This is a genomic window from Rhizobium ruizarguesonis, assembly GCF_012349115.1.
Taxonomy (GTDB): domain Bacteria; phylum Pseudomonadota; class Alphaproteobacteria; order Rhizobiales; family Rhizobiaceae; genus Rhizobium; species Rhizobium ruizarguesonis.
Map to the genome: position 1 here is coordinate 1 of NZ_PQIG01000076.1, position 103,365 is coordinate 103,365.

Annotated in this window: 107 protein-coding genes and 1 pseudogene; 69 read left to right on the forward strand and 39 right to left on the reverse strand. The window is 60.5% G+C overall.

Translation table 11 applies throughout. From position 1 onward, the window contains the following. The 3 genes and pseudogenes from C3Y91_RS37655 to C3Y91_RS15095 all read left to right on the forward strand — a co-directional run. A pseudogene (locus C3Y91_RS37655) lies at nucleotides 1-281 on the forward strand (hypothetical protein); the annotation flags it as partial. Between the two features lie 526 nt (nucleotides 282-807). After that, complete coding sequence (locus C3Y91_RS15090) at nucleotides 808-1,572, forward strand: response regulator transcription factor (RefSeq protein ID WP_024320986.1); 765 nt, start codon at nucleotides 808-810, stop codon at nucleotides 1,570-1,572. Between the two features lie 118 nt (nucleotides 1,573-1,690). Continuing rightward, on the forward strand, nucleotides 1,691-1,948 hold the full coding sequence (locus C3Y91_RS15095; protein ID WP_174827039.1) for a hypothetical protein: 258 nt from the start codon (nucleotides 1,691-1,693) through the stop codon (nucleotides 1,946-1,948). Between the two features lie 3 nt (nucleotides 1,949-1,951). Here C3Y91_RS15095 and C3Y91_RS15100 read toward each other — a convergent pair whose 3' ends face one another. The 7 genes from C3Y91_RS15100 to C3Y91_RS15130 all read right to left on the reverse strand — a co-directional run bounded on the left by C3Y91_RS15100 (nucleotide 1,952) and on the right by C3Y91_RS15130 (nucleotide 7,586). Next, nucleotides 1,952-2,677, reverse strand: coding sequence for an SDR family oxidoreductase (locus C3Y91_RS15100; protein ID WP_024320985.1), 726 nt, complete (start codon nucleotides 2,675-2,677; stop codon nucleotides 1,952-1,954). A gap of 11 nt (nucleotides 2,678-2,688) precedes the next feature. Further along, complete coding sequence (locus C3Y91_RS15105; RefSeq protein ID WP_018493710.1) at nucleotides 2,689-3,750, reverse strand: ABC transporter ATP-binding protein; 1,062 nt, start codon at nucleotides 3,748-3,750, stop codon at nucleotides 2,689-2,691. 59 nt (nucleotides 3,751-3,809) lie between these two features. Then, nucleotides 3,810-4,016, reverse strand: a complete 207-nt coding sequence (locus C3Y91_RS15110; RefSeq protein WP_020397570.1) for a DUF2160 family membrane protein — start codon at nucleotides 4,014-4,016, stop codon at nucleotides 3,810-3,812. Nucleotides 4,017-4,020: 4 nt separating this feature from the next. Beyond that, nucleotides 4,021-4,857, reverse strand: coding sequence for a carbohydrate ABC transporter permease (locus C3Y91_RS15115; RefSeq protein ID WP_024320983.1), 837 nt, complete (start codon nucleotides 4,855-4,857; stop codon nucleotides 4,021-4,023). 4 nt (nucleotides 4,858-4,861) lie between these two features. Next, entirely contained in the window at nucleotides 4,862-5,737 is an 876-nt protein-coding gene (locus tag C3Y91_RS15120) for a carbohydrate ABC transporter permease (RefSeq protein ID WP_003545408.1), read from the reverse strand. A 97-nt stretch (nucleotides 5,738-5,834) separates the two neighbouring features. Next, entirely contained in the window at nucleotides 5,835-7,268 is a 1,434-nt protein-coding gene (locus C3Y91_RS15125; RefSeq protein WP_168575539.1) for an extracellular solute-binding protein, read from the reverse strand. 27 nt (nucleotides 7,269-7,295) lie between these two features. After that, a complete protein-coding gene (locus tag C3Y91_RS15130; protein ID WP_130821378.1) occupies nucleotides 7,296-7,586 on the reverse strand; it encodes a hypothetical protein in 291 nt (96 codons plus the stop codon). Between C3Y91_RS15130 and C3Y91_RS15135 the strand changes: the two genes are divergently transcribed. From C3Y91_RS15135 to C3Y91_RS15190, 12 genes are all read left to right on the forward strand, one after another. Then, a complete protein-coding gene (locus C3Y91_RS15135; RefSeq protein ID WP_024320982.1) occupies nucleotides 7,566-8,450 on the forward strand; it encodes a sugar phosphate isomerase/epimerase family protein in 885 nt (294 codons plus the stop codon). The genes C3Y91_RS15130 and C3Y91_RS15135 overlap by 21 nt on opposite strands. Before the next feature lie 62 nt (nucleotides 8,451-8,512). Then, nucleotides 8,513-9,727: an ROK family transcriptional regulator gene (locus C3Y91_RS15140; protein ID WP_168575540.1), complete on the forward strand. Its 1,215-nt coding sequence runs from the start codon at nucleotides 8,513-8,515 to the stop codon at nucleotides 9,725-9,727. A gap of 30 nt (nucleotides 9,728-9,757) precedes the next feature. Then, nucleotides 9,758-10,735: a tagatose kinase gene (locus tag C3Y91_RS15145; protein WP_168575541.1), complete on the forward strand. Its 978-nt coding sequence runs from the start codon at nucleotides 9,758-9,760 to the stop codon at nucleotides 10,733-10,735. Further along, nucleotides 10,735-12,012: a D-tagatose-bisphosphate aldolase, class II, non-catalytic subunit gene (locus C3Y91_RS15150; RefSeq protein ID WP_168575542.1), complete on the forward strand. Its 1,278-nt coding sequence runs from the start codon at nucleotides 10,735-10,737 to the stop codon at nucleotides 12,010-12,012. The genes C3Y91_RS15145 and C3Y91_RS15150 overlap by 1 nt, the downstream gene beginning before the upstream one ends. Nucleotides 12,013-12,042: 30 nt before the next feature. Continuing rightward, nucleotides 12,043-12,768 carry an SDR family oxidoreductase gene (locus C3Y91_RS15155; RefSeq protein ID WP_003545418.1) on the forward strand — a complete coding sequence of 242 codons (726 nt, stop codon included), beginning with the start codon at nucleotides 12,043-12,045 and terminating at the stop codon, nucleotides 12,766-12,768. Between the two features lie 11 nt (nucleotides 12,769-12,779). Then, nucleotides 12,780-13,553, forward strand: a complete 774-nt coding sequence (locus tag C3Y91_RS15160) for an SDR family NAD(P)-dependent oxidoreductase (RefSeq protein ID WP_130654584.1) — start codon at nucleotides 12,780-12,782, stop codon at nucleotides 13,551-13,553. Between the two features lie 138 nt (nucleotides 13,554-13,691). Further along, entirely contained in the window at nucleotides 13,692-14,516 is an 825-nt protein-coding gene (locus C3Y91_RS15165) for a class I fructose-bisphosphate aldolase (protein ID WP_130654585.1), read from the forward strand. Nucleotides 14,517-14,538: 22 nt separating this feature from the next. Continuing rightward, a complete protein-coding gene (locus C3Y91_RS15170; protein ID WP_168575543.1) occupies nucleotides 14,539-15,693 on the forward strand; it encodes a Gfo/Idh/MocA family protein in 1,155 nt (384 codons plus the stop codon). After that, nucleotides 15,693-16,364, forward strand: a complete 672-nt coding sequence (locus tag C3Y91_RS15175) for a D-lyxose/D-mannose family sugar isomerase (RefSeq protein ID WP_130685912.1) — start codon at nucleotides 15,693-15,695, stop codon at nucleotides 16,362-16,364. The genes C3Y91_RS15170 and C3Y91_RS15175 overlap by 1 nt, the downstream gene beginning before the upstream one ends. Then, nucleotides 16,364-17,422: a carbohydrate kinase family protein gene (locus C3Y91_RS15180; RefSeq protein WP_130680967.1), complete on the forward strand. Its 1,059-nt coding sequence runs from the start codon at nucleotides 16,364-16,366 to the stop codon at nucleotides 17,420-17,422. Before C3Y91_RS15175 ends, C3Y91_RS15180 begins: the two co-directional genes overlap by 1 nt. 135 nt (nucleotides 17,423-17,557) lie before the next feature. Then, nucleotides 17,558-18,346 carry an L-iditol 2-dehydrogenase gene (locus C3Y91_RS15185; RefSeq protein ID WP_168575544.1) on the forward strand — a complete coding sequence of 263 codons (789 nt, stop codon included), beginning with the start codon at nucleotides 17,558-17,560 and terminating at the stop codon, nucleotides 18,344-18,346. A gap of 107 nt (nucleotides 18,347-18,453) precedes the next feature. Continuing rightward, nucleotides 18,454-19,461, forward strand: coding sequence for a zinc-dependent alcohol dehydrogenase family protein (locus tag C3Y91_RS15190; protein ID WP_168575558.1), 1,008 nt, complete (start codon nucleotides 18,454-18,456; stop codon nucleotides 19,459-19,461). 41 nt (nucleotides 19,462-19,502) lie between these two features. Here the strand turns inward: C3Y91_RS15190 and C3Y91_RS15195 are convergent, their stop codons facing one another. The 10 genes from C3Y91_RS15195 to C3Y91_RS15240 all read right to left on the reverse strand — a co-directional run bounded on the left by C3Y91_RS15195 (nucleotide 19,503) and on the right by C3Y91_RS15240 (nucleotide 28,462). Continuing rightward, nucleotides 19,503-20,522, reverse strand: coding sequence for a LacI family DNA-binding transcriptional regulator (locus tag C3Y91_RS15195; RefSeq protein ID WP_075224292.1), 1,020 nt, complete (start codon nucleotides 20,520-20,522; stop codon nucleotides 19,503-19,505). 179 nt (nucleotides 20,523-20,701) lie between these two features. Beyond that, the gene (locus C3Y91_RS15200) at nucleotides 20,702-21,562 is read right to left on the reverse strand and encodes a Pnap_2097 family protein (RefSeq protein WP_168575545.1); all 861 of its coding nucleotides are present in this window, start codon (nucleotides 21,560-21,562) and stop codon (nucleotides 20,702-20,704) included. Nucleotides 21,563-21,564: 2 nt separating this feature from the next. Further along, the gene (locus C3Y91_RS15205) at nucleotides 21,565-22,836 is read right to left on the reverse strand and encodes an MSMEG_0569 family flavin-dependent oxidoreductase (protein ID WP_168575546.1); all 1,272 of its coding nucleotides are present in this window, start codon (nucleotides 22,834-22,836) and stop codon (nucleotides 21,565-21,567) included. A 12-nt stretch (nucleotides 22,837-22,848) separates the two neighbouring features. Continuing rightward, on the reverse strand, nucleotides 22,849-23,136 hold the full coding sequence (locus C3Y91_RS15210; RefSeq protein WP_018072518.1) for an MSMEG_0570 family nitrogen starvation response protein: 288 nt from the start codon (nucleotides 23,134-23,136) through the stop codon (nucleotides 22,849-22,851). After that, a complete protein-coding gene (locus tag C3Y91_RS15215; RefSeq protein WP_130716691.1) occupies nucleotides 23,129-24,298 on the reverse strand; it encodes an MSMEG_0565 family glycosyltransferase in 1,170 nt (389 codons plus the stop codon). Before C3Y91_RS15215 ends, C3Y91_RS15210 begins: the two co-directional genes overlap by 8 nt. Then, complete coding sequence (locus tag C3Y91_RS15220) at nucleotides 24,295-25,269, reverse strand: sll0787 family AIR synthase-like protein (protein ID WP_168575547.1); 975 nt, start codon at nucleotides 25,267-25,269, stop codon at nucleotides 24,295-24,297. Before C3Y91_RS15220 ends, C3Y91_RS15215 begins: the two co-directional genes overlap by 4 nt. Nucleotides 25,270-25,271: 2 nt before the next feature. Next, complete coding sequence (locus tag C3Y91_RS15225; protein ID WP_062942432.1) at nucleotides 25,272-25,814, reverse strand: MSMEG_0567/Sll0786 family nitrogen starvation N-acetyltransferase; 543 nt, start codon at nucleotides 25,812-25,814, stop codon at nucleotides 25,272-25,274. Next, nucleotides 25,811-26,929, reverse strand: coding sequence for an MSMEG_0568 family radical SAM protein (locus tag C3Y91_RS15230; protein WP_130664068.1), 1,119 nt, complete (start codon nucleotides 26,927-26,929; stop codon nucleotides 25,811-25,813). Before C3Y91_RS15230 ends, C3Y91_RS15225 begins: the two co-directional genes overlap by 4 nt. Next, the gene (locus tag C3Y91_RS15235; protein WP_130716695.1) at nucleotides 26,856-27,902 is read right to left on the reverse strand and encodes a Nit6803 family nitrilase; all 1,047 of its coding nucleotides are present in this window, start codon (nucleotides 27,900-27,902) and stop codon (nucleotides 26,856-26,858) included. The genes C3Y91_RS15230 and C3Y91_RS15235 overlap by 74 nt, the downstream gene beginning before the upstream one ends. A gap of 77 nt (nucleotides 27,903-27,979) precedes the next feature. Next, nucleotides 27,980-28,462: an MSMEG_0572/Sll0783 family nitrogen starvation response protein gene (locus C3Y91_RS15240; RefSeq protein ID WP_003545449.1), complete on the reverse strand. Its 483-nt coding sequence runs from the start codon at nucleotides 28,460-28,462 to the stop codon at nucleotides 27,980-27,982. Nucleotides 28,463-28,971: 509 nt separating this feature from the next. Between C3Y91_RS15240 and C3Y91_RS15245 the strand changes: the two genes are divergently transcribed. From C3Y91_RS15245 to C3Y91_RS15255, 3 genes are all read left to right on the forward strand, one after another. Then, nucleotides 28,972-29,667 (forward strand): alpha/beta hydrolase, encoded by a 696-nt coding sequence (locus C3Y91_RS15245; protein ID WP_130716697.1) that lies wholly within the window; start codon nucleotides 28,972-28,974, stop codon nucleotides 29,665-29,667. Nucleotides 29,668-29,859: 192 nt separating this feature from the next. Continuing rightward, nucleotides 29,860-30,510, forward strand: a complete 651-nt coding sequence (locus C3Y91_RS15250; protein ID WP_168575548.1) for an esterase/lipase family protein — start codon at nucleotides 29,860-29,862, stop codon at nucleotides 30,508-30,510. Nucleotides 30,511-30,584: 74 nt separating this feature from the next. Continuing rightward, on the forward strand, nucleotides 30,585-31,730 hold the full coding sequence (locus C3Y91_RS15255; RefSeq protein WP_018486359.1) for a right-handed parallel beta-helix repeat-containing protein: 1,146 nt from the start codon (nucleotides 30,585-30,587) through the stop codon (nucleotides 31,728-31,730). A 101-nt stretch (nucleotides 31,731-31,831) separates the two neighbouring features. On the opposite strand, the gene C3Y91_RS15260 is transcribed toward C3Y91_RS15255, so the two are convergent. The 3 genes from C3Y91_RS15260 to C3Y91_RS15270 are packed head-to-tail and all read right to left on the reverse strand — an operon-like array spanning nucleotide 31,832 to nucleotide 35,058. After that, nucleotides 31,832-32,938: an acyltransferase family protein gene (locus C3Y91_RS15260; protein ID WP_168575549.1), complete on the reverse strand. Its 1,107-nt coding sequence runs from the start codon at nucleotides 32,936-32,938 to the stop codon at nucleotides 31,832-31,834. Next, nucleotides 32,925-34,280 carry an O-antigen ligase family protein gene (locus C3Y91_RS15265; RefSeq protein WP_018072529.1) on the reverse strand — a complete coding sequence of 452 codons (1,356 nt, stop codon included), beginning with the start codon at nucleotides 34,278-34,280 and terminating at the stop codon, nucleotides 32,925-32,927. The genes C3Y91_RS15260 and C3Y91_RS15265 overlap by 14 nt, the downstream gene beginning before the upstream one ends. Nucleotides 34,281-34,323: 43 nt before the next feature. Next, entirely contained in the window at nucleotides 34,324-35,058 is a 735-nt protein-coding gene (locus tag C3Y91_RS15270) for a GDSL-type esterase/lipase family protein (protein WP_130664074.1), read from the reverse strand. A gap of 236 nt (nucleotides 35,059-35,294) precedes the next feature. On the opposite strand from C3Y91_RS15270, the gene ku (C3Y91_RS15275) reads away from it, so the two are divergent. Next, nucleotides 35,295-36,101 (forward strand): non-homologous end joining protein Ku, encoded by an 807-nt coding sequence (ku, locus tag C3Y91_RS15275; RefSeq protein WP_168575550.1) that lies wholly within the window; start codon nucleotides 35,295-35,297, stop codon nucleotides 36,099-36,101. Nucleotides 36,102-36,281: 180 nt separating this feature from the next. Here the strand turns inward: ku (C3Y91_RS15275) and ku (C3Y91_RS15280) are convergent, their stop codons facing one another. The 3 genes from ku (C3Y91_RS15280) to C3Y91_RS15290 all read right to left on the reverse strand — a co-directional run bounded on the left by ku (C3Y91_RS15280) (nucleotide 36,282) and on the right by C3Y91_RS15290 (nucleotide 37,716). Then, nucleotides 36,282-37,136, reverse strand: a complete 855-nt coding sequence (gene ku / locus C3Y91_RS15280; protein ID WP_130680987.1) for a non-homologous end joining protein Ku — start codon at nucleotides 37,134-37,136, stop codon at nucleotides 36,282-36,284. An 18-nt stretch (nucleotides 37,137-37,154) separates the two neighbouring features. Next, nucleotides 37,155-37,385: a DUF2188 domain-containing protein gene (locus C3Y91_RS15285; protein ID WP_018072533.1), complete on the reverse strand. Its 231-nt coding sequence runs from the start codon at nucleotides 37,383-37,385 to the stop codon at nucleotides 37,155-37,157. Between the two features lie 70 nt (nucleotides 37,386-37,455). After that, complete coding sequence (locus tag C3Y91_RS15290; RefSeq protein WP_168575551.1) at nucleotides 37,456-37,716, reverse strand: hypothetical protein; 261 nt, start codon at nucleotides 37,714-37,716, stop codon at nucleotides 37,456-37,458. A 142-nt stretch (nucleotides 37,717-37,858) separates the two neighbouring features. Here C3Y91_RS15290 and C3Y91_RS15295 point away from each other — a divergent pair, with 142 nt between their 5' ends. From C3Y91_RS15295 to C3Y91_RS15305, 3 genes are all read left to right on the forward strand, one after another. Beyond that, nucleotides 37,859-38,287, forward strand: a complete 429-nt coding sequence (locus C3Y91_RS15295) for an OsmC family protein (protein WP_018486365.1) — start codon at nucleotides 37,859-37,861, stop codon at nucleotides 38,285-38,287. A gap of 87 nt (nucleotides 38,288-38,374) precedes the next feature. Further along, a complete protein-coding gene (locus C3Y91_RS15300) occupies nucleotides 38,375-39,826 on the forward strand; it encodes an FAD/NAD(P)-binding protein (RefSeq protein WP_174826519.1) in 1,452 nt (483 codons plus the stop codon). Between the two features lie 112 nt (nucleotides 39,827-39,938). Continuing rightward, nucleotides 39,939-40,832: a DMT family transporter gene (locus C3Y91_RS15305; RefSeq protein WP_130821388.1), complete on the forward strand. Its 894-nt coding sequence runs from the start codon at nucleotides 39,939-39,941 to the stop codon at nucleotides 40,830-40,832. A gap of 3 nt (nucleotides 40,833-40,835) precedes the next feature. Here the strand turns inward: C3Y91_RS15305 and C3Y91_RS15310 are convergent, their stop codons facing one another. Genes C3Y91_RS15310 through C3Y91_RS15325 form a run of 4 tightly spaced genes read right to left on the reverse strand, consistent with a single transcriptional unit; the run spans nucleotide 40,836 to nucleotide 46,792 of the window. Further along, entirely contained in the window at nucleotides 40,836-42,455 is a 1,620-nt protein-coding gene (locus C3Y91_RS15310) for a VOC family protein (protein WP_174826518.1), read from the reverse strand. A gap of 21 nt (nucleotides 42,456-42,476) precedes the next feature. Beyond that, a complete protein-coding gene (locus tag C3Y91_RS15315; RefSeq protein WP_024320955.1) occupies nucleotides 42,477-44,072 on the reverse strand; it encodes a response regulator in 1,596 nt (531 codons plus the stop codon). A gap of 4 nt (nucleotides 44,073-44,076) precedes the next feature. After that, complete coding sequence (locus C3Y91_RS15320) at nucleotides 44,077-44,502, reverse strand: response regulator (protein ID WP_018072540.1); 426 nt, start codon at nucleotides 44,500-44,502, stop codon at nucleotides 44,077-44,079. Then, complete coding sequence (locus C3Y91_RS15325) at nucleotides 44,489-46,792, reverse strand: sensor histidine kinase (RefSeq protein WP_174826517.1); 2,304 nt, start codon at nucleotides 46,790-46,792, stop codon at nucleotides 44,489-44,491. Before C3Y91_RS15325 ends, C3Y91_RS15320 begins: the two co-directional genes overlap by 14 nt. 28 nt (nucleotides 46,793-46,820) lie before the next feature. Here C3Y91_RS15325 and C3Y91_RS15330 point away from each other — a divergent pair, with 28 nt between their 5' ends. The 3 genes from C3Y91_RS15330 to C3Y91_RS15340 all read left to right on the forward strand — a co-directional run bounded on the left by C3Y91_RS15330 (nucleotide 46,821) and on the right by C3Y91_RS15340 (nucleotide 48,851). After that, complete coding sequence (locus C3Y91_RS15330) at nucleotides 46,821-47,198, forward strand: response regulator (RefSeq protein ID WP_018493748.1); 378 nt, start codon at nucleotides 46,821-46,823, stop codon at nucleotides 47,196-47,198. Between the two features lie 480 nt (nucleotides 47,199-47,678). Then, a complete protein-coding gene (locus tag C3Y91_RS15335; RefSeq protein ID WP_168575552.1) occupies nucleotides 47,679-48,383 on the forward strand; it encodes a helix-turn-helix transcriptional regulator in 705 nt (234 codons plus the stop codon). A 30-nt stretch (nucleotides 48,384-48,413) separates the two neighbouring features. Beyond that, nucleotides 48,414-48,851 carry a response regulator gene (locus C3Y91_RS15340; protein WP_018072544.1) on the forward strand — a complete coding sequence of 146 codons (438 nt, stop codon included), beginning with the start codon at nucleotides 48,414-48,416 and terminating at the stop codon, nucleotides 48,849-48,851. A 3-nt stretch (nucleotides 48,852-48,854) separates the two neighbouring features. On the opposite strand, the gene C3Y91_RS15345 is transcribed toward C3Y91_RS15340, so the two are convergent. The 4 genes from C3Y91_RS15345 to ybaL form a co-directional block, all read right to left on the reverse strand. Next, nucleotides 48,855-49,571 carry a sensor histidine kinase gene (locus tag C3Y91_RS15345; RefSeq protein ID WP_018072545.1) on the reverse strand — a complete coding sequence of 239 codons (717 nt, stop codon included), beginning with the start codon at nucleotides 49,569-49,571 and terminating at the stop codon, nucleotides 48,855-48,857. A 262-nt stretch (nucleotides 49,572-49,833) separates the two neighbouring features. After that, complete coding sequence (secD, locus tag C3Y91_RS15350) at nucleotides 49,834-52,380, reverse strand: protein translocase subunit SecD (protein ID WP_018072546.1); 2,547 nt, start codon at nucleotides 52,378-52,380, stop codon at nucleotides 49,834-49,836. 83 nt (nucleotides 52,381-52,463) lie between these two features. Continuing rightward, nucleotides 52,464-52,844: a hypothetical protein gene (locus C3Y91_RS15355; RefSeq protein ID WP_024320951.1), complete on the reverse strand. Its 381-nt coding sequence runs from the start codon at nucleotides 52,842-52,844 to the stop codon at nucleotides 52,464-52,466. A 54-nt stretch (nucleotides 52,845-52,898) separates the two neighbouring features. Further along, nucleotides 52,899-54,719 (reverse strand): YbaL family putative K(+) efflux transporter, encoded by a 1,821-nt coding sequence (ybaL, locus tag C3Y91_RS15360; RefSeq protein WP_130685921.1) that lies wholly within the window; start codon nucleotides 54,717-54,719, stop codon nucleotides 52,899-52,901. Nucleotides 54,720-54,753: 34 nt separating this feature from the next. Here ybaL and C3Y91_RS15365 point away from each other — a divergent pair, with 34 nt between their 5' ends. After that, complete coding sequence (locus tag C3Y91_RS15365; RefSeq protein ID WP_017990271.1) at nucleotides 54,754-55,053, forward strand: helix-turn-helix transcriptional regulator; 300 nt, start codon at nucleotides 54,754-54,756, stop codon at nucleotides 55,051-55,053. Between the two features lie 51 nt (nucleotides 55,054-55,104). Here the strand turns inward: C3Y91_RS15365 and C3Y91_RS15370 are convergent, their stop codons facing one another. Beyond that, complete coding sequence (locus C3Y91_RS15370; protein ID WP_130685922.1) at nucleotides 55,105-56,547, reverse strand: ArnT family glycosyltransferase; 1,443 nt, start codon at nucleotides 56,545-56,547, stop codon at nucleotides 55,105-55,107. Between the two features lie 728 nt (nucleotides 56,548-57,275). Here C3Y91_RS15370 and C3Y91_RS15375 point away from each other — a divergent pair. The 13 genes from C3Y91_RS15375 to visR all read left to right on the forward strand — a co-directional run bounded on the left by C3Y91_RS15375 (nucleotide 57,276) and on the right by visR (nucleotide 69,409). Next, the gene (locus C3Y91_RS15375) at nucleotides 57,276-58,910 is read left to right on the forward strand and encodes a globin-coupled sensor protein (RefSeq protein WP_130680995.1); all 1,635 of its coding nucleotides are present in this window, start codon (nucleotides 57,276-57,278) and stop codon (nucleotides 58,908-58,910) included. A 63-nt stretch (nucleotides 58,911-58,973) separates the two neighbouring features. Beyond that, nucleotides 58,974-59,270, forward strand: coding sequence for an STAS domain-containing protein (locus C3Y91_RS15380; RefSeq protein WP_003545491.1), 297 nt, complete (start codon nucleotides 58,974-58,976; stop codon nucleotides 59,268-59,270). Continuing rightward, complete coding sequence (gene cheY1, locus C3Y91_RS15385) at nucleotides 59,267-59,632, forward strand: chemotaxis response regulator CheY1 (protein ID WP_003545492.1); 366 nt, start codon at nucleotides 59,267-59,269, stop codon at nucleotides 59,630-59,632. Before C3Y91_RS15380 ends, cheY1 begins: the two co-directional genes overlap by 4 nt. A gap of 17 nt (nucleotides 59,633-59,649) precedes the next feature. After that, complete coding sequence (locus tag C3Y91_RS15390) at nucleotides 59,650-61,926, forward strand: chemotaxis protein CheA (RefSeq protein WP_130685923.1); 2,277 nt, start codon at nucleotides 59,650-59,652, stop codon at nucleotides 61,924-61,926. 4 nt (nucleotides 61,927-61,930) lie between these two features. After that, nucleotides 61,931-62,398, forward strand: coding sequence for a chemotaxis protein CheW (locus C3Y91_RS15395; protein ID WP_018072552.1), 468 nt, complete (start codon nucleotides 61,931-61,933; stop codon nucleotides 62,396-62,398). Continuing rightward, nucleotides 62,395-63,303: a protein-glutamate O-methyltransferase CheR gene (cheR, locus tag C3Y91_RS15400; RefSeq protein WP_018072553.1), complete on the forward strand. Its 909-nt coding sequence runs from the start codon at nucleotides 62,395-62,397 to the stop codon at nucleotides 63,301-63,303. Before C3Y91_RS15395 ends, cheR begins: the two co-directional genes overlap by 4 nt. After that, nucleotides 63,300-64,340, forward strand: a complete 1,041-nt coding sequence (gene cheB, locus C3Y91_RS15405) for a protein-glutamate O-methylesterase CheB (RefSeq protein WP_018072554.1) — start codon at nucleotides 63,300-63,302, stop codon at nucleotides 64,338-64,340. The genes cheR and cheB overlap by 4 nt, the downstream gene beginning before the upstream one ends. After that, the gene (locus C3Y91_RS15410) at nucleotides 64,341-64,730 is read left to right on the forward strand and encodes a response regulator (RefSeq protein ID WP_003556488.1); all 390 of its coding nucleotides are present in this window, start codon (nucleotides 64,341-64,343) and stop codon (nucleotides 64,728-64,730) included. Next, nucleotides 64,727-65,281 carry a chemoreceptor glutamine deamidase CheD gene (gene cheD / locus C3Y91_RS15415; protein WP_003545509.1) on the forward strand — a complete coding sequence of 185 codons (555 nt, stop codon included), beginning with the start codon at nucleotides 64,727-64,729 and terminating at the stop codon, nucleotides 65,279-65,281. The genes C3Y91_RS15410 and cheD overlap by 4 nt, the downstream gene beginning before the upstream one ends. Nucleotides 65,282-65,297: 16 nt before the next feature. Next, on the forward strand, nucleotides 65,298-65,687 hold the full coding sequence (gene cheT / locus C3Y91_RS15420; protein ID WP_018072555.1) for a chemotaxis protein CheT: 390 nt from the start codon (nucleotides 65,298-65,300) through the stop codon (nucleotides 65,685-65,687). Between the two features lie 111 nt (nucleotides 65,688-65,798). Next, nucleotides 65,799-67,490, forward strand: a complete 1,692-nt coding sequence (gene fliF / locus C3Y91_RS15425; RefSeq protein WP_130685924.1) for a flagellar basal-body MS-ring/collar protein FliF — start codon at nucleotides 65,799-65,801, stop codon at nucleotides 67,488-67,490. A gap of 417 nt (nucleotides 67,491-67,907) precedes the next feature. Further along, entirely contained in the window at nucleotides 67,908-68,654 is a 747-nt protein-coding gene (gene visN / locus C3Y91_RS15430; protein WP_024320948.1) for a transcriptional regulator VisN, read from the forward strand. Between the two features lie 8 nt (nucleotides 68,655-68,662). Then, nucleotides 68,663-69,409 carry a transcriptional regulator VisR gene (gene visR, locus C3Y91_RS15435; protein WP_130685925.1) on the forward strand — a complete coding sequence of 249 codons (747 nt, stop codon included), beginning with the start codon at nucleotides 68,663-68,665 and terminating at the stop codon, nucleotides 69,407-69,409. A gap of 109 nt (nucleotides 69,410-69,518) precedes the next feature. On the opposite strand, the gene C3Y91_RS15440 is transcribed toward visR, so the two are convergent. The 6 genes from C3Y91_RS15440 to motA all read right to left on the reverse strand — a co-directional run bounded on the left by C3Y91_RS15440 (nucleotide 69,519) and on the right by motA (nucleotide 74,928). Next, nucleotides 69,519-69,962, reverse strand: coding sequence for a BspJ family T4SS effector nucleomodulin (locus C3Y91_RS15440; protein ID WP_018072559.1), 444 nt, complete (start codon nucleotides 69,960-69,962; stop codon nucleotides 69,519-69,521). A gap of 5 nt (nucleotides 69,963-69,967) precedes the next feature. Beyond that, a complete protein-coding gene (gene flhB, locus C3Y91_RS15445) occupies nucleotides 69,968-71,047 on the reverse strand; it encodes a flagellar biosynthesis protein FlhB (protein WP_024320945.1) in 1,080 nt (359 codons plus the stop codon). A 335-nt stretch (nucleotides 71,048-71,382) separates the two neighbouring features. Continuing rightward, on the reverse strand, nucleotides 71,383-72,423 hold the full coding sequence (gene fliG / locus C3Y91_RS15450; RefSeq protein WP_003556501.1) for a flagellar motor switch protein FliG: 1,041 nt from the start codon (nucleotides 72,421-72,423) through the stop codon (nucleotides 71,383-71,385). 28 nt (nucleotides 72,424-72,451) lie between these two features. Continuing rightward, complete coding sequence (gene fliN, locus C3Y91_RS15455) at nucleotides 72,452-73,039, reverse strand: flagellar motor switch protein FliN (RefSeq protein ID WP_018072561.1); 588 nt, start codon at nucleotides 73,037-73,039, stop codon at nucleotides 72,452-72,454. Between the two features lie 65 nt (nucleotides 73,040-73,104). Then, entirely contained in the window at nucleotides 73,105-74,055 is a 951-nt protein-coding gene (locus tag C3Y91_RS15460) for a FliM/FliN family flagellar motor switch protein (RefSeq protein ID WP_164597619.1), read from the reverse strand. Next, on the reverse strand, nucleotides 74,056-74,928 hold the full coding sequence (motA, locus tag C3Y91_RS15465) for a flagellar motor stator protein MotA (protein WP_168575553.1): 873 nt from the start codon (nucleotides 74,926-74,928) through the stop codon (nucleotides 74,056-74,058). Nucleotides 74,929-75,182: 254 nt separating this feature from the next. Between motA and flgF the strand changes: the two genes are divergently transcribed. The 13 genes from flgF to fliP all read left to right on the forward strand — a co-directional run bounded on the left by flgF (nucleotide 75,183) and on the right by fliP (nucleotide 84,236). After that, nucleotides 75,183-75,917 carry a flagellar basal-body rod protein FlgF gene (flgF, locus tag C3Y91_RS15470; RefSeq protein WP_017967023.1) on the forward strand — a complete coding sequence of 245 codons (735 nt, stop codon included), beginning with the start codon at nucleotides 75,183-75,185 and terminating at the stop codon, nucleotides 75,915-75,917. Between the two features lie 119 nt (nucleotides 75,918-76,036). Then, entirely contained in the window at nucleotides 76,037-77,437 is a 1,401-nt protein-coding gene (fliI, locus tag C3Y91_RS15475) for a flagellar protein export ATPase FliI (protein WP_018493761.1), read from the forward strand. 2 nt (nucleotides 77,438-77,439) lie between these two features. Next, nucleotides 77,440-77,982 carry a hypothetical protein gene (locus tag C3Y91_RS15480; RefSeq protein ID WP_018493762.1) on the forward strand — a complete coding sequence of 181 codons (543 nt, stop codon included), beginning with the start codon at nucleotides 77,440-77,442 and terminating at the stop codon, nucleotides 77,980-77,982. Between the two features lie 166 nt (nucleotides 77,983-78,148). Continuing rightward, a complete protein-coding gene (gene flgB / locus C3Y91_RS15485; RefSeq protein ID WP_018072565.1) occupies nucleotides 78,149-78,541 on the forward strand; it encodes a flagellar basal body rod protein FlgB in 393 nt (130 codons plus the stop codon). Nucleotides 78,542-78,545: 4 nt separating this feature from the next. Continuing rightward, nucleotides 78,546-78,962: a flagellar basal body rod protein FlgC gene (gene flgC / locus C3Y91_RS15490; protein ID WP_018072566.1), complete on the forward strand. Its 417-nt coding sequence runs from the start codon at nucleotides 78,546-78,548 to the stop codon at nucleotides 78,960-78,962. 3 nt (nucleotides 78,963-78,965) lie between these two features. Then, the gene (fliE, locus tag C3Y91_RS15495) at nucleotides 78,966-79,307 is read left to right on the forward strand and encodes a flagellar hook-basal body complex protein FliE (protein ID WP_018072567.1); all 342 of its coding nucleotides are present in this window, start codon (nucleotides 78,966-78,968) and stop codon (nucleotides 79,305-79,307) included. Nucleotides 79,308-79,326: 19 nt separating this feature from the next. Further along, a complete protein-coding gene (flgG, locus tag C3Y91_RS15500; RefSeq protein ID WP_018072568.1) occupies nucleotides 79,327-80,115 on the forward strand; it encodes a flagellar basal-body rod protein FlgG in 789 nt (262 codons plus the stop codon). Between the two features lie 15 nt (nucleotides 80,116-80,130). Further along, a complete protein-coding gene (flgA, locus tag C3Y91_RS15505) occupies nucleotides 80,131-80,613 on the forward strand; it encodes a flagellar basal body P-ring formation chaperone FlgA (protein ID WP_018072569.1) in 483 nt (160 codons plus the stop codon). Then, nucleotides 80,610-81,731, forward strand: coding sequence for a flagellar basal body P-ring protein FlgI (locus C3Y91_RS15510; protein WP_018072570.1), 1,122 nt, complete (start codon nucleotides 80,610-80,612; stop codon nucleotides 81,729-81,731). The genes flgA and C3Y91_RS15510 overlap by 4 nt, the downstream gene beginning before the upstream one ends. After that, the gene (locus C3Y91_RS15515) at nucleotides 81,728-82,270 is read left to right on the forward strand and encodes a MotE family protein (RefSeq protein WP_018493763.1); all 543 of its coding nucleotides are present in this window, start codon (nucleotides 81,728-81,730) and stop codon (nucleotides 82,268-82,270) included. The genes C3Y91_RS15510 and C3Y91_RS15515 overlap by 4 nt, the downstream gene beginning before the upstream one ends. Further along, a complete protein-coding gene (gene flgH, locus C3Y91_RS15520) occupies nucleotides 82,267-82,983 on the forward strand; it encodes a flagellar basal body L-ring protein FlgH (RefSeq protein WP_018072572.1) in 717 nt (238 codons plus the stop codon). The genes C3Y91_RS15515 and flgH overlap by 4 nt, the downstream gene beginning before the upstream one ends. 12 nt (nucleotides 82,984-82,995) lie before the next feature. Beyond that, nucleotides 82,996-83,502: a flagellar basal body-associated FliL family protein gene (locus tag C3Y91_RS15525; RefSeq protein WP_018072573.1), complete on the forward strand. Its 507-nt coding sequence runs from the start codon at nucleotides 82,996-82,998 to the stop codon at nucleotides 83,500-83,502. Further along, the gene (gene fliP / locus C3Y91_RS15530; RefSeq protein ID WP_018486393.1) at nucleotides 83,499-84,236 is read left to right on the forward strand and encodes a flagellar type III secretion system pore protein FliP; all 738 of its coding nucleotides are present in this window, start codon (nucleotides 83,499-83,501) and stop codon (nucleotides 84,234-84,236) included. The genes C3Y91_RS15525 and fliP overlap by 4 nt, the downstream gene beginning before the upstream one ends. Nucleotides 84,237-84,376: 140 nt before the next feature. Here fliP and C3Y91_RS15535 read toward each other — a convergent pair whose 3' ends face one another. Further along, complete coding sequence (locus C3Y91_RS15535) at nucleotides 84,377-86,350, reverse strand: O-linked N-acetylglucosamine transferase, SPINDLY family protein (protein WP_018072575.1); 1,974 nt, start codon at nucleotides 86,348-86,350, stop codon at nucleotides 84,377-84,379. Between the two features lie 430 nt (nucleotides 86,351-86,780). Here C3Y91_RS15535 and C3Y91_RS15540 point away from each other — a divergent pair, with 430 nt between their 5' ends. From C3Y91_RS15540 to fliQ, 17 genes are all read left to right on the forward strand, one after another. Next, nucleotides 86,781-87,686 (forward strand): flagellin N-terminal helical domain-containing protein, encoded by a 906-nt coding sequence (locus C3Y91_RS15540; RefSeq protein WP_168575554.1) that lies wholly within the window; start codon nucleotides 86,781-86,783, stop codon nucleotides 87,684-87,686. 282 nt (nucleotides 87,687-87,968) lie between these two features. Further along, nucleotides 87,969-88,877 (forward strand): flagellin N-terminal helical domain-containing protein, encoded by a 909-nt coding sequence (locus C3Y91_RS15545; RefSeq protein WP_018072577.1) that lies wholly within the window; start codon nucleotides 87,969-87,971, stop codon nucleotides 88,875-88,877. Nucleotides 88,878-89,122: 245 nt separating this feature from the next. Beyond that, nucleotides 89,123-90,034 (forward strand): flagellin N-terminal helical domain-containing protein, encoded by a 912-nt coding sequence (locus C3Y91_RS15550; protein ID WP_012756068.1) that lies wholly within the window; start codon nucleotides 89,123-89,125, stop codon nucleotides 90,032-90,034. A 300-nt stretch (nucleotides 90,035-90,334) separates the two neighbouring features. Next, nucleotides 90,335-91,297, forward strand: coding sequence for a flagellin N-terminal helical domain-containing protein (locus tag C3Y91_RS15555; RefSeq protein WP_018072578.1), 963 nt, complete (start codon nucleotides 90,335-90,337; stop codon nucleotides 91,295-91,297). 204 nt (nucleotides 91,298-91,501) lie between these two features. Beyond that, nucleotides 91,502-92,131: a hypothetical protein gene (locus tag C3Y91_RS15560; RefSeq protein ID WP_130680999.1), complete on the forward strand. Its 630-nt coding sequence runs from the start codon at nucleotides 91,502-91,504 to the stop codon at nucleotides 92,129-92,131. Beyond that, nucleotides 92,128-93,447, forward strand: coding sequence for a MotB family protein (locus tag C3Y91_RS15565; protein WP_168575555.1), 1,320 nt, complete (start codon nucleotides 92,128-92,130; stop codon nucleotides 93,445-93,447). The genes C3Y91_RS15560 and C3Y91_RS15565 overlap by 4 nt, the downstream gene beginning before the upstream one ends. Before the next feature lie 4 nt (nucleotides 93,448-93,451). Further along, nucleotides 93,452-94,747 (forward strand): chemotaxis protein MotC, encoded by a 1,296-nt coding sequence (gene motC / locus C3Y91_RS15570; RefSeq protein ID WP_018486399.1) that lies wholly within the window; start codon nucleotides 93,452-93,454, stop codon nucleotides 94,745-94,747. After that, on the forward strand, nucleotides 94,744-96,180 hold the full coding sequence (gene fliK / locus C3Y91_RS15575) for a flagellar hook-length control protein FliK (protein ID WP_130685932.1): 1,437 nt from the start codon (nucleotides 94,744-94,746) through the stop codon (nucleotides 96,178-96,180). The genes motC and fliK overlap by 4 nt, the downstream gene beginning before the upstream one ends. Next, nucleotides 96,128-96,685 (forward strand): lytic transglycosylase domain-containing protein, encoded by a 558-nt coding sequence (locus tag C3Y91_RS15580; RefSeq protein ID WP_020397572.1) that lies wholly within the window; start codon nucleotides 96,128-96,130, stop codon nucleotides 96,683-96,685. Before fliK ends, C3Y91_RS15580 begins: the two co-directional genes overlap by 53 nt. 280 nt (nucleotides 96,686-96,965) lie before the next feature. After that, a complete protein-coding gene (gene rem / locus C3Y91_RS15585; RefSeq protein WP_003545558.1) occupies nucleotides 96,966-97,637 on the forward strand; it encodes a transcriptional activator Rem in 672 nt (223 codons plus the stop codon). A 125-nt stretch (nucleotides 97,638-97,762) separates the two neighbouring features. Further along, on the forward strand, nucleotides 97,763-99,064 hold the full coding sequence (locus tag C3Y91_RS15590) for a flagellar hook protein FlgE (RefSeq protein WP_018072584.1): 1,302 nt from the start codon (nucleotides 97,763-97,765) through the stop codon (nucleotides 99,062-99,064). A gap of 19 nt (nucleotides 99,065-99,083) precedes the next feature. Continuing rightward, a complete protein-coding gene (flgK, locus tag C3Y91_RS15595; RefSeq protein ID WP_168575556.1) occupies nucleotides 99,084-100,571 on the forward strand; it encodes a flagellar hook-associated protein FlgK in 1,488 nt (495 codons plus the stop codon). Nucleotides 100,572-100,574: 3 nt separating this feature from the next. Beyond that, nucleotides 100,575-101,621, forward strand: coding sequence for a flagellar hook-associated family protein (locus C3Y91_RS15600; RefSeq protein ID WP_024320935.1), 1,047 nt, complete (start codon nucleotides 100,575-100,577; stop codon nucleotides 101,619-101,621). 34 nt (nucleotides 101,622-101,655) lie between these two features. Beyond that, the gene (gene flaF / locus C3Y91_RS15605) at nucleotides 101,656-102,003 is read left to right on the forward strand and encodes a flagellar biosynthesis regulator FlaF (protein WP_003545562.1); all 348 of its coding nucleotides are present in this window, start codon (nucleotides 101,656-101,658) and stop codon (nucleotides 102,001-102,003) included. Beyond that, complete coding sequence (gene flbT / locus C3Y91_RS15610) at nucleotides 102,000-102,449, forward strand: flagellar biosynthesis repressor FlbT (RefSeq protein WP_003545563.1); 450 nt, start codon at nucleotides 102,000-102,002, stop codon at nucleotides 102,447-102,449. The genes flaF and flbT overlap by 4 nt, the downstream gene beginning before the upstream one ends. Beyond that, entirely contained in the window at nucleotides 102,440-102,877 is a 438-nt protein-coding gene (gene flgD, locus C3Y91_RS15615; protein ID WP_130664087.1) for a flagellar hook assembly protein FlgD, read from the forward strand. The genes flbT and flgD overlap by 10 nt, the downstream gene beginning before the upstream one ends. 99 nt (nucleotides 102,878-102,976) lie before the next feature. Continuing rightward, nucleotides 102,977-103,243, forward strand: a complete 267-nt coding sequence (gene fliQ, locus C3Y91_RS15620; RefSeq protein WP_009992823.1) for a flagellar biosynthesis protein FliQ — start codon at nucleotides 102,977-102,979, stop codon at nucleotides 103,241-103,243. Nucleotides 103,244-103,365 lie beyond the last annotated feature (122 nt).

The window sequence follows — 103,365 nt, forward strand, 5'->3', positions numbered from 1 at the left end:
ACGGAAATGCTCTCTTTGTTTCCACGCAATTCCGGACGCAAAACCGCAATGCACTTTTGCTGGAATTGCTCTGGCGGATAGCCTCCCCACTTGCATTGCGGAGGCTCAACTGCACGAAACCGTTCTTTGTGCCATTTTCAGGCCATATGTTGAACGCTTCCTCCACCGGGCTCTCGTCTTTTGGGCCGACATGGCACGCAACGGTCGGCTCACTGAGATTCCGAACATTCCCCAATGACCTCATCCGCATTGTCGCCGATTTCGGCCGCCAGGGGCCGTGACCTCCGGCCGCTATCGGTCGGTGCCGGCGCAGTGCTGTCTGCGGGAGAACAATGCTAACGGGTATTAATGCGTCATTAGAGCACAGTTTCACTAATCATAACGGGTAGTCAGCGATCTCAGGCTTTTGTCGCTTTTCGCGTTTGTCATTTTGCTGTCAGGTCTGCGACTGCTTTGAATTGAGATATGGAAACAAAGCCGAGCCGATCGGCAGCTCGTTATGTCCAATGGCGCTTTCCGAAATGGGTCTGTAGCAGATTGGCTGCCTTTTCAGTGCCTTTGAAAGCTTTGTTGACCCGCTTGCCGTACGTGAATTCGGCGAAGGCTGGAAAGTCTGCAGCGACAAGTCGAACCGGCAGGACTTCATGAAAAATCTCTTTAATGTGCTTTGCAATCCCAGTTATCTATCATTGATATTTTATAGACTATAAGAATTATCATGAGATGTCAGACTATTAATATCTGAAATACACTCACTTTTTCTCATGACATGTAGTGAGAACAGGAATAATATGAATAGCTGTTGCGTTGCAAATATTCGTGGGGAGCACGCAAGTGTCCGACATTACTGGAACTAGGCGCCGTATCGGGCGCAATGCACCAACTGTGATCATCATCGAGCATTCTACATTGGCGCGCACCACCGTGGTGAAGCTTCTTGAGCGTGAACTCGCCGGATGGAACGTTATAGATTTGATCTCGACCGAGAGTCTCGAGAGTGCTCTTGGAGCTGAGGTGCGTTTGATTGTATTGGGCCTGGCTGGCAGAAGTGTTGAGAGCACCAGCCTGCGTGATGATCTCGCGGCGATTGCTGCACGTTTTCCTGAGACTCCTGTCACGTTGCTCTCAGGTACGGATGACGCCATCATGGCCCGTCAGGCACTCAAGATGGGCATCCGCGGCTTATTCTCGACTTCACTTCCCGTTGACATTGCTCTTGCCGGTCTTCGTCTCGTTCTGGCAGGAGGAACATTTTTCCCGCAGCTATTGGGAGCTGGTACAGCAGGCTCAAACGAGCATAGTCCGGCCAGAAATGAAGCCGAAAAGAGCTTGGATGATAGGACGCAGTACTTGGCGATTGCTGAGTTCACTCCCCGGGAAGCGGATGTCCTCGCAGAGCTGCAATGCGGCTGTTCAAATAAGGTCATTGCAGGAAAACTCAATTTGTCGGGGCATACGGTGAAGATGCATCTGCAACACATCATGCGCAAGCTGCAGGCGCAGAACCGCACTGAAGTGGTTGCCCGCTTAATTCAAAGAGCCGCCGGTGAGCCTGACGCCTCGCCGAGTTAGGTGGTGTCGCCAGTACCGGCGGGTATCGGCGTGCCTTCGTTTCAACGGGTCTCATATCGTGATGCCTTGATCGGAACCGCGAGTCCGGCCGTCCGTTACCCTTTGAGGAATGGAGGACATGGACATGCGCAAGAGAAAAGCCATCGTCGAGGCGGCGCTCGAATCCGAGTACGAGCGCCAGGCGCTCGGGATCATGAATACGGAGCAAGCTTTAAAGCTTGAGGATTCCGATGGCTTTGTCTTCAGTCATCCGGATAAAGAGGCCGGCGTGACGGATCATTTTGTTGATCAAGATGAACTGCGCCGATTGGTGCGGCGGCCAACGTCGCCGCTTCCGGTTTTGCAATCGCGGGGTCGTGCCGCACGTTCGTCCTGAACGTCAGGCAATCATATAGCCGCCGTCCACCGGCATCGATATGCCGTTCACCATGGCCGCCTCATCGGAGAGCAGGAAAAGAACAACCTCGGCAATGTCTGCCGGCTCAGCGAAGCGACCGACCGGAATTCGCTTCATCATTCCCGCGGCCTTTTCGGGATCGCTCCATGCCTTCACCGCCATTGGCGTCAGCGTCACCGTTGGGTGGACGCCGTTGGTGCGGATGCCGTGAGGCGCAAGCTCCTTGGCCATGACCCGCGTCAAGCCATCCAACCCGCCCTTCGATGCACAATAGGCCGCGTGATCGGGGATGCCGACGAAGGATGCGACCGACGAGACATTGACGATGGCGCCCTTGCGGCCGTCCTTGATCAGCGAACGGGCATATTCCTGAGCGACGATCATCGGAGCACGCGTGTTGACCGCGACGAGACGATCGAAGGCTTCGACTGTTGTCTCCAGGAACGGCTGGAGTTCGGTCGTGCCGGCGCAGTTGATGAGGAAATCGGCGGGAAGGGCAGCGATGACAGCCTCTCTGGTCGCATCGGCGTCTGCGAGATCGACCTGGATTGCCCGGCAGCTGGGCTCCACTCGCAGCGCTTCGACATCGGCAGCACTCCGGGTCAGGGCCACGACCTGCGCACCCCGTTCGGCGAGCATCCTTACAATTTCGCGTCCGATGCCTTTTCCGGCACCGGTCACGATGACCGTCTTTCCTTTGAAGTCCATGGGTCGTCCTCCTACAGTCTTTGGCCTGTTTCCCGATCGAAGATGTGTGCACGTCGGGGATCGATATGGAAGTACATTGTCCGTCCGGGATCCACCTCGATGCGCTCGCGGATCAGCGCGTCGATCGGCACGCCTCCCGTGCGGCCGAAGATCAATGTCTCCGAACCCGTGGGCTCGAATACCGATACCTCCACAGGAACGCCTTCCTCGCCGATCGTGATATGCTCCGGCCGGATGCCGTAGGTAACGGCTCTTCCTTCATCCGCATTTGTATCTGCCATCGGAAGGGTGATGCCCTGGTCGGTGACGACGATCTTCCTGCCGTCGCGGGTGGCTATGCGGCCCTCAAGGAAGTTCATCGATGGGCTGCCGATGAAGCCTGCGACGAAGAGGTTAACCGGGAAGTCGTAGAGATCGAGAGGCTTGCCGATCTGCTCGACCCTGCCGTCGCGCATCACCACGATCTTGTTGGCCATCGTCATCGCCTCGATCTGATCGTGCGTGACGTAGACGGTGGTGGTCTTCAGCCGCTGGTGAAGCTCCTTGATCTCGACGCGCATGGTGACGCGGAGTTTAGCATCGAGGTTCGACAATGGTTCGTCGAATAGGAAGACCTTCGGGTCTCGGACGATGGCACGACCCATCGCCACGCGTTGACGCTGTCCGCCCGACAGTTGCTTCGGATAGCGGTCGAGATAACGCGTCAGATCGAGGATCTCGGCCGCCCTGCCGACCTTCTCGTCGATCTCCGCCTTCGGACGTTTGGCCATCTTCAGCGGAAAGCCCATATTCTCGGCGACCGTCTTGTGGGGATAGAGCGCGTAGCTCTGGAAGACCATCGCGATGTCACGCTCCTTTGGAGGAGCGTCGGTGACGACACGGCCGCCGATCCGGATGTCTCCGCTGCTGACCGTCTCCAGCCCGGCGATCATCCGGAGCAGGGTGGACTTGCCGCATCCGGAGGGACCGACCAGAACGACGAATTCCCCGTCCTCGATGTCGACGCTCACGCCATGCATGACCTGAAGAGAGCCATACTTCTTGGTGACGTCGCTAACCTGTACGTTTGCCAATGTCGTTCTCCTAAAGCAGCAAGGCTTGTGTTTTGGTGTTGTTGACGGAATTCATCGGCTCATCCCTTCCAGACGACATAGGCGCCAAGGACTGCCGAGATTGCCGCCGCAAACCATACCGAAGGCCCGAACGGTTCGATGAACCGCATCCAGAACAGCGAGAGCGCGACCCAGATCACGACCGAGATGAAGAGCCGGTCGAACCAGTTCGTTTCGATCGGCAGGAAGCCTGGCTTGCGTTCGTCATTTCCTGATTGAGACGTCATCATTTCATCCTTTCACGGCGCCGAAGGTCAGGCCGGCGACGATGTGACGCTGCACCACCGAAAAGACGACGAGCGCCGGAACCAATGTCAGCATGGAGATCGCGGCCATGATGCCCCAGGCCGTCCCCGTCGTCGTCACATATTCAGACAGGCCGGTGGTCAGAGTCCGCGCGTGGAAGTTGGTGAGCGTCGCTGCCAGCAGGTATTCGTTCCACGCAAACACCCAGGTCAGGATCAGCGTCACCGCAAGTCCGGGCCGTGCCAAAGGAAAAATGATATCATAGAGGACGGTCCATGGGCTCGCGCCGTCCATGTAGGCCGCCTCGTCCAATTCCTTCGGAATGCCTTCCACGGTCGGACGCAGCGTCCAGATGGCGAAGGGAAGGTTGAAGGAGCAATAGACCAGGATCATGCCCAGCTTGGAATCGGCGAGCGAGAAGTCGCCGATCCTGTAGACCTGCGTCAACAGCAGGAAAAGCGGCAGGAGGAAGACCGCCGGCGGCGCCATGCGGTTGGTGATCGTCCAGAAGAAGATGCTTTCCTTGCCGGCGAGGTCGAAGCGCGTCAGGGCGTAGCAGGCAAGGAAGCCGAGCGTGGTGACGAGCAGCGCGTTGCCTGACGAAATGATCATCGAGTTGAGCATGTATCCGCGCAAGGTCGGATTGGTCAGCACGTCCTGGTAGTTCTTCCAGAAGAAGCTCCGGAGAATGACATCGGGCGTCGAGAACAGGTCGAAGGGCTGTTTCACCGATATGACGAAGAGCCAGTAGATCGGGAAAAGGGTCGCGAGGCTTATCAAGGTCCACAGGACGACCGGAAGCCAGGGAAAACGGGTCTTCATCGCTTCAACCTCTCTTCACGCGGGGCGCAATCAGACCGACGTAGAGCAGCCAGCAGACGACGATGGTGAGATAGAGGACGATGACGGAGATCGCCGAACCGTAGCCGTAATTCGTCTTGGGAAAAACTTCCCTGAAGATATGGACGCCGATGTAGCGCGTCGAAGAACCCGGACCGCCGCCGGTCAGCATCAGGACTTCGTCGACGGTGCGCAGCGCGTCCATCAGCCTGATGAACACTGTGGCGAGCAGGGCCGGGCGGATCAGGGGGAGCGTGATGTGCCAGAAGATCTGGCTTTTGCCGGCGCCGTCGATCTGCGCCTGCTCGAAGGGGTCTGATGGAAGCGAGACGAGTGCGGCGATCAGCGAGAGGGTGACGAGCGGCGTCCAGTGCCAGATGTCCATGATGACAGTGACGGTGAAGGCCGCGACGGCGCTCTGGCCGATATTCAGATCGTAGCCGAACCAGCTCCTCAGAAGATAGGGAATGATGCCGATGGACGGGGTGGTCATCAGCTTCCAGACTGAGCCGACGATGATCGGCGCCATGATCAGCGGCAGCGTATGGATCGTGCGAAACACCGCTTTTCCGGGAAAGTCCTTGAGCAGCGCCTGGGCGAGGATGTAGCCAAGAACCAGCTCCGAGACGACCGCGAAGAAGACGAATGTCAGGGTGATGCCGAGCGATGCCAGGAACTGCGGGTCGAAGACGAGCCGCCGATAGTTCTCGGCCCAGTTGAAAATCATGCCCGGATTGGCCGCGAACGGGTTCCATGAATGGAAAGAGACCCAGAGGACGTAGATGAAAGGAAAGATCCCGAACAGTCCGAGGATCACTATGGTCGGTGACAGCAACAGCCACCCGAGCTTCTGCGAATGCATCGCCTATCCCCCATTGAACGTTATGTGGACGTCCGCTCCATCTGGGAACGGAAGATGACGGGTCGTCGGAACGACCCGTCAAGTTGGGGAGGATGTTTTATTTGCGATAGCCGAGCGAGGTGAGCTCTTCTTCGGCCTTGGCCGCCATCTGGTCGAGGCCTTCATCGGGCCCGATCTTGCCGGTCAGGATGTCGTAGAAGATAGGAGCGGTCGCTTCACGCACCTGCGCATGGAAGGGGTAGGGGGGAGCGCCGGCGAAGAGCTTGCCGTCGTCCTTCAGCATCGTGTAGAAGCCGCCAAGCTTGACGTCCATCTCCTTCACCTTCGGATCGTCGAACGTCGCCTTGTTGGTGATGCGCGGTGCGGCGATCGCCCAATCGGGCTGCACTTCGTTCTGGCCGATGAATTCGAGGAACAGCAGTGATGCTTCCTTGTTCTTGGAGGTGACCGGAACGCCGAAGGCGCCGCCATCGTAGTAGCCGATATAGCCCTTTCCGGCTTTCGCGTCGTCCAATACGCCCGGCTCGAGCGGCGGCAGAGCGAAACCGACCTGGCCGACCACCTTCGACTGCGCCGGATCGCTTGCGATCCACGCGGCGTTCTCACCATAGATCAGGCCTTGGGCGACGCGGCCCGCGGCGAAGGTCGTTGCGGTTTCCGTCCAGGTTGACTGCGTCGATTCCGGAGGAGCGATGTCGCGCAGGTGCAGCCAGTACTTCAACGCGGCCTTCGCCTTGTCGCCGTTCATTGCGCCGCCATGTTCGACCGTCGCCGCATAATTGTTCTTGGCGTCGATGCCCCAATTGTAGACGCCGAAAGTCGGCGCGATGGACTCGAAGAATTCATACCAGGACGCCGGATGGCCGGTATGTGCCTGAGCGGTGGTGCCCCAGAGCTCCATACCGTTGTCCTTGCCGTACTTCGTGAAGAATTCGGCGATCTCGGTGTATTCCGCGTGTGTGGTCGCCGGCTTAAGGTCCTTGCCAGTTTCCTTCTTGAAAGCTTCCTTGATCTTCGGATCTTCGAACAGGTCCTTGCGATAGAGATATGCCTTCAGGAAGGCTTCCATCGGAACGCCGAAGAGATCGCCGCTCGCGTCCTTGAAATAGTCGGCAAAGCTGGTGAAGTTCGCATCGTCGTAGGTCGGCGCCTTCAGATCCGGCTGGTCTTTCAGCGTCTTCGTGATGTCGACGAGGAAATTCCTGGCGAGATAAGAGTAGATGATGTCCTGCTCGATGTAGACCATGTCATAGATGCCGGTCTTGGCTTCCATGTCCTTGATGGCCTTGTCGTACATCTGATCCCAGGACGTCGTCTCGATGTCGACCTTGATGCCGGTCTTCTTTTCGAATTCCGGAGCGAGCACGTTCTTGATGTAGTTCGATGGTGGGGTACTTTCGGTGACGCCGTGCAGTGTCACGCCCTTGAATTTGGCGCCGGCGTCGGACCAGAAATCAGCCCAGGCAGGCGAAGCGGTGGCGGCGAGGCTGAGCGTCAGCGCAAGCGCGCTAGCCTTCAAAGCATAGTTCATTTTCAATCCTCCCAAAGTGCAGCGAGATCATTTCGCCGGTCCTTTGTGTAGGCCAAAAAAACCACCGGCGCAACATTTGTTGTCTAAACATGCAAATGGAGGATCTATCCCATTGATTTTTGCAGAAACTAATTTCCAGCAGCGGGTGGAATGCAATGGGCGCAGGCTTAAAATATTGCATTGCAAGGTAATTTTGCAAAGCAGCAAAATATTTTCAGCCAAAATTATTTGTTGTCTTGCCAAACTAAATGGCATAGCACTGTCCGCAGCCAAAGGCATTTTTTGGAGGAAAAGGCTATGCGTCGATTGGGTATCCATTCATTTGTATGGACAGGCGGCCAAACGCAGGAAGGGCTGGAGATGGCCCTCAACAAGACGGCCGAACACGGATATCGCACCATCGAATTTGCCTATCTGCGCCCCGAGAAATTCAATCTCGATCGACTGGCAAAGCTTGCGCGGTCGCTTGACGTGGAGATTGGCGTGACGATGGGCCTGCCGCTCGACAAGGACGTATCCAGCGAGGACATGTCTGCGGTGTCCGCCGGCAAGCAGACGCTGGCCGACGCCGTTCGGGCGGTCCGTGATATCGGCGGCAACAAGCTCGGCGGGATTCTCTATTCCGCGCACACCAAATACAATCGCCAGCCGACGAAGAAGGGCTGGGACAACAGCGTCGCCGCGATCGCCGCGATCGCCGAAGTCGCGAGACAAGCGAACGTCGACCTCGTCCTGGAGGTTGTCAACCGGTTCGAGACGAACCTGCTGAATACGGCAGCGCAGGGGCTGAAGTTCATCGCCGAGACGGGATCAGAGCATGTCCGTCTCCACCTCGACACATTCCATATGAACATCGAGGAAGCCAATCCGGCCGCGGCGATCCGTCTGGCCGGCGACAAAATCGGCTACTTCCACATCGGCGAGAGCAATCGCGGTTATCTCGGCGACGGTGTCATCAACTTCGATCTGATCTTCGACGCTCTGCTCGACATCGACTATAAGCGCGACATCGTGTTCGAAAGCTTCTCAACGACGGTCGTGGACGAAGGCCTGTCGCTCGCCTGTGCGATCTGGCGCGACACCTGGGAGGATAATGATCCGCTTGCGGCGCACGCGAAGCGCTACATCGAGCTGAAGTATGACGAGGCCAAGCGCCGCCGCGCCACAAACGCGCGGCCCTGATGATCCCTCTGACAGCCTGTTCCAGTCGTGTAAGGGTTGGGCCGACTGAAGGGAATTGAAACATGAACGACACCGTCTCCATCGGAAGTTCGCCGCGCAGGATCCGGCAGAACAATATCGTCGCCGCTTTGCAGACGATCTATGCCCACCGAAGCCTCAGCCGGGCGGATCTCGCCCGGAAACTCGGGATGAATCGCTCATCTTCGGGAGAGATCGTCGCCGAACTGACGGAAGGTGGCTTCGTTCAGGAGTCGGACGAGAGCGGCAAGCAGCGCTTGGAGCATTCCCGTGCCGGGCGTCCTGGCATCATGCTCGAACTGGTCCCCGATGCGGCATTCTTCGTCGGGATAGAGATTGGCGTCGAGCATATTTCGGCGGCGGTTATCGATCTCTCCGCCGACGTCCGGGCATGTCGGAAAATGGCGTTCGACACCATGTCTTCGACGGTGGAGGAGGCCGTGGCGCAGGGCGTCGAGCTGATTGTCAGTGCGATGGAAAAGAGGATGATCGGACGGTGCAAGGGGCTGGGCATATCGGCGCCGGCCCACATCCGGCCGGACGGAATTGTCACCCTCGCACCCATCATCGGCTGGCGAGAGGTGTCGTTGAAGGATATTGGGCGGTCCGCCTTCCCGGCCGCCGTCCCGATCGCGGTTGAAAACGACGCTAATGCCTTTGCGATCGGCGACAGCTATCGTCACGGCGTCTCAGGCGTCACGCTGTTTCTGCTGATGGAAACCGGCGTCGGCGGCGGCATCATGATCGATGGCAAGCTGTTCCGGGGCGGCCACGGCCTGGCGGGAGAAATCGGCCACACCCTGGTGCCGGGAAGCGGCGGTCAGAAGTTTGAACAGCTGATCGGTCGCGAGGTGCTGATCAGGCAGTATCGCGAGGCTATTGGACGTAAGCACGTCGATCTGCAGGAGTTCCTCGGCGACGTTCATGACCGTGTTCCAGCCGCGGTCAATATCGCCGAAACCTGGTCGCGCCATCTCGCTTACGCATTGCTGCAGGCCTGTCGGCTGCTCGATCCCGACAGGATCGTGCTGGGTGGCTCCGTGGCATCCCTCTACCCGATGGTGGCCGCCCGCGTCGCGGTCCACATGTCGGAGGGCCAGAGTATACCATTCCCCACGCCGGAGATCGTCGTGGACGATGATGCGGAGTTCGGTTCCGCCTTCGGGGCGGCGTGCATGTTGCACCAGCGCTTTCTGTCGTTGGAGAGCGAGGAGTTCGGCGGCGAGGACGGTGCGCCGATCCAGTCGGCGACGAGTTGAAGACGAGAACGATCGAAAGCAGGATTACAAATGACTTCAGTACTGGCTCCGGACCCGCTTGGTCCCACCGTTTGCGTAGGGGAGATCCTCGTCGAGATCGTCGCCACGACGGTCGGAGACGGTTTTCTCAAAGCCCAGCCGCTCGTCGGTCCGTTCGCGAGCGGAGCGCCGGCGATCTTCATCTCGCAATGCGGCCGTCTGGGCGGCAAGGCCGCAATGGTCGGCGCCGTCGGCGATGACGATTTCGGTCGTGTCAATACGGATCGCCTCAACCGCGACGGCGTCGATGTTTCGACGATCTCGATCGATCCGGACTATCCCACGGGAAGCGCCTTTGTCCGCTATCGCAAGGATGGCTCCCGGGATTTCGTCTACAACATCGCCACATCAGCAGCTGCGCGCTTCGGCTGGTCTCAAGCGGTCGGCGATCTCATCCATCGGAGCGGCCATCTTCACGTGATGGGCTCGGCTCTGTCGGTCCCCAGCGCGCGCGAGGTGATTGACAAGGCGGTCGACATCGTCAAGGCACGCGGGGGAACGCTTTCGGTGGATCCGAACATTCGCAAGGAATTGAAGCTGGACGAGGACACCGAGCGTCGGTTTTCCAAGCTTGTCGCTGCCGCCGATCTGCTTCTGCCGTCCGGAGAGGAGCTTGAGCGTGCTGCAGGTATCGAAGGCGAGGCAGAAGCGATCCGCCGCTTGTTCGAGATGGGCGTCAAGGAGATTGTGCTGAAGCGCGGAGCCGACGGCGCAACCTATTTCGGCAGGCAAGGTGACCGCATCGACGCCCCGGCATTTGTCGTTCAAGAGGTCGACCCCACGGGCGCCGGCGACTGCTTCGGCGGTGCCTATCTCACCTGCCGGCGGCTCGGAATGTCTCCGCAGCAAGCTCTGACCTATGGCTCGGCCGCTGGCGCCCGCAACGTGATGGTCCTGGGTCCGATGGAAGGCGCCGGCACCCGTCAGGAACTCGATGCGTTTATCGCTTCAACGGAAAGGCGTCCGTAATGCAGGTGCATCTCAACGAACTGGCCAGGCTGAGGATCGAAGGCCGCCCGAGAGGCGTGACCTCCGTATGCTCCGCCCATCCGATCGTGCTTCGCGCCGCACTCCGACACGGGCGGCAACAGGCAAGCACCGTCCTGATCGAAGCCACCTGCAACCAGGTCAATCATCTCGGCGGCTACACCGGAATGACGCCAAGCGACTTCGCGGCCCTCGTCCGTAAAATAGCAGTCGAGGAGGGATGCCCCGAAAATCTCATCGTTCTCGGCGGCGATCACCTCGGCCCCAATCCGTGGCGTGACCGCCCGGCCGAAGAGGCCATGGCCGAGGCGGAGAAGATGGTTGCCGCCTATGTCGACGCCGGGTTCCGCAAGATTCACCTCGACGCCTCGATGGGTTGCAGGGGCGAGCCGGTGGCGCTCGATGACGAAACCACGGCCCATCGCGCCGCCCGGCTTGCTGCGGTCGCCGAGGCGTCGGCGAAGAAGAGCGGCGGCGCAATGCCGGTTTACGTCATCGGCACGGAAGTGCCGCCGCCAGGCGGGGCCGACCACGCCCTGACAACGATCGAACCGACGGCGGCCGCGGCGGCGTTGAAGACGATCGAAGTCCACCGCCGGATCTTTGCGGAGGCCGGACTCGGCCAAGCATTTGGACGGGCCATCGGGCTGGTCGTTCAGCCGGGCGTCGAGTTCGGCAATCAGAATGTCATCTTTTACGACCGCAGCAAGATAGACGCGCTGAAATCGGTGCTCACCGACGAGCCGCAATTCGTCTTCGAGGCGCACTCGACGGATTATCAGGGGACCCGGCCGTTGACCGCCCTGGTGGAGGACGGCTTTCCCATTCTGAAGGTCGGTCCCGAGCTGACCTTCGTCCTGCGCGAGGCGCTCTACGCGCTGGATGCGATCGCGTCGGACCTCTTGCCCGATTACGGCCAGCGTCCGCTTTATGCGGCGATGGAAGCGCTGATGCTCGATCAGCCGGGCAATTGGAGCCGCCACTACCACGGCACGAACGCCGAGATGCGCTGGCTGCGGCATTACTCGCTCTCCGACCGCATCCGCTATTATTGGGCGTCGGCTGAAGCGCAAGATGCCGTCCGACAGCTGTGCGAGGCCCTTCGAGGGCAAACCGTACCGCTGCCATTGCTTTGGCAGCACATGCCGGCCGCACAGGATTTCGCAGATGCGCCGCTCGATCCGGAACAGATTTTGATCTGGAGAGTGACGAAGAGTGTCTCTGACTATCACGCCGCTTGTGGCGTCGGGAAGAATTAGCAATCAGAATCAAGACAGGAGGAAAAATCGATGACGGAATTGAATGGGAAGATCGCGGCGGTCACGGGTGCTGCGTCCGGAATAGGGCTCGCTTCGACGGAGGCAATGCTCGCCGCTGGCGCGACGGTCGTGCTGGTAGACCGCGATGAGAAGGCCCTTGAGACGGTTTGTGCCCGGCTTGGCGAGCGCGCTATTCCGCTGGTGCTCAACTTGCTGGATCCGCACCAGTGCGCGGGATTGCTCGAGGGCATCCTGTCGAAGACGGGCAAGCTCGATATCCTGCATGCCAATGCAGGCACCTATATCGGCGGCGACCTGATGGAGACCGATCTCGATACCATCGATCGGATGCTCAATCTCAACGTCAATGTCGTCATCAAGAACGTTCGAAACGTCATTCCGCACATGATCGAACGCGGCACCGGCGACATTGTCGTCACCAGTTCTGTCGCCGGACACTCGGCGATTCCATGGGAACCTGTCTATTCGTCATCGAAATGGGCGATGACATGCTTCGTCCAGACGATGCGACGCCAGCTTCTGAAAAGTGGCATTCGTGTGGGGTCGGTTTCTCCGGGGCCGGTGATCAGCGCTTTGCTTGCGGATTGGCCGGAGGAAAACCTTCGCAAGGCCAAGGAGGCGGGAGCCTTGATCGAGCCGAAGGAAGTCGCCGACGCCATCATCTTCATGCTGACCCGGCCGCGCAACGTCACCATCCGCGATATCGTCGTGCTTCCAAGCGCCTTTGACATTTGAGGAGACGTGACATGAGCTACCAGCAGAAATTTCGCCTCGACGGCGAACGTGCGGTGGTCACAGGCGGAGGGCGTGCGATCGGTCTCTGCTGCACCGAGGCACTAGCGGAGGCGGGTGCTGCCGTCGTCGTCATCGAACGCAGCGAGGCCGACGCTGAGCAAGCGCTTGCGTTGCGCGACAGAGGCTACGACGTCGAAGTCCGGGTGGGCGACGTCACCGACGCGGCCCGAATGGACGCGATCGCGGCTGAGCTCGCCGACGGCGGGCGGCCGGCGACGATCCTTGTCAACAATGCCGGAATTGGCCAGAGCGGCATTCCGGCGCAGGATCTCACCGACGCCGATTGGCTGCGCATGATGGACGTCAATCTCAACGGCGTCTTCTGGTGCTCGCGCGCCTTCGGCCGTCCGATGATTTCGATGAAACGCGGCGCCATCGTCAACCTCGGCTCGATGTCAGGTCACATCTGCAACCGGCCTCAGCCTCAGACGGCCTATAACGTCTCCAAGGCGGCCGTCCATCACCTCACGCGTTCGTTGGCGGCCGAGTGGGCGCATCACGGCATCAGGGTAAATGCCGTCGCGCCCACCTATATCGAGACACCGATGGTGGTGGCCGTCGAAGCCAATCGCGAGCGTATTCCGCTCTGGCTCGCCGACACGCCGATGGGCAGGATGGGAACGCCGGAAGAGGTTGCCAGCGCGGTCCTCTTCCTCGCGTCAGACGCCGCCAGCCTCATGACCGGGGCGATCGTCAACGTCGATGCAGGATTCACCTGCTGGTAGTCCTTTCCGGACGAGGTGCGAAGCGGCGCCTCGTCCACACCTGGAAACCAGTATGGAAACGTTACCACATTATCTTGACTCGCATTCCTGCTGCGTTTATCCAAATGTGGAAACGTTACCATATTGGGAGGAAGCTTGATGAAATCCGCGCGATTGAACCGACTTTTCGGCGTGTCTGGAAATTGTTTTGACGTTGCCATCGATCACGGCATGTTCAATGAACGAACCTTCCTCGCCGGCATCGAGAACATGAAGACGGCCATCGAGGTGATCGCTGACGCGGCGCCGGATGCCATTCAGCTCCCGCCAGGGACCGCACCCCTTCTGCAGGCGATCCCCGGCAAGCATCGCCCGGCACTGGTGCTGCGCACCGACATCGCCAACATCTATGGCAATCCCCTTCCGTCTCAGCTGTTTTCCGAAATGATCGACAGGGCGGTGGAGCAGGGCGTTGCATTGGATGCTGCCTGTGTCGTCGTCAATCTCTTGGTGCTGCCGGACCAGCCGGAAGTCTACCGCGCCTGCGTCCGTAATGTGAACAGCCTGAAACGCGAATGCGAGATCTACGGCATGCCGCTGATGGTCGAGCCGCTCGTCATGCAGGACAATTCCAAGGGTGCCTACATGGTCGACGGCGCGATCGATAAGATCCTGCCGCTCGTGCGCCAGGCGGCCGAACTCGGCGCGGATATCATCAAGGCCGACCCGTGCGACAATGTCGAGGAATATCACCGCGTGGTCGAGATCGCTCAAGGTCTGCCGGTGCTGGTGCGCGGCGGCGGCCGCGTTGCGGATCAGGAAATCCTGATCCGCACCAAGCAGTTGATGGAGCAGGGCGCCCGTGGCATCGTCTATGGCCGCAACGTCATTCAACATCAGAATCCCGCCGGCATGACGCGGGCCTTGATGGCGATCGTCCATGACAAGGCTTCCGTCGAGCAAGCCCTGCTGCATATTGCCTGACGCGCGTCTGGGAGGAGATGTCATGACGAAAATATTCCGCTTCGGCGTCATCGGCTGCGGTCTAATGGGGCGCGAGTTCGCGAGTGCTGCGGCGCGCTGGCTGCATCTGGCCGATGTGAAAGCGCGACCGGAAATCGTCGCCGTCTGTGATACCAACACGACGCTGCTCGACTGGTTCAGGGATCATGTGCCGACTGTTCGGCAGTTCACCGCCGACTATAAGGAGCTTCTGGCCAATCCCGAGATCGATGCGGTCTATTGCGCAGTCCCGCATGTGCTGCACCAGCAATTCTACATCGACGTCCTGAGGGCCGGAAAGCATCTTCTCGGCGAAAAGCCCTTCGGCATGGACGCTGCTCAGAACCGGGAGATCATGGCGGTTCTTGCCGAGCATCCGGAACTCCTGGTCCGCTGCTCGTCGGAAATGCCTTTCTTCCCAGGCGCGCAGAAGGTGATTGCGCTCGCAAAAAGCGGCGAGATGGGGGATATAATCGAAGTCGAGGCGGGTTTCCTGCACTCTTCGGATATCGACCGGCAGAAGCCGATCAACTGGAAGCGCATGGCCGATATCAATGGCGACTATGGCTGCATGGGTGATCTCGGCATGCATGTGTTGCACGTGCCGCTGCGTCTCGGTTGGCGCCCGACGACCCTGCATGCGCAATTGGTCAAGAAGGTCACCGAACGTCCTGACGGCAAGGGCGGCATGCTGCCCTGCACCACCTGGGACAATGCCACGATCAGCAGCCGCGTGCGCACCGGGGATCAAGATTTCCCGATGGTGCTGAAAACGTGGCGCATCGCGCCCGGCGAATCCAACACCTGGTACATCCGCGTTCTCGGCATGAAGAAGAGCGCGTTCTTCAGCACGAAGTCGCCGCGCCAGTGGCAGTGGTTGGACTATAATGGCGGTGCGCAGGCCTGGAGCACCGAGGATCTTGGTTATGGCTCGCTGTTTCCAGCCATAACAGGCAAGATCTTCGAATTCGGTTTTGCCGACGCCATACAGCAGATGTGGGCGGCCTTCGTCGATGAGCTTGCCGGAGGAAATGCCAACGGTTTCGGCTGCGCGACGCCGGCCGAGGCGCAGGCTCATCACGCAGTCCTGACGGCAGCCCTTAAATCTGGTCGCGAGGACGTCGTGGTACCGGTCGAGTATGACGGGGCGTCAGCCTGATGAAGCGCTCCGAGATCAACGCCGCGTTGCTGCGGGCAACCGAGACCCTCGAGCGCTGGCATTGGTCCCTGCCGGCATGGGGCTCCTGGGCGGCGGCGGATTTTGCCGCTCATCCCGAGGCATCAGCCTATTTGCGCGCCCATCAGCTGGGTTGGGATGTCACCGATTTCGGCTCGGACCGGTTCGCCGAATGCGGTCTCGTGCTGTTTAGCCTGCGCAATGGCATCGTTGATATCGGGGGTGAACGGACCTATGCCGAAAAGCTGCTCTTCGTTGGCGAAGGGCAGGTCACGCCCACCCACCGTCATGCGGCGAAGATGGAAGACATCATCAATCGCGCCGGCGGCGATCTCGTCATCGAATTCGCCGCAACCGATGCCGATGGCAATGTGCTGGCGGAGGATCTAACGGTGCCGGTAGACGGGCTGCCGCACCGGCTCGCTGCATGGGAGCCGCTGGTTCTCCAGCCTGGCCAGAGCGTGACGATCCGCACCGGGCTTTACCACCGCTTCTACGGCAGGAAAGGCGGCGGACCTGTCCTTGTCGGCGAGGTCAGCCAGGTCAACGACGACAACAGCGACAATTTCTTTCTGGAGCCGATTGCACGCTTTGCCGCGATCGAGGAAGACGAGCCGCCGCTGAGACCCTTGTGGAACGAAGGAGTCAGCTGATGCGAGCCGGGGAGGGGGTTCACGATCGCGACAGTCGGAAGCAGGGCGGCATCGTTTGCGCGGGAAACTTCATCGTCGATCGCGTCCACACCCTGTCCTATTGGCCCGAACAGGGCAATCTCGCCCATATCCTGCACCAGGATCTGGGCGTGGGGGGCGGGGCGGCCAATGTCGTCACCGATCTAGCCTCGCTTGGATTCCCGGGAAAGCTGGCGGCAGCGGGATGCATCGGCGCAGATCAGGACGGAGAGATCGTCAAGGCCCGCCTAGCGGTTGCCGGCGTCGATGTCGGTGGGCTGACCGCGCTTGCCGACCGGGTGACTGCGCATACACATGTCATGAATGTGCCCGGTCAGAACCGGACCTTCTTCTATCATGGCGGCGCCAACGATGCGGTCACCGACAAGCTTGTCTCACCCGCAACCTTCGCCAAGGCTGGCTATCGGCTGTTCTATCTCGGTTATCTCATGCTGTTGCCGGGTCTCGACCGCATTGGCCCTGACGGCCGTTCGGGAGCATCGCGCCTGCTGGAAGCCGCGCGCCGCGCGGGGCTTACGACCTGTGTGGATTTCGTATCGAGCGAAGACCCGGAATTTGCGGCCAAGGTCGGCGTCGCTCTGCCCTTCTGCGATTTCTTGATCATCAACGAGATGGAGGCGGGGCGGGCAACCGGCGTTATCGTTCGCGATGCGGAGGGAGATTTGATCGAGGCGGGGCTTTTGGAAGCGGGCGAGCGCCTGCTTGCGGCGGGCGTCGCCAAGGGCGCGATCATCCATGCGCCGGAAACCTGCTTCTGGTTTGCATCAGGCGCTTCCCCGATCATCACGCGTTCACGACCTGTCGATCCCGATGACATCGTCAGTGCCGTCGGCGCAGGAGACGCTTTCTGCGCCGCCGTGCTCTACGGCCTGCATGAGAACTGGCCGGTCGAGCATATCTGCGCCGTCGCCCATGCCGCAGCTGCGCGTTGCCTCAAGGGGGCGACGGCCACCGATGGCATCCCCGACATGTCCGTCCTTCTTCGCGAGGCGAAGGAGACGAACCCGCAATCCGCTTAGCCCATTGGCGTCGCCTCAGGAGGGCGGCTCCGATCATCGTTCAGTCAAAAGGGGAGGAGCAAACATGAAGCTATTTGTTACGGCAGCCGCGCACGGCACCCTTGCCGGTGCAGGCGCGAGCGGGGAGGCAGTGCGATGACATATGCGGAAACGGCGCGGCTCTCGGGCAAGGTGGCATTGGTCACGGGGGGAGCGAGCGGCATCGGCAAGGCGGTCTGCGAGCGTTTTGCCGCCGAAGGCGCGAGGGTTGTCGTGGCGGACCACGACGATGAACGATGCGCACGGGTGGCCGAAGCGATCGGCCCTCAGGCATGGGGTGTCGCGCTTGACGTGACCAGCCAGGACAGCATCGAAGAAGCTGCGCGCTTCACTATATCAACCGCCGGCAAGATCGACATCCTGGTCAATGCCGCAGGCATTTACGAGGTCGAGTCCATTCTGGAAATATCCCGGGAGCGGACCGCTAGGGTATTTCAGGTCAATATCGAAGGCCTGATCTTCATGACGCAGGCCGTTGCCCGGCACATGGTGGAGAGAGGGGAGGGTGGACGCATCATCAACTTCTCATCCCAGGCCGGGCGTCGGGGCGAAGGACCGGCCGTGGCTTACTGTGCGTCCAAGGCGGCCGTCATCAGCATCACGCAAAGCTGCGCTCTGGAGCTGATCCGTTATGGCATCAACGTCAACGCCATCGCTCCCGGCGTCGTCGATACGCCGATGTGGGACGTCGTTGATGCGAAGCTCGGCAGCCGGGAAGGTTTGAAACCCGGTGACGTCAAGCGCCGCGTGGCCGCCGCCGTTCCCGCCGGACGATTCGGCGCCGCTCACGAACAAGCTGCCATGGCCGCCTTCCTGGCCGGGCCCGATGCAGCATATATCGTGGCGCAGTGCTACAATGTTGATGGCGGCAATGTCATGAGCTGAGCGCTTGAGCCGTGCCCGGAATCGTCGATGCCGCGGGGCGGATGTCATCCAGCATACGGCTTCATCAGCACGAAGAGGCAATCGAACTTGATGTCTGGAGGAGTGAAATGAAGGCTGTACGCTTGGAGTCGATCGGGTCTTTGACCATGCGCAGCGTTGAGAAACCGGTTGCCGGGCCGCGCGAGCTGCTGGTCCGGGTTGCGGCGGCCGGCATCTGCGGTTCCGATCGCCACATGTACAAGGGCGAATATCCGACAGCGATCCCCGTGACGCTGGGCCACGAATTCTCCGGCATCGTCGAAGGGATCGGCGATGGGGTGACACGGTTTACCGGCGGGGAGTTGGTGACGGTCGACCCGAATATCTCCTGCGGCACCTGTCGGGCTTGCACGCAGGCGCGGCCGAATTTGTGCGAGAGCTTGACCGCCATCGGCGTGACACGGGATGGCGGCTTTGCCGAATATGTGGCGGTGCCGCAGGCCCAGGCCTTCGTCCTGCCGGCCGGCCTCGATCCCGTTCACGGCGCCTTCAGTGAACCGCTGGCCTGCTGTATCCACGCCATCGACAAGGCAAGGATCCGTCCGGGCGACAGCGTCGCGATCCTCGGCGGGGGCGTGATCGGTCTGCTCATGGTGCAACTGGCCCGCCTGGCTGGGGCAGGCGAGATCATTTTGATCACGCGGCAGCAATCCAGACGCCAAACGGCTCTGCGCCTGGGGGCGACGCACGCCTTCGACCCGGCCTCGGAAACAATCGCTTCTGTTCGAGAGGTCACCAAAGGCGGCGCAGACGTGGTCATCGAGTGCGCCGGCGTCAGCGACACCCTTCAAACCGGTCTGAAAATGGCGCGGCGCGGCGGTAGCTTCGTGCTTTTCGGGGTCACACCGGCGGGTGTCGAAGTGCCGGTTCTGCCCTTCGATCTGCTGGTAAACGAAGTCGATATCTGGCCGGCCTACCTCAACCCCTTCACCCATTCGCGGGCTGCGGCGATGGTCGCGAGCGGGGTGTTGGAACTGGACGCATTGGTCACCAAAACCATCGGTCTTGAGGAGGTCGCCGACGTGGTGGGCAACGCGCCACTGCCAGGCGAGATCAAGGTCATCGTCCGGCCCTAGCTTGGCCGCGCCCAGCCCAACTGTCAGGCCACACCACCTGCTCAGCTGCGAACAGTGCCGGTGGAATCGCGCTCGATCAGGGTGACCGGCACTTTTACGATCGCGCCTTGCCGAGATTCGTCTCCTGTTTGGTGCTCCTCGATCAGCGCTTCCAGCAGCCGTGCTGCCTGCTGTCCCACATCGCGGATCGGCTGCGCGACCGTTGTCAACCGTGGAAAGACGTAGGCAGCCTCCGGCAGATCGTCGAAGCCCACGACCGAATAGTCGCCCGGAACGGAAAATCCGCGATCCTGGATGGCATGGATTGCGGCAATCGCCGAAACGTCGGTCGTGCCGATGATCGCGGTGACCTCGGGTCGAGACGCCAGCAATTCCCGCGCCAGCCGGTAGGTCTCTGCAAAGCTGTGCTCTTCCGCCATCGCCACGATGGCGGGCGCGATCCCATCTTTCGCCATCTCCGCCGTGATGCCCTGAAGGCGAAGCTGGATCGGCTGGCTGTGGGCCGGCGCGCCGACGATGGCGATTGCCCGGTGGCCGAGATCGATCAGATGGCGCGCCATCAGCCGTCCGCCTTCCTCGTGATCGGCCATGACAGCGTCGTCAGCGATGCCGCTCAGCTCGCGGTCAATGGCGATGATCGGAATGCCAGCGTCCCGCAGCACCCCGAAATGCTCGATGCTGCCGAAGGCGCTTGCCACGATGACGCCGTCGACGCGCTGGGCGAGCAGCATCGAGATGTAGCGCACCTCATGGTCCATATTTTCCGCCGTGCTGCAGATCAGCGTCTGATAGCCGTGCTGGAACAGTTCCTGTTCGATCGCATGGGCCAGGATGCCGAAGAAAGGCACCTCGATCGACGGCAGCATCAGTCCGATCATCCGGCTTGGTGCACCGCGCAGCATACGGGCACCCTTGCTGGGCGTGTAGTTCAGCGTTCGGATAGCCGCCTCGACCCGCTCCCTGAGCTCAGGTGAGGCATAACCGCTGTTGTTGAGCACGCGCGAGACCGAAGAGACTGACGTTCCTGCAAGTTTAGCGATATGTCTGATGCTGGTCGTCACGTGCTCGCATTTCTTTCTCTACAGCGCCGCGCGTCTTTTCAGACGCGCAAAGGACGCTAGCATAGGAGTGGTCGAACATTCATCAGACGGGCTGCTGAAGTTCACCTTCATTTCATCATCCACTAGATCACTAGCGGGACGCCGCATCAAGCGCGCCGCTGGTGCACTCCCGTGCAGGCTCAGCAAAGACTTTTCCAGGTGCCGAATATTTTGGCGATCACTTTCCCATTTTCGCGTCGTAGCTGCCCATGGACAGTTTCTTGCTCGCCAGAAAAATCAATAAGGTCGAAGAAGACGCGTTCATTTCGTTCGATATTTCCGAGGAAGAAAACGTCTTTTCGGACGGCTGGCCCCTTGCGGGGAAACCAAGTTTCCAAGGCGCGATCGGCCAATGCCTGATACTCGGCAAAGTAAAACAGGCCTGCGCCGTTGAACTCCTGCGAGGCGCTGGGATCGAACTGAAAGGCTCTGAGCGCTTTGTTGGCGGGGACCTGAAACCCGAAATGCGTTGCTGACCGCCCATTCCGGATGTCTGCAGCCTTCTCAGCCAGGCGGCTGGGCTGGAACCGCTCTCCCTGCGGCTCAGGCAACGTCACACGGGCTATCGAGTGATTGTTGTCTTTGATCGTTCTGTGGACGAAGGTTGAGATGAGTTCGACCGCGCCGACGCTTCGCCCGTGGACGAACAACTCGTGCCGGGTCGACGTCCGGGTTCGCGAGACTGCGGACAGTCTGGAGTGGATGGTCAAAATGTCGTTTGCCTGCACAACATCAAAACGTGCATCCGTCAGTGACGTTGCACAGATCGCGGCATAGGCCTCTTCTCCGTCGGCCGTTCTGAAATCCGCATTGTCGAGCCCGAGATGACAGGCGAGCATCAGCCAGTGACGGTGGCCGAGTTCCTTCATCAGCCAGGTCTCGGACAGCCCGGTTCCATTCAAATGCGGCATGCCGAGGAGTATATGCGGATCAAGGGCACGTTCCATCAAGTCGCGTGCCGAAGGTCCTGCGGGCGGAAAATCGAGAAGGGCCGCGCTCACGATCAGGCACTGACCGATTGCTTGAGAGACGATGTCTGTGCCGAACGTCGCGCTGCGAGATGCCCGACCACATGTTCGGCATCCCTGCCGACGCTGAGGAACCGGCCCGAGCCCCAGGTCCAGAGCCAGGGAAGTCCCAGCACGTAGACGCCGTCGACGGCAGTGACGCCACGGCGATGAACGGGATAGGCGTTGCCATCGAAGATCGGCAGACCGACGAAGGACCAATCCGGGCTGAATCCCGTGGCCCAGATGACCGAGGTGATCCCCTCCGCCTTCAGGTCGAGTTCGGCAATCTCCGCCTCAGGCTCCCAGACAGGGACATAGGGGGATCCAGCCGGAGCATCGATGCACTTTTCGGCAATATGCCGGTCAATCAGGGCATTGATGCCGTTATAGACCCGGTCGGCGCCGTCGAGATTGGCCTTCAGGTTCGGCTCGAACAGCATCCGGCCGGCGGCGATGCCGGACATGCGGCCATACAGCGCCATGCCCTCCAGCGCGAACTTGCGCAGATCGATATCGCGTCCACCGTCGCGTCCCGTCAGATAGTGGTTGGTGTCGTGCTTTTTCTTCGTCATGCCGTCATGTTCGACCGTGATGTCGTACTGGCCGATATCGGAAAGCCAATCGACCACATCGCGCCCGCGATAGAACCGGGCGCAACGCGGCGCATTGCCGGTGACGAGATGCACCTTGCGGCCGGCAAGATGCAGATCCTCTGCAATCTGGCAGCCGGACTGGCCGGAGCCGACCACGATGACGCCGCCGTCCGGCAGTTGGTCGGCATTGCGATAGGCGGCGGTGTGGATCTGCGTGATGTCCTCGGGCAGGCGCTCGCCGGCACGCGGAATGGCCGGATCCGCATAGAGGCTGGTGGCGATCACCACGGCATCGGCGGTCACCGCGCCAGCCGAGGTTTCGAGCCGGAAGAGGCCGCCATGCTTTTCGAGCGACGTCACGCCGGTTTGCTCGAAGATCGGAGCATCGACCTTGTTCACGAAGCGATCGACATAGGCGAGGATCTCGTCCTTGACCATAAAACCGTGCGGATCGGCGCCGTCATAGGGATGATCGGGAAGCTGGCATTGCCAGTTCGGCGTTACCAGGCAGAAGGCGTCCCAGCGTTCGTTCCTCCATTTATGCGCAACGGTCTTCTTCTCGAAGACCACATGATCGATGCCGTGCCTCTTCAGGTAATGACTGGCGGACAGGCCGGCCTGGCCACCACCGATGACGGCGGTGCTGTAATGCTGCTTCAGGTTCTGGGGCATGGACTAGTCCTTTCAGAGGATGAAGGTTTTGCAGTGGACGCGGGCATCTGCGTCATTCAGGAAGGCGACAGCGGCGCTTTCAATTCGAGCGAGTTGGTCGTTTGCGGATGAACAGGCAAAACCAAACTTCGCCTCCACGCGATCGCTGGCGATGGTAAGCGCCCTGCGGCTGCGATCGACGAAATCGGCGACCGAATAACTTTCACCCTCGGTGAAAAACTCACGGATGATCAGCGAGGGGGAATAACAGCTCTCCTCCTGGCCATCGGGCCAGGTTATGACAAAGCGCATTTCAGGCATGGTCGGGCTCCAGCAGCGTGTGATAGCGGGCAAGATGGGCTGTTGCGGTTTGCTGCCAGCCATGGCGGGCGGCAACCGCGAGACCACGGGGAATGATCTGCTCGCGGATCGGTGCGACCAGTGCCAGCGCCATGCCTTCGGCAATGGAGACCGGATGATGCGGATCGCACCAGATCGCATCGCCGGGACCCAGATATTCGGTGAAGGGCGCAATCGAGGATGTCACGACCGGAATACCGCTGGCTATAGCTTCCAGAACGACGAGGCCGAAGCCTTCCTTGAGCGAGGGAAACACCAGCGCATCCGCCAATCGGTAGAGGCTCGGCATGTCGGCATCCGCGATCGCTCCGGTGACGTGCACCGCTGCGGCGTCCCGACCGAGACAGGCGAGGCAAGAACGGAACTCCTCCTGATAGTCGCCATGGTCCAGGAGAGAGGCACCGCCGGCAATGACAAGCTGGGCATCCGGCCGGATGGCGCGGACCTGACGAAAGGCTTCGAGAATACCAAGGGTGTTCTTTCGTGCCTCGATGCCGCCAACACTGAGGAAGATCGGCCCGCTTCCGAGCTGCAGCCTGTCGCGCAGAGCGACCTGCTCGCCGCTCCAGGCCGGCGAGAAGCGGTTGGTGTCGACACCATTGCCGACCACTGTCGCCTCGATGCCGCGCTCGTCTCTCAGCCTGTCCTGCCAGAGGCGGCTGACGGCGAAGAAGGTATCGGCCGCATCGATCGCGCGATCCTGCAAAGCCATCAGGCGCGGGTCGGCGAACTGGTCGATATGGTGGACAGTGCGGGCAAAATTCGGGATCAGGCCTTCCTGCTTGAGCGTCGCCAGCGCATTGCCGGAAATGCCGTCATGGGCGTGGAACAGGTCGAAGCCATTGGTTCCGGTTCTCCGGAAATAACCGACATAGTCGGCAATCCGCTGCTCGACCATTTGCGTCATGTTCGCGGGTGCCGGCGGCACGGCAATGCAGGCGGTGCCGCAGGAGGGCTGACGAAAGAAGCCCACACCCTTGGCATCAGGCGCATGCAGGACCACCTCATGGCCAAGCGAGGTCAGCGCTTCCGAGAGCTGCATGGCATGAACCACGCCGCCACGCGGATTGGTGGAATGCGTCAGCATGGCAATGCGCAGGGTTCGGTGCGGCGGGAGGCTCATGCGGCGACATCCTGCCGACCGAACTGCAGCAGCGGTGTTTCGGCATGATTGCGCACCACTGCACGGCGCTCGCCGTCGACCAGCGCGACTTCGGCGCCGGCCACGACCGCGCCGATGACCGCAGCGCTGATGCCGCGCGCGGTGAAGCGGGTGACGACATCGGCCGCCTGTTCCGGCGCGACCGAGAGCAGATAACCGAAGCTCGGAAAGGTGACGAGCCAGCGGTCGAGGCTCACACCGGCGGGCAGGGGAATGGCGGTGACGTTGATATCGATGCCGACATGCGAACATTCGGCCAGCATGATGGCCGTGCCGATGATGCCGCCCTGGCTGATATCTTTCGCAGACAGCGCGAGCCCGGCCTCGGCGATCTCGGGCAGCAGCTCGAGGTCGCCTCGCAGGCGCGCCGGCGCGGCATCGGTGGCGGCTTCCCAGTTGTTGAAGGGTTCGCGGTAACGGCCGCGATGGTCGATCGCTGCAACCAGCACATCGCCGGGCCTCGCGTCGAAGCTCGTCAGCAGCGTCTTGGCGCGACCGAGAATGGCGACCGATAGCTGGCCGCGTTCGGTGCGGATATTGGTGTGCCCGCCGACGATCGGCACGCCAAAGGCGCTGGAAGCCGCCCGCATGCCTTCGAGAACGGGAGTCGCGCCAGCCTCGCCATTGGCCCAGACGGCATCAACCACGGCGATCGGCCGCCCGCCCATGGCAACGACGTCGGAGATATTGACCATGACGCCGCACCAGCCGGCGAACCAGGGGTCGGCGGCGACGAACTCGTTCATGAAGCCTTCGATGGCAAAGAGCAGATAGCCGTCGCCGTCGGGCAGCGCGGCGCAATCGTCGCCGACGGCAATCTGCTGCCCCTGAAGGCCGAGCCTTGCCGCGATCGTGCGGATATCCTGCTTGGCGACGATGCCGCTGCTGGCCGAGACTTTGGCAGCCAGGCTCTTGATGTCGATCGCGACCATTCTCACGCCGCCTTTCTGGAAAGGGCGGTGAAGCCTGCCTCGGGAGTGGCGCAAGGCGGATAATAGGCAAGATCGGCCTTCATCCTGAGATGCGGCTTGCCATAGACCTCGAACTCCTCGATCACATCCCAGTGCAGCCTGCGGAACAGCAGACCGTTCTGAACCTGCACATTGGCGAGGAACGTGTGGCATCCGATCGCGTTGGCGGAGGACACGGCGAGTTTGATCAGGGTCGCCCCCAGGGCGCCGATCTTGCGGAAATCCGGGTGGACCGCCAGTCGCGAGCCCCACCAGAGACCGGGTTCGGCCTGATGGATGCGCACCGTTCCGACCAGCTGATCGGCGGCAATGCCGAGCATGGAGAGCGCCACGATCGGGATGGCGTGATCGTCGATCGCGTCGCGGTCATCGCCCTCGAAGATCTGCTGTTCCTCGCAGAAGACGGCACGGCGCAGCGCATGCGCTTGGCTGCGCTCCCAGGCGGAGGTCGCGAACTTCACCTGGAATTCGCTCGAGCGATAGGGAGCAAAGGTTTCGAGCATCATTTGGTGAGCATCCTTTCATAGGTGGAAAGGGCGGAGCAGGCGCCGCATTTGCCGCAGCCGGCCTTGATGTCGACGGCCTTCAAGCCGCTGGCGACCAGCATCCTGGACAAGGGGCCGAGGATCGAGTGCATGAAGTCGGGCCTCGGCGCCGGATGGCTTTCGAGCGGCGTGCCAGAGATCGGCACGAACGGCACAACGAAGGGATAGACGCCGAGCGCAACCAGCTTTTCGCAGATGTCCAGAATGGCTTCACGGCTGTCGCCGAGCCCCGCCAAAATATAGGTCGAGACCTGGCCGCGCCCGAAGACCTCCACTGCGGCCTTGAACGAGGCCATGTATTTGGCGATCGAGACCTGCGCCTTACCCGGCATGATGCGGGCACGCACCTCTGGCGTCACGGCTTCCAGATGCATGCCGAGTGCATCGACGCCGGCTTCTTTCATGCGGGTGAACCATATATCGTCTTCCGGCGGCTCGCATTGCGCCTGGATGGGAATGTTGACGGCCGCCTTGATGGCGCGGGCGCTGTCGGCGAGGATCGCAGCACCGCGGTCGTCGCCCTTCGGCGTGCCGGTGGTCATCACCATATGCTTGACGCCGTCCAGTTCGACGGCCGCCTTGGCGACTTCCGCGAGCTGCTCTGGCGTCTTGTGGGCGATGGTGCGGCCGGCGGCCAGCGATTGGCCGATGGCGCAGAACTGACAGGTCTTGGTGCGGCTCTGATAGCGGATGCAGGTCTGCAGCACGGTCGTGGCAAGCACGTCCTTGCCGTGCAGAACGGCGATCTGCGAATAGGGAATGCCGTCGGCGGTCGAGCGCTCGTAGAAGCGTGGGCGCAAAGGGAAGGAGACTTCGCCCAGCACCGTGCCATCCCGGCTGATACGGCTACGGCCCATCTCGTCCGGCTTTTCCACCAGATAGGGGCTCTCGAACGCAGGTGCGGTGTGAACCGGCACCATCACCGTCATGCCGTCAATGGTCAGCGCCTTGTGGTCGGAAGGTCCGGCACCACCGCGGCGGCTTTCATGTCCGGCCTTGGGGTCAACGAGCCGGGCTCCGTAGGACTGCAATTCGTTGATCAGAACCTCGGTCGGCAGACGTGTCGTATTCTCCATCGGAAAGGGTCCTTGCTTCGGCTGTGGGGAAAGATGGCTGGGTGGTGGTGACCATCGGCGCAGTGGCCCGGCCATCCATGACAAGATGCAGCAGCTCGGGTCGGGCATAATGGCCGACCGAATCCATCATCCGCTTGCGTTTGACGATCAGGCTCATGTCGAGATCGGCGATCAGGATGCCTTCGCCTTCTGTCAGCGGCGGCGCGACGTGTTTGCCTTCGGGCGAGATGATCGCGGTCATGCAGCCGCCGCGCAGGGCCTTCTGCAGGCCTGCGTCGGACGTGATGGAGGCGATCTGCTCGTCGGTCAGCCAGCCGGTGGCATTGACCACGAAGCAACCGCTTTCCAGCGCATGGTGGCGGATGGTGACTTCCATCTGGTCGGCAAAAATCGGCCCGACCATGGAGCCTGGAAACTGGGCGATGTGGATGTCCTCGTGCTGCGCCATCAGGGCGTAGCGTGCCAGAGGATTGTAATGCTCCCAGCAGGCCAGCGCCCCAAGGCGTCCGACGGCGCTGTCGACCACCTTCAGGCCGGAGGCGTCGCCCTGGCCCCAGATCATCCGCTCGTGAAAGGTCGGGGTGATCTTGCGACGCTTGAGGATGAGCGTGCCATCGGCATCAAACAGCAGCTGGGCATTGTAGAGCGATCCATGGTCACGCTCGTTGACGCCAAGCGCCACGACGATGCCATGCTCGCGGGCGGTTGCCGAGACGGCATCGGTGGCGGCACTCGGCACAGTGACGGCTTCCTCGTAAAGTCGCACATGCTCCTTGCCGGAGAGAACAGGCGGCAACACGAAAGAAAAATAGGGGTACCAGGGGACGAAGGTTTCGGGAAAGACGATCAGTTCGGCGCCTTTGGCGGCTGCTTCACGAATTGCATCCAGCACCCGGGCCAGTGTTTTCTCGCGCGAGGTCAGATCCGGCGCGATCTGCGCGGCGGCAACCCGGACGCTCGGTTTTTTCTCCATGACGAAATCCTCGATTGACGGGGCAGGAGGCGGAGCGCCAAGGCTCCGCCGCTTCTTCTTCGGGGCGCGCCTGGTGCTTAGAGCGTCCAAGTATCAAGGATGAAGGCGCCGTCGCGGCGATGGATCAGGATCAGGTCGAGAACGTCGAGCGGACTGATCGGCGTGATGCCGGGGATCAGCGCGCCTTCGCCATGGCCGTAAAGCGCCTGAAGGGCAAAACGGCAGGCATAGACCTTGCCGCCTTCTTCCATGAACTTGACGATCTGGTTGTTGAAATTCAGATGGCCGGGAAAGGCCTCCGCGCCGAGCGTCGGAAAGCCGCGCTGGACGCCGAGCGTCACGCCCGGGCCGTAGAGAAGGATCGAGGTTTCGAAACCCTTCCGCTTCAGGCGTGTCGCCTGCAGCAGGTTGACGAATCCGATCGATCCTTCGAAGGCCACGGTATGGAAGGTGACGAGGGCTTTTTCGCCTTCGCCGGCCTGTACGTCCTCGAAAACCTTGTCCTCGTAATCGACAAGAAAGTCGCCTTTTTGATTGGCTGGCTTGGTCACTGCGGGCATGGGTGGCTCCTTGATTGAAATCCGATCCCCATCCGGGGAGCATCCATCCAATTGCAAGCGTCATGCCAGATTGATTATGCATAAATAGCAGTCAAATCTACCAATTATACATTCAATTATACGATCAATTACGAAAGTTTAAGTTTTAAAGCCAATTTTCTGGGCGATCGAATGCAAAAAACAAATGCATGAAAGCTCAAAACAAATGCATTCAATTGATCGTCAATCACTGCAGGGAGACATAATATTTGTCCGGCATGAGTCCTTGTCGCCGTTCGCATCGGGATGCGAAGGCTCATGCCCGAACATCCGGCTCGCCCGCATGTCAGTGAATGCGCCTCGTTCGCCTTGCGTCAAGATGGCCTATCGCATCAATCGAAAAGTCTAGCCATATTGAATGCGATCAATTAATGCGATTTGTATGCATTTATAATGACAATTTGCATTCAAGTGCTACAGCGTCTTTGCGCGCCTGGAGAGACACGCGGCGCAGGAACCAGGAGAAAACTATGAGTAATAAACCGACTATCATTCTGGTGCACGGCTTTTGGGGTGGGGCCGCGCATTGGGGCAAGGTCATACTCGAACTGGCGCATAAGGGCTATCAGTCCATTCACGCCGTCGAACTACCGCTGACGTCGCTAGCCGAGGACGCTGAACGGACACGAAAGATGGTGGCTCAACAGAAGGGGCCGGTCCTGCTCGTCGGTCATTCCTACGGCGGCGCGGTCATCACCGAAGCGGGAGATCAACCGAATGTCGCGGGGCTTGTCTATATCGCCGCATTCGCTCCCGACGCAGGCGAAAGTCCAGGCAGCATCACTCAACGGCATCCTCCTGCGGCAATGGCCAATATCGAGCCGGACAGCGACAGCTACCTGTGGCTCAAGGCTGACAAATTTCACGAAAGCTTCTGCCAGGATATGTCCCCCGAAGACGGTTTCGTTTTGGCGGCGACCCAAAAGGCGCCGCTCGCCGGCACCTTTGGAGACGCCATCACCGCCCCGGCCTGGAGGAAGAAGCCGTCCTGGTATCAAATAGCAAGTGAAGACAGAATGATTGCTCTTGAAAATCAAAAGGCAATGTCGGCTCGTCTCAATGCTCGGAAAGTCGTGACCTTGGCGGCAAGCCATGCTTTGCCTCAATCAAAGCCCATGGAGGTCGCGGCTCTTATCCATGAGGCGGCGGTAGACGTCTCGAAGTAAGAACAAGGCGCTTGTGGCGGGGGTGTGACAATAAGCGCACCCCCGCTTTCTCGCCTTGCGTGCTCCGGTTTCGAGCACGATACGCCACAACGAAACTGTTCGGATGTCTGGCCATTTGGCATTGATCGACAAGCTTCACCGCGAGAGCTACAGAATAGCCTGATCGATAGCAGCCCCGTTGAGCGGATACTGATGAACGACACAGTTCTTCTTTTTCACGGCATTGCCCGGACGAAAAAAAGCATGGCGAAGCTCGCCGGCTTCCTGTCCGGTCGCGGTTATCGAGTTGTGAATGTCGGTTACCCCTCCACCAAGTTTTCGATCAGCGACCTCGTCGACATCATCCGACCTGAGATCGACGCCGCTGCGAAGCAGGCAGGCGAGGGCCGGGTCCATTTCGTCGGTTATTCGATGGGTGGGCTGATCATCCGCGCGTTTCTCAGGCGCTATCGCCCAGCCAACCTGGGGAGAGTTGTGATGGTCGGAACGCCGAACAACGGCAGTCAGATTGCCGATTTCCTCAAGAACTGGCCCCTATACAGGAAGGTCTATGGACCGGCAGGACAGCAGCTGATTACCGATCAAGCCGCAATGACCGAGCTGTTCGGCACGGTCGATTACGAACTTGGCATCATCGCCGGGAATCGGACCATCGACCCGGTCTCCTCCCTTATCATCGGCCTCAGGGTTCCGAATGATGGAAAGGTTTCGGTGGAGAGCACCCGTCTCGACGGCGCGTCGGCGCATATCGTCATTCCGGCAAACCACACTTTCTTGTCCGTCAACAAGGTGATGTGGAGCCAGACCCTGTCGTTTCTGCAACATGGGCGGTTTACAAGCTGAATTTCCAAATATTCAAACATCCGCCACATGCCCTCTGCTTAATTCCCCGCGGCACCGGTATCGAAGGAAATGTAATGACCGCCATCCTGCGAAAGAAAGTTCACGGCGCGTCTACACGCGGACAGGTCATCGACGGTGCGCCCGATGTCGGCGTCGCCTATCAGGTGTTTTCCGATACGGTGATCGAAGATGTTATCGTCAAGAATTCTCCTCGAGGCTTCAAATTTCACAATGGCAAGAATCTCACCGTCAGGCGCTGTGAAACGGAGAATGTGAACGGCGACGGCATCTACCTGACGAAGACGACGCACGTGTTGCTGGAGAATAATCGCATCGGCGCGGCGCCGGGCGAGGGAGCAGACTGCTGCCAGTTCGCCTATCAAAATAGCGACGACAATATCAGCTCCGATATCGTGATCCGCGGCAACCTCTTCCTGCAGTCGCCGGCGAGCGCATCGAACAAGGGCGCGCTGGTCTGCGACAAGACTCGAAAATACCTGGTCGAATACAATTTCATCGGCGGCAAGAATTTCTCCTTTTCGTCGATTGGGGATGACGCGGTGGTGCGCAGCAACATCATGCGCGATGGCAGGATGAATGATTATTCCTTCGGCTACGGCGTCGGCGACAAGGCCGACCACGCCGGGCATCACGTTTATGACAACTGGATCGAGAACACCAATCGTGGTGTCAGCCTGAGCGGGTTTTCGGATCAGGAGCTGGCATTTCGCAAAGACATCGATATCCACGACAACGTCATTAGCCAATGCGACATCGCGTTCTTCGCCAACCGTCGGTGGTCCGGCAGCTTTCGGCGCAACATATTCCTGCGGTGCGAGCAGGACATCGTTCTCGAGAGAAACGGCAAAGCGACTGCGGGTGATATCGATGGCAACTATCGCAACGATGGCAGCTTTCTGAACGTCACCCCGCCGCCGCTTCGCTTGAAGCCTGACGGCAAGGCTTCCGTTTCCTCCGGAGAGTGGACATCCGAGCCCGACGAAATCCGCATCCAGTGGCGTGATAAGGGGATCGATATCCCAGGCGCCAATCGGCCTTCCATTGCGGTTGAGCCTGGCATGGAATTGTCATGCGTCTTGCTGGCCCGCAAGGCGCAGAACTGGATGCTGGCGATCGCTGAGACTGCCTATGACGACTTCACGCCGCGCGCATGGCAGGAACACAGGCTGCCTTGGCAGAAGCGCTATCTCTCGATTTAAGCATGTCGCGCAAAACTGTGCAGCGGTTTTGCGACAACGACATGTAAAGCGCGAGGAGCGAATCTGAAAGATTGCGACACGCTTTAGCGGTCGCGTCAAAATCAGGATCGACGCCAGCCAAGCTTCATGGCCTTACCTGCACTGAGCGCTTTGCGAACCGGCTCATCGTAGAGGCGGGTGACGATAATGGCCAATAGGACGATCAGTGGAAGAACGATGGCAAAGATCGCCCAGGCCGGCGGTTGTCCCAGGCCAGCGGCCTTCCAGGCTCCCAACAGCAAGCCCAGCAGCGGAACGTGAATTGCATAGAGCGCGTAAGATGCCTCTCCCGCAATAAGAAGCGGCTGTCGCAGCACGCCATCGAAGTTGGCTGTGTAAAGGACAAGCACGGCGAGAGGAAATAAAGCAGTGATGACAATCAGGTCCTTTATGCCAACCAAGGCGGCTGGCGCCTGGAAGACGAGAAGAGCAGTCGCGACGACGATGACTGCCACTGCGGCTGCTTTTCCGATGCCTGAAGGGGAAAGCCGCTCACGGTAGCGGTACATCAAGATGCCGAGGGTGAAGGAAAAGAGAACGCGGGGAAATCCGGAGAGCAAAGCGCCGTCGAGCGGGATCAGGTCGGCGCTTCCATGGGCCAGCGTTTGCGCCGCCAGCCAAACCCATGACGCAAGCAGGATGATGGCGAGCACGCGGCTGGACAGCATTCTCGCCGCATAGCCGTAGGCGAGGTTGATCACGATCTCCAGGAATAGCGACCATGACGGACCGTTGAAGGGGAACAGGTTCGGCGCCTTCAGCGATGTCCCACCGATCGCCGGCATGAAGAACATCGAGGCAATCAACGAGGTGGCGAACAGCATGGGATCCATTTGCTGATTTCTGCTGAGCGACATACCTGCATATGCAAGTACGCCGAGCAACAAACCGAGCAGATAGAGGGGGTATAAGCGGATGAGACGCTTGATGGCGAAATCATTGGCGGAGAGCGAAGACTCTTGAATGAGTTTCTTCTCATAGGCGTGGCCGATCACGAAGCCGCTGAGACAAAAAAACAGGTCGACGGCGAGGTATGCAGCAGGTGCTGCATCAAATCCGACAAACCCTTCGGTATGATGCACTGCCACACAAATAGCCGCCAGGCCACGAATCCCATCGAGGCCAACCAGTCTACGATTATTTGAAGTCATCTTTTTAGCCTGATGCATGTTGCGCGCCTGCCTGGGTCGGTTTGCGGAAGCGGGACAGGAACTCCGGGCCAAGGCTCGTAAGTGCGATCACGGTATGGGGCCATAGGATGAAGGGGGCGAGCATCATTCCGGCTTCGGTAAATGCCCCGATCAAGATCAGGAGGATAATGACAACCTCCTTTCTCTTGGTGATGGCGAGCGCTTGATTGAGGGGCGACGAGGTCATCTTCGCCACGAGCCGCACCACGACGAACGACGTCCAGATGATGGTCGCGGGTATGCCCATGTTCAGCGCAAGTTCGATATAGGTGTTGTGGGTGGATTGAGCGTCCCACGTAAGGCGAACATATTGCTCCATGATGTCGGGCTGTCGGAACAAGGCAAATCCCCAGCCTGAAAGCGGCCGCTCGTAGATCAGCGGCAGCAACTGTTCCCAAACATTCGTACGTCCGCTGAGCGTTAGGTCTTTCCCGAATGACTCGGCAATCGCCTGTGCCACACCCATCAACGCGACGGAGACGACAAAGCCCAGCAGGGCGAATGCAAGAAGAACGACGAAGGATCTGAAGATGCGGCCTGGAAAGCGCTGAATCCAGCTCATTCCGTAGAATACGGCTATTCCGATCGAAAGCAGGATGATCGCCGTCGATGATTTCGCCAGCACGATGAGCACGAGGTAGAGCAGCATTGCCGCCCATCGCAGGAGATCATAGTAGCGCAGACGCCACATCGGCAGGGCCGGCAGCAGCAAGATGAAGTTTGTTGCCGAGAACTGGCCGAGCATGTTTTTGTGGTAAAATGCCCCTTTCACCATCCCGGCATAACTGCCTCTCATCACCGCGAACCGTGGAAAGGCTGCTGTGTAAAGAATATTGATGAAAGCCGTTGCAATCGCAAATTTCGCCAAGCTTTCAAATGTGTCAACGGCTCCGTAACGGGCCCGGTAAAGAATGGGTCCAGCTGTTAGCAATGCGACCGCAACGAGGGCCCGAAGCGAGGCTCCGACGCTGACGGAAAAAGCAATCGAGAGAAAGACGCATAAGCAGACTATGCCGACCAGCGGCGAGGCGCTGCGAATCAATTCAAAGATTCGCCTGGGCTCCAGGATGCAGTAGAGGCCAATGAGTGGAACGAGCGACATCAGCAACAGTCGCATCGGCATGGGGTCTTTGCCGACGCCCTCCTGGAAGTCGGCCGGCAGCCCATACCACATGCCGGTCGCTCTCCAGAGGGAAATATAAAATATTGCCGAGAGGACGATCCGCACGAAGGTTTCACGCCGAATGCGATATTGCGCGCGAGCTCTGGGTCTATGTCTTTGCAGGCCAATCGGTTGGTAGCTGTCAAATGAGGTGCTCATGACATTCCGCCTTACGTTTTGGTAACCACCTGAGCGGCAAAAATCAAAGCTGCAGACCCGCTGCGGCGAGGAAGCTCGTGATCAGCTTGTATGCCCCTTCATTAAAATGAAGATGGTCAGGCTTGTAGTTGGAACATTCTTTATCGCTTGGCTTACCGCACCGCAACATATCATCGTTCATTTGAACAAACGTGACACCCGGCATTTCAGCCAATGACGATGCTACAAGCTGGTTGGCCGGAATTCGTACATCCTCGTAGAAGGCATAGCGCTTGCCCCGAGGCGGTATGGACAACGCATAAATATGAGCGCCTGGCCAAACAGCGCGAACCTTGCTGACAACAGCGACGACACCAGCTGCCACGGCGCATGGCGCAGTTTTCGCACCCAGATTATTCGTGCCGATAAGCACGACGACATCGGCGGGATGGAAATCCGGAAGGTTTAGACCATCGAGGCGGTACAATGCATTTTGCGTGGTATCCCCAGCGACCCCGAGGTTCATCACGGGGCGCGTGGGAAAGCTGTCCTTGATCCAGGGCTGCCAGAGCTCGATGAGCGAATCGCCGACAAGAGCCAGATTGTATCGGGCTGATTTGTCGCGATAGCTGGGAAGAGCGCGATCATATCTCTTGCTTGGCTGTTTTTGTTGAGCCGAAGCATTCGACACTTTTGCAGGGTCGGGGCATTCCTGTGCGAAGGACGGGCCAGCATTGCCGACGATGAGAAAGAAATTGCATGCGAGGACGATGACGAGGTTGGCGAAAAGTCGCAACATTCAGATTACCGATATCCTGACGTCTTGGGGCTTTCATTATTGAAGAGGAAAATGGCGGTGGCAAGGAAAGAGTGGCTCTGGTCTCTCCGCCCGCAATGCTCGGCCCATTGGCAGCCGATCCGTTAAATGAAAATGCAATGGCCGCATCTGATCAACGAAATCTTCAATTGCCGGAACCAAAGACCGAACCCGCCGTTGATTGCCATGCCCAACCGTGTCCGGGAGACAGGACAGACATGGCACGTCAGACATTCTGGAAAGGTTATCTCAAGCTCTCGCTCGTCACTGCCGCCGTCTCGCTGACGCCGGCGACGACCGAAAGCAACAAGGTCCGTTTCCATGTCCTCAATCGCCAGACGAAGAACCGCGTCGAAAGCCGCTATGTCGACAGCGTCACCCATAAACCGGTGGCTGAGCGGGACCAGGTGAAGGGCTATCCGCGCGGCGAGGACGACTATGTTCTTCTCGAAGATGAGGAGATCGAGGAAGTCGGGCTCGAAAGCACCCGCACCATCGAGATCGACAGTTTCGTGCCGCGCGGCTCGATCGATTGGATCTGGTACGACAAACCGCATTTTCTGGCGCCCGAGGACAAGGTCGGGGTGGAAGCCTTCTGCGTCATCCGCGAGGCGATGAAGGCGAATGACGTCGTCGGTATCGCCCGGCTTGTCCTTTATCGTCGTGAGCGTGCCGTGTTGCTGGAGCCGCAAGGCAAGGGCATCGTTCTCTGGACCCTGCGCTATGGCGACGAGGTGCGTGAACCCGTGGCCGAACTCGACGATAAGACCGAGATCGACAGCAAGCTGCTGACGCTGATGACGCAACTTGTGAAGGAAGAGACGAAGGATTGGAGCCCCACCATGGTGCAGGACCCGATCCAGAAACGCCTGAAGTCGATGATCCGCGGCAAGCAGAAGAGCCTGAAGAAGGCCGCGCCCGCGAAAAAATCCGCACCGGTGAAATCGACGGGCAATGTCATCAATATCATGGATGCGCTGAAAAAGAGCCTGGCCGCGGAAGGCGGCCAGAAGTCGCGCCAATGAAAAAACGGCCAGCAGTTTTGGGGAAACGACATACATAAATCAAAGACTTAAGACGCACCGCGGGAATCCACTTTGACGCGCTTCAGGTCCAGCGGCTTCGCCGGCGCGACAAACCGATGCATTCGCGCGAGGTCGGGTGCGCCTGAGATTGCCTATCGCCCGCCAGGGGTCGAGGCCATATCAGCTTGCCTTCTTGCTGTGGCTGTCGCTGCGCGCCGGCGCCGTCTTCTTCGCCAGGGCCTTCTTTGTTGGGGCCTTGCCACCCATCTTCGCGCTCTGACGCAGCGCTTCCATCAGGTCGACGACCTTGCGTTCCGGCGGCTGCTTCTTCTTCGGTGGTGCCCAGCCCTCGATCTTCGCCTTCACCAGTTCGACAAGGGCAGCCTCGTAGCGATCTTCGTATTCGCTCGGTTCGAAGCTGCCACGCTTGGTCTCCAGGATATGGCCTGCGAGTTCGAGCATCTCCTTGTCGAACTTGATGTCTGGAATGTCCTTGAAGACGGTGTCGGCCGAGCGCACCTCGTAGTCGAAATTCAGCATCGTCGCGACGATGTAGTCGTCATGAGGGCGGATCAGCAGCGTTCGGTTGCGCCGGAAAAGCACGGCTTCGGCCAGCGCCGCGACCTTGCCGTCACGCATGCCCCTGGCGATCAGCGACAGCGCCTCTTCGTCATGCTCGTCCAGGGGTGCGAGGTAGTAAGGGCGGTCGAAATAAAGCTTGTCGATATCGTCGCTGGCAATGAAGGCCTTCACATCAAGGACCTTGTCGCTTTCCGGCATGATTTCGGCGATCTCGTCGCCCTCGATGACGATGTAGTCGCCATTCTCCATCCGGTAGCCCTTGACCTGGTCGTCCCGCTCGACCGGTTTGCCGGTCTCGCTGTCGACGAACTGCCGTTCCACCCGGTGGCCGGTGCTGCGGTTGATGATGTGGAAGGAGACGCGGTCGGAGAAGGAAACGGCGGTGTAGAGTCCGACGGCGCATGTAAGGTCGCCCACCTTCAGATGACCTTTCCAGCTTGCCCGAGCGGCCATTCCATCCTCCGTCGCAAATCAGAGCCGGCTGCCGCTCTTGTCGGTTTCGAGCGGTTGGAATTCCCAGCCACCGTCGGGTGAGGGATAGGCGAGCAGCGCATCGCCATTGCCGATCTTCTGGCGCGACGCGGCGTCCTTGGCATGGACAATCGCTTCATCCGCAGTCGCATAGGTCTCCGAAAGTGTGTCGCCGAGCTTATAGGCCCAACCATTGTCATGCGGCACGACCTGATAGGTGATATCGGCCATTTCGGATCTCCTCTTTTATTCAACAGTGAACATGATGCCGAAAACCGCTCACGGTTTTCGGCATCATGTTCTACTTCCGATTTGGTTTGCGCCGTTCGTCGAGCGCAATGATCTTCTCCAACGATGCGATATCCTCGCTGGTGACGACAGGAACCGGATCGGCAGCGATGGCTTCCAGCACCTCCTGTGAGACCGCGCCGTTTCGGATGGCCCATTCCAGAGTTTCGCGCGTTGCCCGCTCGGCCTTCAGCTGCGCATAGAGCGCAACGATCAGTCGATCGCGAGCATCCATCCGCCGGCCCTGGTGATCCATGCTGCGGACATTGCGCATTGCAACTCACCTTTGTCGCTGATTTCGTTCAGATGTATTCAACCGATGACGGGTGGAAAGGTTCCGAAACCGATGGCAGCAGCGCCATTGCCGCCGGAGGCGGAGAACACTATTTGAAGGATATTCGCTGGAGGGTTTCATCATGGCCGATCTCAAAGCTCGTCCCCGTCCAACCGGCGCCACCGCCGTTCTCGGCCGCACCGGTTTTCCGCATGTCACCTCCGCCACCGGAGGCGAGATCGATATCGTCACCACGCCGTCGCAGCCGGGCTTCAATCCGCTCGATCTGCTCTATTCCTCGCTCTCGGCCTGTCTGGTGCTCAGCGCCCGCATCGCCGCCAGCCAGATGGGCGTCCTCGACAAGATCAGCGAAATCACCGCCGACGTCACCGGCGAGAAGGCGGCGGAAGGGCTTTCGCGCGTTGCGAAGTTCAATATTGCCTTCTCGATCAAGGGCGATATCGACGAGGAAACCCGCCGGAATATAGCCCATGCCGCGGAAGACGAGATCTGCACGGTGAGCAACACGATCCGCGGCGATCCCGAGTTCTCGACAACGGTATCGGGGTAAGGCTAAATCTACATAATAATTATAGACAATTGGGGGAGGAGGATTGCGTGACCATTGCCCCGCTTCTATGCTCGGGCATCGAAAGCAATGATCCCGGCCACCATGCAGCCCAAGCCTCTCCCGACGTCTGAACAGCCCGTCGTCGCCATCATCGGCGGCGGTGTCTCCGGCGCCGGCGTCGCCTATCATCTCGCGAGAGCCAGCTGCGGCGAGCGCCCTGCCATCGTGGTCTTCGAGCCGCGCGCCGAGCTTGGCCGCGGCCTTGCCTATGACACGGCAGATCCGGCCCACCGCATCAATGTTCCAGCCGCCAAGATGAGCCTGCAGCCCGACGACCTGGGGGAGTTCCAGGCCTGGATCGAAGCCCGCGACGCCGTCGCCGACGACCCTGAGGCCAAACAGCCCGAGGGCCTGCTCTTCCCCCGGCGCCAGCTGTTCGGCGACTATGTCGCCTCCCTGCTGAAGCCGCTGCTGGAAGACGGTGCGGTGCGTCATTGCCGCGCCGCGGTGACCGGTGTCGAGCGCCGTGCCGGCCGCTGGTCGATCCTCGACGACAGAGGCGGCGTGACGGAGGCCGATATCGTCGCAATCGCCACCAGCCATCCGCCGCCGGCAGCCCCCGGCCGGCTTGCGAGCCGCCTTGCGGCCCATCCCCGTTTCGTCGCCGATACCACCAAGCCCGGCGCGCTCGACGTGATCCGCCCGCATGACCAGGTGCTGGTCATCGGCAACGGCCTGACGGCCGCTGATGTCATTGCCTCGCTTGCTGAGCGCGGGCATGACGGCCCGGTAACGGCGATCTCGCGCCGCGGTCTGCGGTCTCGCGGGCATGCGCCGGTGCCGCAGCAGCTCTTCGGCGATTTCGTCTCCGATGCGACCCATTCCGCCGTGTCGCTGCTGACAGGGATCCGCACTGCGATAAAAGCGGCGAAGGCGGAGGGCATCAGCTGGCATGGCGTGATCGACCAGGTGCGGGCGCAGGGATACGATCTCTGGCAGGCGCTGCCGGTTGCCGAACGACGCCGCCTCGTCCGCCATCTGCGTCCCTATTGGGATGTCCACCGTTTCCGTATCGCCCCGCAGGTCGAGGCCGTGCTCGACGCGGCGATTGCCACGGGCCGCCTCGATATCCTGGCCGGCTCGGTCGCCGATGCGCGCATTGAAGGCGAGTTCATTCTTTGCATCCTGCAGCCGCGTCATCAGCGCCAGCCGCTGGAGCGGCGCTATGACGCCGTCGTCGTCACCACCGGCCCGGCGCATGGCGGCATTCTCGAAACCCAGCCCTGGCTCGCGGCACTTGCGGCAAGCGACCACCTGTCGCTTGATCCCACAGGCCTCGGCCTTGCCTGCACCGAGCGTTCGGAGGCGATCGGCCCGTCCGGACATGCAGATCCTTCGCTGCTGATCTCCGGCCCGCTGGCGCGCGGCACATTCGGCGAGCTGATGGGACTGCCGCAGGTGACCGAGCATGCCTTCTTCATCGCCGGCGAGATCGCCGAAAAGCTACGGACGAGCGCGACGAATAGGCATCCTGCCTGATTTTCCACCAATATGTCGCTCTTCGACTGTCCCCGGTGATCGACTTCTGATAGTTCCTCGGCCATCAACATCCCGCTGACCCATCATTCGGGCGAGCAGAAATATCGAGACCATGTCGCAGGCTGCCTCCACCCTTTCCGAAGCCTCGCCTTCCAATCGTTTCGCCCTTGCGGCGCTCCTTCTCGGCGGGGCGGCAATCGGCGGCTCGCCGATCTTCGTCAGGCTGTCCGAAGTCGGCCCGATGGCGACGGCCTTCTGGCGCGTGGCGCTGGCGTTGATCCCGATCGTCATCGTCTCGTTCATGAAGAAGGATGCGGGACCGAAGCCGCAAAGCCTTTCCGACTATGCCATGCTCATTCTCCCAGGCGTCATGTTGGCGCTCGACCTCGGCGCCTGGCACCTTTCGCTCACTATGACGTCGGTCGCCAATGCGACGCTGCTTGCCAACCTCGCACCAGTTTTCGTCACGCTGATCTCCTTCGCCTTTTTCAGCGCGAGGATCAGCCGCGTCTTCCTGCTCGGGCTTGTCCTGGCGCTGTCAGGCGTCGTCGTTCTGAAGGGCGGACCAGCAGCCGTCGGCAATGGCGACCTCAGCGGCGACGGCATCGCGATGATCGCCGCCTTCTTCTATGCCTGCTACATCCTTGCGATCGGCAGGCTGCGCAGCCGCTTCGATACGATCCGCATCATGTTGTGGAGCACGGCATCGGCTGCCGCCTTCATCTTTCCGGTCGGCTTCTTCTACGAAGGTCACATGCTGCCCGCGACCGTCTATGGCTGGTCGATCGTCTTCGGCCTCGCCTTTATCAGCCATGCCGGCGGGCAGGTGGCGATCACCTACGCGCTGGCCTATCTGCCGGCGGCCTTTTCCTCGCTGACACTGCTGCTGCAGCCGGTCGTCGCGGCCATCCTCGCCTGGGCGCTGCTCAACGAGGCGATCGGGACGATGCAGGCGCTCGGCGGCGCCGTCGTGCTTGCCGGCATCATGGTTGCCCGCCGCGGCTGATCGTCAGCGATTTTCCTGCAGCAGCCATTTCTGGATGATCGGCACGTCGGCATCGCCGAGATCGTGGCCGCCGGCGATGACGTCGGAATCGACGGTGGCGCCCGAACTCTTCAGCCTCTCTTCCAACTCGCTCGCATATTTGCCGTAGGCATCCGTCTTGCCGCTGATGACGAGCAGGTCCGTGCCCTTCAGATCGGCATGCGGAAAGTCGCTGAGAACAGGCATGGAGCGCAGCAGCACCGCCTTATGAACCAGGTTCGGATGCAGGTAGAGCAGCGAGTTCAAAAGGTTGGCGCCATTGGAGTAGCCGACATAGACGACTTTCTGAGGGTCGAGCCCGTAGGATTTGACGGCCCCCTCGATGAAGGCCGCAAAGGCTTCCGCCTCGGTCTTGATGTCGTTCTGGTCGAAGGAGAAGGGGGTAATGCGCTTGTACCAGCGCGGAAAACCTTCCTCCGTCGCCCGGCCGCGCACGCCGAGCAGCGTTGCCCGCGGCGCCACCTTGTTCAAGAGCGGCATCAGCGTCGTCTCATTGCCGCCGGATCCGTGCAGGAGCACGAAGACGCTGCCGTCTGGGTCGGGGGGCGTATAGAAGCGATGGACGAATGGCAGCTCGCGATAATTGATGCGCGGCTGGCCGGGCATTGAAAATTGCGGCAGCATCACCTTCAGGTCATGGAGATTGGTGATGGCTTCGGGTGGCGCGAAGAGCTTGCCCCCGAGGGCGGCGTGCTCTTCGTCCACGGTCATGCCGGGTTTGTCGGTCGCGAGCTCCACCAGCGTGCCGCCGGGCTCGCGAGCGTAGAGCGAGCGGAAATATTTGCGGTCGTGCATGTTGGTCGGTGACGCGTCAGTCGCTTCCAGCGCCTTGCGCACCGAAAGCAGCGTCTCCTCGTCGGCGGCGCGGAAGGCGACGTGATCGACCGTGCCGGTGCCCGGCGCGCCGGACCAGAAGCCGCGCGCATCGCGCACGTCGATGATGTCGCCGGATTGCGAAACCAGCCTGTCGATCGTGCCGCGGCTGGCCTGGAAACGGTAACCAAAATGGCTCTCAAGGAAGCTGCGGCTTGCGGCGGGCTTCTCCGTCAGCATGGTCGCGCCGCGCACCCGCTGGATGGCATGCTCGACCGGGATCGAGGCACCGTCCCAGGCGGCCGGCGATACCAGGTTCTTTGCGCCTGCGAGCTTGAGGATGATGTTGTCAGGGTCCTTCAGCCGCAGGACAGGCTCGCCGAATTCGTCGGCTGGTCCCTCCGAGCGCAGGCCGAAGCTCATCGCGCGCGTCAGCCAGTAGCCGATGCTGGCGGGGTCGATCGACAGCGATATTTCGCTGATCTGGCCATAGCCGGCCCGGCCGGGCGCACCATCTTCCCAGGCGAGGAAGGTCAGGAGCGACCCTGGTGTCCCTGCCGCATCGCCATAGAAAAGATGAAGTTGGGTCGCGTCCTCGTAACCGGCTGTCTGCTTGACGAGCCGCATGCCGAGAAATCCCGCGTAGAAGTCCACGTTCGCCTGCACCTTTCGGGTGACGGCCGTGACGTGATGTATGCCTGATACCATCGAGAGCAGTCCTGATTGAAGCGGCGTCGTCAGGAGCGCGAGTATGAGAGCTGCGAAGGTCATACCGTTGCCAATGACGATCGCTTAGTTTTGTTCCGCACAAAGCGCAAGCGAATCGCCGCGCTGCAACAACTCCAAATGTTCGACATCTTCGAGTGCCTCTTCCAGTTGCTGCAAGGTTGGCGGCTTGACCATATAGGCGCGCGCGCCGAGATTTCTGGCCCGTCGCATGTCGCTCTCGTCGCTTGACGTGCTGAGAATGCAGACGGGAATTTGCTTGAGGCGGACGTCGGCTGAAAGCGCATGCAGCACCTCGAAGCCGTCCATGATCGGCATGTTGATGTCGAGCAGCATCAAGTCGATCTGCGGCACATCGGCGATGTCAGCGCGTTCTTCGAGCAGCCGCATTGCCTCGCGTCCGTTGGTGGCGACATGCAGGTTGAAATTCACCTTCTCCCGCCGCATCAGCTTGATCTTCAGAATCTGGATGTCGGCCGGGCTGTCTTCCACCAGCAGCACTTCGGCCAGCCTACCCGAACCTTCGCCTGGCTGCTCCGCCGGCCTGGCGCTGTGCGGGATGGCCGATGCGGCAGGCGGCGTGGACCTAGTCTCGGCGAGCGGCACTTCGAGAATGAAGGTGGCGCCCGGCCCATTTTCTGCCTCGCACCAGATAGAGCCGCCATGCATCTGCGCGATGCGGCGGCAGATGGCAAGGCCGAGCCCGGTGCCTTCGATGCCGCGGCCGACGAGGCGCTTGAACGGCTGGAAGATCAGCTCGCGATGCTCAGGATCGATGCCAGGCCCGTTGTCACGCACGGTGAGGCGGCAGATATCGCCCTGCGCTTCGCCTGTGATGCTGATCTCCGGAACCTTCTGCTCGCAGTAGCGGATGGCATTCGACACCAGGTTCTGCAGGAGCTGGGTCAGCAGCGTCGCATCGCCCATGACCTCCGGCAGCGCCCCGCGGATGATGACGGCGCCGCGGCTTTCGGTCTGCTGACGCAGATTGTCCTCCACCTGGTCGAGCACATCAGATAGCGAGACCGGCCTGAGCTCCAGCCCGCCGTAGGCCTCGAGCTTGGTGAAACCCGAGACCTTGACGATCAGGTCTTCCATATGGTCGGCGGCGCTGAGCACGTAATCGAGCAATTCCCGGTCTTCGGCTGGAAGCGCGGCAGAACCGTGCAGGATGCGGCTGAAGGATTTGATCGTCCGGAGCGGCTCTTTCAAATCATGGGCCATGGCGCGGGTGAAGATCTCAAGCGATTGCCGCTTCTGCTCCAGCTTTGCTTCCAGCATGCCGTGCATGATGGCATTCTGGATGCAGCGATGCAGTGTTTCAGGCGAAAGCGAATCCTTTGTCAGATAGTCGCGCGCGCCGCTCTTCATCACCTCGACGGCGACGGTTTCGTTGCCCTGGCCGGTCAGCATGATGACGTTGGCGGCGGGATCACTCTCCAGGATATCCGCAAGAACGCCGAGCCCGTCGCGACCCGGCAGCGAATAGTCGAGCAGGATGCAGTCCGGCCGTTTCCGGCCGTTCAGTGCAAGGCCCTCTTCGCCCGTCTCCGCCTCCACCACGGTATAGGCGGTGCTGGAAACGCGGCCCAGTATGCGGCGATAGACCTCGCGATCGTCGATGTTGTCGTCGATGATGAGAATGGAGCAGTGTTCCGCCAATCTGTCAGTCCTCGAGCGGCAGGATCGCGATTTCGAACCAGTATTCCTTCAGCCGCTGGATCGCGGCGAAGAGCCCGTCGAGATCGACCGGCTTCTGCACATAGGTATTGGCGCCGAGCGCATAGCAGCCTTCGATATCGCGCTCGTCGTCGGAGGTCGTGAGGATCACCACCGGGATCTTGCGCCAGCCGGCGTTCGACTTGATCGCCTCCAGCGTCTTGCGGCCGTCAAGGCCCGGCATGTTGAGATCGAGCAGGATCAGTCCCGGTTTCGGCACCATCGAGCCGAGCATGTCGAGCGCTTCCTGACCGGAGGCCGCCCAGCGGATCGAGTTGCGCAGGTTGGTGCGTTTGAAGGCGCGCATCGTCGCTTCGAAATCGTCCTCGCTGTCCTCGACGATCAGGATCGGTTGCGTGTCACGCTGCTGCATTCTGCCCCTCGCGCTTTTTTCCCAGGGTGAAATAAAATGTCGTGCCGGTGCCGACCTCGGATTCCAGCCAGATATCGCCATTGTGCCGCGCGATGATCTTGCGGACGAAGGTAAGGCCTGCTCCGGTGCCGTCGTCGGAATCCTGCGACTTTTCCAGCCGCTTGAAAATGCGGAAAATATCCTCGTGGAATTCCTGCGGGATGCCCTTGCCGTTATCCTTAACGAAAAACACGTTGCGGGCAACCGTGCCGTCCTGACCGACGAACCGATCGAGGTAACCGATCGAGACGAGCGGCGCCGGCTTGTCGTTGTATTTGATCGCATTGGTGATGAGATTGCGGAACACTTCGGTCAGCCGCGGCGCGTCGCAGACCACCTCCGGCAGCCGGCCGTCAATGATGACCTTGGCATGCCGCTCCTCCAGCAACAGCTCCATCGTCGCGACGACATCCTTGACGATCAGGCCGATATCGGTGCGTTTGACCGCCAGTTGCTGCCGCCCGAGCCGAGAGAAATAAAGAAGGTCGTTGACGAGTTTCTCCATGCGCTGGCTGAGGCGCACGAGCCGGTTCAGCCGGCGCACGCCGTCCTGGTCGAGCTTGTCTTCATAGTCCTCCAAGAGGAAGCGGGAATGGTTGTGCAGGCCGCGTAGCGGTTCCTTGAGGTCATGCGAGGCGATATAGGCGAATTCATCGAGGTCGTGGTTGCTGCGCTCGAGCTCGGCCGTATAAGCCTCGAGCTGGGAAAGCGTCGTTTTCATCCGTTCTTCCTGCCGGACGCGCTCGCTGATGTCGCGCACGATACCGACGAAGGTTTTTGTATGGCCGGTGACGACGGCGCTGATGGAAACATCGATCGGAAAGACGATGCCGTTCTTGCGTCGCCCGGAGACCATGCGCGTCGTACCGATGATGCGCTCCTCGCCGGTCTGCCGGTAATGGCCGAGATAGCCGTCGTGCTCGGAATGGTAGGGTTCGGGCATCAGCATCTTGATGTTCCGGCCGATCGTCTCCTGCAGGGAGTAACCGAACATGCTTTCAGCCGCCGGATTGAAATTCTTGATCGTTCCACGCTCGTCGATGACGACGACGGCATCAGGGGTGCCACGCACCAGCGCGCCGAAGCGGACGCGCTCGCTTTCCAGGTTATAATTGTTGCGCATGAAATAGAAGACGAGAAGCGCGATCAGCCAGAGCGTGGCAGCTGTAATAGTGCGGTTGGCGATCTCCTGCCAGAACGCCGCTTCGTCGTGCCTGACGGCGAAAAAGCCGAGCATCAGGAGCACGGTGCAGGCAAAGGCGAAGAAAAGCGGCGCATTTCTGTTGCCGAACCAGAGCGCCGTCAACACCAGCGGCACATAGAGAATGCCGTTGGCGACACCCAGCGGCGTGTAGAGATCGACGAGAATGCCGGTGAAGCAGACTGCAGCCGGGATCCACAGCGGGATCTGTGCCCGGTTTGTCGGCTGCATCCACCAGGAGCGGGCGAGAAGCCCCGAGCCGAAGATCACAATGCCGATCGCCGTATGCAGCGCCATCGCCGCATAGGGTCCCCAGCGGTAACCCTGTTCGGCATCGGTGACATAGCCGGCCAGCGCGATCATGCCGAGCGTGATAACGACATAGCTCGTCAGTTCCTGCACGACCTGGCTTTTCTTCTCCACGTGGAGCGAGAGCAGTACCGAAAGATTGGCGATCAGGAAGACCAAAGCGGTGTTCGGCCCCATGCCGCCGCCGATCTTGGCGATGAAATCGGGCGGAACCAGGAAACGCGTGATCAACATGTCGACATTGTGAAAAGTCCGCCCGATTGTGACGATTTCCACGAGCCGGGCCGCAGCGATCGCCGCCGCAAGCCCCGCCGTGATCGTTGCCGTTATGCGAAAACGGCGGGCCGCCAGTGTCGAGGCGGCAAGCCCCACGCCGGAAAGCACGAAGCAGAGCGCGGTGTTGAAGGCCATCGACGGAAAGCCGGGAACCAGCGAAATGACAATCTCGACCTGCAGCAGCCAGCCGGCAAGGGCAGTCACGCCGAGAAGGAACATCATGAAGCCGACCGCAATCGCAAAGGCACGGTAGTGCCGCCTTGGCTGGTCCTGCAGGTCCACGTTGCCCTGATCCTGCACCCGTGTGTCCTCCTTCGGTTCGCGCGGCCATCTTTTCCGAAATCGAGGAATACTCAATAGGCAAGGCAGGGCGGTGCCATGCTTTTTGCGAAATGATCTGCGATAAGGTATATCGAATTTCAGTGGAACCGCGATATGGTGACGTCGAAGGACAGCGAGGTTCATTCGAACAATATCCAAATTGCGGTGCTAGATGACCACCTTATTTTATGTTGACGACAGTAAGGATGACCTCTTCTATCTCGACTATATCTGCAGAAAGCAGCAGATTGACGTCGATCTATTCTGTTTCTCCACGGCCGAAATGGCGCTGGAGGCGCTGGAGACGCGCGCGGCGGAAGGCAAGGCCCCGCCTGACCTGCTGGTCGCCGATCTCTACATGCCACTCGACAGCGGCATCAGCCTCATCACTCGGTTGCGCCTGGATGATCGTTTCAAGGCGATGCGGCTTGCTATCTGCAGCGGATCGGATGCTGCCGAGGACCGCGCACGCTCACTCGATGCCGGCGCCGATGTCTATCTGGAAAAGCCACTTGACCTTGCCACGATCATTCTCAATCTTGAGATGTAGAAAACGGCGAGAGCCGTATGACCTATTCTCTCTCATTCGTCCAAGCCATATGACAAACCGCAATTGACAAGGTCGAGGACGCATCACAAGATGCAACCGGAGCGAAGAATATGGAACGCAAAAATAAGCGCTGAGAGAACCGATCAACCCGCGTTCGCCGCCACGAACATCAGCCAACCCCTTAGCTGAATGGGTCTTCGGCTCTCTCGCGCTTACGTCTGGCACTGCCTTCTCGCATTCATGGATGTTGAATGCAGGAAGAATACGATACCCAGGTAAGAACTACTGCCCCTCAGTAAAATCTGCCCGTGCATCACCTGTCGTTGAGATAATTGATGATTTCCGCCTTACATATCGAAAGTCCCCGTTTTCGATATCTCTCATCAACCGTCTCGCAATTTTTGTAGCTCTTCGCGTTTAAGACGTATATCCCAAGATTTCGGGATTAGAGGTATCGGCGGGAGGAGAGGAAGAGTGGGAATGAGCAATGCCCCGGCAATTCCCTTTCATGCCGGACCGGAGCTTAGCCGGGCGATCAACCGCACCGATTTTTTCCGCCTGCTGAAGTCGGCGGCGCAGCATTACAACTTCGACAATTTCGCGCTTGCCCGCATTTCCGAGGCTTCGGCCCCTTTCGGTGAACGCGATATCCTCATCACCAATGTCGCCGACCGGCGTGTCGGCCTTTTCATCACGACGTTGAAGGAAGCGCTGGGAACCGTCCGGGCAAAGACCGCCCAGTTCCTGGCAACGCCGGTCCATGGCAGGAGCGCACAGCCGGAAGTTTATCCGTCCGATCTTGTTTTCAACGAATTCCTGGGTGGCGTCTTTCTCTTCATCCCGCTGTTTACGCCGGAAGGGCGGCGATATTGCCTCGTGCTCAGCGGCGAGCGTCCGGAGCCGGATCAGAGTGAGATCGCCGACATGCTTCTCGACGCCATGCGCATTTTCGACAAGCTCTACGAGGAAATCCTGACGCCGGAAATGTCCGGACGGCTGACCCAGCGCGAATCGGAAATCGTCAAATGGACGAGCGAAGGCAAGACGTCGGCGGAAATCGCCATCATTCTCGGTCTCTCCGAACATACGGTCAATTCGCACATCACCGCGGCCGCGCGCAAACTTGACGCTGTCAACCGCGTTCATATGGTGGCGATCGCCTTGAGGAATGGTTTGGTTTCGTGAAGATGGTTTCGGGATTGGGGAAATGAGACGATGATCACCGAAACGAGCCGGAGGAACACCGTCAAAGTTCTCTTTGTCGATGACGAATTCATCGAATTCCGCGCGCTCAAGAAGAAGATCGCCGATCTCTCCGAGCCGGCCGTCGAGGTTGAATATTCGCCATCGATCGGTGACGCGCTGGAAAAGATCCGCTTGGCGCGCTTCGATCTCATCCTGCTCGACAACCGCCTGCTGCCAAATGCCGATTTCCGCGAAACGGTGCCGGAGTTGCGCGGCATCGGTTACACCGGCCCGATCGGCGTCGTCTCGACCGATATATCGGGTGGCTATTTTCAGGAATTCCCGGATTACGGCGTCGATTTCCGCATCGGCAAGGACGAAATCGATGCCCAGACGCTGCAGCACATCATCCGCGAATATGTAACCTATGACGTTCCGGATTTCTGGAAGGACGATTACAGCATCTAACCATCAAGCGATGGGAAGGCGGATGATGAAACAGCTGCCGCTCGCATCCGAATGTTCAAGGCTGATATCGCCGCCAAGCGCCGTTAGAAACTCCCGCGCCGTCGTCAATCCGAGACCAGCGCCCTGGACCGCTCCCGCCTTCGGCAATTTCCAGAACGGCTCGAATATTCGCTCCCGATAAGCCGGATCGATGCCCGTCCCATTGTCGGAAATCCGGATGAACCAGTCCGTCCCCTCGCGCTCCGCGGCAATGGCGACATGCGGCGACGCTTCGCTGCGATAGGTGAGGGCATTGGTCAAAAGATGCCGCAGCACCAGACCGAAGAGGGCAGGGTCGGTCCGGATGGAAGGCAGGCCGTCGCTTTCAAGCGTTGCCTCACGGACGGCCGCCTCGTCGGTCAGTTCGCCCCAGACATTTTCGGCCAGCGCCTGCAGATCGACCTCTTCAGGCGTCACCTGAGGTGTGCCGCCGGCAAGGCTCATCAACGCCTTGGTGAGCCGCTGCGCCGTCTGCGCCTTTTCCAGGATCATCCGGAGGCTCTGAAGCTGTTCGCCGTCGAGCGTCTCCTCGAGATCATCGAGCAGCAACTCGGCATACATGGCGATATGGCGGAGCGGTGATTGCAGGTCGTGCGAAGCGGTCGCGAGAAAACGCTTGATGCGCTCCTCGCTGTCTCCGGCAACGGTGGTTTCCGGCGGTCTTGTCGGGTTGGATGACATCTAGCGGTTTCCCCGATCTCAATTGCAGCGCCGCGCGTCTTTTCAGGCGCGCAAAGGACGCTGTAACACGTTGAATTGGCACATAATGCAGCAGCCGACAATAGAAAGAGGGCGCCGGCTCTGCAACCGGCGCCCTCTTCAAGGATGCGTTAAAAACGGAATAGAGCGCCGCGCGTCTTTTGAGACGCGCAAAGGACGCTCTATCACTTTGAATTGCGTATAATCCTTGCCGAAAATCGATTCCGATTTTCGGGGTTATGCGCTAGCTCGCGGACTTGCGCGGGCGACCCTGTTCCGGGGGGATGATCTCGACTGCCGTATCGGTTGCCGCTGCCTTGGCATGGCGGCGGCGCCAGTCGCCGAGGAAGAGCAGGATGGGTGCCGCGATGAAGATCGACGAGGCGCCGGCCACGAGAATGCCGAAGACCATCGGGATCGCGAAGCTCGAGACAGCACTACCGCCCCAGATCGCCATCGGCACCAGCGCGAGGAAGGCCGTCGCATTGGTGTAAAGGCTTCGCGCCAGGGTCTCGTTGATCGACTTGTCGATGATTTCGCGCAGCGGCATCGACTTATAGAGCCGCATGTTTTCGCGCATGCGGTCATAGACGACGACTTTGTCGTTCACCGAGTAACCGACGAGCGTCAGGATGGCGGCGATAGCCGTCAAATTGAAGTCGAGGCCGGTGATCGCGAAGAAGCCGATCGCCTTGGTGACATCGAGCACCAGCGTGACGATGGCGCCGACGGCAAACGGCCATTCGAACCGCACCCAGATGTAGATGAGCATCGCGAAGCTTGCGATCACCACCGACAGGATACCGGCCCAGGCAAGCTCGCCGCTGACCTTCGGACCGATGACGTCGGTGCCTTCGATGGTGGCGGTCGGATCGATCTTGGCGACTTCGGCCTTCAGCTTGGTTACCGCTGCCGTCTGTGCCTCTTCGCCGCCTTCCTGCCGTTGAGCGCGAACGAGAATGCTGTTTTTGTCGCCGAAGGACTGCAGCGAGATTTCGCCGAGACCAAGCGTGTTCAAGCCTTCACGGAACGTCCCGAGATCGGCCGGGCCGGTGGTCCTGACGGCCATCTGGATGCCGCCGCGGAAATCGACGCCGTAGTTGAGGCCCGGATGAATGAAGAGCACGACGGAGGCAATCGAAAGCAGCGCCGAAACGGCGATGCCGAAGAAGCGCGCCTTCATGAACTGGATGTGCTTGTCATAGGGGCTGAACGGGATCAACGGCCGGATGTTCAGCACCTTGAGCTTGCTGCGGCGGGTGATCTCGATCATCGCGACACGCACGAAGGCGACCGATGTGAACATCGAGATGATCAGGCCGAGCGCCATGGTCACGGCAAAGCCGCGAACCGGTCCGGAGCCGAAAAAGAACAGGATGGCCGCAGCGATCAGGGCCGTCATGTTGCCGTCGATAATGGTCGAATAGGCACGGCGGAAGCCGGTGTCGATGGCGGCGAAGGCGCTCCTTCCCTTGCGCGTTTCTTCGCGGATGCGCTCGTTGATGAGAACGTTCGCGTCGACCGCAAGGCCGATGCCGAGAACGACACCGGCAATGCCCGGTAGCGTCAGCGTCGCACCAACCAGCGTTAGCGCCGAGAAGGTCAGGATCGTGTGGATCAACAGCGCGATATTCGCCAGGAAGCCCCAGGTGCCATAGAGAACGAAGATGAAGGCTGCGACGAGCACAAAGCCGACGATGCCGGAATAAATGCCCATCTTGATGGCATCGGCTCCGAGGTCGGCGCCGACGGTGCGCTCTTCGATGACCGTCAGCTTCGCGGGCAGGGCGCCGGCGCGCAACATGGCGGCCAGCGTCGTGGCGCTATCGGCCGAGAAACTGCCGGAGATCTGGCCTGAACCGCCGGTGATCGGCTCGCGGATAACAGGCGCGCTCAGCACCTTGTCGTCGAGGACGATGGCGAAGGGATTGCCGACGTTCTGGCGGGTGATCTCGGCAAAGCGGCTGGCGCCGGCGCTGTCGAAGCGGAAGCTGACGATCGGCTCATGCGTGTTCGAGTCGAAGCTGACGCGGGCATCCGAAAGGCGGTCGCCGGAGATTTCGACGCGGTCGAGGACCGGATACGACCTGCCTTCATCGTCCTTCAGCATGGTCACGCCGGGTCCGGGCGCATTGTTCGGCGACAGCATGTGGAACGACATCTTGGCGGTGGAGCCGAGCAGTTCGCGCAGGCGTGACGGATCCTGCGCGCCCGGAAGCTGGACGAGCACGCGATTGGCGCCGATGCGCTGGATGGTCGGCTCGGAGACGCCGACCTGGTCGACGCGCTGGCGGATGACTTCAAGGCTTTGCTGGACGGCATTGTCGACATTGGCGGAGATGCCGGCCGGCGAGAAGCCGACGGTGATGGTGGCGCCGTTCGCAGTGACGGCCAGATCCGACTGGCCGGCGCTGAGGCCAGTGCTGATCGGGTTGGCAAGCGTCTTGAGTTCGGTGACGGCAGCATCGCTCTGCGCGGCATCGGCAAGCGTCACGACGATCTGGTTCTGGCTGCGGACCACGGCTTTCGGCTGGATGCCCTTTTCGCGCAGCACGCGCCGCGCGTCCTGAAGCAGCGACTGCAGCCGCTCCTTGGTCAGGTCGGCTTCGTCGACTTCCAGAACGAGGTGCGAACCGCCGCGAAGGTCGAGGCCGAGTGACACCTGCTCATGCGGCAGCCAGGCCGGCACGCGCTGGAGGACGGATTGCGGCAGGACGTTCGGCAGGGCGATCAATAGGCCGAGTAGGATGATCACCGTATAGGTGACCACCAGCCATCGTGAAGTACGCATGTTGTATTCCTTGATATCGAGGGCCGGCGCTCGGGCGCTGGCGGCATGTCGTCAATGGTCGGAAGCGCCGATCGGCGCGAGCGTCAGGCAGCGACCGGCGGTGCGCGCGGCTGATAGGTCCTGGAGACTGCGGCATGAAGCGAAGCTTCAAATGCCGGAAAAGGCGCGGCCATGGTCCAGCCGGAAAAATCGACAACCGGGGCGGCGGCAAGGGCAAGCGGTCCGGCGTCATGCGCCGCCTGCTTCGGTGCAAGCTTGCGCTCCGTGGCAAGCAGCCCGCGCACGGCATCACGCGCAGTCAGCTGCGGCGGCTGCGGATCTCGACCGGAAGAGGAAAGCGTATTGACGGCGGCGGCCGGCGAGATCACCAGGTTGCCGCCGAAAAGCAGGCCGAGATAGGCAAGGATGGCGACGAGGAGGGAGGCGGCGATACGGCTCGTCAGACGGCGCTGGTCCAGCTCCATCTTCTCCGTCCCGGCGATGTCACTCCCGTATCGGCTCAAAAGCGCGCCAATCTCTCATTCTCTTTCCGGCGGAGGGTCATCCGTCGGCATAATTGTATCAGGCCCATGCCTGTCTTCATAGGGCACACTCTCATGATGCACTTGGGCGAGCCGGTCAACCATGCCCAGCGCGATTTCGCGTTCGCCCATGATGACAGTGTCGGCGCCATAGTGCGTCAACTCATCGACCTCGGCGTCGGAATGGGCGCGGGCGACGATGAGGATCGATGGATTGACGCTACGCGCCTGCTCGGCGATGCGGCAGGCCTCGAAGGCGTTGGGGATGGCGATGGCAATGCTGCGGGCGCCAGAAAGATTGGCAAGGTCGAGCGTTTCCCGCATCACCGCATTGCCCGCCAGGGTTTCGATACCCTGCGCCTTCAGCTCGCCGATGCGCTTGTCGGAATCCTCGATGACCAGGAAGGGCGTGGCCGACGACTTGAGATTCTGTCCGACGATGCTGCCAACCCGCCCGTAGCCGACGAGAATGGCGTGGCCACTGAGGGCGGTCGGGTGCACCTCGTCGTCTTCAGGCGGCATCTCCTCCTGCGCTGCTATCGCATCTGCATCGGGAACAGGGTCCGCCACGACGTCTTCGCGCTTTGCACCATCCAGCAGCGGCCGCATGCGGTCGCAGAGGAAGAACAGCAGCGGATTGAGGATGATCGAGATGATGGCGCCGGCAAGGATCAGATCGCGGCCTTCCTCCGGCAGCAGCCCGAGTTCGACGCCGAGAGCGGCGAGGATGAAGGAGAATTCGCCGATCTGGCCGAGGCTGGCCGAAATCGTCAGCGCCGTGCCGAGCGGCTTCTTGAAGGCGAGCACGATCAGGAGCGCGGCGACGGACTTGCCGATGACGATGATGAAGATGGTGGCGAGGATCGGCAGCGGCCTGTCGATCAGGATGTTCGGATCGAACAGCATGCCGACCGAGACGAAGAAGAGCACGGCAAAGGCGTCGCGCAGCGGCAGGCTTTCCTGCGCGGCGCGATGGCTGAGCTCGCTTTCGGCAAGCACCATGCCGGCGAAGAAGGCGCCGAGCGCCAGCGACACGCCAAAGAGCTTCGCCGCGCCGAAGGCGACGCCGAGCGCGATCGCCAGCACGCCGAGCCGGAAGAGCTCGCGCGAACCGGTATGGGCGATGCGGTGCATCGTCCAGGGAATGAGCTTGCGGCCGAAAACCAGCATCAGTGCCACGAACAGCGCCACCTTCACCAGCGTCATGGCGATCATGCCGCCGATGCCGAGATCGAGGCCGAACAGGCGGTTCAACCCGGCCGAGAGCGGTTCGACAGGAGCGTGACCCTCACCGCCGATGCTGGCTGCGGCCGGGATCAGCACCAGCGCCAGCACCATGGCGAGATCCTCGACGATCAGCCAGCCGACGGCGATCCTGCCGCGCTCGGTCTCGACGAGACGCCGCTCCTGCAGCGCTTTCAAGAGCACCACGGTTGAGGCGACCGAGAGCGCCAGGCCGAAGACCAGGCTGCCGCCGGTCGGCCAGCCCATGAAGGCGCCGAGCCCCCAGCCGAGCAGTGTCGCAAAGGCGATCTGCACGATCGCGCCGGGCACTGCGATGCCACGCACCGACAGCAGGTCTTTCAGGGAGAAATGCAGCCCGACGCCGAACATCAGCAGGATGACACCGATTTCGGCCAACTCCGGCGCAAGGTTCTGATCCGCCACATAACCTGGCGTATGTGGCCCCACAAGCACACCGGCTATGAGATAACCGACGAGCGGCGGCATCCGCAGCCGATGGGCGAAGGCGCCGAAAATGAAAGCCAGCACGAGGCCGCCGACGATTGTCGAAATCAACGGCGTATCGTGTGGCATCGCTGTCTCCCGATCTGGAAATCCCGTTCGTAATATGACATATATGGTTTATATCGACCAATATGGGCAACTTGAAATCATGGGTCAAGGCGCAAGGGAAACAATTCTCACTCCTGCTCTCTGTCGCGCGGCGCGTGGCCTGCTCGACTGGACCCAGACCGATCTTGCCGAGAGGGCCGCCGTCTCGCGCAGCACCATCCGCGATTATGAAGGCCGGCACCACGACATCCATCGCGCGACGGAGGCGCAGCTGCGCCTCGCCTTCGAGGAAGGCGGCGTCAAATTCGTGGAGATCGAAGGGGCGGGCACCGGCCTCTGCCTGCCCACTGCATAATTCAAAGGGTTACAGTGCCCTCTGCGTCTCTCGAAAAGACGCGTGGCTCTGTCATCGGGCAGGCTGAACCGGCTCAGGCGCCAGGCAGGCGGCAGAGACCTTGTAGGCTGAAAGCGCCTTGCCCTTGTAGTTGCCTTCCGTCGGCTGCCAGTTCTTCAGTACCTCGGGCGTCTCGGTGGCGCAGGTGAAGGGTCCGTCCGTCAGGAAAACCACCTTGCCGGTGATGTCGGCCGGCAGAGCGAATTCCTGCTCGTAATAGCTCTCCGGAAGGCCTGCGGGCGCCCGCGCATAGATCCGGTAGGATGTATCGCGGAGCGTATAGAAAAGATCGGCGACCATGTCGCGATTGTCGGTGACGATGATGTCCGTGCCCGCCTGAGCTGCGAGAGCGGCCGCCTCGCGGCTGACTTCGGCACGGCCGAGATAGCGCTTCATCAGCGCGTCGCCGTTCGGCAGCAGCAACTGATGCGGAAAGATCGTCGCCAGCGGAAAGAGCAGGCTGGCGATGCCGTTGATGGTCAGCGACAACCTGAGCCCCTTCGGCCACATCCGGTAAAGCAGCCAGACGGCAAGGATGGTGCCTGCGACATAGGCAGTGACCGCCCAGTTGGCATAGGCCTTGGCGACCGTTGCCTGCAGCGTGATCAGCACCACCACCGGCATCGACAGCCAGACCAGCATCTTTTCCCGATCGTCGCTCCTACCCTTGATCATGCGATAGACCGCCCAGAGCATTGCAAAGAAGATGATCGGCCCGACGACGCCGAACTGGGCGGAGAAAAATTCAAGCCCGCGGCGGACACTGATACCGAGTTCGCTCCAATGGGCAATATCCTGCGTATGCCGCACCGTTGTGTTGTCGTGCTGCAGGTTCCACCAGAGGTTCGGCAAGGCGACGACCGCCGCGACCGCGACCGCGATGATGAAATCCCGGATGGCGATGCGTGCCGCCGGAATGAGGAGGAGGGCAAGCGCGCCGCCCGGAACGACGAACAGCACGGCATATTTCGTCAGGAAGGCGAGGCCGACGCTAAGGCCCATGACGAGCGCCAGCCCGACCGGGCGTCGCTGCGTCAGGCCGAAATAGGCAAGCAGCGCGATCGCGATGAAGAATAGCAGGATCACGTCGGTCGAGAAGAACACCGAAGAAAGCGCGACGCCGGGGAGCGTGATGTAGGTGGCGCCCGTCCAGCCTTCGATCTCCGGCCCGACGAAACGTTTTGCCGTCTTCATCAGCACCAGTGCCGCCGCCATGTGGATCAGCGGTCCGAGCAGCCTGATCCAATAGATGGCGTTGGAGCCGGAAAGCTCGGTCATCGCCCGGATCACCCAGGCAATCATTGGCGGCTTGGAATAATAGCCGAGATCGAGATTCTGCGACCAGAACCAGTACTGCGCCTCGTCGACGAAAAGGTCCGTCGCATCGAAATTGAGCGTGACGACGCGCCAGAGCGTGAAGCCAAGAACGATGAGGAGACCAGATCTGGGGGACATGAACCGATAGTTCCGCTGACATGAAAGGCGCGAGTGCGATACACCAAAGGTGCCGGACTGCCAACGGGGAAGGGTGGAGATCAGTCTAAAGCATGTCGCGCAAAACTGTGCAGCTGCGGTACCGACATGCGTAAATGTAAAAATCTAAAGCGCGAAGAGCGTTTCTGAAAGATCGCGACGCGCTTTAGAACACCCGAAGTGCGCGGAGATCGCGGTTTGCAGCGAGAAAATCGAGACGGGCGACGGCGGCAAGCAGCGTCATTGCAATCAAGCAGGAACCCAATCCGAGAACAATCATTGCTCTGTCCTTGTCGACGTCATGTCTTGGTTATCGACCGGCATATAACACGGAGCTTGCGTGTGCCTTGTAGCAGCCGTGCAACTCCGCAGCAGTATTTGTTGTGAACGGCCTTGAATTGCTTCAAAAGCCTGCACCGCGAAAGGCTTATTAACCTTCAAGCAAGGAATTAACCATAAACATTGGTTTACACGTCGGAATGGGAAGATGCACTCGTTCCCACCAGGCATGACGCCGTCCCGCCGTACCGGGTTGATCCGGTATCCATCTCTTCAGACAGCTCCGAAACATAGCTGATCAGGGGGCTCGATCCGCCGGTTGTAACCGGTGGTGAGGACCGTCTCAACGCTTCGCGTTCAACGGATGCTGCGCAAGTTTTTGGCCGGGCGTTCGCCCGGAAAGTGGTTGGGGACAGGCGTTGAGGCAGGACATGCCATCAGATCAGGCTCGTGGCGCGCAGGCAGGCAGCTTGCGCGACCGTCTGCGCTTTGCCGGTCTCGATGCCGACCAGTGCGAGCTGGTGCGCCGCAACCGGCCGGCCCTCGAAGCACATCTGAAGGCAGGCCTCAGGGATCTCTTCCACAGGTTCCAGTCATTCCCCGACGCCTCGCGCAATTTCGAGAGCGAGCGCCAGGTCGAGCGCCTGCACGATCTGCAGTCCTCGCATTGGGACGTGCTGACGGATGCGCGGTTCGACAGCCTCTATGCCGAGCGCGTCAAGGTTCTCTCCGATACTGAAAGCAAGATGGGCCTCGACCCGCGCTGGCACGTGGCCGGCCATGGCGTCATGCTGGAACATGTCGTTTCCGGCCTTGCCGAGCAGATCGCCGGCCGTCCGCTGCTGCCGTCGGCCAAACGCCGCACCCGCGAAATCTCCGATCTGATGACAGCGATCATCCGCATCGTCATGGTCGATGTGGAAATTGCCGTCTCGCTCCGCTTCAATGCGCTGCGCGCCGGGGAGCAGCGCGCGCTCGCCGACCAGCGCGCCGACAACGAGGCCGAGATCGCCCGGATCTTCGGCGATGTCATCGAAGGCCTGTCCGCACGCGACCTGACGCGACGCGCGCCTGTCGACGGCGATGGCGCCTATGGCGGGATCGCCGTCGCGCTGAACGGTGCGTTGGATGGCCTCCAGGCCGAGTTCACCGCCATTACCGAGCGCACGGTCAAGGCCGAAGCGGCGACGGGCTCGCTTGCCGGTCTGTCGCGGCAGTTTGCTGGCACGGCTTCTGGCCAGGCCGACCGGCTGCAGCTTTCCGCCGCGGCCCTTGCCGGCATCGCCGGTAGCGTCCGCGATGGCGCCGCCGACAGCCGCGCTGCCGAACAGGCGGCCGCCACGACGCGCGCTGCGGTCGAGGAAAGCGGCGAGGTCGTCGGCCGCGCGATCAGCGCCATGGCCGATATCGAGCAGTCGGCCGAAAAGATCGGCCAGATCATCGGTGCGATCGACGAGATCGCCTTCCAGACCAATCTCCTGGCGCTGAATGCCGGCATCGAAGCTGCTCGCGCCGGCGATTCCGGCCGCGGTTTTGCCGTCGTCGCCCAGGAAGTCCGCGCCCTTGCCCAGCGCTCGGCCGAAGCCGCCCGCGAGATCAAGACGCTGGTGACGACGACCAAGGCGCAGGTCGATGCCGGCGTGCAGATGGTCGGCCGCACACAGAATTCGATCGGCAGCATCGTACGTCAGGTCACCGACATCAACGCCGCCATCGCCGGCATCGCCACCCGAACCGGCGAACATGCCGCAAGCCTCGACAGCGTGACATCAGACGTCAAGGGCCTGGGTGGCGAGGTGGCGGACAGTGCCGGCCTTGCGGAGCGTTCGGCTGAAGGCGCCGACCACCTCCACACCGTCATTCTCGAGCTCGGCCAGACGATTCGCGAATTCCGCATCGCCCGGGAAAACGCGACTGCCGGGCGCCCTGCGCCGGTTCGCGTGACGCCGCCGCGCGCCATCGAGGTCGCCGCCCGTCCGGCACTCACCGAGGACGGATACGAAAATGACGATTTTGGCCTTCCGCAGCCCTTCGCAAGCGTCGGAGGTGGGCGGAATGTTTACTAACCTATCGGATGATCGCCTCAGCTCGTCTTCTCGGGCCGGGGATAAGGGGACAAGGAAAAGCTGATGGCAGCAAAGAAGAGTGGCAAGACGCTGGATTTGACAGCGGTGCTCGACCTCAACGAGGCTTCCGCCTTGCGCGATAAACTCCTCTCTCTCCGGGGTAGCGGTCTTTCGATAGACGCTTCCGGCGTTGAACGGATCGGTGCTCTTTGCGCCCAGGTTCTGATGTCCGCCGAGAAGACCTGGGAGCAGGACAAGCAGCCGTTCACCTTCTCCAAGGTGTCCGACGCATTTCAGAAAACCATGCAGCTGGTTGGCGTCAATATTGACCACCTGCTTGCCAAGGAGATTCGGCAATGAAGAAAAAAGTGCTGACCGTGGATGATTCCCGCACCATCCGAAACATGCTTCTCGTGACGCTGAACAATGCCGGCTTCGAGACGATCCAGGCGGAAGACGGCATCGAGGGCCTCGAGGTTCTCGAAGAGTCCAATCCTGACGTCATCGTGACCGACATCAACATGCCGCGCCTCGATGGTTTCGGCTTCATCGAAGGTGTTCGCCGCAACGAGAAATATCGGGCGATCCCGATCCTGGTTCTGACCACCGAAAGCGACGCGGAAAAGAAGAACCGTGCCCGCCAGGCCGGTGCCACGGGCTGGATCGTCAAGCCTTTTGACCCGGCCAAGCTGATCGATGCCATTGAGCGTGTAACCGCTTAAACCCAGGATTTGCTCCTATGGATATGAACGAAATCAAAGAGATCTTTTTCCAGGAGTGCGAGGAACAGCTCGCCGAGCTGGAATCCGGTCTTCTGAAAATGAATGATGGCGATCGCGATCCGGAAACCGTCAATGCGGTGTTCCGTGCCGTGCATTCGATCAAGGGTGGCGCCGGCGCCTTCGGCCTTGACGATCTGGTGGCCTTCGCCCATGTCTTCGAGACCACTCTCGATTGCGTTCGATCCAACAAGCTTGAGCCGAACCAGGATGTCCTGAAGGTGATGCTGAAGTCGGCCGACGTGCTCGCCGACCTGACGAACGCTGCGCGCGACGGCGGCAGTGTCGATGAAAGCCGCAGCCGCGGCCTCGTCAAGGAGCTCGAGGCGCTGGCCAACGGTGAGATGCCGTCTCCCTCGGCCTCAGTCGAGGCGCCTGCGCCGAGGGCCGCCGCAAAGCCCGCTCCGGCGCCGACCCCCAAGCCGACGGACGACAGCGGCTTCCAGCCAGTCCCCTTTTCCTTCGACGATTTCGGCGGCGAGGGCGATGCGGGCGACATGCCGACCTATGAAGTCATCTTCAAGCCGCGCTACGAACTCTATTCCAAGGGCAATGACGCCACCCTGCTGCTGCGTGACCTCTCGCGCCTCGGTGAAATGACGATCTATTGCAACACGGATGACCTGCCGGGCCTCGAGGAACTCGATCCGGAAGGCGCTTATTTCTTCTGGAACGTCACGATCAAGACGGACAAGGGCGAGGACGCCATTCGCACCGTCTTCGAATTCGCCGAGTGGGATTGCGAACTGACGGTGAAGCCGGTCGAAGAAGCAAGGGCCGACGCGACCAGCAACGACGAACTGCCGATGGTGCCGGTTCCCTTCGATCTGTCGATCCTGGACGAAACGGGCGCAACGGAAGAGGTTTCCGCCTCAGACGCGCGCGCCGAAGAGACCGCCGCCGCCGTTGCCGCCGCGGAGACCGCCTCCAACGTCACGCAGATGGTCGCCGCCCGCGTCGAGAAGAAGGAATCGGCCGCCGCCGCAGCGGCCGCAGCAAGTGCTGCCGCCCAGAACAATGCCGCTGGCGCCGGCCAGACGATCCGCGTCGATCTCGACCGTGTCGACCGCCTGATCAACCTCGTCGGCGAATTGGTCATCAACCAGGCGATGCTGTCGCAGAGCGTCATCGAGAACGACACGACCGGCACCTCCTCGATCAATATGGGCCTCGAGGAGCTGCAGCAGCTCACCCGCGAGATCCAGGACTCGGTCATGGCGATCCGCGCGCAGCCGGTAAAGCCGGTCTTCCAGCGCATGTCGCGTATCGTCCGCGAAATCGCCGATATGACCGGCAAGTCGATCCGCCTGATCACCGAAGGTGAAAACACCGAAGTCGACAAGACGGTCATCGACAAGCTGGCCGAGCCGCTGACCCACATGATCCGCAACGCCGTCGACCACGGCATCGAAACGCCCGAAAAGCGTGCCGCCGCCGGCAAGAACACCGAAGGCACGGTCCGCCTGACCGCCAAGCATCGTTCGGGACGCATCCTGATCGAGCTTGCCGACGACGGCGCCGGCATCAACCGCGAGAAGGTCCGCCAGAAGGCGATCGACAACGACCTTATCCCGGCCGATTCCAACCTGTCGGACGAGGAAATCGACAACCTGATCTTCCTGCCGGGCTTCTCGACGGCCGACAAGATCTCCGACATCTCCGGCCGCGGCGTCGGCATGGACGTCGTCAAACGTTCGATCCAGGCGCTCGGCGGCCGCATCAACATCACCTCGAAGCCGGGTCACGGCTCGGTCTTCACCATGAGCCTGCCGCTGACGCTCGCCGTCCTTGACGGCATGGTGGTCACCGTCGCCGGCCAGACGCTGGTCGTGCCGCTGACCGCGATCGTCGAAACCCTGCAGCCGGAAGCTGCCGCGATCCACTCCTTCGGTGCCAACCACCGGCTGATCTCGATCCGCAACAGCTTCTGCCCGCTGGTCGACGTCGGCCGCATCCTGAACTTCCGCGCCACCCAGGCCAATCCGGTGGAGGGCGTGGCGCTTCTGGTGGAATCCGAAGGCGGCGGCCAGCGCGCTCTGATGGTCGATGCCATCCAGGGTCAGCGCCAGGTGGTCATCAAGAGCCTGGAAGCGAACTACACCCATGTGCCGGGCATTGCCGCCGCCACCATTCTCGGTGACGGCCGCGTCGCTCTCATCCTCGATGTCGATGCGGTTGTCGGCGCTTCGCGCGGCCAGTCGCTCAAAGCGGAAATGTCGCTAGCAGCGGTGGGATAAGGGAATGTCGTACACTGTAAAAAATCTGAACGAGGGGGATCGCGAGTTGATCGCGTTCCGCATCGGGGATCAGGAATTTTGCGTGAACATCATGTCGGTTCGCGAAATCCGGGGCTGGACCCCGGCGACCGCGATGCCGCATTCGCCGACCTATATGCTGGGTGTCATCAACCTGCGCGGCGCGGTGCTGCCGATCATCGATCTTGCGGCCCGGCTCGGCATGAAGCCGGCCGATCCGACCGCCCGTCATGTCATTATCGTCGCCCAGGTCCGGCGTAAAGTCGTCGGCCTCCTGGTCGACGCCGTTTCCGATATCCTGACGGTGACCGACGAAACCATCCAGCCGACGCCCGAAATCTCCTCCGAGCTCGAGCGTCAATTTGCCCGCGGCGTTCTCGCGATCGAGAAGCGCATGATCTGCCTGATCGAACTCGAATCCCTCTTTCCAGAGACCGAAAGCGAAGCCGCATGAGTGTAATGGGCGCAAAAGATCAGAGACAGGGATCCGACGAGGTCCTGGCGAGCGGAGAATATCCGCTGACGCGCCGCGACCTCACGGAGATCGCCGCAATGATCTATTCGGATGCCGGCATCTTCCTCAACGAGACGAAGGCGTCGCTCGTCTATTCGCGTCTTTCGAAACATATCCGCAATCTCGGTCTGTCCGGCTTTCGGGAATATTGCGACCTCGTCGCTTCGCCGGCGGGTGCTGCGCCGCGCCGGGAGATGCTTTCGCACCTGACCACCAATTTTACCCGCTTCTTCCGCGAGAACCACCATTTCGACCACCTGCGCGACCATGTCCTGCCGGAACTTCTGCAGCGGGCGAGATCGGGCGGCAGAGTGCGCATCTGGTCGGCCGCCTCCTCCGATGGGCAGGAACCCTATTCGATCGCGCTGACGGTGCTGTCGCTGATGCCGAATGTCGCGGACTACGACTTCAAGATCCTGGCAACCGACATCGACCCGAAGATCCTCGCGATCGCCCGGGCCGGCGCCTATGACGAGAGCGCGCTCGAAACCGTGTCGCCGGCCATGCGCAAGCAATGGTTCAGCGAAGTCGAGGTTCAGGGGCGAAGGAAATTCCAGGTCGACGACCGCGTCAAGCGGCTGATCACCTACAACGAGCTGAACCTGATGGCGCAATGGCCGTTCAAGGGCAAGTTCGACGTCATCTTCTGCCGCAACGTCGTCATCTATTTCGACGAGCCGACGCAGATGAAGATCTGGCAGCGTTTCGCCGGCCTGTTGCCGGAAGGCGGTCACCTCTATATCGGCCATTCCGAGCGTGTTTCGGGTGAGGCAAAACACGTCTTCGACAATATCGGCATCACGACCTATCGCTATACGGCCAAAGGTCTCGGGAGGAAGGCATGAGCGCTCCGGCAAGGGTTCTCGTTGTTGACGACTCCCCGACGATGCGGGGCCTGATCACCGCTGTGCTGAGTTCCGACCCCGAGGTCAACGTCATCGGCCAGGCCGGCGACGCGTTGGAGGCGCGCGAGGCAATCAAGCGGCTGAATCCCGACGTCCTGACGCTCGACATCGAGATGCCGAACATGAATGGTCTCGATTTTCTCGAAAAGATCATGACGCTGCGTCCGATGCCGGTGATCATGGTATCCACAATGACCCATCGCGGCGCCGAGGCGACGCTTGCGGCGCTGGAGATCGGCGCGTTCGACTGCGTCGGTAAGCCGGGGCCGGGCGAACTCAGGCCCTTCGGCGACCTCGCCGAGAAGGTCAAGGCCGCCGCGCGCACGCAACGCCAGTATTCCCAGCCTGTTGCCGCCGTGCCACCGCCCTCGGTCGCCGATTTCCGCGTCGGCCGCAAGATCGTCGCGATCGGCTCGTCGACCGGCGGCGTCGAGGCGCTGATTGCCGTGCTGCAGAAATTCCCGGCGAATTGCCCGCCGACCGTCATCACCCAGCATATGCCGCCGACCTTCACCAAGAGCTTCGCCGAACGGCTGAACCGCCTCTGTGCGCCGGTGGTGCAGGAAGCGACCGATGGTGCCCGTCTCGAAATCGGCAAGATCTATCTGGCGCCCGGCGGCGAGCGTCATCTGCAGGTCAGTGGTGCCTCGGCGCCGTGCTGCCGTCTCATTGATCGGGCGCCGGTCAACGGTCACCGCCCCTCGGTGGACGTACTTTTCGATTCGGTCGCGGAACTGGCGGGCCGCAACGCTGTCGGCGTGATTTTGACCGGCATGGGCCGCGATGGCGCCGCTGGATTGTTGAAAATGCGCCACGCCGGCGCCAGAACGCTCGGCCAGAACGAAAAAACCTGTGTCGTTTACGGAATGCCAAGGGTTGCTCACGAACTTGGCGCCGTTGAGCAGCAGCTTCCGCTGTCTGCCATCGGTGAAGAAATATTGAAAATGACAGCCGCCCGAAAGGAAGGGACCGAATAAATGTCGATCGCGGAGAAAATCAAAGTTCTGATCGTCGATGATCAGGTAACGAGCCGGTTGCTGCTCAGCGATGCGCTGACCCAGCTCGGTTTCAAGCAGATCACGTCGGCCGGCGACGGCGAGCAGGGCATGAAGATCATGGCCGAGCAGCCGCACCACCTGGTGATCTCGGATTTCAACATGCCGAAGATGGATGGCATCGGCTTCCTTCAGGCCGTGCGCACCAACCCGAACACCAAGAAGGCGGCCTTCATCATCCTCACCGCCCAGGGCGACCGCGCACTGGTGCAGAAGGCGGCCCAGCTCGGCGCCAACAACGTGCTCGCCAAGCCGTTCACGATCGAGAAGATGAAAGCGGCCATCGAAGCCGTGTTTGGAGCCCTGAAATGATCACTGAGGGGGCAGCCCGCCGCGTGCATATCATTCAGGGCGAGTACAAGGTTCTGAACGATCCGAATGCGGTCCTCTCGACCATTCTCGGTTCGTGCGTGGCTGCGTGCCTCAGAGATCCTGTCGCCGGTGTCGGCGGCATGAACCACTTTTTGCTGCCCGGTTCGGCGACGTCGCCGACATCAGGTGGCGATGCCACGCGGTACGGCGTGCATCTGATGGAACTGCTGATCAACGGTCTCCTGAAGCAGGGCGCCCGGCGCGACCGGCTGGAGGCAAAGATCTTCGGCGGCGCGAAGACGATCTCGACATTCTCCAATGTCGGTGAGCAGAACGCGGCCTTCGCCGTGCAGTTCCTGAGGGATGAAGGCATTCCGGTGGTCGGTTCCAGCACCGGCGGAGAGCATGGACGCAAGCTTGAATATTGGCCGGTCTCCGGTCGTGCCCGGCAATACCCCCTGACCGGCGCCGAAACGCAGAGAACCGTCGCTCTCGAGCAGCGCCCCGCCGCTCCGCAGAAGCCCGTCGAAACCAGTATCGAATTTTTTTGATGGCGAGGATTTTCATATGACATTTAACCCGGTGATGGAGCCGCCTGCGCCTGTCGAAGCGCTGAGCGACATCCTGATGCGCATCGTGTCCGAACTGCACGATGTCGCCTACCTCATCGAGCGCATCGAGCCGCAGCTTCTCGAAATCGGCGGCGCCGAAATCCTGAATTCGCCGGATGCCATGAAGGTCATGCAGGGCATTGATCTGGCCGTGCAGAAATCGCGCGGCCTTGCCGAATTTATCGATACCATCACCGGCGAAATCCCGCACGGCTGGGCAGTCGACGTCGCAACCGCGCTCAGCCTCGTCAAGTTGGCAGAGATGCAGAAGGCATTGGGCGGCGCCACACGCCACGGCCATTCCCAGCCATTGAGCAAGGCAGCCGGCGACTTCGATTTCTTCTAGGGTCTTTTCGGCCCGCACGCGCTTCACGAAACGCTCGCACAAGTTTCGCCGACTATTCGTCAGATGAGGCAATAAGCCTGCTTTGTCTTTGACGGATCGTGCGAGAACAGAATGAATCTGTTAAATCAATTAGTTCAGATATTTAAGAACTTCGGCGCCTTGGGCCGAACGCGCCTGATGATTCTTGGAGGCGTCGGTGCCGTCTCTATCGCAATCGTCCTTGCGGCCGCCCTTTTCGTCAACAAGCCGGCACAGGAAACGCTCTATGTCGGTCTGGACTCGCCGGATCTCAACCAGATCAGCATGGCGCTTGCCGAAGCCAACGTCGATTTCCAGGTCGGCACGGACGGCTCCAGCATCAGCGTTCCCGCGGGGATGACGGGCAAGGCCCGGCTGATGCTTGCCGAGCGCGGCCTACCGAACAGCGCCAACGCCGGTTACGAACTCTTCGACAATGTCGGCTCCCTCGGCCTGACCTCCTTCATGCAGGAGGTGACGCGGGTTCGCGCTCTGGAAGGCGAAATCGCCCGCACCATCCAGTCGATCTCGGGTATAACGGCCGCACGCGTCCATATCGTCATGCCGGAGGTCGGAAACTTCCGGAAGGCGGAGCAGAAACCGACTGCCTCCGTCATGATTCGCGCCAGCGCCACAACTGGACGCAGCGCAGCGACCTCGATCCGCCACCTCGTCGCCTCGGCCGTGCCGGGGCTTGACGTCGATGACGTGACCATCCTCGATTCCGCCGGCCAGCTGCTCGCTTCCGGCGACGAGGCGAGCAACAGCTCGCTGAATCGTTCGCTCAACATCGTCCAGAACGTTCAGCAGGAAGTCGAATCCAACATCGACAAGGCGCTGGCACCCTTCCTCGGCATGGACAACTTCCGCTCCAGCGTCACCGCCGATCTCAACACCGACGCCCAGCAGATCCAGGAAACGACCTACGATCCCGAATCCAAGGTCGAACGCTCGGTCCGCTCGACGAAGGAAGCCCAGCAGTCGCAGCAGAAGCAGTCCGATAGCGCGACGACGGTCGAGCAGAACATTCCGCAGGCGGCTCCTGAGGCCGGCGGTTCCGCTGGGCCCGAATCGCAGGACAAATCCGACAAGCGCGAAGAACAGACCAACTACGAAATCAACAGCAAGACGACGGCGACGACCCGCAACAGCTACAAGGTCGAAAAGCTTTCGATCGCCGTGGTGGTCAACAAGGGCCGCATCGCCAAGATGGTCGGAGAACCCGCCGACCAGACCAAGGTCGATGCCTATCTTGCCGAAATGCAGAAGATCGTCGCTTCGGCGGCCGGCATCGACGCCAAGCGCGGCGACGTCGTCACCGTCACGGCCATGGACTTCCTCGAGAACCAGCTGCTCGAAGACGCCACCGGTGGTGTCCGCGTCATGGACATGCTGAGCCGCAACCTTGCCGGCATCATCAACTCGCTCGCCTTTGTCGCGGTCGCCTTCGTGGTCGTCTGGATGGGCCTGCGGCCTCTGGTGCGCAGCGTCAGCGGCAACGGCAGCTCTACGCCTTTCGGCGACGCCACGCCGGAAGCGGCCGGCCTCGAGCTTCCTGACTTCGCGCCTGCATCAGGAGCTGCCGGGGGCGCTCTCATGGACGGCTTCGGGTCCGATTTCGGCTTCGACAGTACCGAGGACCTGCTCAGTCTCGGCGACGACGATGGAAACTTCAATCGGCGCGTCAAGGAAGGCCCGGAACGCAAGCTTTCCCGGATGGTCGAGATCAACGAGGAACGCGCCGCGAAAATCCTCAGGAAATGGGCGATCGACGACGCAGCGTAAAGGAAAGGCCGGGCAACCGGCCTTTTTTTATGTCGGTACGAAAAGCCGTGACGGGAGCCGCGAGAGACTAGGCACGACAATCAGGGCCTGGAATTCGAATAAGACGATAGACCCGATCAGCGAAATGCGGCTGTAGGGAGAAATGATGGGATCGACTCGCGTAAAACGCGAAGCAAGTTGCGATACCGCCAGAATCACCTTAGCCTCCCTATATCTTGAAGGCTGGAATGAGTGGTCGAATCAGTGCATGGGCGATAGCGAAAGTAAATCCCTAGAAGTCGGAGATGGTGATTTGCATCGTCCGGCTTACCCTTAGGTGATTCGAAATGGGATTCGAGCGGGACTTGAATTGAATCCCTTACAGAAAAATTGCTGTTGCACCGAGTTCGATCGTTTCTCAGCCGCAGGACATTGCCAATGGATATGAATGTAATTCAGGCGAGCAAAGGCGAGAGGCATATGGCGAATTTCGCGAGTGCGGTGGTGCCGGATCTGTTGCCACGCGATGAGCTGCTTCAGCGCCTCCACGGTGTCGCTAGCACCGGCAGGTTGCAGTCTGGTTTGCGCGCATTGACGGACTACGTGGGTGCTTCGCACTACCTTCTGGCGCGCTGCGATCTCCTTCAGGAAAGTGGCCTCGATTTCATCGTCTCGTCGGACTGGCCCTTCGACCTGGTCAGGGACATTGCCAATGATCTGGTCCGCGGTTATGCCCGCTCGACCGAGTTGGAAAAATGCATGCAGGTTTTCCAGCCGAATTTTGCTCTTCTGCCTGACAGTGCCGAAGTTCCGGACGGCGCCAGCCGCCAATATTGTTCGGTGACCTTCAATGTCGGCCGGTCGCGGCTGGCTCTCATGTTCCTGTTCGGCGAGGGGTTCATCCTTTCGCCGGAGCGCCTGCGCGATGTTGGCCTGCTTGCAGGTTATGTCGCGAGCTTCCTTCGCTGCGGTGGTACGAAAGTCGATCGCGATTTCGAATTGACCGACCGCGAGCTGGAATGCCTGTTCTGGATCGCCGAGGGCAAGACCAGCGACGAGATCGCGATGATCCTCGGAATCTCTCGCAATACCATCAACAACTACATCACCAGCGTGATGCGCAAGACGGCGACCAAGACCCGGTCCGAGGCCATTGCCTTCGCCGTCCGCAATAATCTCGTATAGGGGGATCTATGGGGTATCCATCAGGCAGGACCATGAGCAGTGCTGAGCAACTGCGCATGGTGCGTGTGAGCAGGATTTCCAGCCGGTCCGATCTTTTTCCGCGGCTGATCGCGATGCAGAAGCTCGCCGATGCGCAAGGGTTCGCAATCTTCCGCGTCAGCGGCTCGGGCATTCCGGCAAAGCAGCGGCTTGTCTGCGAGCTCGAGAACTGGGGGTCTTCCAATGCCGGTTTCGGCAAGGCCTTCACGGATGCTTATGGCGATATTCTTCTCGACCATATCGACAAATCGCTGCTGCCGCTGTCATGGGCCGGCGGTTACGACCGTGCGGCACCCGGTCCGGCGGACTTCTCGCCGTTCATGACGCGGCTGCAGGACGGTATTCTGCCTTTCTCCGGCCTTGCCTTTCCGGTGCGGCTCGGCGCCGTCGGCAATGGTTTCATCCTTTTCACCGGCGATGAGCTCGATCCCTCGAGCGATACCATCGTCGAGCTGCACGGTCGCTGCTGCCATATCATGATGGATCTGCTCTCGCTCGACGAACGCCGCACGGCTGCCGCCGAGGCGCTCAGCGAACGCGAAATCGCCTGTCTGCAGCTTGCCGGCGACGGCCGCATCAGCGAAGAGATCGCCGACAAGCTCGGCCTGTCCGTGCACACCGTGAACGCCTATCTCGGCTCGGCGACCATCAAGCTCGATTCCGTCAATCGCATCCAGGCGATCGCCAAGGCGATCCGGCTCGGTTATATCAGCTGAACCCGCGCGTAGGGTCCGTTACATCGCCGCGCGTCTTTACAGACGCGCAACGCTGCAACGCTTTACTTGCAGTCCAAAGCGAATGAAAGCGCGATTCCCTTGAAGAAAGTCAGCCGGCCAGCGCCTGAGGCGGCTGGTTCACGCTGTAGCGCGCTTCCCGAAGGCTCTTTTTGAGGAAGATGGTGTTCTCGTCGGGATCGGCCGAGGGATCCTGGAAAGCGATATGATTGATCTCGATGCCGGCGTGATCTTCGGCAAGGGTAAGCTGTGCGTAAACGGTGACGCCGCGCGGCTTGATTTCCAGATCGAGAACGACTTCGGGCTTGCCGCCCCACTCCAGCGTATAGTTGCCGCCCAGGCCGAAATTCACCGTGCCCGGATGAAAGAAAAGCTCCGCCGCCGAAGCGACGAGATCGGAAAGGTTGCCGTAATACTCGAAGCGCAGCAGTGAAATAAGGTCAGAAGCATCCAGAAGGCGCAGTTCAGTGGCGACCGGGCTGATCGCGTCTGCGAGGATCTTTTCACGCTGGGTAGAGTGAGGGCATTTTTTCATTCGGCTTATCTGACCCGTTTGTTCTTGGCGTCTGCAGCGTAGACCCGGTGGATGAGCTCCGCAACCGCCTTATAGAAGACTGACGGGATGACACTATCGATCGAGACTTGCGCAAACATGGAGCGCGCAAGGGGCGGATCTTCGAACACCGGTATGCCGTTCTTCTCGGCGATCTCCCTGATTTTGAGCGCGATGAGGTCCTGACCCTTGGCCAGCACCACCGGCGCGTCGTTCTCTTCACGCGCGTAACGCAGCGCCACCGCATAGTGCGTCGGGTTGGCAATCACCAGCGTTGCACGGTGCACGTTGGCGATCATGCGCCGGCGCGCCCGGTCGCGCATCAGCGAGCGCTGCCGGCTCTTGACGAAGGGGTCGCCCTGCGCCTGCTTGTTTTCTTCCTTTATTTCGTGCCGCGTCATCTTCAGCTCGGTGAACCAGTGATGGCGCGTCCAGAAAAGATCGGCGATTGCGACGATCGCAGTGGCGATCAGCATGACGATGATGATCTTGCGCATCGCCGCCATCATTCGCACGAGAATCGTCTGCGGATCGGAGAACATCGCGTCGATCGAGCTGAAATATTCGCTCCTGAGCACGAAGAACAGGATCACCCCGACGATGACCACCTTGAACAGCGACTTGCCGAATTCGACGAGGCCGGGCAGGCTGAAGAGCCGCGACCAGCCTTTGATCGGCGAGATACGCGAGGCCTGTGGGCGGATGCGTTCGAGCACCGGAGTCGGCAGGTTCTGGAAGACGGAGGAGGCAACGCCGAACACCATAAACAGGATGAAGGCGGGCGCCAGCAGCGCCGCACTTGCCCAGCCGAGCCGCCCGAACAGGGCCAGGACATCCGGCCCCGTCTCGATCTTCCATTGGTCGGGCTGTTCGAAGATGTCGCGCAGCGTTTCACTCATGCGTCCGACGCTGTCGGGAAGGAAGAATACGAGGTAAATGAAGGTAGCGAGGATCGTCGCAAAGATCGAAAGTTCGCGCGAAAACGGCACGTTGCCCTTTTCCGCGGCATCGGTTTGCTTTTTCGCGGTTGGGGCTTCTGTTTTGCTGTCCTTGTCATCGTCTGCCAAGTCGCGGCCCTCCGTCAAAGAAATAGGCCGCAGCTAACGCATGTCGCCCAAAAACGTGCAGCGGTTTTGGGATGACGACATGCATCAAAACAAAGACCTAAAGCGCGTCGCACGAACCGAGTTCTATGCGACGCGCTTTAGAGCGCAGCCTGTTGCGGGAAGGGTAGCCGCCTGTGGCACGGCGATCAACAGCCGCCTTTCGGCATGCCGGATTTGTCAACAGTCTCGACGAGCCAAAGCATGTCGCGCAAAAGTGTGCAGCGGTTTTGCGATAACGACATGCGAAAAAAATGACCTAAAGCGCGAGGAGCGAATCTGAAAGATCGCGACGCGCTTTAGGCGGCCGCCGAAGCGTCGCCTTCCTTTTCCTTGAGCTCGATCTGGCCGGAATTGGCCAGGCGAATGGCTTCCTGTGCCACGGCGCGGCGGGCAATCGCGATCTCGCGCGGATTGACGCCGCCCATGCCGCTCTGCAGATCCGATTCGATCATGCGGCGCTGGCGTGGGCTGATGGCGGAGAGAACCGATTCGCGGATCTCGGGCGGCGACCCGCGCAGCGCGACGGTGAGCACATCCGTCGAGATGTCGTTAAGCAGCATGACGCGGCTGCGCTGCGGCATGTACATGAGGTCCTCGAACAGGAAGATCTTCGGGCGAACCTTGTTGACCGACTCGCGGCTGATCGATTCGAGCGAGGTGAGCAGCGTGTCGACCTGCGGCTTGTCGAGTTCGTTCATCAGATCGGCGACCTTCGTCGAACCGGCCGCATTGCGCTCTGCCTCGACCTCGGCAAGCAGCGTCATGACCTGGTTTTCGATGATCTGCGCAGCCTTCGGGCTGACCGCCTTCATGTTGACCGTTCTGTTCATGATGTCGGCGCGGCGGTTGTCGGGAAGCTGCAGCAGCACCTTGGCGCCGAAGGAGGAGGGCATCATCGATAGAATATAGGCGACGGTCTGCGGATGTTCGCGCAGCAGGAACTGCGCGACGAATGTCGGCTCCGCCTCGCTGAGGCGATCCCAGATCGAGGTTTCGTAGGCCTGGAATGCGGTGCGGCGGCCGAGCAGGCTGTCGACCTCGTCGGGCGTCAGGCCTTCTTCCAGAATGGCCTCGATCGCCTTGGCGTTGTCCATCAGTCCGGCGCCCTCGGTGAAGAGGTCTTCGAATTCGGAGACGAGCAACAGCAGCTCGTCCGGCGGAATGGCGCGCAGCGACTGGGCGGAAGAGATAATGGTCTGCAGTTCGGCCTGGGTGAAATATTTCAACAGCCGGCCGGCGACTCCCTTTCCCATAGCGAGAAGAACAGCCGCTGCCTTTTCAGCCTGGGTCAACGGTTTCCCGGCTAGCGCGCCGCCGAAATCGTCAAAGTCCATCATGGTCTAACCTCTCCGTCCCACACAGGGATCAGGCTTTTTTCGTACTCAAAACTTCTATCAGTTTCACACCGAATCGCGTGTCGTCGTTATCAAGCACCGTAATCTCGCCGCGGGCAATCCTGCGGCCATTCACCATGATCTCGACCGGTTCGCCGATCTTCTTGTCGAGGGCGATCGTTGCCCCTTCATTGAGGTTCATCAGGCCGGAGACCTGCATCCGGCTGGTGCCGAGCATGATCTGGACGTCGATCGGGATGTCCATGATCAGGTCGAAGTTGGAATTCAAAGCGCTGCCGAGCGGGGCCGGCGACGCCTCGAAGGAGGAGCTGCTGCCGAAATCCATGCCGGCAGCCGGGCTGGCATCGCCGCCGCCGAAGTCGCCGCCGAAATCGTCGCTGCCAAAGGGCGTTTCCGAAGTCTCGCCGCCAAAGGCCGCCAGGTCCGTTCCTGCTGCGAAGGGGTCGCTCTGCAGGTCGCCGCCAAACTGCGACAGGTCGCCGTCGGCATCCTGCTTCAGCACGCCGCGCAGATCGTCGATCGCCTGATCGAGATCGGCTTCGCTGCCCGGAAGATCCTGGGAGAGGTCACTGTTCTGCTGTGTTTTCTTCGTAGCCATGAAATCACTATTCCAGTTGAAACTTGCCTCAAACTGCCTTTGCAGCCCAAAAGCCAGAGAACCGATTAATTCATTAAATGACGGATGAGTTCGTCATCCGAGTTCATCGTATCCTTGACGCGGACCATGTAATTTTCGCCTGAACGCCCGAACTCGCACACATACAATTCCTTGCTGTTGGCGCTGACCTCGACGCGCACATCGCCGTGATCGCGGAACGGAATGACGTCGCCGACCATCAGCTTCGATATTGTCCGCAGCGTCAAGTCCTGCAGCCTGATCTTGGCCTCGAGCGTGACATGTGAGCGGCGGACCTGGTCGCCGAGCTGTTCGGTCCATTCCGCTGAGTTGCTGCTGGCCTGGCGTTTCGGCTTCGGCGGCGTCACCTTGGTCTTGAGCAGAGCCGTCTGCGGAACGATCAACGAAAATTCCGAAACGATGCCGGCAAGCGTGATCGACATGTTGATGGCGGCCGCGAATTCATCCGGACGATCCTCCTGCGGCCGGGCGCGCATGTCATGGGCGTGCGGGGCCGAAAGGCTCGGTTCGAAACCGCCCGGCGCGTTGACAGCCGAGCGCAGCACCTTGGCGATCTTGTCGAAGACCATGACCGCCAGATCGAGCTCGATGATCGACAGCAGCCGGTCGGCCGGTTCCTCGATCGTATCGGCTGTGGCGCCGAGCAGATGCTCCATCAGCGTGATGACGAAGCCGTTGCCGCAGGCAAGCGTAATGTTCTGCGACCAGTTGCGCAGCGTCGCGTCGACGAGTGTGACGTTCGCGCTCAGGTCTTCGATGAGGTGGTTCTTGTAGCCAATCTCGCAGCCGAGATAATTGACCGTCACGTCGAGGCCGGTCTCGCTTTTGATGACGTCGGGAAAGAATTCGCTGTAGATTTCCCCGAAGGAGCTGCAGATCTTGGCGACTCTGCCTCTGTCGCCAAGCCCGCCTGTCAGCTTGGCGAGGAGGGAAGGATCCATTGCCGGTTTATCATGCGAAGCATTGCTCATAGTCATTTAAGCCGCCTTGTTTTCGCCACCTGGGTTCATCATTTCCTGCTCGACCGCATCGATGGACGGACGCTCGTAAGCCGAGATCGTCTTGCGGCCGTATTCGAGCGCGACCTGCGGCACCGAGCCGTTCATATAGGCAAGCAGCGTCTGCTTGACGATGACGTAGAGGCGGTGCTGCTTGTTGCGCACGACCTTGATCTGGGAGACCAGCGGCGAGCAGACGCAGTAGGACAAGAGAATGCCGAGGAAGGTGCCGACGAGCGCCGAGCCGATCAGGTGGCCGAGCACTTCGGGCGAATCGTTGATGTGGGCCATCGCCTTGATGACGCCGAGAACCGCCGCAACGATGCCGATCGCCGGGAAGGAATCGCTCATGATCTGGATCGAGTGGTAGGGCTTCATCTTGTCGTGCATGATGGTGTTGAGCTCTTCGTCCATCAGCGCCTCGATCTCGTGGCTGCGGGCGTTGCCGATGATGATCAGGCGTACGTAGTCGCAGATGAACGCCGTCAGCTCCCTGTTCTTCAGAACCGTTGGAGCCGACTGGAAGATCGTCGATTCGGCCGGATTGTCGATATGGGCTTCGATTTCGTTTCGCGACTTGGTGCGCAGGTCGCGCATCAGCGAATAGAGCACGCCGAGCGTGTCGAGATAGTTGCGCTCCTTCGGCACGGCGTGCCTGAAGGCTTCGCTGAGCGCCTTGCCGGAGTCCTTCACCACCTTCATCGGGTTCGCCATGATGAAGCTGCCGAGGCCGGCGCCGCCGATGATGAGGAATTCGAAGGGCTGGAACAGCGCGTCCACTTCGCCGCCCATCGCCATGAAGCTGCCGACGATACAGCCGCAAGTCACTATAAATCCGATAATGATATTCATCGTCAGCCCAATCTGAACGTTGCTTTTCTTTGAGACGGATAGGGTTTCTGCCTTGCGTGAGGCTGATGAAAGGCCCGATCGCCAAGCATTTCCGCGTGCCAGCTTCGCGCAAGCATCTGCCGTCACTCTAAAGGAGACGAATGGGTGCCCGCACCCGTTTCTGAGATGCCGCCTCAGCGAAATCCCGGCCGAACCACATCAGACGACGCCCGGCTTTTCGTCCCGTTCATCGCCAATGCTTGGAGCTTACCGACATGCAATCCGGTCTTTATGTTTCTCTGTCGTCGCAGATGGCCCTCGAAAAACGTCTGAACACCATCGCAGACAACATGGCGAACGTGAATACGACCGGTTTTCGCGCCACTGAGGTGAAGTTCGACGAGATGGTGGCGAATACCAAGAACAAGCTGAACACCAAGGTCGCCTTCGTTTCCCAGGGCAACGACTATCTGAACGAGGGAAACGGCGAACTGCAGCACACCGGCAACATGCTCGATTTCGCCATCAAGGGTGATGCCTGGTTTTCGCTCGATACGCCGGCCGGCCGCGTGTTGACGAGGGATGGCCGCTTCACGATCAAGGAAACCGGCGAACTTGTTTCGATCCGGGGATATCCGGTTCTTGATGCTGGCGGTGCCCCGATCCAGCTCAACACCAAAGGGGGCGAGCCCGCCGTCGGCACCGACGGCATCATCTATCAGGGCGGTCGCCAGGTCGGCTCCCTCGGCCTGTTTGAGGCCGATATCAGCAAGGGTTACCTGCGCTACGAAAACAGCGGCATCATGACCACCGACCAGCCGCGCGCCGTCGTCGACCGCTTCAATGTCGGTGTCGAGCAGGGTTATCTCGAAAACTCCAACGTCAACGCCATGCGTGAGATCACCCAGCTGATCGAAGTCAACCGCGCCTTCGAAAGCGTCTCGTCGCTGATGCGCGACAGCGAAGATTCCTTCAAGGAAGCCGTCCAGACACTTGGGGGCAGCCGCTAATGCATGTCGCCCAAAAGTGTCCGGCGGTTTTGGGAGGACGACATGCACAAGAACAAAGACCAAAAATACGTTGCATGCAGCAAGCTGCACGCGACGTATCTTAGGGCGAAAGTTGAAGCATGAGCACCACGCTACTGTCTGAGGACGGCCTTTCCCCGAAGCTGGCGCATCTGGCTGGCCTCGTCGACCGATACGCATCGCCGGAGTTTGCGGTTGCCCATGGCGGTCGCGTGCAGACCATCGCCGCCGGCCACTACACGGTTCACGGTCTCTCCCGCCATGTTCGTCTCGGCGAGTTCGTGGCCCATAAATCCGCGACCGGCATCCATCTCGGCGAAGTCGTGCGCGTCGAACCGGAACTGATCTATGTCTGCCCGATCGAACCCGGCGAGCCGATCGGCATCCACGATACCGTGATCCGCAAAGGCGCCTTCCGCATTTCTCCGTCGGACAGCTGGTGCGGGCGCACCGTCAACTCGCTCGGCGAGCCGATCGACGGGCTGGGTCCGATCACCGAGGGGCTCGATCGCCGCTCGATCTCCAATACCGCGCCGCCCTCGATGACCCGCAAGCGTGTCGAGACTGGCTTCAAGACCGGCGTGCGCGCGATCGACATCTTCTCGCCGCTCTGCCTCGGGCAGCGCCTCGGCATCTTCGCCGGCTCCGGTGTTGGCAAGTCGACACTTCTGTCCATGCTCGCCCGCGCCGATGCTTTCGACAAGGTTGTCATTGCGCTCGTCGGCGAACGCGGCCGCGAGGTGCGCGAATTCATCGAGGATACGCTCGGCAGCAATATGAGGAAGGCGATCGCCGTCGTCGCAACCAGCGATGAGAGCCCGATGCTGCGCAAGATGGCGCCGCTGACGGCCGTCACCGTCGCCGAACATTTCCGCGACAAGGGCGAGAACGTTCTCTTCATCGTCGACAGTGTCACGCGTTTCGCCCATGCGATCCGCGAGGTGGCGACCGCCTCCGGCGAGCCGCCGATCGCGCGCGGCTATCCCGCTTCCGTCTTCACCGAGCTGCCGCGCTTGCTGGAACGCGCCGGCCCCGGCCCCGAGGGCACCGGCACCATCACGGCGATCATCTCGATCCTTGTCGACGGCGACAATCACAACGACCCGATTGCCGATTCGACGCGCGGCATCCTCGACGGTCATATTGTCCTGCAGCGCAGTCTCGCCGAAGAAGGGCGTTATCCTCCGATCGATCCGCTCGCCTCGATCTCGCGTCTTGCCCGCAAGGCCTGGACGCCGGATCAGGAAAAGCTGGTGTCGCGGCTGAAGGTGCTGATCCATCGTTTCGAAGAGACGCGCGACCTGCGCATGATCGGCGGTTACCGCCAGGGTGCCGACCCCGATCTCGACATGGCGATCAAGCAGGTGCCGATCATTTACGACGTTCTGAAACAGTCTCCGGGCGATCGCGACTCGCTCGATGCCTTCGCCGATCTCGCCGGCGCACTCAAGGCCGCAGCCGGTATGGGCAATCAGGGCGCACCCATTCAGAGGAGAGGCTAGACGTGGCTGAATTCGACGACGAACGCATCGCTTCCCTGAAGCAGCGCAGGAAAACCGTCATGCTGGATCGGCTGCTGACCTTCAGCGGCCTGGCGCTCGCCGGCGCCTCCGCTTTTTTCCCCTGGTACGTATTCTTCAACGCGGACAAGTTCGGCATCAACGTTGCCACCAGCAGCAATTCGCGCGAACTGCCGGATTGGCCGGCCCGCAACGTCTTCAGCGTCTCGCCGCTTGCCATGGTCAACAAGAACGAGGGAGACAAGAAGGCCCCGCCGATCGATCCGCTGACGACCGCAACGGTGTCTGATCTCGGCAAGGAGCGCGATGGCGGCCCCATATTGGAGGAACAGCCCTTCCCCGGGAAGTCTTCTTTTCGCCTGCTGCACGTCTCCAACGGCCGGGCGCTGATCGAGGATCCCTCCGGCATGTATGTGGTGCGCGTCGGCTCGATCCTGCCCGACGAGAGCCGCCTTGCGACACTCGAGCAGCGCGACGGCAAATGGATGATCGTCACCTCCAAGGGCGAGACCTACCAGAACAACTGAATCTGTCCGCAAAGCCAGGCAACAGGGGCTCCGCCGCGAACCGGCCGGAGCCCCTGTTCTTTTGATCGCGGCGGCGTTCGCAGAAAAGCGTCTCGAAGCCTGAATTCCCGTAAGTCCCACGCAAGATTACCGCACTAGGTTCGGGACAGTAAAAACGGAGAGTTTCATGCAACCAATCCAACTTTTCGACTTGGCTTCGCGACAGGCGGAATGGCTGACGATCCGTCAGCAGGTTGTTGCCGGCAACATCGCGAATGCCAATACCCCGAAGTTCCACGCCAAGGACGTCACGCCCTTTGACGCTGTGCTCGACAAGTCCGACATCGCCATGGCGCGCACCAATCCGGCGCATCTCAGCGGTAACGATTTCAGCAACAGCGGCGATATCGACGTCAAGGAGGCCGCACTCGACCAGGAAATCGGCGTCCAGGAATCCGGCAATACGGTCGGTTTGGCCGAGGAGCTTTCCAAGTCGGGCGATATCAAGCGCCAGTACGATCTGAACACCTCGCTGGTCAGTTCCTTCAATCGCATGATGTTGATGACCGTCAGAAGGTAAAGTCATGGATCCGCTTTCAGCAGCAATGAAAATCGCCGGTTCCGGGCTCGAGGCGCAGTCGACGCGGTTACGCATCGTCTCGGAAAACATCGCCAACGCCCGCTCGACCGGCGACACGCCCGGCGCCGATCCCTATCGCCGCAAGACGATCACCTTCGGCCAGCAGATGGATCGCACCAACGACGTAGAGACCGTCGGCGTCAAGAAGGTCGGCGTCGACGAAGGCGATTTCAGCACTGAATTCGATCCCAGCAATCCGGCTGCGGACAAGAAGGGTGTCGTCAAACTGCCGAACGTCAACATCCTGGTCGAGATGGCCGACATGCGCGAAGCCAATCGCTCGTATGACGCCAATCTGCAGACCATCAAACAGACCCGCGATCTCATCTCCTCCACGATCGACCTCCTGAAGAGCCAATAATCAATGATCAGCAGCGTCCAGAATGTCAGCAACCTGTCGATGACCCGTGCGCTTGGCGCCGTCGACACCGAAAATTCCGCCTCGTCCTCTGTCGCCACCATGCCGGGCACCGCAGGTGCGGCCAATGGCATGAGCTTCGCCTCTATCATGGGCAACATGGCGAGCGATGCGGTCAACAGCCTGAAGGGTGCGGAAAGCATGTCCTTTGCCGGTATCAAGGGCACAGCGACGACGCGTGAAGTCGTCGATTCCATGCTCCAGGCCGAGCAGACGCTGCAGACCGCGATTGCCATCCGCGACAAGGTCGTCTCGGCCTTTCTCGAAGTCACCAAGATGCAGATGTAACTGATTTGAGGACGAACACATGAGAGCGCTCGCCATCGCAGCAACGGGTATGGATGCCCAGCAGACCAATCTGGAAGTCATCGCGAACAATATCGCGAACATCAATACGACGGGTTTCAAGCGCGCCCGCGCCGAATTCTCGGATCTTCTCTACCAGACCGAACGTGCCAAGGGTGTCGCCAACCGCGCCAACCAGGCCGTCGTTCCGGAAGGTGCCAATATCGGCCTCGGCGTCCAGACCTCGGCGGTCCGCAACCTGCATCTCCAGGGCGAACTGACCCAGACCGGCAACGATCTCGACGTGGCGCTGATCGGCAAGGGCTTCTTCCAGATCCAGTCGACCGACGGTACGACGCTTTACAGCCGCGCCGGCGCCTTCAACAAGAACGACCAGGGCCAGCTCGTCACCATCGATGGTTATGAGGTCCTTCCCGGCATCACTATTCCGACGGGCTCGACCGAGCTGACGATCAGCCGCTCCGGCCAGGTTTCAGCCAAGCTGCCGGGTGCGACGGATGCGACCGTACTCGGTCAGTTGACGCTTGCCGACTTCGTCAACGAGGCGGGTCTCCAGCCACTCGGCGACAATCTCTTCCAGGAAACGCCGGCCTCCGGCGAAGCCGTCATCGGCAATCCCGATGAGGAAGGTTTCGCTTACATGAAGCAGGGCTATCTGGAATCTTCGAACGTCGACCCGGTGAAGGAAATCACCGAGCTGATCTCGGCCCAGCGCGCTTACGAAATGAATTCCAAGGTGATCACCACCGCTGATGAAATGGCCTCCATCGTCAGCAAGAACCTGAAGTAAGGGAAGGGCCGAAACATGATGTTTTGCCGGGCAGGACACATCTCAGGATGGGTGGCGGCAGCCACGATCGCAGTCGCGGGCATTATCTTGCCCGCGTCGGCGGATGCCGGCATGGGTTATGCCGTCGTCCCGACCACGATCATCTACCCAGGCGACACATTGTCGGCCAGCCAGCTCCAGGAGGTCGAGGTCACCAACCCCAACCTCGCCGGCGATTATGCCAAATCCGTTTCGCAGGTCGAAGGTATGGTTTCCAAGCGCACGCTGTTGCCGGGCCGCACGATCTCGGTCTCGGCCCTGCGCGAGGCCTATACGGTAACCCGTGGCTCTTCGATTCGCCTGGTCTTCTCGCTCGGCGCGATGACGATTTCCGCCGCCGGCACGCCGCTCGAAGACGGCGCGACCGGGCAGGTCGTCCGCGCCCGCAATATGGATTCCGGCGTCATCGTCAGCGGCACGGTGCTTGCGGACGGCACGGTCCATGTGAGGGCAAAATGAAATTGTTCTTCCGTTTCGTCACTCTTGTCGCGGTTCTCGCCATGAGTTTGGCTGATGTCGGGCCCGCCTGGGCGCTGACCTCCCGCATCAAGGACATCGCCTCCCTTCAGGCCGGCCGCGATAACCAGTTGATCGGTTATGGACTCATTGTCGGCCTCCAGGGGACCGGCGACGGCTTCCGGTCCTCGCCCTTCACTGAACAGTCGATGCGCGCGATGCTGCAGAATCTCGGCATCTCGACGCAGGGCGGCCAATCCAACGCCAAGAACACGGCGGCCGTGATGGTCACCGCCAACCTGCCCCCTTTCGCAAGCCCCGGCAGCCGTATCGACGTGACGGTGAGCTCGCTCGGTGATGCGACGTCGCTGCGCGGCGGCACGCTCGTCATGACCTCACTTTCCGGCGCCGACGGCCAAATCTATGCAGTCGCGCAGGGTGCCGCCATCGTTTCCGGTTTTCAGGCGCAGGGCCAGGCGGCGACCGTGACCGAAGGCGTCACCACTGCCGGCCGCGTGCCCGGCGGTGCGATTATCGAGCGGGAACTGCCGTCCCGCTTCAAGGACTCTGTCAATCTCGTCCTGCAGCTGCGCAACCCCGACTTCTCGACGGCGATCCGTATCGCCGACATCGTCAACGGTTATGCCTCGGCGCGCTTCGGCGGCCCGGTTGCCGAAGCCAAGGATTCGCAGGAAGTCGTGATCCAGAAGCCGCGCACGGCCGATCTCACCCGGCTGATGGCCGATATCGAAAATCTCATCGTCGAGACCGATACGCCGGCCAAGGTGGTCATCAACGAACGCACTGGAACGATCGTCATCGGCTCGGATGTCCGCGTCTCGCCGGTTGCCGTCAGCTACGGCACGCTCACGGTTCAGGTCACCGAAACGCCGCAGATCATCCAGCCCGAACCCTTCTCGCAAGGCCGGACTGCCGTCCAGCCGCAGACCGATATTGCCGCCGAGCAGACTGGTGGGCGTGTCGCGATCATCGACGGCCCCGACCTCAGGACCCTCGTCGCTGGCCTCAACAATATCGGCGTGAAACCGGATGGCATCATCGCCATTCTCCAGGGCATCAAGTCGGCAGGCGCCCTGCAGGCGGAGCTTGTGCTGCAATGATTGATATCATCAACCGTGACATGACGGTCCTGCAACTGCTGCGCCGGTTGGCGCTGCCGGCCGCGGGCCTCGTCCTTCTGTCGATCCCCGGCGCCTTCGCGCAGGAACATGCGCCGGCGGGCGACATCACCTCCCAGGACGAGATCAAGCAGTTCTGCACCAACATTGCCGATCCCGCCCGCGACCAGCGTTACCTCTTGCAGAAGCAGGAACTGGAAAAGCTTCGCGCCGATATTGACGCCCGCATGGCGGAAATGGACAAGCGCAAGACCGAATACCAGGACTGGCTGAAGCGGCGCGATGATTTCCTGAAGCAGGCGGAAGCCGGCCTCACCGAGATCTACAGGAAGATGAAACCGGATGCGGCCGCACTTCAGCTGCAGGACATGAAGATCGAGGTGGCCTCCGCCGTGATCATGCGGCTCGGCCCGCGGCAGTCGAGCCTCATCCTCAACGAGATGGACCCGCAAAAGGCCGCGGTCATCGCCAGCGTCATCGCCAGTGCGTCCGATCCCAATACGTCGAAGGATCCTTCATGAATATGCGTTTCCCGGCCGCGATCGCCGCCCTCGCAATCCTTGCAGGTTGCCAGTCTCCGACGGCAGTCAGCGAGATCGGCCGTGCGCCCGCCATGAGCCCGATCGGCAGCGGCCTCGCCTATGGCCAGACCCCGCAGATGGCGCTCTATCCGAAGCAGCCGCGCGCCGTGGCGCAGGGCTATTCGCTGTGGAGCGATTCGCAGGCCGCCCTCTTCAAGGACGCGCGCGCGCTCAACGTCGGCGACATCCTGACCGTCGATATCCAGATCAACGACAAGGCCTCCTTCGACAACGAGACCAACCGCAGCCGCACGAATTCGAGCGGCATGAACTGGGACGTCAACGCCCAGATCTTCGGCTGGACGCCCGAGTCCAAGACCGACCTGACCTATGGTTCCGACACCAGCACCGACGGCAAGGGCAAGATCGAGCGCACCGACAAGCTCACCCTTCTGGTCGCCGCCGTCGTCACCGGCATTCTCGAAAACGGCAACCTCGTCATATCGGGCTCGCAGGAAGTCCGGCTGAACCAGGAACTGCGCATCCTGAACGTCGCCGGTATCGTTCGTCCGCAGGACGTCAATGCCGAAAACCAGATCTCCTATGACAAGATCGCCGAAGCCCGCATCTCCTACGGTGGCCGCGGCCGCCTGATGGAAGTGCAGCAGCCTCCGCGCGGCCAGCAGGCCGTCGATCTTTTCTCGCCGCTTTGAGGCTGAACGACGATGGCAGAGCCAGACGCAAGCGCAGGTCAATCGAAGAAGAAATCCGGCTCGCTGATGACGATCATCGGCATCGCCGTCCTGACCCTGCTCGGCGCCGGCGGCGGCTGGGCGGTCGGCACGATCGTCGCGCCCAACATCAAGGGCGCCAAGGAGATCGAGCAGGCCAAGGATGCCGAGGCCAAGAAGAAGGCCGAGGAAGGTCTGGCGCGCATCTCGACCGAGGCCAACAACGTCGTCCAGCTTGAACCAATCACGTCGAACCTCGCTTACCCCTCGGAAAACTGGGTCCGACTCGAAGTCGCGCTGCTGTTCAACGGGCCGCCGGATGTCAAGGTTTCCGAGGATATTCATCAGGATATCCTAGCCTATATCAGAACCGTTTCCCTTCAGCAGATCGAGGGGCCGCGCGGCTTTCAATATCTCAAGGATGACATACAGGAACGTGTTGACCTTCGCTCGCAAGGGCGGGTATCGAAGGTCATGTTCAGGACATTTGTCATCGAATGATTCGATTCATAGTTTTCCTTGCCGCCATCATGGCGGTACCGGAACTGGCGGTGGCACAGCAGCTTCCGACTGACTTGTTGAACGTGCCGGTCGATGGCTCCGTCGCCGCCTGGATCATCCGCACATTCGGCCTGCTAACCATTCTTTCGGTCGCGCCGGGCATCCTGATCATGGTGACGAGCTTCCCGCGCTTCATCATCGCCTTCTCGATCCTGCGCTCAGGGATGGGCCTCTCCTCGACGCCTTCCAACATGATCCTTTTGTCGCTGTCGCTGTTCATGACCTTCTACGTCATGTCGCCGACCTTCGATCAGGCCTGGCAGAACGGCGTGCAGCCGCTGCTTGCCAATCAGATCAACGAGACCGAGGCCGTCCAGCGTATCGCCGAACCCTTCCGCACCTTCATGGCGGCGAATACCCGCGACAAGGATCTGGCGCTCTTCGTCGATCTGGCGCGTGAACGCGGACAGAATATCCAGACGACGGATCCGATCGACTATCGCGTGCTGATCCCGGCCTTCATGATTTCCGAGATTCGCCGCGGCTTCGAGATCGGCTTCCTCGTCGTGCTGCCATTCCTCGTCATCGACCTCATCGTTGCCACAATCACCATGGCCATGGGCATGATGATGTTGCCGCCGACCTCGATCTCGCTGCCTTTCAAGATTCTCTTCTTCGTGCTGATCGACGGCTGGAACCTGCTGGTCGGCAGCCTGGTGCGTTCGTTCAACTGAGCGGCTGCCGCCGCTTGATATTGGCCAATGAGAAACCCGCCGGATCACTCCGGCGGGTTCTTTCATTATGCACAATTCAAAGTGCTACAGCGTCCTTTACCCGTCTGAAAGACGCGCGACGCTGTCGCGGTCGAAAAGCCTCACTCGGCTGCGAATGGCGCCGTGCGCGGCGGCAGCGCCGGGATGTCCATGTGATCGGGTGCGAGACCCTGCTTGGAACGCTCGGCCATGATTTCATAGGCCTGCTCCAGATGGTCGCAGAACCGTTCGGCGTCGAAGAGCGGCGCGATATAGCGCTTCTCCTTGAGATGCGCCTTGTACTCAGCGATCCGTCCGGGATTTTCAGCCAGTTCGACAGCCATGTCCTCATAGGCCCGCAGGTCGTCTGCGACGAGATCGGGCAGGTCTATGGCCCTGAGCAGGCTCTCGCTGACGCGTGACGCGAAATTGGTACCCTTGACGGTCAGGACCGGCAGGCCGCCCCAGAGCTGCTCCGAGGTGGTCGTGTGGCCGTTGACGGGGAAGGTATCGATGCCGAGGTCGGCCGCCTGCTGGCGGTCGATGTGCTGTTCATAGGGCGCGCGCGGGCAGAAGATGATCCGCTTGGGCGAAATGCCCGCCGCCTGGAATTGCTTCAGCAGGTTTGCCTGGTTGCGCGGCGTATTCGCCATCAGCCAGAGCACGCTGTTCGGGGCGCGCTTCAGGATACGGCACCAGCTGCCGATCGTCTCCGGCGTGATCTTGCGGTTACCGTTGAAGGACGCGAAGATGAAGGCGTCTTCCGGCAGGCCGAGTTGCTCGCGGGTGACAGGACGCGGCTTCGGACGATGCATCGGGTCGTTCGGCTGGTAGCTCTCCGGCAGCCGGCAGAACTTCTCATGGTAGAAGGGCTTGGCCACCTCGGGCAGGACGAAATGGTCGCCGATGACGTAGTCGAGGTCGACATTGACCGTGCTGCCGGGAAAACCGAGCCAGCCGACATGCACCGGTGCGAGCGGCAGGTTGAAGGCCGTCGCGCGACTGCCCGAAGTGTGGCCCTTCAGGTCGACCATGATGTCGATATTGTGCTCGCGCACCACTTCCAGCACCGCCTGGTCGGAGAAGCCGTGAACGGTGACGATCCGGCCCCAGCGGCTGCGGTCGATCGTGTTGTGCTTGAGGTATTCCGGGCCAGTATGGCAGAAGAGCGTCACCTCGAACCGGTCCTTGTCGTGCAGTTCGAGGATGCGCTGCAAGAGCTTCATCGTTGCGTGGCGATCCCAGAAGTCTGATGACATGTAGCCGATCCGGATCTTGTCCGACCAACTGTGCGGCTGGTTGCGGCGGAAGGCCACCCGTTCCTGGTTGAGGGGGGTGGTGCCGATCGTCGCATACCGGTTGAAGTCTTCGTTACCGCACCAGTGCAGATGATAGAACGGGTTGTCCTTGCGCAGGATCTCGATATCGCCCTTTGCAAGGGCCGCGTCGATCACCGCCTGATGCTTGCTCGCCTCTTCGAACTCATTGAATTCGCGAGCGAAAACCAGATGCAGAAAGCGGAATGCGAGATTGCCGGGAAAACGCTTGAAGATGTTGCGCGCGAGGTTCTGGTTGGTTGCGTCGTTCAGATCGTCGCTCAGCAGCAGGGCCGCCAGGCGCATATGATCGGGATTGGCACTCTGCGACAGCACCGTCTTGAACGGGCGGATGATATCCCGCTGCTGGCGCTTCAAATAGATCGCGGTGATGATGAAGGCGAGCTCCGCGTCTTCCTGCGCTTTGGTGAGGTTTCGCATGGCGATCAGCAGAGCATCGTCCTCATTGCCGGTCTCGTAATGCAGCTTGGCAGCCTGTTTCTGGTATTCGTAGGAATTCGGTCCTTCGCAGTTGCCGGCCAGGCCATAGGCTTTTGCGGCATCGGCCTTGAAGCCGAGCTGCACGAGGTTCTTGGCCAGCAGCGCATAGGTCTTGGCGTCCGGCTGGATATCCATCAACTGGTTGAGCGTCGCCAAGGACTGTGTGTAGCGGCCCATCTGGTAATCCTTGGATGCCGCAGAGAACGAAACTTTGCTGTTCAAAACCCAACTCCGTGAAGGAAATATTCTGGCATGGCTGTCGATCGCCGAAGCGCGCATGGACCGTCCTCCCCAAAACGAGGCCAGTCCGATGATGCTATACCGGCATCTGCCATACTGGCATTCGAAGCTTGCTTGAAACCGGTGGCGCGATGAGTGCCTGCTTTGTCCAGAAAGCCTCGACTGTCCCAGGAAAGCGCCGCTTCCGCCGGTAAAATTCGCTTTTACCGCTCGAATTCGGATGCCAAAAATTATCTTCAGCAGGCATTAACTAAGCCTTGTGAGAAGGCATTAACTATGCCCTGTGAGGAGCCGGCCGAGGGTCTGTATTTTTAAGGAGTTGGCAAGCATTGGCTGCGAGATTGCCCTGGACATGACGGGTTTGGGCCAAACAAAACAGGCGCCGAGTAGCATGAAGCTGGTCCGTCATCGCCGGTACTATAGTCCGGTATGTCCTCCTTTTTGTATCTAGTTTCCAGGGGACAGACTTATGACAAGCATTAACACGAATTCTTCCGCAATGGCCGCTCTCCAGACGCTGCGTAGCGTCAACCAGAACCTGAACAACACGCAGAACCACGTTTCTTCTGGTTACCGTGTTGAAAAGGCTTCGGACAACGCTGCTTACTGGTCGATCGCAACGACCATGCGTTCGGACAACAAGGCTCTCTCGGCTGTCTCCGACGCTCTCGGCCTCGGCGCTGCAAAGGTCGACACCGCTTACTCCGCCATGGACAGCGCCATCGACGTCGTCGGCGACATCAAGGCGAAGCTCGTTGCTGCCACTGAAAACGGCGTCGACAAGGCCAAGGTCCAGGAAGAAATCGGTCAGCTGCAGCAGCAGCTCCTGAGCATCGCTCAGTCGGCTTCCTTCAATGGTGAAAACTGGGTTGCCGGCGCTGACGGCACCAAGAGCGTCGTCTCCTCGTTCGTCCGTGATGGCTCCAACGCCGTTTCGATCACCACGACCGACTATGTTCTCGACAGCGGCTCTGCAGGCAACGTTCTGTTCGGCATGAGCGGCGGCTCGGTCGAAACCTCCACGGGTATCCTCGGCACTTCGAGTGGTGCAACCGGTTCGATCTACGCGATGGACATCACCAGCTTTACGTCCGGCCAGATCCAGTCGGCTCTGACCAACGTTGAAGCGGCTCTGAAGGCCATGACAAGCGCCGGCGCTGCTCTCGGCTCGCTCTCCAGCCGCATCGACGCCCAGGACGACTTCGTCTCCGCTCTCAGCGACTCGATCGACTCCGGTGTCGGCCGTCTCGTCGACGCCAACATGGAAGAAGAGTCCTCCAAGCTCAGCGCCCTGCAGACCCAGCAGCAGCTGGCGATCCAGTCGCTGTCGATCGCGAACTCCTCTTCGCAGAACATCCTGTCGCTCTTCCGCTAAGACCGGTCGGCACAAGGTTTCCAAGTCTCGCGGCCGGGTCATCCCCGGCCGCGAAATATTTTAATATAAGGTTAATGAAAATCCTTCTAACCATCAGATATTTTTAAGTAATTTCCAATTCGAATTCAGCTTTCCTTAACCATCTTGGTGTTTTCTAGGCCCATCGAAACGGCGAGTTAACCTTAACAGAAATGGTTAACAGGCATGATGCTGATCGCTGTGGGCCGGCCGAAAATCCGGAATGTCCCTGTTTAAAATCTGCCAACAAGGGGCAAGCAATCTATGACGAGCATCAACACCAATAACGCTGCAATGGCAGCCCTCCAGACTCTCCGTGGCATCAACCAGGGTCTCCAGGAAACCCAGGCCCACGTTTCGTCCGGCTATCGCGTCGGCAAGGCTTCCGACAACGCTGCTTACTGGTCGATCGCAACGACCATGCGTTCGGACAACAAGGCTCTCTCGGCTGTCTCCGACGCTCTCGGCCTCGGCGCTGCAAAGGTCGACACCGCTTACTCCGCCATGGACAGCGCCATCGACGTCGTCGGCGACATCAAGGCGAAGCTCGTTGCCGCCACTGAAAACGGCGTCGACAAGGCCAAGGTCCAGGAAGAAATCAGCCAGCTGCAGCAGCAGCTCTTGAGCGTCGCTCAGTCGGCTTCCTTCTCCGGTGAAAACTGGGTTGCCGGCGCTGACGGCACCAAGAACGTCGTTGCCTCCTTCGTCCGTGACGGCTCCAACGCCGTTTCGGTCGTGATGACCGACTATGTTCTCGACAGCAGCTCCATGGGCAACGTTCTGTTCGGCATGAGCGTCGGCTCGGTCGAAACCTCCACGGGTATCCTCGGCACTTCGAATGGTGCGACCGGTTCTGTCTACGCAATGGACATCACCAACTTCACCCTCGGCGAAATCCAGTCGGCTCTGACCAACGTTGAATCGGCTCTGAAGGCGATGACCAGCGCCGGCGCTCAGCTCGGCTCGATCTCCAAGCGCATCGAACTGCAGGAAAACTTCGTCTCGGCTCTCAGCGACTCGATCGACTCCGGTGTCGGCCGTCTCGTCGACGCCAACATGGAAGAAGAGTCCTCCAAGCTCAGCGCCCTGCAGACCCAGCAGCAGCTGGCCGTCCAGTCGCTGTCGATCGCGAACTCCTCTTCGCAGACCATCCTCACGCTGTTCCGCGGCTAATAGCCCTCGGAAACATCAGCCCGCCGGTCTCCGGCGGACATCAGAATCGAGCCGCGCTTCAATGGAGCGCGGCTTTTTTAATGTCCGTTAACGATCGATTAACCATAATGCTGTCTTCTGCGGTCAACGAGACGGCGGGTTAACCAAATTTAAGAACCGGTTAACAGGCATGAGGCTGGTCCCCGTTCCCGGTAGCTTTCCGGAATGTCCCTTTTTTCCATCTGCCAACAAGGGGCAATCATTTCATGACCAGCATTTTGACGAACGTCGCGGCAATGGCCGCTCTTCAGACACTTCGCGGCATCAACGACAGCCTCGAGGACACGCAGAACCGCGTATCATCGGGCTACCGCGTCGAAAAGGCGGCCGACAACGCCGCCTACTGGTCGATCGCAACGACCATGCGTTCCGACAACAAGGCACTTTCCGCCGTTTCCGACGCTCTTGGCCTCGGCGCCGCCAAGGTCGACACCGCTTACTCCGCCATGGACAGTGCCATCGATGTCATCAGCGAGATCAAGGCGAAGATCGTCGCTGCAACCGAAAAGGGTGTCGACAAGGCCAAGGTCCAGGAAGAAATCGGCCAGCTGCAGCAGCAGCTCCTGAGCATCGCGCAATCGGCTTCCTTCTCCGGTGAAAACTGGGTTGCCGGCGCCGACGGCACCAAGAGCGTCGTTTCCTCGTTCGTCCGCGATGGCAACGGCAATGTCTCGGTCAAGACGACGGACTACATTCTGGACACGAGCTCCACGGGCAACGTTCTCTTCGGCATGGACTCGACCGGCGCGATCGAGACCAGCTCCGGCCTTATCGGCACATCGTCCGGTACGATCGGCTCGATCTACTCGATGGACATCACCAACTTCGATTCGCCTGAGATCTCCATGGCCCTGACGTCGATCGAGGCAGGCCTTGAGGCGATGACCAAGGCTGCATCGCAGCTCGGCTCTATTTCCACGCGCATTGAGCTGCAGGAAGGCTTCGTCAGCGCGCTCAGCGATTCGATCGACTCCGGTGTCGGCCGCCTCGTCGACGCCAATATGGAAGAAGAATCCTCCAAGCTCAGCGCCCTGCAAACCCAGCAACAGCTGGCCATCCAGTCGCTGTCGATCGCCAACTCCAGCGCTCAGAACATCCTCACGCTGTTCCGCAGCTAAGTCAGGCGCTGAAGCTGGACCGAATCTTGCGGCGTCGTCTGGCCGCAAACGAGAAGCCTCCCGGACCGCGCCCGAAACGGCGCGGTTCTTTCTTTTATATCAATAGTTTGATCGAAATTTCGGCCGACGCGCCAGGCTCGGCGCCGTGCTCTTGCCCAACAGGTTGATATCGAGTTAACTTCGCTTTGAGTTGATTTGCTTTTGCGACACACCGGTGGAAACCCTGCCGGAGGCATGACGCCACCCCAGTCGCCGCCGGCAATCCGGCCTGCCCTTTCACCCCGATTCCGAGACCTGTCGATGACCGTTAAGATTACCAGCGCGGCCGCGGTGAATGCGCTTGCGGTGCTGCGCAGCATCAACAAAGAAGCCAACCAGACCCAACAGCAAGTGTCCTCGGGATATCGTATCGAGACCGCAGCCGATGATGCGTCTTATTGGTCGGTCGCGACCGTCATGCGCTCGGACAGCACCAATCTCGGAACGATCGGAGATGCGCTCGGCCTCGGCGCTGCCAAGGTGGATGCAACCTACACGGCGATGAACTCGGCGATCGATATCATAGGTGAAATTCGCGCCAAGCTGGTTTCGGCAAGAGAGCCGGGCACCGACAAGGACAAGATCAACGCCGAGATCGGCGAATACAAGGAGCAGCTGCAGACGATCGTCGAATCGACGTCGTTTGCGGGAGAGAACTGGCTGTTGAACGGCGACACTGCTGCGCCGCCGACATGGCAGGTCATCTCTGGTTTCGTGCGCGCTCCGACCGGCGAATATCAGGCCCAGACCATCGATTTCCCATCGTCGCAGACCATCCTCATCGACAAGAACAATGCCAGCGGCGGTCTGCTGACCAAGTCGGTCGATGCCAATGCGATCAATAACAGTGGCACGACGTCGCGGAATTATTATCTGCTGAACGCCAACTCCACCACGCCGGCGACGGGTACGGAAATTGCGATCGACAACAACACGACCGACGCGCAACTCGGCGACATGCTTGACGTGACCGACGCGCTGCTCTCCTCGCTGACGACGACGGCCGCGTCTATCGGCGTGATGAAGACGCGCATCGACGATCAGATCGACTATACCGCCGATCTGTCCGATTCGATCGACAAGAGCGTCGGTGCGCTCGTCGATACCGACATGGACGAGGCTTCGATCCGGCAGAAGGCGATCGAAACCCAAAAGCAGATGGCCGTCGAAGCGATCTCGATCCTCAACACGGCTGCGAGCAAGATCCTGATCCTGCTGGAATAGGGGTGGGCGCGATCACGGCTGGTGGCGGCGCCATTCATCCTCGCGCAAGTTTGACTGCCTAGTTTCCGGCATGAAGGCATCGTTCGAATCCGTGCCGGCGCAAGGTCAGGCCCTTGCCCGTTTCGAAGGGGATGCCGGCGCGCAAGGTCACTTTGAGCGGGGGGCGGGCATGTTGCATGCCTCCCGAATGCTGGATGGTTTTTTATGAACATTACGCTTTCCCGGTATTTGAAGGATTTCGGTGAACCGGAATCGTCAGCGCCGATCCTCGACATGGACGATTTCGGCGGCGACGTTTTCCCCGAACCGGCGAGCGAACCCGCGATCGACGTCGAGGCGGAGCGCCGCGAAGCGTATGCGGAAGGTCATGCCGCAGCGACCGTGGAATTAACCGAGAAATACGAACGCGAGGCGCGGACGCTGGCGGAGGTCCATGCGCGGGAACTCAAGGAGTTGAAGCTTCGCTACGAAGTCGAGGCAGCGGCGGTCATTGCATCCCGCATCCGCGATATCGCCGAAGAGATCGCTCAGCTGGTCAGCGCCGGCGCCGCCGTGGCCATCGCGCCTGTGATGACCGAAGCGCTTGCCGCCAAGGCTGCCGAAAGCCTCGCTGCCCTGCTGCGCGACGCGATCCTCGAAGGCGCGGCCGGAGCGATCGTCGTCAGGGGGCCGATCCGGCTTTTCGACATATTGAAGGCCGAGCTCGGCGAACATGCCGAGGCGGTTCGCCACTTTGAGACCGACGATATCGATCTTGCCGTCGAAATCGGTGATTCCGTCATCGTCACCCGTATGTCCGCCTGGGCAGCCAGCTTGAAGAAAGTTCTCGAATGAGCGAAGGCGAAAACCACCACCACGGCAAGAACGAGATCATCATCGTCAAGAGACATGGCGGCGGTGATCACGATGGCGCCCATGGCGGTGCGTGGAAAATTGCCTATGCCGACTTCATGACGGCGATGATGGCGTTCTTCCTAGTCATGTGGCTGGTCAATGCCGCCAACGAGGAGACCAAAGCATCGGTGGCGACCTATTTCAATCCGATCAAACTCTCTGACGAAAAGCCGACAGAGAAGGGCCTGAAGAAGCCCGTCGACAACGCCGAGGGCGAGGAGAAGCAGGAGAAGTCGAAGCAGAAGGAAGAAGATCCGAACGACGGCAAGGCCGCGGCGGATGGTGATGACCAGACATCGACATCAGGCGACCAAACCAATTATTCCGAGGCCGATTTCTTCGAAAATCCGTATTCGGTTCTTGCCGAGATCGCGCAGGAAGTCGGCCAGCAGGCCAATGTCAGCGCCAAGGGCGACGGCGGTGCCGCCGATTCCGGCCCGGCCACCGGCGCCGATGGCGGCGAGGCCTATCGTGATCCCTTCGATCCGGATTTCTGGACGAAACAGGTCGAGGTCACGACGGCCGGCAAGACGTTGCCTCCCGGCAAGAGCGACCAGCAGGCGGTCGAGAGCGAGACGAGCGAGATCGCCAAAGTCGAGGATATGAAGCCTATACCGCTGACCACCGATCAGAAGGCTGCCAAGGAAACCAAAGAAACTAAGGGCGCGGTCGAAGCCAAGGACGGCAAGTCGCAGGGTGGCAAGTCGCCCGACGACAAGAAGGCCGAAGCTCAGAAGGCGACCGATCATCAGAAGGATGCGGACAAGAGCGCCGCGGAGACCGAGCAGCAGCAGAAGGAAGCCGAGCAACTGCAGGCACAAATCGCCCAGCAGATCGGCGGCGTTGCCGGCAAGCTCGCCGAGGGACTGACCGTGACGGCGTCCGAGGGCGGATTGCTGGTCAGCATCTCCGACCAGACCGACGATTCGATGTTCAATATCGGTTCTGCGGTTCCGCGCCAGGAGATGGTGCTCGCCATGGAAAAGATCGGCGCGATCCTGAAGGCGAGAGGTGGTGCGGTTGCCATCCGCGGCCACACGGACGGGCGCCAGTATAAGGGCACGCAGAACGAGAACTGGCGGCTTTCGATGGATCGCGCTCAGAGCGCCTACTACATGCTTGTGCGCGGCGGGCTCGACGAGAAACGCATCTCCCAGGTCTCCGGCTTCGCCGATCGCCGGCTGAAGCTGCCGTCCGACCCGTTCAACGCGACCAACCGCCGGATCGAGATTCTGGTGCAGGCGGATCAAGGATAGTCGAATGGCGCGTCGGCAGCATCGCTACGTCGGATTTGTGGCCCTTGGCCTGGCGATGCTTTCGTCGGCCGCAGCCAATGCACAGGATCCGGATGATCTCGCGCCGTACAAGATGCTGCGGTCGCTGCAATTCGTGCAGGATTCCGTCGTCAGCGGCGATCATTCGGCCGGCGAGATGCAGCGCTTCATGCTGGGCACGATCGACGAGCGGCTGCGCACTGTCGATCCTTCGATCTTCGACGACGACCGCAATGTCGATGCCGCGCTGATTTACGCGATGAGCGGCGGCAATCCCCAGACGCTCGAATATCTGATCGCCCACGACGTCAACGGTTATTTCGACAATCGCGTCACCGACGTGCTGCGCAAATATCTGAGCGGCAAGGGGCTCCTCGTCGCCAAGACGCTGGAGGAGACGGCCAGGGAATATCGCGACAAGAAGATCGGCCCCTACCTTGCGCTGATCGGCGGCAACGTGCTGATCGCGACGAAACCGACAGACGCGCTGGATCTCTATGACCAGGCGCGCCTTGCAGCACCCGGTACGATCGTCGAGGAGGCGGCGTTGCGCCGCTCTGTGGCCATCTGCGTCGATAAGGGGATGCTTGACAAGGGAATGGCCTATTCGCAACGTTATGTCAGGCGCTTCCTGCATTCGCCCTATGCCAGCCAATTCGCCGATCTTTTCGTCACGCTCGTCGTCGGCCACGATCACGACGTGAAACCGCAGGATGTCATCGACATCCTGTCCTTCATGGACGCTCCGCGCCAGCGCGAGGTCTATCTGCGCATCGCCCGCGCTGCCGCCATATCGGGCAAGCCGGAGCTGGCGCGCATGGCAGTCGGACGTGTGCAGTCGCTTGGCGCCGGCACCGACAATGCCTTCGGTCCGCTCGCGGATTTCTATGGCGGCATGGCCGGCCTTCCCACAGAGGATATCGACCGGGCGGCGAAGAATGTCAGCGGCATCGACGGCAACGCGCTTTCGCCGCGGGATCAGGCGCTGCAGGAGGCGGCGCGATCGGTTGCCGAGCAGATCCTGCGCGCTCCCGACCCGGCAAGCCTGACGCAAGCCTCGGATCCTAACACTGACCATCAAGAAATCACTTCTGAAAAGGCTGCGGCTATAGCGACGCAACCGGGAGCGCCAGGCGTGCTTCCCGAGCCTGTTCCGGGAGGTGTGGCATCGACTGGCCAGAGCCAGGATACCGACCCCTCATTCAACGCATTTGTGACGACCAATCGATCCAAGCTCGACGAGATCGACGGTCTTCTGGCGCAGGAAGGCAACGAACAATGATGGATATGAGCGTCTCCGGCGGAGCCCCCGGTGCGGAGTCCGCCGCGATTGCGAAATCTGCGCGACCGGCCGGAAAAGACGATGCCGCCGGCCAAAGGAACGGCTTCTCCGACGCGCTGGCCAAGGCGAGCGGCAGTGCCGTCAATGACGAGGCCGACGATGCGCAGCCGGATCAGAGCGTGGTTGCCGACGCCGGCACCGACAAGGTGGCGGGCACGATCCGCGGCCGCAGCGGCGCAAAGCCGTTGATCGATCTTAGCGACGCTGCGTTGAAGACGCAGGCGGATGTTCAGCCGGAAACGATCGTCAGTGTCGAAAAGGCCGCGGCAAAGCCCGCAAAGGCTGAGGTCAAAGTGCCGGCCGATCTCGCCTTGGGCAAGCTGGATCCGAAGGACCGCTCCGCAGATGAGATCGCTCCGGCAGCCAAGGGCGTCAAGCACGCCAAGGGCGACGCATTGGAAACCGATACGGACAACACCACCGATGACGAAGATGGCGGCATTTCGGATGTTCTCGGCCTGCTGAAGCAGGACCCCGCCGACGGTGCAGTGACTTTGCCGGCGGTGGCAGCCGCGCATCAGGTCTCCGCCAAGACCGGCGAGGCTGGAACGGCCGACAAGAAACTCGACAGTATCGACGTCAAGGCGGGCGGCCATGCGTCCGACGCCCTGGCGGCCGTCAGCAGCAACATCGAGAGCGGCAAGGCGGATGACATCAAGGTTCCCGGATCGGAGAATGCCGAAGCCGCCGATGGCAGGACATTCAGGATCAGTCGCGCCGATGGCCGCGGCGTGTCGATGGATGTCCAAATCGGCACCGATCAGGCCGGGCCGAAGGATGGCTCGAAGAAGGCCGACGTCGAAAACGTTTCGGTGCTCGAATCGCGCCGCTATATCGGCCTGATGCAGAATTCCAATTCCGCCGCTGTCGCCGCTGCTCTCTCCGGCGATTCCGAATGGGCGCGCGCCATGGAACCGAGCTCGGCGCTTTCCAACGCGGCGGAATGGACGAGCACCGGCAAGGTCGTCAATACGTTGAAGATCCAGATGAATCCGCTCGACCTCGGCCTGGTGACGGCGACCATGCGCCTGTCCGGCGACGCTCTGACCGTCGACCTCAAGGTCGAAACCGGAGCGGCCTATCGTCAAATGAAGGAAGATCACGGCAAGATTCTCGAAGCTCTGCGCAGCCAGGGTTACGCGGTCGAAAACGTCACCATCAGCATGGCGCCGGTCGAGCGTCCCGACGCCGGCAACCAGGGCCAGGCCTCCCAGCAGCAGTCGCTCCCTCAGCAGGGGCAGGGCGGCGAGGCGCGCGAGCGCCACAATCAGACGGCACAGCGGACGGACGGAGGCTTCAATGGCGCAGGCGAGACTGGTATTGAAGACGCTCGTGCTGGCGGCAGCAGCGGCGCTGGCGGCGTTTACCTCTGAGGCATCAGCCTCTACCGGCGCCTGCGAGCGCGAGATCCAGTCGGCAGCTGCCAAATACGGTATCCCGGAAGGCATCCTCTATTCGGTCGGTCTGACGGAGACCGGCCGCAAGGGCTCGCTCTATCCCTATGCCATGAACGTCGAAGGCAAGGCGATCTTTCCGCCCTCGGAGCAGGACGCGATGAGGCAGTTCGATGTCGCCCGCAACAGCGGCGCGAAGCTCATCGACATCGGCTGCATGCAGATCAACCATTACTTTCACGGCGAGAATTTCCGCTCCGCCGAGGAGATGTTCGACCCGCATCGCAATGTGGAGTATGCTGCAAAATTCCTCCGCAACCTGCATGACCGTCACGAGACATGGACGATGGCGGTAGCCAGATACCATGCCGGACCCAACAACAATCCGGCACAGAAGCAATATGTCTGCCGCGTCATCGCCAATCTGGTTGCCACGGGCTACGGCAAGTGGACTCCCAATGCGAGTAACTTTTGTCAAAATTAATTCAACCAAAGATGGAAGTGGCGTATTGTGACGAAACTGTGTCACAATATGGCAGGAATCCGGCATGAATCCCCTGTGCAAGCCATATTTAACCGACCGTTAACTTTTCCACGAAATTTTGGTGGGCATAATCAGGCATACCCACTAGATATAGATCAAATCGCTACCCAGATCTTAATCAATTATTAGTTTCTGCCATTAACTTTAACGAGTTGTCGCCGATTCGTGCGATTCGTACCCATAGATCATCGAAGTGCCACACTGATTCGGAGGCGGACGAATGATCGTAGTGGTTGATGAGCGTGAGCTCGTGAAAGATGGATACACATCTCTGTTCGGTCGTGAGGGCATTCCCTCGACCGGCTTTGATCCAGCGGAGTTCGGTGAGTGGGTACAGACCGCCGCCGATTCAGATATAGCTGCAGTCGAGGCCTTCCTGATCGGTCAAGGCCAGCGCAACTTCGAACTGCCCCGGGCGATCCGGGACCGATCGATGGCGCCGGTGATTGCGGTCAGCGACCAGCACTCGCTCGAAAACACTCTTGCACTGTTCGATTGCGGCGTCGACGACGTGGTGCGCAAACCGGTACATCCCCGCGAAATCCTCGCAAGGGCGGCTGCGATCCGGCGCCGGCTGAAGGCGATCACCAATTACACCGAGATCGGCGGAATCCGCGTCTTCTCGGATGGCCGTGACCCCGAGATCAACGGCGAAGTCTTCGCGCTTCCGAGGCGCGAGCGCCGCATCCTCGAATATTTGATCGCCAATCGCGGTCGCCGGGTCACCAAGACCCAGATCTTCAACGCTATCTACGGCATCTTCGACGAAGAGGTCGAGGAGAACGTCGTCGAAAGCCACATCTCGAAGCTGCGCAAGAAGCTGCGCAAAAAGCTCGGCGTCGATCCGGTCGATTCCAAGCGTTTCCTTGGTTACTGCATCGATTGGGCCTGATCTCTCGGCCGGGCGGCGGCGCCCGGCTGAACTTCGATATCTGGCCTCGCAGCTCGCATGACAGACAGCTTCACGCAAGGCCCGACAAATACTCTCGTGCATAACAGGTAAAACGAGGTTTTCAGATGAGCATTTTCGGCAGCATGAAGACGGCAGTATCGGGGATGAACGCTCAGGCCAACCGCCTCAGCACCGTCGCCGACAACATCGCCAACGTTAACACCACCGGTTACAAGGCTGTGTCGACGAGCTTCTCGTCGCTGGTTCTGCCCTCCTCGGGCGGCAATTACAATTCCGGCGGCGTTCAGACTTCGGTCCGCCAGGCCGTTTCCGATCAGGGCGATATTTCCTACACCACCTCGGGCACCGACCTCGCAATATCGGGCGACGGTTTCTTCATCGTCCAGGGTGCTGACGGCACTCCGGTTCTGACCCGCGCCGGTGACTTCACCAAGGACGACGAAGGCAACCTCGTCAACGCCGCCGGCTTTCAGCTGATGGGCTATTCCTACGACTCCGGCGCTCCCGCCGTCGTCGTCAACGGCTTCGACGGCCTCGTTCCCGTCAACGTCAACCAGGATGGCCTGACCGCCATCGCTTCGACCTCGGGGGTCTTCAAGGGCAACCTCGATTCCAACGCCAAGATCGCTCCGGTCGCTCCCGCGACGCTGCCGAGCGCCAATGCCGCTACTACGACAACAGACACCAAGAAGGTCTCGATGGTCGCCTACGACCGTCTCGGCAACAAGGTGATGTACGACTTCTACTTCACGAAGCAATCCGTCGTCACGCCGCCGCCGGCAACACCCGCCACGGCTGCCACCTGGGAAGTGGCGATGTTTCGCAACGCCAATGCGGCGGTCGGCGGCACGACCTCCTTCCCCTACACCGCCGGTGGCGCTGTCGGCACCGGAACGCTCACCTTCGACGCCAACGGCAAGATGACCTCGAGTGGCGCCGTTAACATCGTCGATACGGTGACCGGGCAGACGATCGCCATGGATCTCTCGGGCTTCACACAGCTCGGTGCCGACTTCTCCGGCACGGGTACGCCGAACGGTCAGGCGGCGACCCCGGTCAAGGACGTCACGATTGACGGCGATGGCATCGTCTACGCCAAGTACGAGGATGGCAGCACCAAGCCGCTCTATCGCATTCCGCTGGCCAATGTCGCAAGCCCCGACAAACTGACGCTGATGAGCGGCAACGTCTACAGCGCCAATGGCCAGTCCGGCGTGACCGTCACCGGCTTCCCGCAGACCAACGGCCTCGGCACCATCAAGTCAGGCGCTCTCGAAGGCTCGAACGTCGACCTCGCCGGCGAACTGACCGAGATGATCGAATCGCAGCGCAGCTATACCGCCAATTCCAAGGTGTTCCAGACGGGATCCGACATTATGGACGTTCTCGTCAACCTCAAGAGATAAGCAAGGTACCGGGTAAGCCATGTCGCTCACATCCGCACTTAATACCGCGCAGAATATATTCAACAATACGGGCACTCAGAGCAGTGTCGTATCGAACAATATCTCGAATGCGGGCAACAAAGATTACGTGCGCCGGCAGGCGATGCTCACCACGTCCTTGAATGGCGCGCAGGTCGTCAAGATCGACCGCGCGCAGGAAGAGGCGCTGCTGCGCCAATACCTGAAGACATCCTCTCAGGACAGTGCCCAGCAGGCATTGCTCGGCGGTCTCGAGGACCTGAAGTCGATCGTGGGTGGCAACGACTACGAAACGTCGCCATCCACCTATCTCGGTGTTTTCCAGCAGAAGCTTCAGGCCTTCCGCACGACGCCGGGCAGCACCGTCGCCGCCCAGGGCGCCATCACCGCCGCCCAGGACGTCGCCAACTCGCTGAACAATGCCTCGCAATCCGTTCAGGACGTCCGCGCCACCGCCGACAAGCAGATCGCCACCGACGTCGATAAGCTGAATACGCTTCTCAGCGACTTCGAGAAGGCCAACAATGCGGTGAAGACCGCCACGGCCTCGGGTGCGGATGCATCCGGCGCCCTCGACGAACGTGAGAAGGCTCTCAAGCAGATTTCGCAGATCGTCGGCGTCAACGCAACGACGCGCGACAATAACGACATAGTGCTGAGCACGTCTGACGGGACGATCCTCTTCGAGACGATCCCGCGCAAGGTGACGTTCAAGTCTCAGGATGTCTATACCGCGACCATCACCGGCAATTCGGTCTATGTTGACGGTGTGGCACTTCCGCGCGGCAGCGGATCGACGACGACGGGGCAGGGAAGCCTTCAGTCTCTCCTCCAAGTGCGCGACGAAATCGCCCCGAACTTCCAGAAGCAGCTGGACGAAGTCGCCCGCGGCCTGGTCTCACTCTTCAAGGAACAGAACACGGTGGCCGGCCCGGCCTATGTGCCAGGCCTCTTCACCTGGAGCGGCGGCACGGTTGATACCGGCGCCACCGCGGTTGCCGGCATGGCGGCGACCATAACGGTCAGCAGCCGCGTCATCACCTCGCAAGGCGGCGATCCGATGCGCCTGCGCGACGGTGGCGTCAACGCCACCGGGCTCGTCCTGAACACGTCAGGCGCCAGCGGTTATACGACTGAACTCGATCGTCTCTATACCGCATTGGGCTCCGACATCGATTTCGACCCAGCGGCGGGGACGCCGGTCGGGTTCGACGCCACGACCGGCATCGATTCAAACGTCAGCATCATGGAATTCGCCACAAATTCCCTCGGCTGGCTCGAACAGTACCGCAGCAATGCCACGACGGCGGCGGAAAACACCTCGGCGGCGCTGTCACGCTCCGACGAAGCCTATTCCAACGAGACGGGCGTCAATCTGGACGAGGAGCTGACGCTGCTCCTCGACATAGAGCAGTCCTACAAGGCGGCGACCAAGATCCTGAACGCCGTTGACGAAATGTTGAAGTCATTGCTGGATATTGCGAGTTAAGCCATGAAGAGCTCATTTATTTCAAGTTCGGCCATTCAGAACGCGATGCGATTGACGATCCGTCAGGCGCAGAACCAGATGACGAAGGCAACGATGGAAGCGACGACGGGCGTCTATGCGGATATCGGTGTCTCGCTCGGCGGCAATGCCTCCAGGAGCGTGGACTTCAGCCGCGAGGTCGACCGGATAGCCTCGATCAAATCGAGCAATTCGCTTGTCACTGCGCGCATGGAATCGTCGCAGCTCGGCCTTTCCAAGATGAAGGATGTCGGCGACGGCCTGGTTTCGAAGCTGACGGCGCTCCAGGGCAGCCACGACCCAGGCAGCATCACCGTCGCCATCCAGTCGGCGACCAGCGCCCTGTCCACGATGATGGACACGGCCAATACCATGGTAAACGGCGAATATCTGTTCTCGGGCATCAACACCGATGTGCAACCGCTGACCGACAAGACGACCGCGACGAGCGCAGCCATTGTCACGCAGTTGAACACCTATGCAACGGGCCTCGGCAAGGCGGTCAGTGATCTCACCGGCGCCGAAATGAGCACCTTCATCACCACGACGGTAGAGCCGATGTTCAGCGAGACCGCCTGGACCGACCCGACGACCGGCTGGTCGCAGGCATCGAGCCAGAACATGACGAGCCGCATCAGCAACTCGGAAGTGATCGAATCCTCGACCAATGCCAATTCCGAGGGCATGCGTTACTTCGCGCTCGCCTCGGTGATGACCTCGGCGCTGTTGGGCCAGGGCCTCAGCAGCGATGCGATGAGCACGGTGTCCAAGCAGGCGATCAGCTATACGACGAAGGCGACCAGCGGCCTCGTGACCCAGGCAAGCCAGCTCGGCCTTTCCCAAGAGCGCGTCAAGAAGTCCAACGACGCCCTCGACGCGCAGTCCAACATCATCAAGAACAAGCTCGTCGATCTCCAGGGGGTCGATCCTTACGAAGCCTCGACCCTCGTCAAGACTTTGGAAACGCAGCTTGAAACCGCCTACACGATCGTCTCGAAGATCCAGCAGTTGAGTCTTGTAAACTACCTTTGATGAGCAAAGGCGCGCAATAAAGAAGGATGCATGAATGTATCAGTTCTCATATGCCGAGGTCATGCAGGACTCGGTGGCCGACGCGAAAGAGCGGGAATGGCAGGTTCTTGACCGATCCATAGACCTTCTGTCGTTGGCGCGCGAAAAGGAAAAATACGGCCGCGAAGCCATTGAAGCCCTGTTTTATACACGCCGGGTGTGGATCAGCTTCATCGAGGATCTGAAACATCCCGACAACCAGCTGGAGATCGAGCTCAGGGCCAACCTCATCTCGATCGCGATCTGGATATTGAAGGAATGCGACAGGATCAGAAAACGTCAGTCTAATAACTACCAGGGCATCATCGACGTTACCACCATCATCAGGGATGGACTTAAATGAAAAGTACACTTCGCATTTCTCTGAAAGCCGGAGAAAGAATCTTCATCAACGGCGCCGTCCTGCGTGTCGACCGCAAGGTCGCGCTGGAATTCCTGAATGATGTGACGTTCCTTCTCGAAAACCACGTCCTGCAGCCGGAAGGCGCCACCACGCCTCTGCGCCAGCTCTATTTCATCGCGCAGATGATCCTCATCAACCCCGAGGGCAAGGACCACTCGACAGCGATGTTCCGCAAGTCGATCACCATGCTGCTCACCTGCTTCAAGAACGAGGAAATCCTCGCCGAACTGAAGCGCATCGATGCGCTCGTCTCGACTGGTCGCGCCTTCGATGCCTTGAAGGCGATCCGCGGCCTCTACACGATCGAAGACAATATCCTCAACAACCACGAAATGCCGCCGACGATGGTCGAGCAGATTCGCAGGGAGATTGCACCATGGCGGTAGATGCGACATCAAGCGTGAGCACGACGAGCACTTCGACCTCGACGAACTCGGCCCAGCAGAAGGCGACGCTGAACTACGACAATTTCCTTCAGCTGCTCATCGCGCAGATGAAGAACCAGGATCCGACCGATCCGGTCGACGCCAGCGAACAGATGTCGCAGCTGGCGAGCTTCTCGCAGGTCGAACAGACGATCCAGACCAACACCAAGCTGGACACGCTGCTCGCAAGCTCGAGCCTCACCCAAGCCAGCAGCTACGTCGGCAAATACATGGAAAGCGCCGACGGCACCGTCAAAGGCACCATCGAATCCGTCAAGGTTTATTCGGATGGAATCATTGCGACGACCACGGATGGCGGTAGTATACTGGTGCAGGCGGGAATCACGGTTGCCGACAAGGCACCGACCGCCGACAGCAGCGACACCTGATATCCACGGCGCCGGTGCGCCGCAGAACTCGGGTGATACCAATCAATGGCGGTCCGGCCACGGCGGGGCTGCTTCAAGGCGATATGAGGTTGCCTTCAGATGAACGAAGCTGATGCATTGGACCTGTTCCAGGCGGCGATCTGGACCGTCCTGATTGCCGCCGGTCCCGCCGTCATCGCCGCGATGGTGGTGGGTCTGGTCATTGCCTTGATCCAGGCGCTGACCCAGGTGCAGGAAGCGACGCTGACCTTCGTGCCGAAGATCGTCGCGGTGCTGATCACGGTCGGCGTCACCGCGCCTTTCGTCGGCTCGCAGATCTCGATTTTCACCAATCTGGTCTTCTCGCGCATCCAGTCCGGCTTCTAGAGCAATTCCAGCAAAAATGCGCAGCGGTTTTGCCAGGCAAAGCGCGAAGCGCTTTTGCCGGAATTGCGTAGAAACAAAAGGTTAGAGCGGTTCTACGCTTCCATGAAAAGCTGAACCGCTCT

Coding starts and splice junctions, on each gene's coding strand:
- C3Y91_RS15095 (WP_174827039.1), top strand. CDS start 1,691: ATGGACATGCGCAAGAGAAAAGCCATCGTCGAGGCGGCGCTCGAATCC.
- C3Y91_RS15100 (WP_024320985.1), bottom strand. CDS start 2,677: ATGGACTTCAAAGGAAAGACGGTCATCGTGACCGGTGCCGGAAAAGGC.
- C3Y91_RS15110 (WP_020397570.1), bottom strand. CDS start 4,016: ATGACGTCTCAATCAGGAAATGACGAACGCAAGCCAGGCTTCCTGCCG.
- C3Y91_RS15115 (WP_024320983.1), bottom strand. CDS start 4,857: ATGAAGACCCGTTTTCCCTGGCTTCCGGTCGTCCTGTGGACCTTGATA.
- C3Y91_RS15120 (WP_003545408.1), bottom strand. CDS start 5,737: ATGCATTCGCAGAAGCTCGGGTGGCTGTTGCTGTCACCGACCATAGTG.
- C3Y91_RS15125 (WP_168575539.1), bottom strand. CDS start 7,268: ATGAACTATGCTTTGAAGGCTAGCGCGCTTGCGCTGACGCTCAGCCTC.
- C3Y91_RS15135 (WP_024320982.1), top strand. CDS start 7,566: ATGCGTCGATTGGGTATCCATTCATTTGTATGGACAGGCGGCCAAACG.
- C3Y91_RS15130 (WP_130821378.1), bottom strand. CDS start 7,586: ATGGATACCCAATCGACGCATAGCCTTTTCCTCCAAAAAATGCCTTTG.
- C3Y91_RS15140 (WP_168575540.1), top strand. CDS start 8,513: ATGAACGACACCGTCTCCATCGGAAGTTCGCCGCGCAGGATCCGGCAG.
- C3Y91_RS15145 (WP_168575541.1), top strand. CDS start 9,758: ATGACTTCAGTACTGGCTCCGGACCCGCTTGGTCCCACCGTTTGCGTA.
- C3Y91_RS15150 (WP_168575542.1), top strand. CDS start 10,735: ATGCAGGTGCATCTCAACGAACTGGCCAGGCTGAGGATCGAAGGCCGC.
- C3Y91_RS15155 (WP_003545418.1), top strand. CDS start 12,043: ATGACGGAATTGAATGGGAAGATCGCGGCGGTCACGGGTGCTGCGTCC.
- C3Y91_RS15160 (WP_130654584.1), top strand. CDS start 12,780: ATGAGCTACCAGCAGAAATTTCGCCTCGACGGCGAACGTGCGGTGGTC.
- C3Y91_RS15165 (WP_130654585.1), top strand. CDS start 13,692: ATGAAATCCGCGCGATTGAACCGACTTTTCGGCGTGTCTGGAAATTGT.
- C3Y91_RS15170 (WP_168575543.1), top strand. CDS start 14,539: ATGACGAAAATATTCCGCTTCGGCGTCATCGGCTGCGGTCTAATGGGG.
- C3Y91_RS15175 (WP_130685912.1), top strand. CDS start 15,693: ATGAAGCGCTCCGAGATCAACGCCGCGTTGCTGCGGGCAACCGAGACC.
- C3Y91_RS15180 (WP_130680967.1), top strand. CDS start 16,364: ATGCGAGCCGGGGAGGGGGTTCACGATCGCGACAGTCGGAAGCAGGGC.
- C3Y91_RS15185 (WP_168575544.1), top strand. CDS start 17,558: ATGACATATGCGGAAACGGCGCGGCTCTCGGGCAAGGTGGCATTGGTC.
- C3Y91_RS15190 (WP_168575558.1), top strand. CDS start 18,454: ATGAAGGCTGTACGCTTGGAGTCGATCGGGTCTTTGACCATGCGCAGC.
- C3Y91_RS15205 (WP_168575546.1), bottom strand. CDS start 22,836: ATGCCCCAGAACCTGAAGCAGCATTACAGCACCGCCGTCATCGGTGGT.
- C3Y91_RS15210 (WP_018072518.1), bottom strand. CDS start 23,136: ATGCCTGAAATGCGCTTTGTCATAACCTGGCCCGATGGCCAGGAGGAG.
- C3Y91_RS15215 (WP_130716691.1), bottom strand. CDS start 24,298: ATGAGCCTCCCGCCGCACCGAACCCTGCGCATTGCCATGCTGACGCAT.
- C3Y91_RS15220 (WP_168575547.1), bottom strand. CDS start 25,269: ATGGTCGCGATCGACATCAAGAGCCTGGCTGCCAAAGTCTCGGCCAGC.
- C3Y91_RS15225 (WP_062942432.1), bottom strand. CDS start 25,814: ATGATGCTCGAAACCTTTGCTCCCTATCGCTCGAGCGAATTCCAGGTG.
- C3Y91_RS15230 (WP_130664068.1), bottom strand. CDS start 26,929: ATGGAGAATACGACACGTCTGCCGACCGAGGTTCTGATCAACGAATTG.
- C3Y91_RS15235 (WP_130716695.1), bottom strand. CDS start 27,902: ATGGAGAAAAAACCGAGCGTCCGGGTTGCCGCCGCGCAGATCGCGCCG.
- C3Y91_RS15240 (WP_003545449.1), bottom strand. CDS start 28,462: ATGCCCGCAGTGACCAAGCCAGCCAATCAAAAAGGCGACTTTCTTGTC.
- C3Y91_RS15245 (WP_130716697.1), top strand. CDS start 28,972: ATGAGTAATAAACCGACTATCATTCTGGTGCACGGCTTTTGGGGTGGG.
- C3Y91_RS15250 (WP_168575548.1), top strand. CDS start 29,860: ATGAACGACACAGTTCTTCTTTTTCACGGCATTGCCCGGACGAAAAAA.
- C3Y91_RS15255 (WP_018486359.1), top strand. CDS start 30,585: ATGACCGCCATCCTGCGAAAGAAAGTTCACGGCGCGTCTACACGCGGA.
- C3Y91_RS15260 (WP_168575549.1), bottom strand. CDS start 32,938: ATGCATCAGGCTAAAAAGATGACTTCAAATAATCGTAGACTGGTTGGC.
- C3Y91_RS15265 (WP_018072529.1), bottom strand. CDS start 34,280: ATGAGCACCTCATTTGACAGCTACCAACCGATTGGCCTGCAAAGACAT.
- C3Y91_RS15270 (WP_130664074.1), bottom strand. CDS start 35,058: ATGTTGCGACTTTTCGCCAACCTCGTCATCGTCCTCGCATGCAATTTC.
- ku (WP_168575550.1), top strand. CDS start 35,295: ATGGCACGTCAGACATTCTGGAAAGGTTATCTCAAGCTCTCGCTCGTC.
- ku (WP_130680987.1), bottom strand. CDS start 37,136: ATGGCCGCTCGGGCAAGCTGGAAAGGTCATCTGAAGGTGGGCGACCTT.
- C3Y91_RS15285 (WP_018072533.1), bottom strand. CDS start 37,385: ATGGCCGATATCACCTATCAGGTCGTGCCGCATGACAATGGTTGGGCC.
- C3Y91_RS15290 (WP_168575551.1), bottom strand. CDS start 37,716: ATGCGCAATGTCCGCAGCATGGATCACCAGGGCCGGCGGATGGATGCT.
- C3Y91_RS15295 (WP_018486365.1), top strand. CDS start 37,859: ATGGCCGATCTCAAAGCTCGTCCCCGTCCAACCGGCGCCACCGCCGTT.
- C3Y91_RS15300 (WP_174826519.1), top strand. CDS start 38,375: ATGATCCCGGCCACCATGCAGCCCAAGCCTCTCCCGACGTCTGAACAG.
- C3Y91_RS15305 (WP_130821388.1), top strand. CDS start 39,939: ATGTCGCAGGCTGCCTCCACCCTTTCCGAAGCCTCGCCTTCCAATCGT.
- C3Y91_RS15310 (WP_174826518.1), bottom strand. CDS start 42,455: ATGACCTTCGCAGCTCTCATACTCGCGCTCCTGACGACGCCGCTTCAA.
- C3Y91_RS15320 (WP_018072540.1), bottom strand. CDS start 44,502: ATGCAGCAGCGTGACACGCAACCGATCCTGATCGTCGAGGACAGCGAG.
- C3Y91_RS15325 (WP_174826517.1), bottom strand. CDS start 46,792: ATGAACCTCGCTGTCCTTCGACGTCACCATATCGCGGTTCCACTGAAA.
- C3Y91_RS15330 (WP_018493748.1), top strand. CDS start 46,821: ATGACCACCTTATTTTATGTTGACGACAGTAAGGATGACCTCTTCTAT.
- C3Y91_RS15335 (WP_168575552.1), top strand. CDS start 47,679: ATGAGCAATGCCCCGGCAATTCCCTTTCATGCCGGACCGGAGCTTAGC.
- C3Y91_RS15340 (WP_018072544.1), top strand. CDS start 48,414: ATGATCACCGAAACGAGCCGGAGGAACACCGTCAAAGTTCTCTTTGTC.
- C3Y91_RS15345 (WP_018072545.1), bottom strand. CDS start 49,571: ATGTCATCCAACCCGACAAGACCGCCGGAAACCACCGTTGCCGGAGAC.
- secD (WP_018072546.1), bottom strand. CDS start 52,380: ATGCGTACTTCACGATGGCTGGTGGTCACCTATACGGTGATCATCCTA.
- C3Y91_RS15355 (WP_024320951.1), bottom strand. CDS start 52,844: ATGGAGCTGGACCAGCGCCGTCTGACGAGCCGTATCGCCGCCTCCCTC.
- ybaL (WP_130685921.1), bottom strand. CDS start 54,719: ATGCCACACGATACGCCGTTGATTTCGACAATCGTCGGCGGCCTCGTG.
- C3Y91_RS15365 (WP_017990271.1), top strand. CDS start 54,754: ATGACATATATGGTTTATATCGACCAATATGGGCAACTTGAAATCATG.
- C3Y91_RS15370 (WP_130685922.1), bottom strand. CDS start 56,547: ATGTCCCCCAGATCTGGTCTCCTCATCGTTCTTGGCTTCACGCTCTGG.
- C3Y91_RS15375 (WP_130680995.1), top strand. CDS start 57,276: ATGCCATCAGATCAGGCTCGTGGCGCGCAGGCAGGCAGCTTGCGCGAC.
- C3Y91_RS15380 (WP_003545491.1), top strand. CDS start 58,974: ATGGCAGCAAAGAAGAGTGGCAAGACGCTGGATTTGACAGCGGTGCTC.
- cheY1 (WP_003545492.1), top strand. CDS start 59,267: ATGAAGAAAAAAGTGCTGACCGTGGATGATTCCCGCACCATCCGAAAC.
- C3Y91_RS15390 (WP_130685923.1), top strand. CDS start 59,650: ATGGATATGAACGAAATCAAAGAGATCTTTTTCCAGGAGTGCGAGGAA.
- C3Y91_RS15395 (WP_018072552.1), top strand. CDS start 61,931: ATGTCGTACACTGTAAAAAATCTGAACGAGGGGGATCGCGAGTTGATC.
- cheR (WP_018072553.1), top strand. CDS start 62,395: ATGAGTGTAATGGGCGCAAAAGATCAGAGACAGGGATCCGACGAGGTC.
- cheB (WP_018072554.1), top strand. CDS start 63,300: ATGAGCGCTCCGGCAAGGGTTCTCGTTGTTGACGACTCCCCGACGATG.
- C3Y91_RS15410 (WP_003556488.1), top strand. CDS start 64,341: ATGTCGATCGCGGAGAAAATCAAAGTTCTGATCGTCGATGATCAGGTA.
- cheD (WP_003545509.1), top strand. CDS start 64,727: ATGATCACTGAGGGGGCAGCCCGCCGCGTGCATATCATTCAGGGCGAG.
- cheT (WP_018072555.1), top strand. CDS start 65,298: ATGACATTTAACCCGGTGATGGAGCCGCCTGCGCCTGTCGAAGCGCTG.
- fliF (WP_130685924.1), top strand. CDS start 65,799: ATGAATCTGTTAAATCAATTAGTTCAGATATTTAAGAACTTCGGCGCC.
- visN (WP_024320948.1), top strand. CDS start 67,908: ATGGATATGAATGTAATTCAGGCGAGCAAAGGCGAGAGGCATATGGCG.
- visR (WP_130685925.1), top strand. CDS start 68,663: ATGGGGTATCCATCAGGCAGGACCATGAGCAGTGCTGAGCAACTGCGC.
- C3Y91_RS15440 (WP_018072559.1), bottom strand. CDS start 69,962: ATGAAAAAATGCCCTCACTCTACCCAGCGTGAAAAGATCCTCGCAGAC.
- fliG (WP_003556501.1), bottom strand. CDS start 72,423: ATGATGGACTTTGACGATTTCGGCGGCGCGCTAGCCGGGAAACCGTTG.
- fliN (WP_018072561.1), bottom strand. CDS start 73,039: ATGGCTACGAAGAAAACACAGCAGAACAGTGACCTCTCCCAGGATCTT.
- C3Y91_RS15460 (WP_164597619.1), bottom strand. CDS start 74,055: ATGACTATGAGCAATGCTTCGCATGATAAACCGGCAATGGATCCTTCC.
- motA (WP_168575553.1), bottom strand. CDS start 74,928: ATGAATATCATTATCGGATTTATAGTGACTTGCGGCTGTATCGTCGGC.
- flgF (WP_017967023.1), top strand. CDS start 75,183: ATGCAATCCGGTCTTTATGTTTCTCTGTCGTCGCAGATGGCCCTCGAA.
- fliI (WP_018493761.1), top strand. CDS start 76,037: ATGAGCACCACGCTACTGTCTGAGGACGGCCTTTCCCCGAAGCTGGCG.
- flgB (WP_018072565.1), top strand. CDS start 78,149: ATGCAACCAATCCAACTTTTCGACTTGGCTTCGCGACAGGCGGAATGG.
- flgC (WP_018072566.1), top strand. CDS start 78,546: ATGGATCCGCTTTCAGCAGCAATGAAAATCGCCGGTTCCGGGCTCGAG.
- fliE (WP_018072567.1), top strand. CDS start 78,966: ATGATCAGCAGCGTCCAGAATGTCAGCAACCTGTCGATGACCCGTGCG.
- flgG (WP_018072568.1), top strand. CDS start 79,327: ATGAGAGCGCTCGCCATCGCAGCAACGGGTATGGATGCCCAGCAGACC.
- flgA (WP_018072569.1), top strand. CDS start 80,131: ATGATGTTTTGCCGGGCAGGACACATCTCAGGATGGGTGGCGGCAGCC.
- C3Y91_RS15510 (WP_018072570.1), top strand. CDS start 80,610: ATGAAATTGTTCTTCCGTTTCGTCACTCTTGTCGCGGTTCTCGCCATG.
- C3Y91_RS15515 (WP_018493763.1), top strand. CDS start 81,728: ATGATTGATATCATCAACCGTGACATGACGGTCCTGCAACTGCTGCGC.
- flgH (WP_018072572.1), top strand. CDS start 82,267: ATGAATATGCGTTTCCCGGCCGCGATCGCCGCCCTCGCAATCCTTGCA.
- C3Y91_RS15525 (WP_018072573.1), top strand. CDS start 82,996: ATGGCAGAGCCAGACGCAAGCGCAGGTCAATCGAAGAAGAAATCCGGC.
- fliP (WP_018486393.1), top strand. CDS start 83,499: ATGATTCGATTCATAGTTTTCCTTGCCGCCATCATGGCGGTACCGGAA.
- C3Y91_RS15535 (WP_018072575.1), bottom strand. CDS start 86,350: ATGCGCGCTTCGGCGATCGACAGCCATGCCAGAATATTTCCTTCACGG.
- C3Y91_RS15540 (WP_168575554.1), top strand. CDS start 86,781: ATGACAAGCATTAACACGAATTCTTCCGCAATGGCCGCTCTCCAGACG.
- C3Y91_RS15545 (WP_018072577.1), top strand. CDS start 87,969: ATGACGAGCATCAACACCAATAACGCTGCAATGGCAGCCCTCCAGACT.
- C3Y91_RS15550 (WP_012756068.1), top strand. CDS start 89,123: ATGACCAGCATTTTGACGAACGTCGCGGCAATGGCCGCTCTTCAGACA.
- C3Y91_RS15555 (WP_018072578.1), top strand. CDS start 90,335: ATGACCGTTAAGATTACCAGCGCGGCCGCGGTGAATGCGCTTGCGGTG.
- C3Y91_RS15560 (WP_130680999.1), top strand. CDS start 91,502: ATGAACATTACGCTTTCCCGGTATTTGAAGGATTTCGGTGAACCGGAA.
- C3Y91_RS15565 (WP_168575555.1), top strand. CDS start 92,128: ATGAGCGAAGGCGAAAACCACCACCACGGCAAGAACGAGATCATCATC.
- motC (WP_018486399.1), top strand. CDS start 93,452: ATGGCGCGTCGGCAGCATCGCTACGTCGGATTTGTGGCCCTTGGCCTG.
- fliK (WP_130685932.1), top strand. CDS start 94,744: ATGATGGATATGAGCGTCTCCGGCGGAGCCCCCGGTGCGGAGTCCGCC.
- rem (WP_003545558.1), top strand. CDS start 96,966: ATGATCGTAGTGGTTGATGAGCGTGAGCTCGTGAAAGATGGATACACA.
- C3Y91_RS15590 (WP_018072584.1), top strand. CDS start 97,763: ATGAGCATTTTCGGCAGCATGAAGACGGCAGTATCGGGGATGAACGCT.
- flgK (WP_168575556.1), top strand. CDS start 99,084: ATGTCGCTCACATCCGCACTTAATACCGCGCAGAATATATTCAACAAT.
- C3Y91_RS15600 (WP_024320935.1), top strand. CDS start 100,575: ATGAAGAGCTCATTTATTTCAAGTTCGGCCATTCAGAACGCGATGCGA.
- flaF (WP_003545562.1), top strand. CDS start 101,656: ATGTATCAGTTCTCATATGCCGAGGTCATGCAGGACTCGGTGGCCGAC.
- flbT (WP_003545563.1), top strand. CDS start 102,000: ATGAAAAGTACACTTCGCATTTCTCTGAAAGCCGGAGAAAGAATCTTC.
- flgD (WP_130664087.1), top strand. CDS start 102,440: ATGGCGGTAGATGCGACATCAAGCGTGAGCACGACGAGCACTTCGACC.
- fliQ (WP_009992823.1), top strand. CDS start 102,977: ATGAACGAAGCTGATGCATTGGACCTGTTCCAGGCGGCGATCTGGACC.